101 protein-coding genes and 1 pseudogene are annotated in these 115343 nt (G+C 55.1%); 49 read left to right on the top strand and 53 right to left on the bottom strand.

Annotation, left to right across the window (positions count from 1 at the left end; genetic code table 11):
• Nucleotides 1–78: 78 nt before the first annotated feature.
• Nucleotides 79–558 (bottom strand): GNAT family N-acetyltransferase, encoded by a 480-nt coding sequence (locus ACN0XZ_RS05655; protein WP_417456756.1) that lies wholly within the window; start codon nucleotides 556–558, stop codon nucleotides 79–81.
• A 215-nt stretch (nucleotides 559–773) separates the two neighbouring features.
• Here ACN0XZ_RS05655 and ACN0XZ_RS05650 point away from each other — a divergent pair, with 215 nt between their 5' ends.
• From ACN0XZ_RS05650 to ACN0XZ_RS05640, 3 genes are all read left to right on the top strand, one after another.
• Nucleotides 774–908, top strand: coding sequence for a hypothetical protein (locus ACN0XZ_RS05650; protein WP_417456755.1), 135 nt, complete (start codon nucleotides 774–776; stop codon nucleotides 906–908).
• Nucleotides 909–969: 61 nt separating this feature from the next.
• A complete protein-coding gene (locus tag ACN0XZ_RS05645; RefSeq protein ID WP_417456754.1) occupies nucleotides 970–1404 on the top strand; it encodes a hypothetical protein in 435 nt (144 codons plus the stop codon).
• 60 nt (nucleotides 1405–1464) lie between these two features.
• Nucleotides 1465–2355, top strand: coding sequence for a hypothetical protein (locus ACN0XZ_RS05640; RefSeq protein WP_417456753.1), 891 nt, complete (start codon nucleotides 1465–1467; stop codon nucleotides 2353–2355).
• Nucleotides 2356–2698: 343 nt separating this feature from the next.
• Here ACN0XZ_RS05640 and rpsD read toward each other — a convergent pair whose 3' ends face one another.
• The 6 genes from rpsD to ACN0XZ_RS05610 all read right to left on the bottom strand — a co-directional run bounded on the left by rpsD (nucleotide 2699) and on the right by ACN0XZ_RS05610 (nucleotide 7204).
• Nucleotides 2699–3310 carry a 30S ribosomal protein S4 gene (gene rpsD, locus ACN0XZ_RS05635; protein ID WP_417456752.1) on the bottom strand — a complete coding sequence of 204 codons (612 nt, stop codon included), beginning with the start codon at nucleotides 3308–3310 and terminating at the stop codon, nucleotides 2699–2701.
• A 178-nt stretch (nucleotides 3311–3488) separates the two neighbouring features.
• On the bottom strand, nucleotides 3489–4184 hold the full coding sequence (locus tag ACN0XZ_RS05630) for an MBL fold metallo-hydrolase (RefSeq protein WP_417456751.1): 696 nt from the start codon (nucleotides 4182–4184) through the stop codon (nucleotides 3489–3491).
• Between the two features lie 9 nt (nucleotides 4185–4193).
• Nucleotides 4194–4733: a rhodanese-like domain-containing protein gene (locus tag ACN0XZ_RS05625; RefSeq protein ID WP_417456750.1), complete on the bottom strand. Its 540-nt coding sequence runs from the start codon at nucleotides 4731–4733 to the stop codon at nucleotides 4194–4196.
• A 16-nt stretch (nucleotides 4734–4749) separates the two neighbouring features.
• Nucleotides 4750–5004: a metal-sensing transcriptional repressor gene (locus ACN0XZ_RS05620; protein WP_417456749.1), complete on the bottom strand. Its 255-nt coding sequence runs from the start codon at nucleotides 5002–5004 to the stop codon at nucleotides 4750–4752.
• Nucleotides 5005–5129: 125 nt separating this feature from the next.
• Nucleotides 5130–6185 carry an alpha/beta hydrolase gene (locus ACN0XZ_RS05615; protein ID WP_417456748.1) on the bottom strand — a complete coding sequence of 352 codons (1056 nt, stop codon included), beginning with the start codon at nucleotides 6183–6185 and terminating at the stop codon, nucleotides 5130–5132.
• A gap of 134 nt (nucleotides 6186–6319) precedes the next feature.
• Entirely contained in the window at nucleotides 6320–7204 is an 885-nt protein-coding gene (locus ACN0XZ_RS05610; protein ID WP_417456747.1) for an NAD(P)-dependent oxidoreductase, read from the bottom strand.
• 129 nt (nucleotides 7205–7333) lie between these two features.
• Between ACN0XZ_RS05610 and ACN0XZ_RS05605 the strand changes: the two genes are divergently transcribed.
• From ACN0XZ_RS05605 to ACN0XZ_RS05575, 7 genes are all read left to right on the top strand, one after another.
• Nucleotides 7334–9772 (top strand): penicillin acylase family protein, encoded by a 2439-nt coding sequence (locus ACN0XZ_RS05605; protein WP_417456746.1) that lies wholly within the window; start codon nucleotides 7334–7336, stop codon nucleotides 9770–9772.
• Between the two features lie 112 nt (nucleotides 9773–9884).
• Complete coding sequence (locus tag ACN0XZ_RS05600; protein ID WP_417456745.1) at nucleotides 9885–10796, top strand: flagellar motor protein MotB; 912 nt, start codon at nucleotides 9885–9887, stop codon at nucleotides 10794–10796.
• Nucleotides 10797–10931: 135 nt separating this feature from the next.
• Nucleotides 10932–12764: an SLC13 family permease gene (locus ACN0XZ_RS05595; protein WP_417456744.1), complete on the top strand. Its 1833-nt coding sequence runs from the start codon at nucleotides 10932–10934 to the stop codon at nucleotides 12762–12764.
• Between the two features lie 19 nt (nucleotides 12765–12783).
• Nucleotides 12784–13521, top strand: coding sequence for an arginyltransferase (locus tag ACN0XZ_RS05590; RefSeq protein WP_417456743.1), 738 nt, complete (start codon nucleotides 12784–12786; stop codon nucleotides 13519–13521).
• A gap of 167 nt (nucleotides 13522–13688) precedes the next feature.
• A complete protein-coding gene (locus tag ACN0XZ_RS05585) occupies nucleotides 13689–14801 on the top strand; it encodes a TRAP transporter substrate-binding protein (RefSeq protein ID WP_417457567.1) in 1113 nt (370 codons plus the stop codon).
• A gap of 3 nt (nucleotides 14802–14804) precedes the next feature.
• Nucleotides 14805–15302, top strand: coding sequence for a TRAP transporter small permease subunit (locus ACN0XZ_RS05580; RefSeq protein ID WP_417456742.1), 498 nt, complete (start codon nucleotides 14805–14807; stop codon nucleotides 15300–15302).
• 3 nt (nucleotides 15303–15305) lie between these two features.
• Nucleotides 15306–16886, top strand: a complete 1581-nt coding sequence (locus ACN0XZ_RS05575; RefSeq protein ID WP_417456741.1) for a TRAP transporter large permease — start codon at nucleotides 15306–15308, stop codon at nucleotides 16884–16886.
• On the opposite strand, the gene ACN0XZ_RS05570 is transcribed toward ACN0XZ_RS05575, so the two are convergent.
• A complete protein-coding gene (locus tag ACN0XZ_RS05570; protein ID WP_417456740.1) occupies nucleotides 16883–19051 on the bottom strand; it encodes an ATP-binding protein in 2169 nt (722 codons plus the stop codon). The genes ACN0XZ_RS05575 and ACN0XZ_RS05570 overlap by 4 nt on opposite strands.
• 223 nt (nucleotides 19052–19274) lie before the next feature.
• On the opposite strand from ACN0XZ_RS05570, the gene ACN0XZ_RS05565 reads away from it, so the two are divergent.
• Nucleotides 19275–19661, top strand: coding sequence for a VOC family protein (locus ACN0XZ_RS05565; RefSeq protein WP_417456739.1), 387 nt, complete (start codon nucleotides 19275–19277; stop codon nucleotides 19659–19661).
• A 66-nt stretch (nucleotides 19662–19727) separates the two neighbouring features.
• Here ACN0XZ_RS05565 and parC read toward each other — a convergent pair whose 3' ends face one another.
• The 10 genes and pseudogenes from parC to folK form a co-directional block, all read right to left on the bottom strand.
• Entirely contained in the window at nucleotides 19728–21977 is a 2250-nt protein-coding gene (gene parC / locus ACN0XZ_RS05560) for a DNA topoisomerase IV subunit A (protein WP_417456738.1), read from the bottom strand.
• A 124-nt stretch (nucleotides 21978–22101) separates the two neighbouring features.
• The gene (recO, locus tag ACN0XZ_RS05555; RefSeq protein ID WP_417456737.1) at nucleotides 22102–22845 is read right to left on the bottom strand and encodes a DNA repair protein RecO; all 744 of its coding nucleotides are present in this window, start codon (nucleotides 22843–22845) and stop codon (nucleotides 22102–22104) included.
• A 9-nt stretch (nucleotides 22846–22854) separates the two neighbouring features.
• Nucleotides 22855–23766 (bottom strand): GTPase Era, encoded by a 912-nt coding sequence (era, locus tag ACN0XZ_RS05550; RefSeq protein WP_417456736.1) that lies wholly within the window; start codon nucleotides 23764–23766, stop codon nucleotides 22855–22857.
• Entirely contained in the window at nucleotides 23763–24428 is a 666-nt protein-coding gene (gene rnc, locus ACN0XZ_RS05545) for a ribonuclease III (RefSeq protein WP_417456735.1), read from the bottom strand. Before rnc ends, era begins: the two co-directional genes overlap by 4 nt.
• Nucleotides 24425–25186 carry a pyridoxine 5'-phosphate synthase gene (locus ACN0XZ_RS05540; RefSeq protein WP_417456734.1) on the bottom strand — a complete coding sequence of 254 codons (762 nt, stop codon included), beginning with the start codon at nucleotides 25184–25186 and terminating at the stop codon, nucleotides 24425–24427. Before ACN0XZ_RS05540 ends, rnc begins: the two co-directional genes overlap by 4 nt.
• A gap of 18 nt (nucleotides 25187–25204) precedes the next feature.
• Nucleotides 25205–25786, bottom strand: coding sequence for a DUF2062 domain-containing protein (locus tag ACN0XZ_RS05535; protein WP_417456733.1), 582 nt, complete (start codon nucleotides 25784–25786; stop codon nucleotides 25205–25207).
• A 14-nt stretch (nucleotides 25787–25800) separates the two neighbouring features.
• Nucleotides 25801–26385 (bottom strand): orotate phosphoribosyltransferase, encoded by a 585-nt coding sequence (gene pyrE, locus ACN0XZ_RS05530; protein ID WP_417456732.1) that lies wholly within the window; start codon nucleotides 26383–26385, stop codon nucleotides 25801–25803.
• 97 nt (nucleotides 26386–26482) lie between these two features.
• Complete coding sequence (locus ACN0XZ_RS05525) at nucleotides 26483–28621, bottom strand: RelA/SpoT family protein (RefSeq protein ID WP_417457566.1); 2139 nt, start codon at nucleotides 28619–28621, stop codon at nucleotides 26483–26485.
• Nucleotides 28622–28864: 243 nt separating this feature from the next.
• Nucleotides 28865–29107 (bottom strand): annotated as a pseudogene (gene rpoZ, locus ACN0XZ_RS05520) (DNA-directed RNA polymerase subunit omega); the annotation flags it as partial.
• 108 nt (nucleotides 29108–29215) lie between these two features.
• Entirely contained in the window at nucleotides 29216–29821 is a 606-nt protein-coding gene (folK, locus tag ACN0XZ_RS05515) for a 2-amino-4-hydroxy-6-hydroxymethyldihydropteridine diphosphokinase (protein ID WP_417456731.1), read from the bottom strand.
• Nucleotides 29822–29968: 147 nt separating this feature from the next.
• Here folK and ACN0XZ_RS05510 point away from each other — a divergent pair, with 147 nt between their 5' ends.
• The 3 genes from ACN0XZ_RS05510 to ACN0XZ_RS05500 all read left to right on the top strand — a co-directional run bounded on the left by ACN0XZ_RS05510 (nucleotide 29969) and on the right by ACN0XZ_RS05500 (nucleotide 32655).
• The gene (locus ACN0XZ_RS05510; protein ID WP_417456730.1) at nucleotides 29969–30568 is read left to right on the top strand and encodes an NYN domain-containing protein; all 600 of its coding nucleotides are present in this window, start codon (nucleotides 29969–29971) and stop codon (nucleotides 30566–30568) included.
• A gap of 75 nt (nucleotides 30569–30643) precedes the next feature.
• Complete coding sequence (locus ACN0XZ_RS05505; protein ID WP_417456729.1) at nucleotides 30644–31297, top strand: uracil-DNA glycosylase; 654 nt, start codon at nucleotides 30644–30646, stop codon at nucleotides 31295–31297.
• A gap of 575 nt (nucleotides 31298–31872) precedes the next feature.
• Nucleotides 31873–32655, top strand: coding sequence for a cyclic nucleotide-binding domain-containing protein (locus ACN0XZ_RS05500; RefSeq protein WP_417456728.1), 783 nt, complete (start codon nucleotides 31873–31875; stop codon nucleotides 32653–32655).
• Between the two features lie 10 nt (nucleotides 32656–32665).
• On the opposite strand, the gene smpB is transcribed toward ACN0XZ_RS05500, so the two are convergent.
• The 3 genes from smpB to ACN0XZ_RS05485 form a co-directional block, all read right to left on the bottom strand.
• On the bottom strand, nucleotides 32666–33154 hold the full coding sequence (gene smpB / locus ACN0XZ_RS05495) for an SsrA-binding protein SmpB (RefSeq protein ID WP_417456727.1): 489 nt from the start codon (nucleotides 33152–33154) through the stop codon (nucleotides 32666–32668).
• 3 nt (nucleotides 33155–33157) lie between these two features.
• Complete coding sequence (gene dapA, locus ACN0XZ_RS05490) at nucleotides 33158–34048, bottom strand: 4-hydroxy-tetrahydrodipicolinate synthase (RefSeq protein WP_417456726.1); 891 nt, start codon at nucleotides 34046–34048, stop codon at nucleotides 33158–33160.
• Nucleotides 34049–34279: 231 nt separating this feature from the next.
• Nucleotides 34280–34822, bottom strand: a complete 543-nt coding sequence (locus tag ACN0XZ_RS05485; RefSeq protein WP_417456725.1) for an EF-hand domain-containing protein — start codon at nucleotides 34820–34822, stop codon at nucleotides 34280–34282.
• Between the two features lie 203 nt (nucleotides 34823–35025).
• Here ACN0XZ_RS05485 and ACN0XZ_RS05480 point away from each other — a divergent pair, with 203 nt between their 5' ends.
• The 5 genes from ACN0XZ_RS05480 (at nucleotide 35026) to ACN0XZ_RS05460 (ending at nucleotide 42596) form a co-directional block, all read left to right on the top strand.
• Nucleotides 35026–37422, top strand: a complete 2397-nt coding sequence (locus ACN0XZ_RS05480) for a M1 family metallopeptidase (RefSeq protein WP_417456724.1) — start codon at nucleotides 35026–35028, stop codon at nucleotides 37420–37422.
• Between the two features lie 173 nt (nucleotides 37423–37595).
• Nucleotides 37596–38753, top strand: a complete 1158-nt coding sequence (locus tag ACN0XZ_RS05475; RefSeq protein WP_417456723.1) for a GGDEF domain-containing protein — start codon at nucleotides 37596–37598, stop codon at nucleotides 38751–38753.
• Between the two features lie 71 nt (nucleotides 38754–38824).
• The gene (locus tag ACN0XZ_RS05470) at nucleotides 38825–39289 is read left to right on the top strand and encodes a DUF6702 family protein (RefSeq protein ID WP_417456722.1); all 465 of its coding nucleotides are present in this window, start codon (nucleotides 38825–38827) and stop codon (nucleotides 39287–39289) included.
• An 82-nt stretch (nucleotides 39290–39371) separates the two neighbouring features.
• On the top strand, nucleotides 39372–39716 hold the full coding sequence (locus tag ACN0XZ_RS05465) for a hypothetical protein (RefSeq protein WP_417456721.1): 345 nt from the start codon (nucleotides 39372–39374) through the stop codon (nucleotides 39714–39716).
• A 204-nt stretch (nucleotides 39717–39920) separates the two neighbouring features.
• Complete coding sequence (locus ACN0XZ_RS05460; protein ID WP_417456720.1) at nucleotides 39921–42596, top strand: zinc-dependent metalloprotease; 2676 nt, start codon at nucleotides 39921–39923, stop codon at nucleotides 42594–42596.
• 52 nt (nucleotides 42597–42648) lie between these two features.
• Here the strand turns inward: ACN0XZ_RS05460 and ACN0XZ_RS05455 are convergent, their stop codons facing one another.
• The 3 genes from ACN0XZ_RS05455 to ACN0XZ_RS05445 all read right to left on the bottom strand — a co-directional run bounded on the left by ACN0XZ_RS05455 (nucleotide 42649) and on the right by ACN0XZ_RS05445 (nucleotide 45125).
• Complete coding sequence (locus tag ACN0XZ_RS05455) at nucleotides 42649–43404, bottom strand: SDR family NAD(P)-dependent oxidoreductase (RefSeq protein ID WP_417456719.1); 756 nt, start codon at nucleotides 43402–43404, stop codon at nucleotides 42649–42651.
• 61 nt (nucleotides 43405–43465) lie between these two features.
• Nucleotides 43466–43744 (bottom strand): hypothetical protein, encoded by a 279-nt coding sequence (locus tag ACN0XZ_RS05450; RefSeq protein WP_417456718.1) that lies wholly within the window; start codon nucleotides 43742–43744, stop codon nucleotides 43466–43468.
• A gap of 202 nt (nucleotides 43745–43946) precedes the next feature.
• On the bottom strand, nucleotides 43947–45125 hold the full coding sequence (locus tag ACN0XZ_RS05445) for a sensor histidine kinase (protein ID WP_417456717.1): 1179 nt from the start codon (nucleotides 45123–45125) through the stop codon (nucleotides 43947–43949).
• A 231-nt stretch (nucleotides 45126–45356) separates the two neighbouring features.
• On the opposite strand from ACN0XZ_RS05445, the gene ACN0XZ_RS05440 reads away from it, so the two are divergent.
• Nucleotides 45357–45944: a glycine zipper domain-containing protein gene (locus tag ACN0XZ_RS05440; protein WP_417456716.1), complete on the top strand. Its 588-nt coding sequence runs from the start codon at nucleotides 45357–45359 to the stop codon at nucleotides 45942–45944.
• A gap of 275 nt (nucleotides 45945–46219) precedes the next feature.
• Entirely contained in the window at nucleotides 46220–48400 is a 2181-nt protein-coding gene (locus tag ACN0XZ_RS05435) for an ATP-binding protein (protein ID WP_417456715.1), read from the top strand.
• A gap of 58 nt (nucleotides 48401–48458) precedes the next feature.
• Here ACN0XZ_RS05435 and ACN0XZ_RS05430 read toward each other — a convergent pair whose 3' ends face one another.
• The 8 genes from ACN0XZ_RS05430 to ACN0XZ_RS05395 form a co-directional block, all read right to left on the bottom strand.
• Nucleotides 48459–49841 carry a glycine zipper 2TM domain-containing protein gene (locus tag ACN0XZ_RS05430; protein ID WP_417456714.1) on the bottom strand — a complete coding sequence of 461 codons (1383 nt, stop codon included), beginning with the start codon at nucleotides 49839–49841 and terminating at the stop codon, nucleotides 48459–48461.
• Between the two features lie 72 nt (nucleotides 49842–49913).
• Nucleotides 49914–50336 (bottom strand): hypothetical protein, encoded by a 423-nt coding sequence (locus ACN0XZ_RS05425; protein WP_417456713.1) that lies wholly within the window; start codon nucleotides 50334–50336, stop codon nucleotides 49914–49916.
• A gap of 65 nt (nucleotides 50337–50401) precedes the next feature.
• On the bottom strand, nucleotides 50402–52657 hold the full coding sequence (locus ACN0XZ_RS05420) for a molybdopterin cofactor-binding domain-containing protein (protein ID WP_417456711.1): 2256 nt from the start codon (nucleotides 52655–52657) through the stop codon (nucleotides 50402–50404).
• A gap of 203 nt (nucleotides 52658–52860) precedes the next feature.
• Nucleotides 52861–55122: a molybdopterin cofactor-binding domain-containing protein gene (locus ACN0XZ_RS05415; protein WP_417456710.1), complete on the bottom strand. Its 2262-nt coding sequence runs from the start codon at nucleotides 55120–55122 to the stop codon at nucleotides 52861–52863.
• 136 nt (nucleotides 55123–55258) lie between these two features.
• Nucleotides 55259–56746: an Asp-tRNA(Asn)/Glu-tRNA(Gln) amidotransferase subunit GatB gene (gene gatB, locus ACN0XZ_RS05410; RefSeq protein ID WP_417456709.1), complete on the bottom strand. Its 1488-nt coding sequence runs from the start codon at nucleotides 56744–56746 to the stop codon at nucleotides 55259–55261.
• Between the two features lie 5 nt (nucleotides 56747–56751).
• The gene (gatA, locus tag ACN0XZ_RS05405; RefSeq protein ID WP_417456708.1) at nucleotides 56752–58233 is read right to left on the bottom strand and encodes an Asp-tRNA(Asn)/Glu-tRNA(Gln) amidotransferase subunit GatA; all 1482 of its coding nucleotides are present in this window, start codon (nucleotides 58231–58233) and stop codon (nucleotides 56752–56754) included.
• Between the two features lie 11 nt (nucleotides 58234–58244).
• The gene (gene gatC, locus ACN0XZ_RS05400; RefSeq protein WP_417456707.1) at nucleotides 58245–58535 is read right to left on the bottom strand and encodes an Asp-tRNA(Asn)/Glu-tRNA(Gln) amidotransferase subunit GatC; all 291 of its coding nucleotides are present in this window, start codon (nucleotides 58533–58535) and stop codon (nucleotides 58245–58247) included.
• 109 nt (nucleotides 58536–58644) lie between these two features.
• Nucleotides 58645–59097, bottom strand: a complete 453-nt coding sequence (locus ACN0XZ_RS05395) for a hypothetical protein (RefSeq protein ID WP_417456706.1) — start codon at nucleotides 59095–59097, stop codon at nucleotides 58645–58647.
• 279 nt (nucleotides 59098–59376) lie between these two features.
• Here ACN0XZ_RS05395 and ACN0XZ_RS05390 point away from each other — a divergent pair, with 279 nt between their 5' ends.
• From ACN0XZ_RS05390 to rnr, 12 genes are all read left to right on the top strand, one after another.
• On the top strand, nucleotides 59377–59913 hold the full coding sequence (locus tag ACN0XZ_RS05390; RefSeq protein ID WP_417456705.1) for a GNAT family N-acetyltransferase: 537 nt from the start codon (nucleotides 59377–59379) through the stop codon (nucleotides 59911–59913).
• 25 nt (nucleotides 59914–59938) lie between these two features.
• A complete protein-coding gene (locus ACN0XZ_RS05385; RefSeq protein WP_417456704.1) occupies nucleotides 59939–61093 on the top strand; it encodes a DUF3089 domain-containing protein in 1155 nt (384 codons plus the stop codon).
• A gap of 35 nt (nucleotides 61094–61128) precedes the next feature.
• Nucleotides 61129–61548, top strand: coding sequence for a Holliday junction resolvase RuvX (gene ruvX, locus ACN0XZ_RS05380; protein WP_417457565.1), 420 nt, complete (start codon nucleotides 61129–61131; stop codon nucleotides 61546–61548).
• On the top strand, nucleotides 61538–62041 hold the full coding sequence (locus ACN0XZ_RS05375) for a GNAT family N-acetyltransferase (RefSeq protein ID WP_417456703.1): 504 nt from the start codon (nucleotides 61538–61540) through the stop codon (nucleotides 62039–62041). Before ruvX ends, ACN0XZ_RS05375 begins: the two co-directional genes overlap by 11 nt.
• Before the next feature lie 78 nt (nucleotides 62042–62119).
• A complete protein-coding gene (locus ACN0XZ_RS05370; protein WP_417457564.1) occupies nucleotides 62120–62389 on the top strand; it encodes a winged helix-turn-helix transcriptional regulator in 270 nt (89 codons plus the stop codon).
• 139 nt (nucleotides 62390–62528) lie between these two features.
• The gene (locus ACN0XZ_RS05365) at nucleotides 62529–63095 is read left to right on the top strand and encodes a carboxymuconolactone decarboxylase family protein (RefSeq protein WP_417456702.1); all 567 of its coding nucleotides are present in this window, start codon (nucleotides 62529–62531) and stop codon (nucleotides 63093–63095) included.
• Nucleotides 63096–63190: 95 nt separating this feature from the next.
• Entirely contained in the window at nucleotides 63191–64195 is a 1005-nt protein-coding gene (locus tag ACN0XZ_RS05360; RefSeq protein ID WP_417456701.1) for an aspartate carbamoyltransferase catalytic subunit, read from the top strand.
• Nucleotides 64192–65430 carry a dihydroorotase gene (pyrC, locus tag ACN0XZ_RS05355; protein ID WP_417456700.1) on the top strand — a complete coding sequence of 413 codons (1239 nt, stop codon included), beginning with the start codon at nucleotides 64192–64194 and terminating at the stop codon, nucleotides 65428–65430. The genes ACN0XZ_RS05360 and pyrC overlap by 4 nt, the downstream gene beginning before the upstream one ends.
• A gap of 74 nt (nucleotides 65431–65504) precedes the next feature.
• Complete coding sequence (plsY, locus tag ACN0XZ_RS05350; RefSeq protein ID WP_417456699.1) at nucleotides 65505–66104, top strand: glycerol-3-phosphate 1-O-acyltransferase PlsY; 600 nt, start codon at nucleotides 65505–65507, stop codon at nucleotides 66102–66104.
• Between the two features lie 131 nt (nucleotides 66105–66235).
• Nucleotides 66236–67375, top strand: coding sequence for a DNA-processing protein DprA (gene dprA / locus ACN0XZ_RS05345; RefSeq protein WP_417456698.1), 1140 nt, complete (start codon nucleotides 66236–66238; stop codon nucleotides 67373–67375).
• 131 nt (nucleotides 67376–67506) lie between these two features.
• Nucleotides 67507–70122, top strand: a complete 2616-nt coding sequence (topA, locus tag ACN0XZ_RS05340) for a type I DNA topoisomerase (protein WP_417456697.1) — start codon at nucleotides 67507–67509, stop codon at nucleotides 70120–70122.
• 111 nt (nucleotides 70123–70233) lie between these two features.
• Nucleotides 70234–72531 (top strand): ribonuclease R, encoded by a 2298-nt coding sequence (gene rnr, locus ACN0XZ_RS05335; protein WP_417456696.1) that lies wholly within the window; start codon nucleotides 70234–70236, stop codon nucleotides 72529–72531.
• Here the strand turns inward: rnr and ACN0XZ_RS05330 are convergent.
• From ACN0XZ_RS05330 to ACN0XZ_RS05305, 6 genes are all read right to left on the bottom strand, one after another.
• Nucleotides 72518–73165, bottom strand: coding sequence for a ChrR family anti-sigma-E factor (locus ACN0XZ_RS05330; RefSeq protein ID WP_417456695.1), 648 nt, complete (start codon nucleotides 73163–73165; stop codon nucleotides 72518–72520). The genes rnr and ACN0XZ_RS05330 overlap by 14 nt on opposite strands.
• Entirely contained in the window at nucleotides 73162–73866 is a 705-nt protein-coding gene (locus tag ACN0XZ_RS05325; protein WP_417456694.1) for a sigma-70 family RNA polymerase sigma factor, read from the bottom strand. Before ACN0XZ_RS05325 ends, ACN0XZ_RS05330 begins: the two co-directional genes overlap by 4 nt.
• Nucleotides 73867–73984: 118 nt before the next feature.
• On the bottom strand, nucleotides 73985–74902 hold the full coding sequence (locus ACN0XZ_RS05320; protein ID WP_417456693.1) for a hypothetical protein: 918 nt from the start codon (nucleotides 74900–74902) through the stop codon (nucleotides 73985–73987).
• 2 nt (nucleotides 74903–74904) lie between these two features.
• Nucleotides 74905–75387 carry a hypothetical protein gene (locus ACN0XZ_RS05315; protein ID WP_417456692.1) on the bottom strand — a complete coding sequence of 161 codons (483 nt, stop codon included), beginning with the start codon at nucleotides 75385–75387 and terminating at the stop codon, nucleotides 74905–74907.
• A complete protein-coding gene (locus ACN0XZ_RS05310; protein WP_417456691.1) occupies nucleotides 75387–77024 on the bottom strand; it encodes a hypothetical protein in 1638 nt (545 codons plus the stop codon). Before ACN0XZ_RS05310 ends, ACN0XZ_RS05315 begins: the two co-directional genes overlap by 1 nt.
• 77 nt (nucleotides 77025–77101) lie before the next feature.
• Nucleotides 77102–77755, bottom strand: a complete 654-nt coding sequence (locus tag ACN0XZ_RS05305) for a penicillin-binding protein activator LpoB (RefSeq protein WP_417456690.1) — start codon at nucleotides 77753–77755, stop codon at nucleotides 77102–77104.
• A 476-nt stretch (nucleotides 77756–78231) separates the two neighbouring features.
• Between ACN0XZ_RS05305 and ACN0XZ_RS05300 the strand changes: the two genes are divergently transcribed.
• Entirely contained in the window at nucleotides 78232–78672 is a 441-nt protein-coding gene (locus tag ACN0XZ_RS05300) for a DoxX family protein (protein ID WP_417456689.1), read from the top strand.
• Nucleotides 78665–79219: a methylated-DNA--[protein]-cysteine S-methyltransferase gene (locus ACN0XZ_RS05295; RefSeq protein WP_417456688.1), complete on the top strand. Its 555-nt coding sequence runs from the start codon at nucleotides 78665–78667 to the stop codon at nucleotides 79217–79219. The genes ACN0XZ_RS05300 and ACN0XZ_RS05295 overlap by 8 nt, the downstream gene beginning before the upstream one ends.
• Before the next feature lie 13 nt (nucleotides 79220–79232).
• Here the strand turns inward: ACN0XZ_RS05295 and ACN0XZ_RS05290 are convergent, their stop codons facing one another.
• The 5 genes from ACN0XZ_RS05290 to ACN0XZ_RS05270 all read right to left on the bottom strand — a co-directional run bounded on the left by ACN0XZ_RS05290 (nucleotide 79233) and on the right by ACN0XZ_RS05270 (nucleotide 84493).
• Complete coding sequence (locus tag ACN0XZ_RS05290; protein WP_417456687.1) at nucleotides 79233–80078, bottom strand: sugar phosphate isomerase/epimerase family protein; 846 nt, start codon at nucleotides 80076–80078, stop codon at nucleotides 79233–79235.
• Entirely contained in the window at nucleotides 80078–81781 is a 1704-nt protein-coding gene (locus tag ACN0XZ_RS05285; protein WP_417456686.1) for a GMC oxidoreductase, read from the bottom strand. Before ACN0XZ_RS05285 ends, ACN0XZ_RS05290 begins: the two co-directional genes overlap by 1 nt.
• A 13-nt stretch (nucleotides 81782–81794) precedes the next feature.
• A complete protein-coding gene (locus ACN0XZ_RS05280; protein ID WP_417456685.1) occupies nucleotides 81795–82349 on the bottom strand; it encodes a gluconate 2-dehydrogenase subunit 3 family protein in 555 nt (184 codons plus the stop codon).
• 86 nt (nucleotides 82350–82435) lie between these two features.
• Nucleotides 82436–83347: a sugar phosphate isomerase/epimerase family protein gene (locus ACN0XZ_RS05275; protein ID WP_417456684.1), complete on the bottom strand. Its 912-nt coding sequence runs from the start codon at nucleotides 83345–83347 to the stop codon at nucleotides 82436–82438.
• A gap of 15 nt (nucleotides 83348–83362) precedes the next feature.
• A complete protein-coding gene (locus ACN0XZ_RS05270; RefSeq protein WP_417456683.1) occupies nucleotides 83363–84493 on the bottom strand; it encodes a Gfo/Idh/MocA family protein in 1131 nt (376 codons plus the stop codon).
• A gap of 205 nt (nucleotides 84494–84698) precedes the next feature.
• Here ACN0XZ_RS05270 and ACN0XZ_RS05265 point away from each other — a divergent pair, with 205 nt between their 5' ends.
• The 3 genes from ACN0XZ_RS05265 to ACN0XZ_RS05255 are packed head-to-tail and all read left to right on the top strand — an operon-like array spanning nucleotide 84699 to nucleotide 87556.
• Nucleotides 84699–85931 carry a nucleoside permease gene (locus ACN0XZ_RS05265; protein WP_417456682.1) on the top strand — a complete coding sequence of 411 codons (1233 nt, stop codon included), beginning with the start codon at nucleotides 84699–84701 and terminating at the stop codon, nucleotides 85929–85931.
• 48 nt (nucleotides 85932–85979) lie between these two features.
• Nucleotides 85980–86984, top strand: a complete 1005-nt coding sequence (locus ACN0XZ_RS05260) for a LacI family DNA-binding transcriptional regulator (protein ID WP_417456681.1) — start codon at nucleotides 85980–85982, stop codon at nucleotides 86982–86984.
• A 17-nt stretch (nucleotides 86985–87001) separates the two neighbouring features.
• Nucleotides 87002–87556, top strand: coding sequence for a hypothetical protein (locus tag ACN0XZ_RS05255; RefSeq protein WP_417456680.1), 555 nt, complete (start codon nucleotides 87002–87004; stop codon nucleotides 87554–87556).
• Here the strand turns inward: ACN0XZ_RS05255 and proB are convergent.
• Nucleotides 87550–88716, bottom strand: coding sequence for a glutamate 5-kinase (gene proB, locus ACN0XZ_RS05250; protein ID WP_417456679.1), 1167 nt, complete (start codon nucleotides 88714–88716; stop codon nucleotides 87550–87552). The genes ACN0XZ_RS05255 and proB overlap by 7 nt on opposite strands.
• A gap of 373 nt (nucleotides 88717–89089) precedes the next feature.
• Here proB and proC point away from each other — a divergent pair, with 373 nt between their 5' ends.
• Genes proC through putP form a run of 3 tightly spaced genes read left to right on the top strand, consistent with a single transcriptional unit; the run spans nucleotide 89090 to nucleotide 92738 of the window.
• Nucleotides 89090–89869 carry a pyrroline-5-carboxylate reductase gene (gene proC, locus ACN0XZ_RS05245; RefSeq protein ID WP_417456678.1) on the top strand — a complete coding sequence of 260 codons (780 nt, stop codon included), beginning with the start codon at nucleotides 89090–89092 and terminating at the stop codon, nucleotides 89867–89869.
• 51 nt (nucleotides 89870–89920) lie between these two features.
• A complete protein-coding gene (locus ACN0XZ_RS05240) occupies nucleotides 89921–91177 on the top strand; it encodes a glutamate-5-semialdehyde dehydrogenase (RefSeq protein WP_417456677.1) in 1257 nt (418 codons plus the stop codon).
• A gap of 52 nt (nucleotides 91178–91229) precedes the next feature.
• Complete coding sequence (gene putP / locus ACN0XZ_RS05235; protein WP_417456676.1) at nucleotides 91230–92738, top strand: sodium/proline symporter PutP; 1509 nt, start codon at nucleotides 91230–91232, stop codon at nucleotides 92736–92738.
• A gap of 65 nt (nucleotides 92739–92803) precedes the next feature.
• On the opposite strand, the gene ACN0XZ_RS05230 is transcribed toward putP, so the two are convergent.
• Together ACN0XZ_RS05230 and ACN0XZ_RS05225 are read right to left on the bottom strand one after the other, a co-directional pair.
• Nucleotides 92804–95344, bottom strand: a complete 2541-nt coding sequence (locus ACN0XZ_RS05230) for a glycoside hydrolase family 3 N-terminal domain-containing protein (protein WP_417456675.1) — start codon at nucleotides 95342–95344, stop codon at nucleotides 92804–92806.
• 264 nt (nucleotides 95345–95608) lie between these two features.
• Entirely contained in the window at nucleotides 95609–96637 is a 1029-nt protein-coding gene (locus ACN0XZ_RS05225) for a LacI family DNA-binding transcriptional regulator (RefSeq protein ID WP_417456674.1), read from the bottom strand.
• Nucleotides 96638–96789: 152 nt separating this feature from the next.
• Between ACN0XZ_RS05225 and ACN0XZ_RS05220 the strand changes: the two genes are divergently transcribed.
• The 4 genes from ACN0XZ_RS05220 (at nucleotide 96790) to ACN0XZ_RS05205 (ending at nucleotide 99862) form a co-directional block, all read left to right on the top strand.
• Entirely contained in the window at nucleotides 96790–98139 is a 1350-nt protein-coding gene (locus tag ACN0XZ_RS05220; RefSeq protein WP_417457563.1) for an MFS transporter, read from the top strand.
• Between the two features lie 21 nt (nucleotides 98140–98160).
• On the top strand, nucleotides 98161–98964 hold the full coding sequence (locus ACN0XZ_RS05215) for a family 16 glycosylhydrolase (RefSeq protein ID WP_417456673.1): 804 nt from the start codon (nucleotides 98161–98163) through the stop codon (nucleotides 98962–98964).
• Between the two features lie 90 nt (nucleotides 98965–99054).
• Complete coding sequence (locus ACN0XZ_RS05210; RefSeq protein ID WP_417456672.1) at nucleotides 99055–99447, top strand: hypothetical protein; 393 nt, start codon at nucleotides 99055–99057, stop codon at nucleotides 99445–99447.
• A gap of 148 nt (nucleotides 99448–99595) precedes the next feature.
• Nucleotides 99596–99862 carry a hypothetical protein gene (locus tag ACN0XZ_RS05205; protein ID WP_417456671.1) on the top strand — a complete coding sequence of 89 codons (267 nt, stop codon included), beginning with the start codon at nucleotides 99596–99598 and terminating at the stop codon, nucleotides 99860–99862.
• 20 nt (nucleotides 99863–99882) lie between these two features.
• Here ACN0XZ_RS05205 and ACN0XZ_RS05200 read toward each other — a convergent pair whose 3' ends face one another.
• The 5 genes from ACN0XZ_RS05200 to ACN0XZ_RS05180 all read right to left on the bottom strand — a co-directional run bounded on the left by ACN0XZ_RS05200 (nucleotide 99883) and on the right by ACN0XZ_RS05180 (nucleotide 107414).
• On the bottom strand, nucleotides 99883–100968 hold the full coding sequence (locus ACN0XZ_RS05200; protein WP_417456670.1) for a serine hydrolase domain-containing protein: 1086 nt from the start codon (nucleotides 100966–100968) through the stop codon (nucleotides 99883–99885).
• Nucleotides 100965–102449, bottom strand: coding sequence for a tryptophan halogenase family protein (locus ACN0XZ_RS05195; RefSeq protein ID WP_417456669.1), 1485 nt, complete (start codon nucleotides 102447–102449; stop codon nucleotides 100965–100967). The genes ACN0XZ_RS05200 and ACN0XZ_RS05195 overlap by 4 nt, the downstream gene beginning before the upstream one ends.
• A 115-nt stretch (nucleotides 102450–102564) precedes the next feature.
• Complete coding sequence (locus ACN0XZ_RS05190; RefSeq protein ID WP_417456668.1) at nucleotides 102565–103578, bottom strand: cupin-like domain-containing protein; 1014 nt, start codon at nucleotides 103576–103578, stop codon at nucleotides 102565–102567.
• Nucleotides 103579–103580: 2 nt separating this feature from the next.
• Complete coding sequence (locus tag ACN0XZ_RS05185) at nucleotides 103581–104294, bottom strand: SapC family protein (protein ID WP_417456667.1); 714 nt, start codon at nucleotides 104292–104294, stop codon at nucleotides 103581–103583.
• Nucleotides 104295–104459: 165 nt separating this feature from the next.
• Complete coding sequence (locus ACN0XZ_RS05180) at nucleotides 104460–107414, bottom strand: TonB-dependent receptor (RefSeq protein ID WP_417456666.1); 2955 nt, start codon at nucleotides 107412–107414, stop codon at nucleotides 104460–104462.
• A 472-nt stretch (nucleotides 107415–107886) separates the two neighbouring features.
• Between ACN0XZ_RS05180 and nhaC the strand changes: the two genes are divergently transcribed.
• On the top strand, nucleotides 107887–109380 hold the full coding sequence (gene nhaC / locus ACN0XZ_RS05175; RefSeq protein WP_417456665.1) for a Na+/H+ antiporter NhaC: 1494 nt from the start codon (nucleotides 107887–107889) through the stop codon (nucleotides 109378–109380).
• Between the two features lie 64 nt (nucleotides 109381–109444).
• Here the strand turns inward: nhaC and ACN0XZ_RS05170 are convergent, their stop codons facing one another.
• Nucleotides 109445–110365 (bottom strand): tetratricopeptide repeat protein, encoded by a 921-nt coding sequence (locus ACN0XZ_RS05170; protein ID WP_417456664.1) that lies wholly within the window; start codon nucleotides 110363–110365, stop codon nucleotides 109445–109447.
• A 99-nt stretch (nucleotides 110366–110464) separates the two neighbouring features.
• On the bottom strand, nucleotides 110465–113239 hold the full coding sequence (locus ACN0XZ_RS05165; RefSeq protein ID WP_417456663.1) for a TonB-dependent receptor domain-containing protein: 2775 nt from the start codon (nucleotides 113237–113239) through the stop codon (nucleotides 110465–110467).
• Nucleotides 113240–113419: 180 nt separating this feature from the next.
• On the opposite strand from ACN0XZ_RS05165, the gene ACN0XZ_RS05160 reads away from it, so the two are divergent.
• The 3 genes from ACN0XZ_RS05160 to ACN0XZ_RS05150 all read left to right on the top strand — a co-directional run.
• Nucleotides 113420–114013: an RNA polymerase sigma factor gene (locus ACN0XZ_RS05160; RefSeq protein ID WP_417456662.1), complete on the top strand. Its 594-nt coding sequence runs from the start codon at nucleotides 113420–113422 to the stop codon at nucleotides 114011–114013.
• Nucleotides 114006–115052: a FecR family protein gene (locus tag ACN0XZ_RS05155; protein WP_417456661.1), complete on the top strand. Its 1047-nt coding sequence runs from the start codon at nucleotides 114006–114008 to the stop codon at nucleotides 115050–115052. The genes ACN0XZ_RS05160 and ACN0XZ_RS05155 overlap by 8 nt, the downstream gene beginning before the upstream one ends.
• A gap of 87 nt (nucleotides 115053–115139) precedes the next feature.
• Nucleotides 115140–115343 (top strand): thiamine pyrophosphate-binding protein (locus ACN0XZ_RS05150; protein ID WP_417456660.1); only part of this gene is annotated, 204 nt, incomplete at its 3' end.

Here is a 115343-nt window from a genome sequence, read left to right as displayed (position 1 = left end):
ACCATGGTGCCGCATTGATAGTGCGATCAGATTGGTTGCCCCAATGCGCCAATAGGTCGTACCGGCGGCACTGCGGCACTAAAGCTGCTTGATAAACTGAAACTCGGTGGTGTTGGAGCTGTCATTCAGGTCGCGGGTTTCCGCCTGCTTCACATACCCCTCGCGCTCGTAAAACCGGTGCGCGCGGGTGAAGCGCGTATCCGACCACAACTCCATCGTGGCGGCGCCCCGCGCTTTGGCTTTACCTTCCACGTGGCGAAGCAGCTTGAGGCCCATGCCGGAACCACGCAGGTCTGCACTCAGGTAAATACGCTTGAGTTGATAGCGGTCACCCTCAATCTGGCTATAGGACACACAGGCGAGCAAACCGCCCGGCCCCTCAACCACAAAACCCTCACCGCCCTCGGACGCAATATAGCTTGCGTAGGCATTCAGGTCGCTGTCCAAGCCGTCCGGCTCAATATAAACACCTTCATACTCGCTGAAAATGCTGCCAATCAGCGCAATCAGCGCGGGGCCATCTTCGTCCCGTACAGGCCTGAGGTTTGGTTCACGCATAGCATATCCTTCGAGCCAACTTCGATTTTGCGGACGTATATAAATACAGAACACGACCTGACACAAGCAGACAATATCTAAATAAAATCAAAATAAATAAGAAAATACAATGTCAAATTATTTAATAAAATAAATAAAATCACAAATCATTGTAAATAAAAATTTAATACCAACATAATAAACAGTGATTTAAATAAAAACAAAAGGTATACAATATGACATTCAAAGATATGTTCAATTCAAAAACCGGCAGGAAAAAAGATCAAACTGCGCCTCATAAAGACGCCACACCTGCCGCTGACATCAAAGCAACAACTGCCGATACACCTGTCGTGGCTAAATCCAAATAGTCCGAGTGGTGGCGGAATAGTTCACCATACACGGACACATTATACCCCCGAGAGGGCGATCATGATTACACGTTCAACTGAAAATATGGTGACATTCCAACATCCCTTTGTTGTTTACGGCTATAAAAAAAGCCTGCCTGCGGGCACTTACAAGGTGGCATTTGAAGAAGATCTTCTGCCCAACCTCTTTTTCCCCGCCTTTCGCCGCACGCAGGCAACGCTGCATCTACATGCAGAGGTCGCCCATCCCGGCGTGATGGAATATCTCACGATCTCACCAAAAGAGCTGGAGGCGGCTCTCAAGCGCGATGAGGCTACCACCTTGAAGCTGCTTGAAGCTGCGAGACCCGCAAAGAAAACCGCCAAGGCAGACCGCGATGCTATTGAACGCGGAGAGGACGAAGGCATGATGTGGGTGAGTGATACGCTACCGCAGGACTGCGGGGATCTATCACCACACCACGCTGACGGCCTCCGCCCCCGGCACAACAGTTAAACCAGCCTTACCTTACTTTGGCGCAATCGCGCAGGCGCGGGTTTGACCCAAGGAAAAATCATGACCACAACATACAGGCCACGTGATATCGCCGCTTATATCTTCGCCTTTTCGATGCTGCTGCTATATGCTGGCGCAACCGTGATGGCAGAAGAACAAACGACCAGAATCCCGGCGAATGCCCACGCACAGGGTTACGGTAACAGCTGGGAATGCGATAACGGCTACCAGAAATCAGGCAACGAATGCCTTGCAGTTGCGCTCCCCGACAATGCCTATTTGACCAACAAATCCTATGGGCGTGGCTGGGAATGCCTGCGCGGGTTCAGAGAAAGCGGCACGGCATGCCTGGCTATTGAAATACCCGACAAAGCCTATTTGGCTGAAACCACCTATGGCTCGGGCTGGAAGTGCGAACGCGGGTTCAGAGAACATGAAAACCAGTGTGTCACGGTCACCGTGCCACCAAATGCCTATCTGACAGACACCACCTACGGTTCCGGCTGGGAATGTGAACGCGGTTTTCAAGCAACAACCGATGCCTGTGTCGCAATCAACGTTCCTGAGAATGGATTTCTAGGCAGTTCTTCCTATGAAACAGATTGGCAGTGCGAACGCGGCTTCCAGAAGGAAAACGACCGCTGCAAGGCCATTGCTGTACCCAGGAACGCCTACCTCACGGGATCATCATTCGGGCTTGGCTGGAAATGTGACCGTGGATACCAGAATGTCTCCAACACCTGCGTACTTATCCCCATTCCCACGAACGGCTATTTTGTTGATGAGTCCTACAGCGCAGGCTTCAAGTGTGAGCGCGGATACCGCGCGACACGCACTGACTGTGTCGCGATTAAAATGCCAACAGGCGCTCACCTCGATTATACAGGCAATGACTGGACCTGCCCAAAACCACTGCGGCGTGAACAAGACCAGTGTGTTGACAATGATTGACATTAGAAGAGAGAGCAACAGCAAGGCCCACGAGCCTCGCCCTGCCGCTCGCATAGTGACCGAGGAACGACCCGCATGGGACACCCCTAAAGACCGGCTCTGCCTGCGCTGTGAGACACCGTTTCTCAGCGAGTGGTCCGGCCAGAGGGTTTGTCGACGCTGCAAAAGCACCAATGCATGGCGCAACAGTATGCCACTCTCAGGAAACGGTGGCCGGCGCCAATTGAGGCGCAGCACCCCCTCCTCTCGAGATTGATGTGTCCTCAAAGAAAAAGGCCGCCTGCGGATGCAAGCGGCCTTCTCATAAAATGTCCAGACCTTTCGGAGTGGCTCATCCCCCGGATTAACGGGAGTAGAATTCCACCACGAGGTTCGGTTCCATGATCACTGGGTAAGGTACTTCGTCCAGTGTCGGGATACGAACGTAGGTTGCTTTGAAACCGTCTACAGTTACGTATTCCGGGGTTTCACGCTCTGGGCTTTGAGTTGCTTCAATCACCATTGGAACGCCGCGTGATTTCTCACGTACTTCTACAACGTCACCAGGACGCAGCAGGCGTGATGGGATGTTACAGCGCTTGCCGTTCACGAGAACGTGGCCGTGGTTTACGAACTGACGTGCGGAGAACACGGTTGGTACAAACTTGGCGCGGTATACGATAGCGTCCAGACGGCACTCAAGAATACCGATCAGGTTTTCACCGGTGTCGCCTTTGCGGCGGTCAGCTTCATCATAGTAACGACGGAACTGCTTCTCGGTGATGTTACCGTAGTAACCTTTCAGCTTTTGCTTGGCGCGCAGCTGGATACCAAAGTCAGACAGCTTGCCTTTACGGCGCTGACCGTGTTGACCTGGGCCGTATTCGCGGCTGTTCACTGGAGACTTGGCACGGCCCCAGATGTTTTCGCCCATACGGCGGTCAATTTTATACTTCGCTTGGATACGCTTGGACATGCGAATCGCTCCTTTCATATAAGCGCCACGGGCGTGTGCGGTCCGAAAACTGATGCACTATGGTACCCGTGCGGCCAAGATCACCATTGCCTTGGCCATTCATTAACGGGCGGGGAATATGGGAAAGCCGGGGTAAAGTCAACGACAAAGTGCAGAAAACCGCGAAAAAACAGCAGATTTACACATTCCCGCACTTGAGGTTGGCAGGCACCGCCACATCCATAAACTTGGGGTTTGGCAGGTCTAGGCTGTCCATCAGCGCGATGTAGACCGCTTTATCCGCCACCTGAAGGCGCGGATTATAAGCCTTTTCTTCACCAATACGGCTTTCATTCATGCCTTTATAGTCATGCGCAGGATACACGACAGTGTCATCCGGCAAGGTGAGCAGCCTTCTGGTCAGGCTATCATACTGCATGCCCGCGTCACCATTTTGAAAGTCGGTCCGTCCCGTGCCGCGAATAAGCAGTGTATCGCCCGTAAACACCATGGCGCGCCCGTCAGCCTTGAGAAAAAAGCTGAAGCTGTCATCCGTGTGGCCCGGCGTGGCTATGGCCTGCAACTTGTATTGGCCGAACGCAAGCTCCTCCCCATCAGCAATGAAGCGGGAAACACAAGCCGCGCCAGAGCCGACACCATGCACACTCTCGGCGCCAAACTCGTCACGCAGCGCCCCGAGGGCCGTCACATGATCTGCATGCACATGGGTATCCACCGCATACTTAAGAGTGAGGCCATACTCATCAAGCAACCTCCGATACAGCGGCATTTGCCCCAGCACCGGGTCGATCATGACGGCCTCCCGCGTCTCCTTATCGGCGAGCAGATAGGTGAAGGTCCAGCTTTCTTGATCAAACAGTTGCCTGAAAAACATTGGCCCCTCCTACGCTTGCACTTTGTTCCAAGGCATGCGCGCAAGCATCATGCCCATGGCACAGGTATCGGTAATACCCGCGAACATCAGCCCGGCCCCAACAAAACCGGAGAGCGCATAAAACCCGGGGTTCACCAGCACCCCGAGCACAACACCCGCCAGCACAAGGCCGCCGGCGGCTATGCGCACCTGTCGCTCTAGCGACATTACCGGCTTGCCTTCTTTCACTGGCATGCCTAACGCGGCACATGCATCGGTACCGCCCTGTACGACGACAACCGGATGAGCAGACCCAGCGGCAACAAGCTTGGCACCAGCCTGTTGCGCTCTTCCGCCGCCCTTGCAAAGGATATAAATGGGTGCGTCGGCACCGGCCTTGTCGGCCGCTGCCAGAACAGAGACTGGGTTAAAGTCTTGCAGCGGATATAGCTTTGCCCCATGCACATGACATGCTGCGTATTCCGCCTCTGTTCGTACGTCGATAACAAAAAGCTCCCTGTTCAACTCATACTCTGACCAGAAGTCAGCAACATCAACCTGTAAGACCATTTCAAACTCCTGACATTCACGCATATTTGCTAATCAATGCACCAAGGTCGCTCAAATCATCGGTTTCACCGGCCTTGATGTGCGCCTCGATAATACAGGCCAGCATGGTGTGTGCGGCCTTGTCCATCGCCTTCCGGGCAGCAGCCATCTGCTGCACCACCATTTCACAGTCCGGCTCATCCACGTCTATCAACCGCTGAACCCCCCGCAACTGCCCTTCAATGCGGGCAAGGCGAGCTTTCATGGACGATTTATCTTTGGCGTTGATCATTTTATGCACCTTAATATACTATACCCCCTATAGTATAATGCTTAACAAAATACTTTCAAGACCTAGCGCAAGAATTTGCTGCCAAGCTTCACGCGATCACGATCAATAGTGCTGAAACTAAAGGCTTACCGCGACAGGTGCTGGTCAAAGAACGAGACGATAATGCGGTAAGCCTCTTCTGACTCCGGCAAGTCAGCATCCATGAAAAAGGCGTGCCACAGGCCGTCAAACAGCACGAGGTCAGACACCGCACTCACAGCTTTCATATTACGGTGCATTTTGCCAAGGGCGCTTGCGGCAAAGTCCCGCGATCCGGCCACCAACAGGGTTGGCGGGAACCGGGACAGCATATCCGGGAAAGCACCGGGTGTGACCAGCCTGTCATGCATAGTCACACCGCTGAAGTATGGCAGGCGCCCAACCGTCAGTGGCTCAAAGGGCACATGGCCATTAAGGGCCGCGTCAAGAACCGCACTGTCCCCACCATAGTCAATGCCTGTGCCGCAAAACGTCCCTATAGCGCCCGGCGCGGGCAAGCCTTTCTCAAGGATCAAGGCTGTTGTTTGCGCGGTAAGAACACCACCGGCGGAACAGCCATAGATGCCAATGGCTGTCGCAGCATGGCTCTCAAGCAATGTTTTATAGACCGCAAACGCATCCTCAGACCCCGCAGGGAAACGATGCTCAGGCGCCATACGATAATCAAGGGTGATGACCTTCATACGACCGATGGCGGCTATTGGGATAGCTTCCACCAGCTCCCCGCTGCCCGCACCCCACATGAAGGCGCCGCCATGCAGGTTTATCAGCACCCGCCCGGCCTGTTCAGGCCTTGCTCCGGCCTTGGGTTCCACAATCTGCACCGGGACACCCGCTATAGTATCTGCGTGCACATCCACCGCATATTTCTGCCGCATCAGCTCAGCCCGCGCGCTGTTCTGCTCGTCATAGAAGGCGCGCAGTACCGTGATATCTTCCGCGCGTGACGGATGTTGCACCAGCATATTTTCAGCCTGGCGCTTCTTCGCCGCATCACTCAAATACCCAGAGGGCGGCATGGAGAATGCAGGCACGGAAACGGCGGCATCAGGCGTTTCCTTCTGATCCACCGCCAAACCCGCATCACCAAATGCAGTCACAAGCACCGCTGCTTTAGCAAGCTGTTTCCAATACCGCCTCATAACACCCTCTTCCGCTAAGACTATTCTGAGGAGCAGGATGTCAGCATATGCAATCGATTGCAAATATAAGCGATAAAAAAACCGGGCAGCAGAGCGCCGCCCGGCCAATTCCAGCACCCGAAACCGGGCGGTACCTACCCCCTGAAGCGGCGGATCAGGCTTGAGGTATCATTCCGGTTACCGCCCATTTTCTGTACGTCACAGTAAAACTGGTCCACAAGGGCGGTGAGCGGCAGGGAGACCCCCATATTGTTGGCTTCATTCAGCACAATACCAAGGTCCTTGCGCATCCAATCGACTGCAAAGCCAAAGTCAAACTTGCCGTCAATCATGGTCGCCGCCCGGTTTTCCATCTGCCAGCTTTGCGCCGCGCCTTTAGAGATCACCTCAACCACCGCTTTGGCGTCAAGCCCTGCCTCCATGGCAAAGTGCAGCGCTTCCGCGAGGCCCTGTACAACACCTGCGATACAAACCTGATTGACCATTTTGGTCAGCTGGCCCGCACCCGCTTCGCCCAAAAGCTTGACCGATTTGGCATATGCCGTGATCACCGGTTCCACAGCCTTGAACGCTGCGTCGTCACCGCCACACATAACCGTCAGCGCGCCGTTTATGGCGCCCGCTTCACCGCCTGACACCGGCGCATCAATGAAAGCAAGACCTTTCCCGGACGCCGCGACCGCCATGGTGCGCGCGCAATCGGCTGATGCTGTTGTGTGGTCCACAAAAATGGCACCCTGTTTCATGGCATCAAACGCACCCTCTGGGCCCACGCACACCTCAGCGACATCCTTGTCTGCGCCTACGCAGGCGAAAACAATGTCTGCATCCGCCGCGGCACCGGCAGGTGTTGGCGCGGCATAAAGCTCACCCGTGGCTTTATCTGCGTATTCTTCCACCCAGGCCTCAGCCTTGGCGCCGGTGCGGTTATAAACCGTGACATTGTGCCCGGCAGCGGCAAGATGCCCCGCCATTGGGTATCCCATGACACCCAAACCCAGAAATGCAACATTGGCCATGATACGCTCCCTCGCTGACTATTTATGGACTTCGGGGTCCATTAAGGTTAGTTGGTGATAAGCTTGGTTATGTTCCTATGCGGCTCATTGCCTTAAGTCCAGCACGCATTTTCGGGGGAGAATAAAAACATGCGCGCGTTTAAATTCTGGTCATCTGTCGTTATACTTTTTCTAATCTCGGTCGCGTTTCTTGGCCTTGGGTGGATGCGCAGCAGCCTCCCCAAAACAAGTGGCACAGTGACCCTTGAAGGGCCGAACGCCCCCATCACGATCGCGCGGCACGCCCACGGCGTCCCCCATATTGGTGCCGCCAACGATCACGACCTGCAGTTCGCCGTCGGCTATGTGCACGCGCAGGACCGCTTGTGGCAGATGGAGATGAACCGCCGCATCGGCAATGGTCGCGTGGCCGAAGTGCTCGGAGAAGCTGGCCTGGGGTTCGACCGGTATTTCCGCACCCTCGGCTTCCGCCAAAAGGCCGAAAGCGCTTGGGCAAACCTCGACGGCGCAACCCAAGCTGCCCTGCAGGCCTATGCAGACGGTGTGAACGCTTACCTCAAAACCCGAAAAGGAGCTTTGCCGCCCGAGTTTATCCTCACTGGTGTAACGCCGGAGCCGTGGAGCCCCGTTGATACGCTGGTGTGGCAAAAGATGATGTGGCTGGACCTTTCCGGGAATATGCGGTCAGAGCTTTCCCGCGCCAAGCTCCTGAGCAAACTCACCCCAGCACAGGTGCGCTCGATCTATCCCCCATACCCCGGTGACGAAGAAAGCCCCTTCCCCGACCTTGGGGCTATTTATGCTCGCGCAGACGTTGAGGGCGCCGCAGCCCTTATCGGTCCTGAAAAGCAGGAGGGGTACGGCTCCAACAACTGGGTGGTGGATGGCAGCATGACCAAAAGCGGCAAACCGCTGCTGGCTAATGACCCGCACCTTGGCCTGACCACACCGAGCATCTGGTATCTGGCGCGACTTCACAACACCACCACGGGCACCAATGTGATTGGCGTTACCTTTCCCGGCACGCCCTCTGTCATACTTGGCCGCAACGACAAGATCGCCTGGGGTTTTACCAACACCGCCCCCGACATTCAGGATCTTTTTGTCGAGAAACTTGTGGGCGACGGCTCGCAGTATCTGACGCCTGACGGCCCAGCCGACTTCATCACCCGCACAGAGGTGATCAAGGTGAAAGGCGGTGAAGATGTTAAGCTCACCGTCAAGGAAACCCGGCATGGTCCTGTGGTCTCTGACGTACTTGGTGAGCGTGCCAACTTTCTCGAAGAAGGTTATGTGCTTGCCCTGCAGTGGACAGCTCTTGGCGATACAGACACGGCACCCACCGGCCTTCTCAAGCTTTCCGAAGCGCAGGATTTTGAGGCCTTCAAAGCAGCCGGGCAATATTATTTCGGGCCGGAACAGAATATGATCTATGCTGACACGGACGGTAATATCGGCTATTACGCGCCAGCGCAGGTACCGGTACGGCATCAGGACAACGAGATCATGGGCCGCCTGCCCTCCCCGGGCTGGATCGCGAAGTATGACTGGCTGGGTTTCATCCCCTATGACGAGCTTCCCACCCGCTTCAACCCGGAAGGCGGCATGATCGCAACCGCGAACGAGAAGATCGTTGATAGCGACTATCCGCACTATATCACACGAGACTGGGCATTACCTTATAGGGGCAACCGCATCCGGGCTGAGCTCGAGAGCGGTGCACCACACGACCTCGAGAGCTTTAAGGCGCTGCACGGTGATGTGGTTTCAGACATGGCGCGTGACCTCTTGCCTGTGCTTCGTGCGCACCTCCGGGGCGAAGGTGATGTGGCTGATGCCCTTCTCGCGTGGGACGGCACCATGGATGCAAACAGGCCGGAGCCGCTGATCTTCCATGAGTTCATGCGCACCTATCAGGCGCGGCTTATGAATGATGAGCTTGGCAGCATGGCGGAAGATTTCACCGGCATTCGCTCCCGCCTCATTCGGGATAGTTTGCTGTTCTCCGTCCCTGATGGGTTTGAGCTACCGGGTGCCTATTATCATCTTGCCCCAATTGAGCGCGACGGCGCCCTCGCGTGGTGCGATGATGTGGTGACGGACGACAAGGTGGAAACCTGCGGTGATCTGGCGAAGGCAGCACTCAGGGATACGGTGCATAACCTCTCCGTGCGACGACACGACGGGTGGCAGACGTGGAAGTGGGGAGATGAGCACGTGCTCACCCAGTCTCATCGCCCCATGAGCCAAGTGCCTGTTATCTCATCCTTCTTTGAGATTGAAACGCCTATTTCCGGCAGCCGCAACACCATCAATGTTGCGGGCGTTAGTGAGGGCAAAAAAACGCTCAACCAGTCCAGCTTTGGGCCAAGCTACCGGGGTATTTTTGACCTGAGCAACCTTGACGCATCGCTTTACGTGCTGCCAACAGGTCAGTCGGGTAACCCCTTCTCTGGCAAGTTTGACGACCTTTTCCCCCGCTGGCGAGATGTTGACTATATCACCATCCCCGCTGGCAAAGGCGTAACTGAGGGCGCGGAGGATATTCTCATCCTGCACCCACACTAAAAGGCTATCCCGTCAGATTCCCCTTAACAGAATGAAATCAGGCGGTTATCCTTTTGGTAAGACAAAGGCGCCATAGTGTGCTGAGTATGCGCACCACAGTTGGGAGATATGGGTGGCGAAAAACGACGACAATGACGTACGCCCCATCATCAAGAAGGTGAAGAAAGTTTCAGGCGGCGGCCATCATGGCGGCGCCTGGAAAGTGGCTTATGCCGACTTCACCACGGCGATGATGGCGTTTTTCATGCTGTTGTGGCTTCTCAATGTAGCTCCGCCCGAAACGCTTGCGGGTCTTGCTGATTATTTCAGCCCGACAACTGCGGCTGTTTCAGGCCGCACGGGGGCAGACGCGGTAAACGCCCCGTCGTCCGACGCTATAGGGTCCAACCCCACGCCTATTGTGGCGATCAGTGTGCCCGGCCCACCACAGAGCGGTGAGGATGACGGGAAGAACCGTGGCACCGACGAAGCTGGTGGTATTGACGATACGCTCGCCAAACGCATTCAGGCGCAGGAAGATGCCGCCTTCAGCCAATTGCAGGAACAACTCCGCATGGCGATCCAGCAATCGCCTGAACTGTCCCAGGTCTCGGACCAGTTGATCATGGAGATCACTGAAGACGGCATGAAGATCCAGCTTATCGATAAGGATCGCCGCCCCATGTTCAAATCCGGGACGGATGAGCTTTACGATTTCGCGAAAAAGATGATCGGCGAGATAGGCAAATCAGTACAGACCCTGCCGAACAGAATTACTATTCTCGGCCATACAGATGGTGCCGTATATTTCGGGCCCCAAGGTGAGACCAATTGGGAACTGAGCGCGGGACGCGCAAACTCCGCCCGCCGACAACTTGACAGCTCTGGCGTATCGATGGACCGCTTCTCAGAGGTGATTGGCAAAGCGGGCACAGACCCTCTTTACCCTGACCAACCTAACAGAACTGAAAACCGTAGGATCACAATCCTCGTACTGAGGGAAGCGCCTGTGGTGCCACCTAACCTGACCAACTCTGATAGGTAAAACCATAGCGCACCAGTTGGGTGTAGTCTTATGGCGCTTCGGCACCTCAGGCTCAGAATTGACTTGTCGGCCTTCATGCTGGCCTGTAAAAATTCCCTTTAAGCTGTTTTAAACACGCGTGGATACCCCAAGTTTATGGATCTTGTTGAACCAACCATTCAGATGTGGCTGACCTTTGCGATTGTGCTGGGTGCAATCGTGGCATACGCCTATGACCGCATTCCGCTTGAAATCTCATCTATCGCCACAGTAGCGCTGTTGCTACTTGTTTTTGAGCTGGCTCCGATGATGGGGGCGGACGGAGAGCGGGTGATAACCCGGCGCGACCTTTTGCAAGGCTTCGCTGACCCGGCGCTTATTACCATCATGGCGCTTCTGGTGGTCGGGCAAGGCCTTGTGCAAACAGGTGCGCTTAATGGCCCGGCGCGTTTCCTCATGGTTTTAGGCAAGAGTTTCCCACGGCTTATCATTGTTGCCTGCCTTGTGGTGGTAATGATTATCTCTGCCGTTCTCAACAACACGCCTGTTGTAGTGATCTTTATCCCTATCCTCGCCGCCCTTGCGGAACGGCTGGGCAAAAAAGCCGCCATGGTTATGATGCCGCTCAGCTTTGCGGCCATCCTTGGCGGCAACATGACCAAGATCGGCTCCAGCACCAACCTTCTCGCCATTGGCGCCTATGAACAGGCTGGCGGCGGCGGTATTGGCTTCTTTGACTTTACGGTCGCGGGTGCCGTCATCGCGCTCGTGGGTTTTGTTTATGTGATCCTCATCGCGCCGCGCCTCCTTGTAGACCGCGCTGGCCTTGCCAAACGGCTGGCTGGCGGCGGCGGTAAACAGTTCCTCTTCCAGATGGAACTCGCACCAGACAACGGCCTTGTGGGCCAATCTGCCGTTGCTGGCATGTTCCCCGGCCTCAAGGATGTTACCGTTCGCATGATCGAGCGCGGCCGCGAAAAGCTTCTGCCACCTTATGATGATATCACGCTTGAGGTTGGCGATGTGGTGCTTGTCGCGGCTACCCGCTCTGTGATGACGGAGCTTCTGAACGCGTCCCCTGACCTTGTTTCAAGCGCCGAAGGCGAAGATGTAGACGATAAAGCCGGTGAACGCCGGGTGATTGCCGAGGCCGTGGTGGCACCCGCATCACGCATGGATGGCCGCACGCTGGCACAAACTGGCTTCCGCGCCGACACAGGTGTCTCGGTACTGGGCGTGCAACGCCGCAGCAGGATGATCCGCGCGGCCCTTTCTCAGCTCAGGCTTGAGGCTGGTGACGTGCTTCTTGTCATGGGCAGTCGCTCCGCCGTGCTGGCCCTCAGGGACAACCGCGATGTACTTCTGATGGAATCGTCCGCGAGCGACGTTCCGATGCAGGAATTTGCGTGGCGTGCGCTCGCGATCTTCGCAGGCGTTGTTGCCCTCGCCGCCCTTGAGATTATGCCTATCGTTGTCTCATCGCTTCTGGGTGCGACGCTGATGATGGCAAGCCGGTGCCTGAATGTGCGCCAGGCCGGCCGTGCGATCGACCGCCGGGTGTTTACTATTGTTGGTGCTGCGCTCGCGCTCGGCACAGCCATGCAGGGAACGGGCGGCGCCACCTGGCTGGCCCACGCAGTGATTGAAAGTTTGCGTGGCGCGCCTGTGGCCGTACTGCTCTCCGGTTTCTTCCTGCTGGTGGCCCTGCTGACCAACGTACTATCCAATAACGCGACGGCAGTACTGTTTACCCCCATTGCGGTTTCCATCGCCAGCGAGCTGGGGGTTGACCCCATACCGTTCCTGCTGGCGGTGATCTTTGGCGCGAACTGTAGTTTTGCCACACCAATGAGCTACCAGACCAACCTTCTTGTCATGGCGCCGGGGCATTACCGCTTCGTTGACTTCCTGAAAGTTGGCACTCCGCTCATTTTTGTGTGCTGGATTACTTTCTCCCTGTTCGTTCCGTGGTACTATGGGCTGCTGTAGATAGGAGAAGCATGCTTCCATGACAGACCAAGGGCTTCAGTTTCCGAAATTTTACGTCACGGCTCCGTCGCCGTGCCCGTATCTTGACGGACGGATTGAGCGCAAGGTTTTCACGGAACTGCGGGGCCCTGATGCTGCCGCCCTAAACGAAGCCTTGGGCCGCGTTGGCTTCCGCCGCAGCCAGTCTGTGGTTTACCGCCCGGCCTGTGAAGGCTGCTCTGAATGTGTGTCTGTGCGCGTGCGGGTGAAGGACTTCAAACCCACACGTTCCTTGCGCCGTGTGGCCAAGCTGAACACAGACCTGAAGGCGGAGGTGCGCCCGCCCCTCGTCACTGACGAACAATATGAACTGTTGCGCACTTATCTTGAAGAACGCCACGCAGATGGCACCATGGCAGATATGACAGCGGAGGAGTTCCGCGACATGGTGGAAACAAGCCCTGTGCCCACTGTGCTTGTTGAATACCGCCGGGCGATAGACGGGAAGCTGATGGCAACCGCCCTCACGGATGAGCTCTCGGATGGGCTTTCCATGATCTATAGTTTCTTCGACACACAGGAAACAGCCCGCAGCCTTGGTACCTACCTGATTTATGACCATATCATCCGCGCGGGATATGCGAATCAGCCATACGTTTATTTGGGCTATTGGGTCAAAGACAGCCCGAAAATGAGCTACAAAGGCCGCTTCAGGCCACTTGAACGGCTTGGTCAAAACGGCTGGTTCGAAATTCAGGACGAAGAAGCACCAAAATAACCGCTCTTTGCTTGCTCAAGCTCGCGCGCGCTCTATACTGTGCGCCGACAGCTGCATAAGCATATCCGCTGTCCAAGAATCCGGTTCAGGGGGAGTAATCTGTGCGCAAAAAAGCCCAACACACACCAGCAAACAAATCAAAGCAGCAGCAGGCGTCTGACAAGATGATGAACCGCCGGTCGCTTCTTAAAGGCGCGGGCCTTGTCGGCAGCGCCGCAATGTTGGCAGCCTGTGACAGTGGCGGTGCACAATCTGGCGGCGCACCGGGGATTGCCACCAAACAGCGCCAACTCAAGATGGTGACAAGCTGGCCGAAAAATTTCCCCGGCCTCGGCACCGGCGCAGAGCGGCTCGCGAAACGCATTGAAGCACTTTCAGATGGCTCAATCACTGTGAAGGTTTATGCAGCGGGTGAACTTGTTGGTGCGCTTGGTGGTTTTGATGCTGTCAGCCAAGGCAAGGCGGATATGTATCACGCCGCAGAATATTACTGGCAAGGCAAGTCGCCCGCCTTCAATTTTTTCGCGGCTGTACCCATGGGCATGACAGCGAATGAGATGAACGCGTGGATCCGCTTTGGCGGCGGACAACAGCTTTGGGACGAACTATCAGCCCGCTTCAACGTAAAACCTTTCCTCGCAGGCAACACAGGCGTGCAAATGGGTGGATGGTTCAAAAAAGACATCCATTCCGTTGAGGATTTCCAAGGCCTTCGCATCCGCATGCCCGGCCTTGGTGGCGAGGTAATGAAACGCTTTGGCGCAACCCCCGTAACCAAACAGGGTGGTGAGATATTCCAGGCGCTCAGCCAGGGCAATATCGACGCCAGCGAGTGGATCGGCCCCTGGAATGACCTGGCCTTTGGTTTCCATACCATTGTGAAAAACTATTATTACCCCGGCATTCACGAGCCCGGCACCTCGCTGTCCCTCGGCCTGAATATGGACCTGTGGGAAGACATGAGCCCGCGTGAGCAGGAAATCGTGCGCGCCGCTGCCGCCACGGAAAACGACCTGATGTTTGCGGAATTTAACGCGAACAACGCCCGCGCGCTCGACACGCTCGTCAACGAACACGGTGTGCAGTTGAAGCGTTTCAGCGACGATATCCTGCGCGCGCTTGGTACACTGTCCGCCGAGGTACTGGCAGACGCTGCAAAAGCGGATGAAACCACAGGCAAAGTGTTTGAAAGCTTCCGCAAGGCGCGCCAGGAAGGCATCCGCTGGGGTGCGATCTCAGAGCAGGCCTTTGCCCATGCCCGCAGCCTGATCGACGGATAAACCATGCGCCCAGTTGCTCTGATTGACGCTTTCCTTGAGAAAAGCGGCAGCGTTCTGGCTGTGCTGCCGCTTCTGCTTGTCCTCATTCAGTTTGCTGTCGTGCTGCTGGTTTATGTATTCAAATCAGGCAGCATCCAGCTACAGGAAAGCCTTCAGTACATCAATGCGTTGATGTTTTTGGGCGGGGCCGGTTACACGGCGGTGCGGGGGGAGCATGTGCGGGTAGATATATTCTACGCCAAGATGACGCCACACGCACAAGCACGCGTAAATTTTTTTGGCACCCTTTTCCTCCTGATCCCGTTCCTGATCCTTTTCTGGATGTCGGCCGTGCCTTATGTAACGGAAAGTTGGGCGATCATGGAAACCAGCGTTGAAGCCAGCGGGTTGCCGTATGTGTATATCCTCAAATCCACTCTGCTCCTTTTCGCTATCACCCTCTCACTGCATGCAGCGGCAGACCTGATGCGCCATGCGCGCGCGCTTATGAGGAAGAATTAAGCCATGGATATGCATATCTTCCTCGTGCTCAGCATGTTTGTGGTGCTGGTTGGCTTTCTCCTCAGCGGCTTTCCTGTTGCCTTCACGCTTGGTGGTACGGGGCTGCTGTTCGGCCTTATCGGGATTATGACCGGCACGCTTGACGCCACCTTCCTTGAAATCCTGCCAAACCGGCTGTTTGGTAACGTGATCCGCAACGAGCTGTTGTTTGCCATACCGCTTTTTGTCTCCATGGGCGTTATGCTTGAGAAGTCTAATGTGGCGGAGGACCTGCTGGAGAATATGGGGCGGCTTTTTGGCAAGCTGCGGGGCGGGCTTGGTATATCCGTCACCATCGTTGGGGCGCTTCTTGCGGCATCCACCGGTATTGTTGGGGCTACTGTTGTCACCATGGCGCTACTAAGTCTGCCAACCATGCTCAAGCGCGGGTATGACCCGTCGCTTGCCACGGGTTCCATCGCAGCCGCCGGCACATTGGGGCAGATCATCCCGCCCTCCATCGTGCTTATTCTTCTGGCGGACGTGATCTCGTCTGCGTGGCAACAGGCGCAGCTTAATACAGGTAACTTCTCCCCTGTGCCCATGAGCGCAGGTGAACTGTTCGCGGGCGCGCTTATTCCCGGGCTTATCCTCGTCGGCTTTTATATCCTCTATCAAATCGCAATTGCGGTCCTGCGCCCGGGTGCCAGTCCCGCAATACCCAAAAGTGAAACAGACGTGCTGGATGCCGCGTTTTACGGGCGACTGTTCCTCGCACTCGCGCCGCCTCTGGTGCTGATCATTGCTGTTCTGGGCTCTATCCTCACTGGTATCGCCACCCCTACTGAAGCCGCGTCTGTGGGGGCTATTGGTGCCATCATGCTCGGCGCTGCCCGGCTTGATGGCCGGACCCGCAACATCGTCATTGGGGCTCTTCTCTGCCTTGTTGTGCTGCTCAGCCTCAGCAATGTGGCGGACCTGCGCATGGAACGCGCCGTGGTGCCAACAAGTGATCGCATTGCCTATTACGGTGCTATCGCGCTCACGCTCGCATTCCTATTTGGCCTCGCATGGGCGCTTTTTAAAACCCATCGCGCGAATGTGCTTGGCGAAGTGCTGAAATCAACGGTGCGTATTTCCACCATGATCTATGCGATCCTGATTGGGGCTGCGCTTTTCTCCCTCGTGTTCCGCGGCTTGGGTGGTGACGCGGCCATTGAAGACTTGCTGCACGGCCTGCCGGGCGGCCAGTTTACGGCCATCCTGCTTGTGATGGTGCTGATGTTTGTGCTTGGCTTCTTCCTCGACTTTATCGAGATCACTTTTGTGGTGGTACCTGTGGTGGCGCCCGCCCTGCTGGCGATGGACGGCACCTATGGCCCAATCTGGCTTGGGGTGCTGATTGCCATGAACCTGCAAACCAGCTTCCTCACACCGCCTTTTGGTTTCGCGCTTTTTTACCTGCGGGGCGTGGTGCCCGAAAGTGTACCAACCACGGCCATATACCGGGGCGTGGTGCCTTTTGTGATTATCCAGCTGCTGGCTTTGTTGCTGATTGCGCTGGAGCCCGAGCTTGTCACCTGGCTGCCGAACCTATTGTTCTAGCTGGCTTTGGCGTGCTTGGCGGCCAGGACATCATCGATGGTGTTGATGAGAAGCTCGCGGTCTACCGGTTTACCAACAACCGCGTCGATCCCTGCCTCTGCATAAGTTTTTTTATCATTTTCCATCGTATTTGCCGTAAGGGCAATGATAGGCATGCTTGCATAAGCATCCCGCCGCCTGCGGATCAGGATGGTTGCATCCACGCCGTCCATTACAGGCATGCGGATATCCATCAAAATGAGGTCAAAATCATCGGCCTCATCCAGCGCCTCAAAAGCCTCAAGGCCGTTTGAAACCAGCTTGAGTTCCCAGTCATAGCGCTCAAGAAGTTTCACGATCAAAATTTGGTTAATGTTATTGTCTTCGGCCACCAGCACCTTCAGTTTGCGGCTGGCCGCCGCCAAGGCGGGCTTAGTGGCTTGAGACACTGCGCGATCATCTGTCGCTTTCTCAACTGGCCTGAGCGGCACGGAAAGCACAAAAGTTGCGCCAACGCCGGGCTTACCTGTGGCCTCAAGCGTACCGCGCATCATATGGGCAAGCTCCCGGCTGATGGAAAGTCCAAGCCCTGTACCGCCAATGCTTTTAGTGGCGGAACCATCGAGTTGCTCAAACCGCCCGAATATCTTCTCTGCCTCGCTCGCACTAAAACCGGGGCCGGTGTCTTTCACCTCCAGCATCATACGAACGCCGGGTCCGTCGGGACGAAATGACATGCTTACGTCAACGTGTCCCTCATCGGTAAACTTCACAGCGTTGCCGATCAGGTTAAACAGCACCTGCCGGATACGGCTGGCGTCACCCAACGCGCATTTCGGGGCATTGTCCGCCAGATGCACATTAAGGCTTAGGCCCTTCATTTCCGCTGCAGGGCGGAGCGTAGCCGCAGCTTTCTCCACCAGATCATTGGGGTCAAACTCACTGGCACGCAGGCTGAGCGTGCCTGCTTCCATCTTGGCGAGGTCAAGAATGTCATCAATGATGGTCAGCAGCGTATGCGCGCTTACATTCGCCGTTTCCACCAATTTTTGCTGTTTTTCTGTCAGCCCTTCGTCACCGAGAAGGTCGATCATGCCAATCACGCCCGCGAGCGGGGTTCTCAGCTCATGGCTTGTATTTGCGAGGAAAGCATCCTTCGCCCGGTTCGCCCGCCGGGCAGCCTCGCCTTCAATCAGTGCCTTCTCAAGCTCGATCTGTTTGCGTTCAAGCGCTTCATTCTTCTCTAGGATCGCGCGTTCAGCCCGCAAAAGATCGGTGACGTCGCGTGCAACTCCAACCACAGCTGTCCGCCGCCCCGCTTCGTCTGTCAGGATCGTCAGACTGGCATCTACCGTGAGTGGCTCACCATCGTCGGTCTTAAGATCAAGAAAACCGCGCCACTCACCCGTGGCACCAATTTGATGCAGGATATTGGCTCGGTCATACCGCCAACTGCCTTCGTTAGCCATGAGGCCCGCGATGTTGGTACCGATAAGAGCTTCGCGAGATGCACCGAAGAGCGCTGCGGCGCCGTCGTTACATTCCGTCAAATTCCCTCGTATATCGGTCACCACTACCGCTTCGCGTACCTGGCTCAATACCTGTGCTTGCCCCTGAAGCTGCCGCAGTACGCGGCATTCCGCCAATTTAGAGCTGGCGAGCGACGCAACGGACAGAAGCACATCAAGGTGCTCATCCGTGAAGTGGCCAATGCGCGGGTCTTCACAGTCAATGACCCCAAGAATTTCGCGCCCATATAGAAGCGGCACACAGAGTTCCGAGCCCGGTGCCGCAATGTCCGCCACATAATCCGCGCACGTAGAAACATCATCTATCAGCTCAGGCTTGCCGGTTTTGGCCACGCTGCCGGTCACACCCCGGCCAAGCGGGATATCGAGCGGGTTAAGGATTGTGCGCCCTTCCGGGTTTTTCTCACCAATTGCCGCACGCTGAACCAGTACCCTTTGGTTCGCGTCATACTCGTAAAACACGCAATCCACAAATCCGAGGCGCCCTACGACTTCTTTGGCCACATACCAGGCCAAATCTTCGATATTGGTGATTTGAATAAGGGAGACAGCAAAGCTGTTGAGGATACGGAACTGTTCCTCTTTACGCTTGAGCGAGGCGAGCATTTCCGCCCCATCAGCTTGCCCATTGTTTTGCAATGTGTCGCGATTATTCAAGGTAACCCCAAGGTGTTGAACCAGATAGAAACCCGGTCATATTGCTTTGAAATACTTAATATTTTCCAAAATACTCAACCCGAGCGTCAAAATATTCAAGCGAGAACCTCGCCCCATACAACTGTGGTAAGCCTAGCATGCAGGAATATAGTGTTGCCACCAAGCATTCACACCGCCATATCAGGACGAGCGATCACTTTAGGGACACGAGAGAGGATTAACAATGATCGGTTACACGACACTTGGGGCCAACGACATGGACAAACTGGCCGCCTTCTATGACGAGCTTTTCTCAGTCGTAGGTGCAAAACGCACCTGGGATTGGGACACTTTCAAGGGCTGGACCACAGGCCCCGGCGTGCCGCTTTTTGCGCTGGCAAAACCCTATAACGGCGAGCCCGCCACGGTTGGCAACGGCGTGATGATTGCGCTGGCGGCCCCAAGCCGCGAGGTGGTTGACCAGTTCCATGCAAAAGCGCTTGAGCTTGGCGGTACCTGCGAGGGTGAACCGGGTCTGCGCGGCGGGGAAGAGATGGGCTTTTACGCGGGCTACTTCCGCGACATTGAAGGCAACAAGTTAAATGCCTTTAACATACAGCCGAAAAAATAAAGCGGTTTAAGCCCAAAAAGAAAAGCGCCAGAGAATTTCTCCGGCGCTTTTTTGGCATCTATAATCCTAGTGGAACTTGTTATTCCTCGGGAAGCCCATCGGCGGCAAGCGCCCCGCGTTCCCACGTTTCCCTGTCCACGGAGTGAGATCCGTCTCAGTTCGCCAGCGGTCCGAATTACCGCCCATCGGCCACGTGAGCCCTTCAGCTTTATGGAAGATGGTCACATCTGCCATGCCGCCATCCTTATAGCGCTGGAGCGTGACACCCTGCCCACGCGCGAGCGTTGGCACTTCCTCAAGGTCAAACACCAGAAGTTTGCGGTTATCACCAATCACGGCAACGCTGTCACCGTCTGCGGCCATACAGTGTGTGGCCACCACATCGCCCTTCACGTTGAGAAGCTGTTTGCCGCCTTTTTTCATCGCAACGGCCTGGTCTGCCTCAGTGATGAAACCTTTACCAAGCGAGCTTGCAACAAAAAGCTTACCACCCGGTTGATACGGCAGCAGCGCAACGATCTCATCATTTGCATCCATATCCACCATCAGGCGCACCGGCTCGCCATTGCCGCGCCCACCCGGAAGCTTATCTGCCCCCAGAGTGTACATCTTGCCGTTGGTGGCAAACAGGAACAGCTTGTCCGTGGTGTAGGCATGGAAGCGGAAACGCTCCTCATCGCCTTCTTTATATTTCTGCTCTTCTTCTGGCTTCGCGTGGCCCTTAAGTGCCCGCACCCAACCGCGTTTTGAGCAGAGCACCGTGATCGGCTCTTTCTCGATCATGGCCTCAATGGGCACGATCTCAGCCGTTGGTGCATCGCCAAAGCGGGTGCGGCGCTTGCCAAGGTTTGTTTCGGGGCCGAATTGTTCCTTGATTTCAGAGAGCTTATCACCAACTGCGATCCATTGCAGCGCCTCAGACGCAATCAGAGCGTTCAGTTTAGATTTCTCGTCTTCGAGCTTTGAATGCTCGGTCCGGATTTCCATTTCCTCAAGCTTCCTGAGCGCGCGAAGACGCATGTTCAGGATCGCTTCAGCCTGATTGTCTGTAAGCTTGAAGGTGCTCATCAGGCTGGCTTTGGCGTCATCCTCTTCCCGGATGATGCGGATCACCTCATCAAGGTTGAGATAGGCAATCAGATAGCCAGAGAGAATTTCTAGGCGGCGCTCGATCTTCTCGAGGCGGTAGCGGCTGCGGCGCAGCAACACATCAATCTGATGATCAAGGAAGCTATCCAACACCTCCTTGAGTGACAGCACGCGTGGTCTGCCGTCATAAGCGATCACATTCATATTGAGGGAGAAACGCACCTCAAGTTCCGTCATGCGGAACAGGCTCTCCATCAATACTTTCTCGTCTACCGATCTGTTCTTCGGCTCCAGCACCACACGAATTTCCTCGGTAGATTCGTCGCGTACGTCAGAGAGGATCGGTAGCTTCTTGTCGTTGATCAGCTCAGCGATCTTCTCGATAAGCTTGGACTTCTGAACCTGATACGGAATTTCGGTCAACACGATCTGATACTGGCCGTGCGAGAGGTCCTCGCGCTCCCAGCGTGCCCGCACCCGCATCGCACCACGGCCCGTTTCATAGGCCTGTTCGATAGTATCACGATTTTCAACGATCTGGCCGCCTGTCGGGAAGTCTGGCCCCGGTATGCGGTCCATCAGGTCACGAACCGTTACCTCACGACTTGGGTCGCGGCGTGCTTCAATAAGAAGCTGCAATCCGTCGATCAGCTCACCCACATTATGCGGCGGGATATTGGTGGCCATGCCCACGGCGATACCGCTTGAACCATTCGCCAATAGGTTCGGGAACGCACCGGGGAAAACAATAGGCTCCGAATCTTCACCATCATAGGTTTCGCGGAAATCAACGGCGTCTTCATCAAGCCATTCCATCAGCGTAGCCGCGACTTCGGTCAGGCGCGCTTCGGTATACCGCATTGCAGCCGCGTTATCGCCGTCGATGTTACCAAAGTTGCCCTGCCCGTCCACAAGCGGGAACCGCACAGCAAAATCCTGCGCGAGGCGCACCATTGCGTCATAGACAGACTGGTCACCGTGCGGGTGATATTTACCAATAACATCCCCCACCACACGCGCACATTTCTTGTAGCCGGTTTTCGGGTCCAGCTTCAAAAGCCGCATGGCGTATAGAAGCCTGCGGTGCACGGGCTTGAGCCCGTCGCGCACGTCCGGTAGCGACCGGGACATGATGGTAGACATTGCGTACGCGAGGTAGCGTTCGCTCAGTGCATTCGCGAACGGCGCCTCGATGATATTTTCACTAAAATCAGGATGTGTCGTCATGGTGTCGACTATAACAATCGGAATCGAAAACGCCACAAGATGTTGTGGTTATCCACAAAAGATTTTCACGATCTATTCCGAATAGTAAAATGCGCGTATGCGGTGCTGAGCCTGAAAGACAGCCCTATTGGCTCAAACGCCTGAGTGTCGCTATAAACCGGTCCCGCGCCGGTGGTTGGCCCGTGCCCGCGACAGTCCATACGGTACGCTCAAGAAAATAGCCTGTCAGCGCGAGCCCGCTGGCAACATCAGCCGCAGTTGCGTCAGATAATTTCCCGCTTGTCAGAAACGGTGCGAGGGGCAGCAGTTTTTCCTTATAGGGCGCACCCGCCTCCAAGCTAACCGCCCGGCCAGTTTTTGGGGAAACATAGACAAGGTTGTCGCGCGAACCGGTGCCCGCACAGGTGCTTAGGTCAAGGCCATAGCCAAGCGCGCCCAAGATACCAACCTCCATACGCGCGAGCGCGCCGCCCCATTGTGGCGCGGCACCGTCCTCATGCTCCAGAAGCGAGATCAGGGCTTTCAGGGCTTCAAATACATCTGCATGAGGCTCACGTTCCGGCAATGTGGAGGCCACCACTGCGGTGATCGCAGAAAGTGCGGCGATGCGGCTGCCTTCGCCCATCATCTGCCCAAGCGGGCTGTGGATCAGCTCAACAGTGAAACGGCCAAGGTTTGCTTCAAGCCGGGCATACCATTTGAGGGAAAGCCGGTTGCCTACCTGCAGGTTGGCCTTGTTGCGGCGGCCAAGCCCCCCCTTGATAAAACCACGCGCCCGGCCATGGTCGTGGGTCATCACCTCCAGAACGGCATCCGCCTCCCCATGGCGAGAGACGGAAAGAACGATACCTTCATCCTGCCATTCCACGGGCCAGCCCTATTCTACGAAATCGAGGCCCATGTCCTGGTACATGGTGCGGTCTTCCGCCCAGCGCTCTGTCACGCGCACATGAAGGAACAGATGAACCTTGCGGTCAAAATTTTCCTGCATATCTTCCCGCGCCATCTGGCCCAGAAGCTTGAGCATGGAGCCTTGTTTACCGATCACAATGCCTTTTTGGCTGTCACGCTCCACATGGATGACCTGCTCAATGCGGACACTGCCGTCCTTGCGGTCTTCCCATTTTTCGGTTTCAACGGTCGTAGCGTAGGGAAGCTCATCATGCAGGCGCAGATATATTTTCTCGCGCGTAATCTCTGCCGCCAGCAGGCGCATGGTCACATCCGCGATTTGGTCTTCAGGATACATCCACGGACCTTCAGGCGACATACCTGAAAGGTGCGCCTTAAGATCCTGCACACCGTCGCCCGTAAGCGCAGAGATCATGAAAATATCGTCAAACACGCCTTCGTCATGAAGGGTTTGGGCCAGCTCAAGCAGTTGCTCACGCCTGATGGTGTCGATCTTATTGATCGCAAGAATAACGCGCCGCTTAGCATCCTTGAGCCCCTTGATGATGCGCTCAACTTCTTCGTTCATACCTTTTTTAGCGTCGATCAGCAGAACAGTTATTTCTGCGTCTTCAGAGCCTTTCCAGGCTGCGTTGACCATTGCGCGGTCAAGGCGGCGCTTGGGCTCAAAAATGCCGGGTGTGTCGATAAACACAAGCTGGGTGTTCTCGTACATACCAATACCCGTCACCTTGGTGCGGGTGGTTTGTACCTTATGCGTTACAATCGCAACCTTGGCGCCCACAAGGGCGTTCAGAAGGGTGGATTTCCCCGCATTTGGCGCCCCGATAAGCGCCACAAATCCGCAGCGCGGTGCGCCCGCAGCTACTTCTGTCATTCACTCTCTCCTGTCAGCTTGGCAAGCAAAGCCCCTGCGGCTGCTTGCTCAGCCTGTCGCTTGGCGCTGCCTGTGGCATGCGCCTCGCCATGATTTTCTACGGTCGCTGCAATCGTGAACTCAGGGTTATGATCAGGCCCTGTCCGTTCCACCATCCGGTAATACGGCAGCGGAAGCCCGCGAGCCTGACACCATTCCTGCAACAGTGTTTTACAGTCTTTGTAAGCGCTCGGCCCTTCCTTCATCAGGTGCGCCCAGTGCTTGCGAATAAATATGTTGGCCACGTCAAAGCCGCCATCGAGATACATGGCGCCGATAACCGCCTCGGTTACGTCTGCCTGCACCGCTTCCTTGTCGCGCGTGCCCTCTGCTTCCGCGCCAGGCGTAAGCTTAAGCGCATCTGAAAACCCAAGCCTATAGGCCATCTCGGCCAAGGTTTCGCGCCGCACTAGGGCTGTGAAACGCCTGTTCAGCTTGCCTTCCGCCTCAGTCGGATACGCTTCAAGAAGCCAGGTGGAGATCACGAGCCCCAGCACCCGGTCCCCCAAAAACTCAAGCCGCTGGTAGTTGTGCGTGCCTGAAAGGGATGGATGCGTGAGCGCTTCCTGCAGGTAGCTCGGTTTACTGAAGGTGTAACCGGCTATTGTCTTGCGCCCGCTCATGCGCTCGCTGCCCCGCCTGGGGCCACACCGCGCGCTTCATCCATCAGGCGCCGCATCTCGGTGATCGACGCCTCAAGGCCATGGAAGATAGCCTCCCCGATCAGGAAATGGCCGATATTCAGTTCCATCAGCTCAGGAATTTCCGCAATAGGCTTCACCGTCTCATACGAGAGACCATGGCCCGCATGCATCTCAAGCCCTTTACTGTGACCGTATGCAACCGCGCGCTTGATGCGGGCAAGCTCTTCCGCCCGTGCGTCACCGGTCAACTCACAATAAGCCCCTGTGTGGATTTCCGTTACCGGCGCACCAAGCGAAAGCGCAGCATCAAGCTGGGCCTCATCAGGGTCGATAAAAAGGCTTACCCGGATACCCGCCCGGTTAAGCTCATCCACATAATGTTTGAGCCGATTGTGCTGGCCCGCAGCGTCAAGCCCGCCTTCTGTTGTCAGCTCCTGCCGTTTTTCCGGCACGAGGCAACAGGCGTGAGGTTTATGCCGAAGCGCGATCTCAAGCATCTCATCAGTGGCAGCGATCTCAAGGTTCAGCGGCACCGCAAGCACATCTGAAAGGGATGCGATATCCTCGTCAGAGATATGGCGGCGATCTTCACGCAGATGCGCGGTAATGCCGTCGGCGCCCGCGAGCACAGCAAGCCCCGCCGCCCGCACAGGGTCCGGGTGCCTGATACCGCGAGCGTTACGAATAGTAGCCACATGGTCGATGTTCACGCCAAGACGTAGTTTATTCCTTCTCATAGCCTGCCTTTGTTGCATCTAGCCTGCCTGACTTGCGTCAGACCCGCTGGTGCGCTTTTTTTCTTGCAACCTGATTTGCCGGGCGGAGCGATAGCCGGTCAAAAGACCTTTAAATGAGAAATAGAATAATAACCAGACAATCACCGCCACGGGTATACCGCCCACAATAAGCGGAAAAACAACCGGTAGGAAAGAGCTGAGATAGGTTATCGGCGCATCAAATAATGCATCCCAGCTCCAGCTGGGCACATGACCTGAGACATGCTCACCCAAAATCAGTGTTCCCACCTGCCCCGTAAGGGTGAAAATAAACGGGAATGTCCACGGGTTGCCCACGGCTGTGCCGATTGCGGACGCTACCAGATTGCCGCGTGTGAGCCACGCAAGCGCAAAGCCCATCAGGAAATGGAGCCCGATAAACGGTGTGAAGGAGACGGACGCACCAGCCGCAACGCCAGCGGCAATGCTATGTGCTGTGCCTGGCAGTCGGGCGATGCGATGCCACAGATACTGGCCTGCACGCTTGAAGCCTGAGCTTGGCCAAAGCCAACCCACCAGTTTGCGCCACCATGGCAGTCCTGTACGCCGCCTGAACAGCATTCGCGCTACTCACATTAAGATTTAAGGCCACGGCTGCCCGGCTTGATTGCAGGAATGGCCTTAAGCTCGTCCGGCAGGTTATTAGGCTCATAAGCTGGTGCGTTGATATTCACGAGCGACGTGATCGGCGCTCCGACATCAACGTCACCGCCAGAGCGGTTAACAAGGCAGCCTGCGGCCACAACATCACCACCCCATTCATGGATGGTTTTAATACATTCTCGCGACGACAGGCCCGTTGTGATCACGTCTTCCATCATCAGGATACGCGCACCTTTTGGAATTTCAAACCCACGCCGCAAGGCAAACTCACCTTCCACCCGTTCGGTAAAAATTCCGTCAACGCCCAGTTGCCGCGCAACTTCATAACCCACAATCACCCCGCCCATGGCCGGGCTGACGACCAGATCAACCTCCACGCCGGTTGCGCGCAATTTATCAGCAAATGCGCCACACAGCCGTGCTGCTCGTTTTGGGTCCATCAACACGCGCGCGCACTGGAGGTAAACAGAACTGTGCAAACCGGATGAAAGCTTGAAGTGGCCTTCCAGAAGGGCGCCCGCATCGCGGAATTCGCCAAGTACGGTTTCCTGATCCATGAAATGTGCTCCTGTCGCAGGTGTTGGGGTCGTTTCGCCTTCGGCGGATAGAGCGCGGGCGGTCAATCGTCAAGCAAAATCACCGTGGTGCGGCCATTTAGCCCGCGACACGATCCACCCGGCTGATTACCCGGCTCACCCGAAGCGTGCGGCTGATATCGTTAAGGTGCTTCACGTCCCTTACTTCCACATCCACGATCATGATGTAGAACTCGGGGTCCCGCTCGGAAATCACCAGGTTGGAGACGTTACCACCGGCTTTTGACACGAGTGAGGCAATGGTTGCGAGCGCCCCGCGTTCATTCACCACTTCAAGCCTCAGGCGGCCCGCATAAAATGCGTCGTCCTGCTCGTCATCTTCCCAGCGCAGGTCGATCCAGAGGTCGGGCCGATCGTCATAATCAGTGAGCTGCGCGCAATCGATTGTGTGGATTTCCGCCCCCTTGCCGGGGATGCGGATACCCACGATACGGTCCCCGCGCACAGGGTGGCAGCACTCTGCAAAATGCACCGCACTTTCCTGATTCATGCCCGAGATAGGTAGCGCACCATCGTTTGCGGCTTCCCAGTCATGGTGCACGCTTGGTAGGCCTTCCGCCCGTGCGTCTTCCTTAAAGCCAGGGAATGCGGCGCGGAGGATTTCATCTTCCGTCAGCGTGCCCTGCCCGACAAGCGCATAGAGCATATCCGCGTCTTCAAGGTTCAGCACCTTGGCAGCTTGCGTGATAACCGCGCTTGAGAAATCAAGCCCATTCCGGCGGCAGGCCTTCTCGATCAGCGTTTTGCCAAGCTGGCCATATTCCGTGCGCTGCTTGGTTTTCACGTGCCTGCGAATGGCGGAGCGCGCTTTGCCGGTGATCACGAAGCTTTCCCACCGGGGCGATGGTGTCTGCCCCTTGGAGGTCAGGATCTGTACCTGATCACCGTTCTCCAACTGGTGCCTGAGCGGTACCATGCGACCGTTTACCTTGGCACCAACACAGTGGTCACCCACCTCTGTGTGCACAGCATAGGCAAAATCAACGGTCGAGGACCCCCGCGGCAAGGAGACAAGCTCACCCTTCGGCGTGAAGCAGAACACCTTGTCCTGAAACATCTCAAGCTTGGTGTGCTCGAGAAATTCTTCCGGGTCAGCCGTATGCTCCAGAATTTCCAGAAGTTCGCGCACCCAGCGGTATTGCGAGCCTTCCACATTGTCGGCGTTTTGTTTGTATTGCCAGTGGGCAGCCACACCAATTTCAGCCTGCTCATGCATCTTGTGGGTACGAATCTGTATCTCAAGCCGGTAATTTTGCGGCCCCATCACGGTAGTGTGGATAGAGCGGTAGAAGTTCCGCTTGGGCGTTGAGATATAATCCTTAAACCGCCCGGGAACCATGGGGTACTGCTGGTGCACCACGCCAAGGGAGCGATAGCAGGTCTCAACGTCATCCACCTTGATACGGAAGGCCATAACGTCAGAGAGCTGCTCAAACGGGATATTTTGCCGTTCCATTTTACGCCAGATGGAATATGGCCGCTTGATGCGCCCGCTGACCTTGGCATCAATGCCGTGTTCGCTCATCAGCTTGGTCAGTGTTGCCACCATATCTTTTTCAAGATCAGGGCTTTCTTCGATCAGATAATGCAGCCGTGCATTGATCGATTCCATCGCCTCTGGGTCAAGATGCTGGAATGAAAGATGCTCAAGCTCATCTTTCATCGCATGCATGCCGATCCGTTCCGCGAGCGGTGAATAGATCTCCAGCGTTTCAAGCGCGATCCGGCGGCGTTTTTCCGGCTTTTTGATGTAAAACAGCGTGCGCATGTTATGCAGCCGGTCAGCCAGCTTCACCAGAAGCACACGAATATCGTTCGACATAGCCAGCAGGAACTTGCGGAAGTTTTCCGCCTGCCTCAGGCTTTCTGTCTGCATCTCGATCTTGGAAAGCTTGGTGACACCATCCACGAGCTCAGCCACTTTGGGGCCAAAAAGCTCTTCAATTTCAGGGATCGTGGCAACAGTATCTTCCACCACGTCATGCAACAGCGCCGTGGCAATGGTGTTACCGTCAAGCTTCATGTCAGTGAGGATGCCCGCAACCTCAAGAGGATGCGAAAAATACGGATCGCCAGACGCGCGCATTTGCGGCCCATGTGCCTTCATCGCAAACACATAAGCCCGGTTGAGAAGCGCCTCATCGACATTTTTGTCGTACGCCTTAACCTTTTCAACGAGCTCGAACTGACGGATCACCGGCAAACCTTCATCTGAAAACTTTGAAACCAATACAGTTTCAAGAAATAACTATTCTGGCAAAATTATCCAGCACCTATTGCCATGCCGGATGTGCTTTTTTCCGGTGGGCTGGTGCGCAGGCAACAAAAAACCCGGCAACAAGGGCCGGGTTTCTGAATTCGCTATGAAAGGCGAGGATTATTCAGCGCTTTTCTTTTCGCCTTCATCCATGCCTGCCATCAGGATGGACAGATCAACCTCTTCCGGCTCATCTGATTCCACAACCTTACGCATGCCGTGAATTACAGATTCCAGCAGCGTATCTGGCACCACTTTTTCCTCAGCGATTTCACGCAGGGAAACAACGGCGTTTTTGTCATTGTCGCGCTCAACTTCGAGCGGAGCGCCGCTTGAAATCTGGCGAGAACGTTGTGCAGCAGCCAAAACCAGATCAAACCGGTTGCTTACTTTATCTACACAATCCTCAACGGTGACGCGAGCCATGCTATATCTCCAAAATTCTTGATCATAAAGACGCGCGCATGTCGCCGCCTTTGATACGAGCGCCCGCTTATACAGGCGCGCACCCCCAGTGTAAAGCCGAGAATCGCCTTATTTTGCCTGACCACCGGGCTGGTACGCAAGTTTTTCAATGCCTTCGCACAAGCCTTGGCTCTCAGCTTGCTTCAACATGGCCACAGCTGTGCTTCCAAGGACGGGATGTCGCCAGTCAGGTGCTATATCGGCCAGCGGCTTCAATACAAACCCCCGCTTGTGAAGCCTTGGGTGAGGCACAACCGGTTCCGGCAGAATAGCGGCGGGATCATCGCTTGCCTCAAGCTCGAGCCAGATCCCACGATTTGGCAGGACCGCGCCACCGTATGCAAGCAGGTCAATATCAAGCGTACGTGCTGACCAGCGCGCGCCCGCCGCACGTCCAAACTTGCGTTCAATACCTTGTGTAACTTCAAGCAGTTCGTCCGGGGTCAGTTTAGTGGAAAAAAGGCCAACCGCATTCGTATAGGCGGGCGCATGTGTATTCTCATCAAGTGTTACGGCAGGTGAGTGATAGAGCGCAGAAAACTGTATCAGCTCAACACCTTCGCTTGCCAAGGCCAGCACCGCCGCCCCAATGGTTGCATCTGGCGTACCAACGGCAGACGGCAAATTGCCACCAAACGCCAGTAAAACCTCAATATTTTGATCACATTTTTCCATATAACAATTACTTGAACGGCTCTTGTTTCAGTGGACTCGACTGCCAATATTTACCATTAATTAACCGCGTGGCGAGAAGCTTGTTTATCTGCAATTTCAGATTTGCCTCGCAGACTTATATTCTTTGATTATGTGATTGGACCAGCGATGATTTTCTATCCAGAGGAACGCACTGCGCTCTTCATTGACGGTGCCAACTTATATGCCACCGCCCGCGCGCTAGACATGGAAATTGATTATAAAAGCCTCCGCGCTCACTTCTCCGAGCAGGGTCGGTTGATCCGGGCTTTCTACTATACGGCGATTTTGGAGGATCAGGAATATTCTCCCCTGCGCCCGCTCATTGACTGGCTGGACTATAACGGCTTCACGCTGGTGACCAAGCCGGTGAAGGAATTTACCGACGAACATGGCCGCCGCAAAATCAAAGGCAATATGGACATCGAGATCGCTGTGGATATGCTTAATATCTCTGAAGCGCTTGACCATGTTATCCTGTTCTCAGGCGATGGGGACTTTCGCCGCCTCCTTGAGGCCGTGCAGCGCCGCGGTGTGAGGGCCACGGTGGTAAGCTCCAACTCGACACAGCCTTCGATGATTGCAGATGAGTTAAGGCGGCAAGCGGACCAGTTTGTGGACCTTGAAGACCTGCGCGGTATTATTGGCCGCAAGGGCGGCGGCCCACGCCGCGCTGACGCCCCTGCCCCGTTCGATGCCGGGTATGAAGAACAGCTTGAAAGCGCATAAGATACTCGCGCTAAAAACCATAAAGGCGGCCCCGTAGCCGCCTTTTTATATTGACCGTCAGACTGTAGGGACACCATGCCCCGCCTCAAGACAATACCGCCTGAGCCAAAACCAGATTGCAGCCTGTGCCCTCGCCTTGTTGCCTTCCGCCGCGCAAACAAAAAGGCTTATCCCGACTATTTCAACGGCGCCGTTGCAAGTTTTGGGGATGAACAGGCCCGAATACTCGTTATTGGCCTCGCGCCTGGTCTCAAAGGAGCAAACAAGACGGGCCGCCCCTTCACGGGCGACTTTTCTGGTGAGCTTTTGTTCAGATGCCTGACCGCGATGGGCTGGTCAAACGGGCAAAATGAAAACCGGCCTGATGACGGCTTTGAGCTGCATGATGTGATGATCACCAACGCGGTGCGCTGTGTGCCACCTGAAAACAAACCTATCGGTGCAGAAGTAAATAACTGCAGGCCATACCTTATGGCGCGGCTTGATGCCCTGCCCAAGCTGAAGGTACTTTTTGCGCTCGGCAAGGTCGCACATGACACCACGCTCAGGAACTTCGGCTTTCGGCTTGCTGCCTATCCCTTCGCGCACAAGGCCAAGCACCTGCTGCCTAATGGGCTTACCCTCATCGATAGTTATCACTGCTCACGCTATAATGTGAACACCGGGCGGTTAACGGAAACCATGTTCATGGAAGCATTGATGGAAACGAAAATAGCCCTTGAGAACTGAACGCAAAAATGGCGGCACCAGGGGTGACCGCCATCTCTACTCGAAACAGATATTAGCGTGATACTCAGAACAATAACCTAGTTCGGGCGTATGAGAGGTAACCCGTTGCTCAGGCGGCCACCAGCTCGTTTGCCATCTCTTTCCGGCTCGAAAGCCAGTCGTGTGTGACAGGATCATCTCGCGCCAACCCAAACTGGCTACGTGTCTGGTTCGGCCTGCGGCTTTACAGGTTATAGGGGCGCCTGTGTGCCGCTCTCCATCACATCACGGTGCGCCCGAAAAACTCTGGGGCGCTCGCATGCAAGTATCCCTTTAATCAAAGGCGCAGACATCAGGGGGAGGAACATGTCTGCGTTGCACTGCGTTTGTTGGCCCCGACAGGTGCGATACTCTATCTGCTCTCATCAAGGCAGTTTTAGCTCACCAGAAATTCCTTAAAATTCGCCTAAAACCACTATATGTTGAATTAACCACCTGTTTTTATGGACTTAGCGATATGCGTCTCGATTGCCAGCCCCTCGATTTCGCGATAGACTCGGGCAATCAACCCATAGGGGAACCAAGGGGACATGACCGTGGCTGATACCGGACAGATGGGCGAACAGGTCCAGTTCAAGGCAGGTGACACGATCTACGAACAGGAGAGCGCGTCAGAGGGGGTCTATATGATCCTTGATGGGCAGGTGGAGATATGGCGCCATGAAGGCGACACCGGCCACCATATCGCAAGCCTGCGTGGCGGGGAACTGCTCGGGGAAGTCAGCGTTATTGAGCGCAAACGACATTCTGTTACCGCAAAGGCGTCAAAAGCCACTAACGCCCTTTTTATTACCGCCGATGCCTTCCGCAAAAGCTTTGCTGACCCGCTTGTACGTCACGTGGTGCACACACTGGCTACGCGCCTGCGTAGTTCCTACGCGATCAAGGAAGCGATTGAAGGCACAACAGAGCCCAAAGCGCATCATTTCAAGAGCACCAAACCCACCATTGAAGGCCACTCCCGCATGGTGGCAGACAAACTTCTGACCTTTGTAGAGCTGGAAGAATTTCCTTTCACGGTTGGCAACATCGCCACAGCCGATGGTCACTGCGTCATTGGTGCCACCAGCCTCAAGGTGCCGCTGAAAGGCGTGCATGAACTCACGGATAATCATTTTGAGATTGTCAGGCGGGACGGCGCTCTATGGATCAGAGACCTTGGCTCAATGCAAGGCACGCTCGTGAACGGTGAAAAGCTCAGCAAATATGCCATGAACGCCACAGCAAAACTGCGTACTGGCAGGAACCATGTGATTGCAGGTGGGCCAGACAGCCCGGTGCGGTTTCTGATTATGATTCCGCCTAAGGATGACCTTTAGAAACGTTAGCCTAGCCCATTTCTTTCATCAAGCGAGCCTTCTGGCGGTCCCAGTCCCGCTGCTTCACGTCCTCGCGTTTATCACGCACGTTTTTACCTTTACCAAGGCCAATAAGGACCTTCGCCCGCCCCTGATCGTTAAAATAGATCTTAAGCGGTACGAGCGTATAACCCTGACGCTGGATCAGGCCGCCCAACTTCGAGATTTCACGCTTGTGCATCAAGAGCTTACGTGGGCGGCGCGGCTCATGGTTGAAGCGGTTGCCGTGCGAAAATTCAGGGATATAGGCGTTTACGAGCCACAGCTCGCCGTCTTTTTCCTCGGCATAGCTCTCGCGGATATTGCCTTCCCCCGAGCGCAGGGATTTCACCTCGGTCCCGCGCAGGGAAATACCCGCCTCATGCTCCTCTTCAATATGAAAGAGGTGCCGCGCCTTGCGGTTATCAGCCGCAACGCGTGAAGGCAGGGATTTCTTCTGATTTTTATTCTTACCGGCCATTAATTATCCCAGATCGACCGGATCAAGCCCTAGTTCTGCAATCGTTGCCGCGATGAACGAGCGCGCTGTATCGGTCGCAGCCAGCAGTGGCAGGCGAACATTGTCATTGCAAATACCAATCAGGGAGCCTGCATATTTCGCGGGTGCCGGGCTCGGCTCAAGGAACATACAGCGGTGCAGGTCCAGCAGTTTATCCTGAAGGCTAAGAGCCGTCTTATAATCACCCGCCATGCAGGCTTCCTGGAACTGGCTACACAGTTTTGGCGCCACGTTTGCGGTCACCGAAATACAGCCGTGCCCGCCCATTGCCATGAACGCGAGCGCTGTTGCGTCTTCGCCCGAAAGCTGGATGAAATCTGGCCCCATGGCTGCACGCTGGCTGGCCACACGGTCCAGATCGCCGGTCGCGTCCTTGAGGCCAATGATACGCGGCAGCTCAAAAAGCTCAGCCATTGTGCCCGTGCCCATATCCACAACAGAGCGACCAGGAATGTTATAGATAACAATTGGCAGGTCACAGGCATCATGCAGCGCCTTGAAGTGCGCATAAAGGCCTGCCTGGCTGGGTTTGTTATAATAAGGCGTTACAACAAGCGCCGCATCGGCCCCCACCTTCTGGGCGTGCTCCATCAAGCTGATGGCTTCACGGGTGTTGTTGGAGCCCGCGCCTGCGATCACCGGCACACGGCCACCAGCGGCCTCAACACAAAGCTCAACAACCTTGCGGTGTTCTTCGTGGCTCAGGGTTGGGCTTTCACCTGTTGTGCCAACAGGTACCAAACCGTGCGAGCCCTGTTTCACCTGCCAGTCTACAAACTTCTGGAACGTGTCATAAGCCACGTCGCCTTCGTCAGTAAACGGGGTGATAAGAGCAGGAATGGAGCCTTTAAGCATTGGGGTAAGCCTCTTGCAGTACAAAAATATCGCGCACCCTAGCGCCGAGCCCCTGAAAGGGCAATAGCTTGCGCGCGCTTGCGGCCTAAGGTTACGCGATTTTTCTTACGCCAGCCCGATAGAAATGCTTGCGCGCCGCCCTTCTTTGGTTGGTATTGACCAACGCCCGATAAGGAGCAGCGCGCATTTTGGCGGAAAGGAGTGTGAACTTTCCCGATAAGGGATTAAGCCCTAGCGACGCCAACCGCGATCGCGATGGCCTTTGCCCTTTTTGCCAAACCTTTGTTTCATGGCTTCCTTGATTTCGTCTTTCGTGACTTCACCATTTCCGTTCACATCAGCACGTTTGAAGTGACGTACGGCGCCGGACGCAAACTCATCTACCGAGACCTTTTCATCACCGTCGCGGTCATGCCGGGCGATAAACTTGATCCGGGTTGGTTTCCACTTGTCGCCCATTTTCTCGGGGTCGAAATCATGGCCGTTTTCTTCCGCACGCTCTTCCATGCGCTCCATATGGCGCTTCATACGCTTTTCCATATGCTCCGGGATCGGCATTTCTTTCGGCAGTTCGGCAAGCTCAAGATAGCCGTCGCCGTTTTTGTCAAACTTGGCAAACTTGGTCTTTACGGTTGCCATCATCTCTTCATAGGTGATGACGCCGTTGCCGTCCGCATCCGCTTCCTTGAAACGTTCACCCCGATCACCGGCCTGGGCCTGCGAAGTGATAAGAGCCGCGAGTGCTACACTGATAACCTTTGTTGATGTTTTCATCGCTGTATATCCTTTTTCTATTTGGCTCAGTCTCTGTGCCTACACCCCTATTACGCGGCGATATCCACACCCCCTTCGTTTTTCGTTTCACATTCTTGGGAAAGTTTCGCTCTAAACCTTGCCCCTAGGCTATTTGTGCCATAACTTCTCGCCTGACGTTTAAGACGAGGACAACACTCACAACAAAAAAAGGGACTTGAAACATGCGTTTCATGGGGATCGTTTTGTCGCTTAGCCTGGGGCTGCAGGTGGCACATGCGGAAGCCGTCAAACAAACCAAGGGCGACTTCGAAGATAAATTCAGACAGCTGGAAGAACACCTTCCTACACCAAACGTTTACCGCACAGGCTCAGGTGCACCGGGCCACGCCTATTGGCAGCAAGAGGTAGACTATAAGGTCAAAGTTGCGCTCAATGAGAAAGAGCGCACCATCACGGGCTCGGAACATGTTGTTTATCAGAACAACTCGCCCGACACTCTGAGCTACCTCTGGCTTCAGCTTGACCAGAACCGTTTTTCAAAACACTCCGACGCCTACACCACCATGGAGATGGGTCGGAAAGCTTCCAAAAAACTCTCCTACTCCACCATGCGCTTTCTGGCGCGGACCGAGTTTGAAGACTGGGGCTTCCAGCTCACCAAAGTGAAATCGGGCGGCAAGGACGTTCGCTACACCATCAACGATACGATGATGCGGATCGACCTGGATAAGCCGCTCAAGCCCGGTGAAAAATTCGAGTTTGATATCGACTGGTGGTTCAACATTCCTGAGGGCAAAGCCATGGGCGCCCGTGGCGGGTATGAGCCCTATAAGCGCGATGGCAACGATATTTTCTTCATTGCGCAGTGGTTCCCGCGCCTTGCAGCCTACACCGACCTCGCGGGGTGGGAACACAAGCAGTTCCTCGGTACAGGTGAGTTTACGCTTGAGTTCGGCGACTATGATGTAGAAATCACAGTACCTGCTGATCACATCATCGGCTCAACCGGTGTCTTGCAAAACCCAAAGGATGTTTTGACCGCAGACCAGCGGAAGCGGCTTGAAGAAGCCAAAACAGCCGAACGACCCGTTTTCATCGTGACCCACGAGGAAGCGCTTGAGAACGAGAAAGAAGGCACAGACCAAACCAAAACCTGGCACTTCAAGGCCGAGAATGTTCGTGACTTCGCCTTTGCCTCATCTCGCAAGTTTGTGTGGGATGCCCTTGGCGTAAAAATGCCGGAGAGCGGTCGCACAGTCATGGCTATGTCGCTTTACCCCGATGAAGCCATGCCGCTTTGGGATAAATACTCCACACATTCCATCGCGCATACGCTTGATACCTATAGCCGCTACTCATTCGAGTATCCCTACCCCGTTGCATGGTCTGTAAACGGCCCCATCGGCGGCGGTATGGAATATCCGATGATCACATCAAACGGCCCACGCCCGGTGATCGAGAAAAAAGATAACGGCGAAGAAGTCCGCACCTATACCAAACGGGCAAAATACGGCCTGATTTCCGTTATCATTCACGAAATCGGGCATATCTATTTCCCGATGGTCGTCAACTCTGACGAACGGAACTGGGCTTGGATGGATGAAGGCCTCAACAGCTTCCTCCAGAGCCAAGCTGAGCGTGAGTGGGAAGTAGAATATCCATCTCGCTATGGCCGCGCGAAAGAAGCCATCCCTTATATGGTATCGCCTGACCAAACGCCCATCATGACCCAGAGCGACAGCATTATCGGTTACGGCCCAAACGCCTACACCAAGCCTGCTGTTGCGCTCAACATACTGCGCGAGACGGTTATGGGCCGTGAACTGTTTGATTTTGCCTTCAAGGAGTATGCCCAGCGCTGGAAGTTCAAGCGTCCATACCCGGCTGACTTCTTCCGCACCATGGAAGACGCCAGCGGCAAAGACCTTGATTGGTTCTTCCGCGGCTGGTTCTACACCACCGATCACGTTGATATCGCCGTTACGGGCCTGACCCATGCGCAGATCAACACCGGTGACCCGGAAGTGGAAAACCAGTTCAAACGCGAGGAAGACCTTGAGGCGCAGCGGTATATTGCTGAGATGCGCAACAAGGCAGACGGCATGCCACGCCGTGTGGACCGTTTCCCGGAACTGCTGGACTTCTACAACGAAAACGATGACTTCATCGTCACCAAAGCCCAGAAGGATGCCTATGCTGGCATGCTGAAGGGGCTGGAGGACTGGCAGAAAGAACTGCTGAAATTCGGCCATGAACTCTATTTCATCGACTTTGAAAACATCGGCGGCCTCGTTATGCCACTTGTGCTTGATGTAGAGTTTGAAGACGGCAGCCATGAAGAAGTTCGTGTGGCTGCTGAAATCTGGCGGAGCGATGCCAAGCACGCCACCAAGGTCCTTGTACGTGACATGAAAATCAAATCTGTCACGCTTGACCCCTACAACGAGATTGCAGACGCGGAGAAAGCCAACAACGTATGGCCTCCAAAACCGCATGTATCTCGTGTCGAGCTATATAAGCGCCGCGCTGAACAGCGCAACCTGATGAAAGAGTATCTTGAAACGCAGGAAGCTGAAGAAGCAAAGGGTGATGAAGCTGAAGACAGTGAGCCGCAATAATTAGTGTGGCGCGTCTGATTTTCGACACAGAATAGAGTGATAAAAGGGGGTTCGCCCCCTTTTCTTTTGGGTGTCAGCGAGGGGCATAACAACTTATCGGGTTTAGTCCCTTGACAAAGGGACGGTCATGGGGTCCCTTCCCCATCAGGGATTGGAGGCAAAGCGCGCAATACATGGCTATTCGGGCAACGGTCAAAGCGGTTTTGGGGTTGGGTGCAATCGCACTTCTGGCGCTATCGAAAGGCTTGGGTTCAGACGGAAGTGTCGGCCCGGTCCTTTTTGCGCTTGGTATTGCTGTAGTTGCGGCTCTTACCGTTTTTCACCTTATGGAAATGAAGGTTGCACGCCAAAAAGCAACCTCGGCTGAAAAGCCGATGCTGGACCCCAACAACCTGCCCGACGCTGTTGTGGTCACGGATGTAAACGGCCATATCCGCATCATCAACACAGCCGCAAAAACATTGTTCGACGGCCTGAACGCCAGCAAAAACGTGAAAGCGCTGTTCGACGAATGGCATGGCAGCTTGAATGATCGCAGCCAGGCTGATCAGGTGGTTGAAGCGGTCCTATCCTCACCGGACATACAGTTTTCTGAGCTCCTATACCTGAGCGATGGGCGCACTATCGAGCGCACCACCCGGCCACTTGAAAAGCACGGCCACCGGCTTTGGCTGCTGCGCGACATCACCCATATGCAACTGGCCGACAGTGACAGCGCCATGCACCGCACGATGGTGGAAGCTGACGCCGCCCGCACCGCAGAGATGGCAGAACAGCTTTATCACGCCAAAGCGGAGCTTGAAGCCAAACAGGCGGAGCTTACACGGCTCGCAAATACAGATTCGCTCACGGGGCTTTATAACCGCAGGCGCTTCACCGCCCTTGGCGAACAGGCTGTGAGTGACGCGCAGGACGGCGCGGAAATCTGGGTCCTGATGATGGATATCGACCATTTCAAGCGGGTAAACGACACCTATGGCCACGCAGCCGGTGATGTTGCGATCCGTGATTTTGCCAATATCATAAGCTCAGGCGTGGGTGAACAGGGTTTTGTTGGGCGCATGGGGGGCGAGGAATTCGCGGCTATCCTGCCCGGCATCACACAGGACGAAGCCATCCGCATCGCGGAACAGGTTCGCAGGCAAACCGCGCACCACCAAACGGTCAGTGATGACGAGAAGTTCCGCTTCACCGCCAGCATCGGCGTGGCCCAGTGGCTCGCGAACGAGATTACTATCGAACCAGCCCTAGACCGGGCTGACCAAGCGCTCTATAGCGCCAAAACATACGGCCGGAACCGCGTGGTTGGTTTCGAATATGCCTCCAGCTAATCCTAATATTGGGTCCCCTTATGCGCTATCTGGCTTGTCTCCGATTCCAATTTGCAATCTTGCTTTCCTGCGTGATCGCATCCGCCACATATGCCCATAATGTCTACACCACCTTCACCACTATCGAGTGGAATGAGGATGATAAATCCATTGAACTGACCACCCAGCTTCATGCCCATGAGCTTGAGGCGCGCCTTTCGCTGGACCTTGGTGAGCGCCTGACCTTCCTGAGCGAGGATGATTTCCCCAAGCTGGAAGCCGCCGTTGGCCCGCTGGCGAAGAAACTTTTGGCTATTAAACTCGATGGTGAGTTTGTGGAGCTAGAGTATCTGGGCATGGAAATGCAGGGCCAAACGATCTTCTTCTATATGGAAGCCGACTGGCCAACAAAGCCGAAGGAAATCACCTTCATGAATGGTCTTTTCATTGACGAATTGCCCGGACAGGTAAACTCCGTGATGGCGACCATAGACGGTGTACGCAAGGGCGGTGAAATCCGCACAGGCACGGGCCCGGCCACACTTTCGTTCCAGTAACCTCTATCTCAGCCCACTTTCAACACTTGCCTGCCATAATTTGGGTGGTTAATGTTCGGAACCGTTAACAGAGAGAATAGCAATGGTAGCCAACAAAAAAACAACGACAGTCTCATTGGTTTTCCTCGCGGCAAGCATTGGTTTTGCCTCCCCTGCACTCGCTCAGGAAAGTGCGCTGCAGGTTGCGCGTGACACTGCCCGCATCGCGGGCGGCGCTCGTTTTTGTAAAGCAGACGAAGAGCTGGTAGACGAGTTTATCGGCAAAAGCGAAGGCAAGATTGCAGCACTTGCGCAAGATGAATATGACAAGGTGTCGGCAGCAATTGAGTTTAAAAACCTGCTCGCTGCTCTCAGCGTAAAGGCGCCAGAAGGCGGCTGTGACGCCTTCCTGCCGCAGTTTGAAAAGGCCGTAAAAGCGGACCGCTGATCGGCGCCAACCTGCCACACTTCCCGCAAAAGCGATAAAACGAGCGCCCGGCACGACAAAGTGACATGCCGGGCATTGACTCGCCCGCACCACTCAACCCAAACTTCACAGAACCCCCGCGTGGCGGCAAATACCGCATGGACACACGAGGGGTGGCCCCTATGCCAACAATGATTGGGCCATCAATAAACAGGGAGAAAAAAGGTGATAGACCTTGAAAAGAACGTCCGCATGCTTCTTGCTGGCGTCGCGCTTGGTGCATTGACAGCTGTAACGCCGCTAAGCGCTCAAGACGAAAAACCAGCAAAACCACCTGTGCAAAAGCAGGATGACAAGGCCGAAACCGACACTGAAAGCTCGGGTACTGAAGACAGTGAAGAAGCTGGCGACAAAGAAGAAAAAGACAAAAAGAAAAAAGAGAAAACCATTGCGGATCTGGTTGAAGACCAGACTGCCATGGACGGGCTTTTCAAACTGTACCAAGACCCTGAAAAGGGCACACTGCAGATGGAGATCCGGGCTGATCAACTGGACAAGGAATTCATCTATTTCTCCCACACTGCGGATGGTGTGGTCGAGGGCGGACATTTCCGGGGTCAGTACCGCAACCAAAAAGTTTTCAAGATCACCAAACATTTCGACAAGATCGAATTTCTGGAAGTGAACCCATACTTCTATTTTGATCCTGACAACGCCATCTCACGTGCGGCTAGCGCTAATATCAGCCCAGCCAGTATTTCAGTGCACAACATTGTTGCGAAATCTGAGGACGGGAATAGCTTCCTCATAAAGGCTGACGGCCTTTTCAAAGCCGAAACGTTTGATCAGGTGAAACCTACTGGCAACCCACGCCAAAAGCCCTGGGAAGCTTTTAACCTTGGAAAGCTTTCAGGCTCAAAAACAAAAATTTCCGAGGTCAAGAACTACCCGGAAAACACCGCCGTCACGGTTGATTATGTGTACAGCAACCCAACGCCGCTGAACTATGGCAACGGTTTTGAGATTACTGATGCGCGCAACGTCACGGTGAAGATGCAACATACTTTTCTCGCGATGCCCGAGAATGATTTCAAGCCGCGCTTCGATGACGCTCGTGTCGGGTATTTTGTTGACTATGTGAACGACATGACCAGCCGGGAGGCAACACCATGGCGCGACATGATCAACCGCTGGAATTTGGTGAAAAAAGATCCAAACGCGGAGCTTTCGGAGCCGGTTGAGCCCATCGTATGGTGGATTGAAAACACCACACCGGTGGAGTTGCGCCCTACCATCAAAAAAGCGGTTGAGGCATGGAACATCGCGTTTGAACAAGCGGGTTTCAAGAATGCGGTGCAGGTCAAAATTCAGCCTGATGATGCCGAGTGGGACGCTGGCGACATCCGCTACAATGTGCTGCGCTGGACATCCAGCCCGCAACCACCTTTTGGTGGCTACGGCCCCAGCTTCACCAACCCGCGCACAGGCCAGATCCTCGGCGCGGACATCATGCTCGAGTATACCTTCCTGACCAATCGCATGAACGCGAGCAAAGTGTTTGAAACCGCTGCCCTTGGCACCATGGAAACACCTGATGAAACTGCATCCTTTATGGAGCAACTTCGTGCACATGAACGTAACTGCTCTATGGCCGGGCACCTGCAACTCAATAACATGCTAGGCAAAACCCTGAACACCGTGATGGCTTCAGGACCCGAGGCCAGTGAGGAACTGGTTGAAGAGTCGATCTATTACCTGATGTTGCATGAAGTTGGCCATACGCTCGGCCTCAACCACAATATGAAGGCAACACAGGCACGCGCCTATTCGGAAGCACATGATATAAGTGCACAGGGCGATGGCCTCGCCGGGTCGGTGATGGATTATCCCAGCATCAACTTCGCCCCTCCCGGCAAGAAACAAGCCCACTACTACACGGTTCGCCCCGGCACCTACGACATCTGGGCAATCCAGTTTGGGTATGACCCCGATCTGGACGACCCGGAAAAAATGGCTGCCCATTTGGCCCGTTCAACCGAAAAAGCACTCGTTTTCGGCAATGACGCAGATGATATGCGCGCACCCGGGCGCGGTATCGACCCCCGCGTAAACATCTACGACATGACCGACGACGCAGTGAAGTTCGCGGAAGACAGGCTGAAGCTTGATCGTGATGCCATGAGCAAACTGCGCAGCAAATTTGCTGAAGAAGGCGAAAGCTATCAGGAGCTTAGAAATGCCTATCTGATCCTCACGGGCGATATGGCGTGGCAAGGCCGGGTGGCGTCGCGTTATATCGGCGGCGTATATGTCGACCGGGCAGTGCAAGGCCAGAAAGGGGCTGAGGCGCCCTACCGCCCGGTGGAAGATGCAAAGCAGAAACAGGCCATGAAGCTGCTGCGCGACTATATCTTTGCGCCGGATGCTTTTGCCGCCGACCCTATGCTCTTCCAGTCACTGGCGATCCAGCGCAGGGGTTTCTTCCACTATGGTGGTACGGAAGATCCAAAAGTGCACGGCCGCGCGGCGTCCATTCAGGCTGATATCCTGTCCCATCTCTTGCACCCGCGTACCCTCATGCGGATCACGGATTCCGCGCTATATGGCAATACCTATAACGTGACCGAGGTGATGTCTGATCTCACGGACGCAATCTTCCAGGATGATAGCCGGGGTGCGGTGAACAGCTTCCGGCAAGAACTGCAGATCATGTATGTGAATATGCTGATCTCAATTCTGGGGAGCAACGATTATGACTTTATCGCGCAGTCAAATGCCTTCTCGAACCTGAAAACGCTCAAGGGAGCCATGGCACGCTGGCGTGGTGATGCTGCCACCCGGGCACACCGTGACCATATCGCCTTCCTGATCGACAAGGCGCTTGAGGTACACGAATCTTAATGTAAGCCCTTATGGGTATGGAAAACGGCGGCTTTTGGCCGCCGTTTTTATATTAGTGGACGTAACTGGCCCCATTGATATCGAAAGTACCGCCGGTTGCGTGGTCAATAAGCCCCGAGAGGAGAAACGCGGCCATATTGGCGATATTTTCTGGCGGCGCAGCATCGCCCATCGGGATTTCCTTGAGCATGCCTTCATTTCCCGGCTCATATGCAACCGCGGCCATATCCGTCTTCACCCAACCCGGTGCGATGGTGAAACCATATATGCCCTCGCCTGCGTAAGCGCGCGCGATGGAGCGCATGAGCGATACCACAGCCCCCTTGCTGGCGGCATAATGCATAAAGTCAGCCCCGTCGCCCCTGAAGGCAGCCCGGCTTGAGATGGTGACAATGCGGCCGCCTTGCGCCTCTTTGAAATGGAGGATGGCCGCGCGGCAGAGGTCAGCTACAGCCTGAACATTCACCGCCATCACATGGGCCCAATCGTCCGCCCATATATCATCAGACGCTGTAATCGGCGTCTCAGGCATCACACCCGCATTGTTTACCAAACCATGGATACGGCCTTTGAACCCTTCCGCCGTTTCCCAAAGCGCAGTGGCACTCCCTTTGGTGCCAAGGTCAGACTGCACTATATGAAGGCGCTCAGTGCCATACTCGGCCTGCAACGCCGTCAGCTTGCCCGGTGCACGGGCATATGAGCCAACCACATTGGCTCCCGCAGCCAAAAGCACACTCGCCGCCGCTGCCCCAATGCCGCGCGACGCACCGGTTACCAGAATAGTTTGTCCGTGAAGGTTGATCATACTGCCTCTCCGATTTTGAGGCAGTATATCGAAGCCAGATCAAATGGCTACGGTTGAAAGCTCAATGCGTGCTGAGCCACTTGCGGGCCTGCCGCTGGGCTTCCGCGATATCGCGCATATCCATGTCGCGGGCCAGTTCGCACCGGTCAACCTCGGCGCGGTTCACGCCCCTGATAGCGGCAAGATTGAACCATTTGTGGGCCTCTATATAGTCCCGGTCCACCCCGTGGCCGGTAGAGTATAAAAGCCCAAGATCATAAAGGGCGTCGGCTGCCCCCGCCTCCGCCTTGGCCAACCGGTCAGCTATATAGTCATATAAATCCCTGTCTTTCTGTCCCATGCCTTTGCTCCGTCCGTGAGATGGCACACGCGCACCTCTCGCACCTGCGGATTAACCGCAGGTCCACACAGGCATTTTTATTCTAGCGGACAGCAAAACAGCCTCTTTCGGGCTGGTTGATGAAAATACCATAACAAAAAAATGCGCACCCTGAAACAGAATGCGCACCCTCAGCCCTCAATTATTCGGGGCACCCACAAATTTAGATAACAGCGTATTGCGCGGTGTTGTGTTCTATACACCGGTCGCGGGGGAATACCACCTTGGCATCTGTACCCTCACCCACCCTGCTTTTGAGGATAAACTCACCGCCGTGCGCATCAACAAACGCCTTCACGAGCGGCAGGCCGAGCCCCGTTCCGTCGTGCTTGCGGGCAAGGCCACTATCCGCCTGCACAAAAGGCTGCATCACCCGCTTGAGCACATCTGGCGCCATGCCTGGGCCGCTATCGCACACACAAAAGGCGATACGCCCCCATGGGTCAACCTGTTCATTGATCACCACCGTCGAGCCTTCCGGTGAAAACTTGATCGCGTTGGAGATCAGGTTGATCAGCACCTGCTTGATGACCTGAATATCACCAAAGAGGTCAAAATTATGGGCATCTGACGTGTGCTTGAGCGTGATGTTACGCGCTTTCGCCATGCCTTCCATCATGCGCACCACCTGTTCCACAATCTCACGTGGGCTCTCATAGTCCTCCCTGAGCACAAAAGCGCTGGCTTCAAGTTTTGAGAGATCGAGGATCGAGTTGATCATGCCCAGAAGGTGGGAACCGCTATCTCTGATGTCGGAAATATAGCTCTGATGGTTGCTGATATCCCGCCCACGGGCATTTTCACTCATGATAAAATCTGCGAAGCCGATAATGGCATTGAGCGGTGTTCTCAGCTCGTGGCTCATGTTGGCGAGGAACTGGGTGCGCGCCCTTGTGGCGGCTTCCGCTTCCATGCGTGCAACGTCCAGGTCGCGCATGCGCTGTTCAGCGCGCTGCATGTTCACCTTCAAAAGCGTATAAGCCGTGCCGATGCCTACATAGGCACCATTCTCAACCACGATGAAACCCGCCTGCAAGGAGTCCTTATTCTCGCCCACCAACGTTTTGTTCAATTGGTCAAGCGCTACTGTGTGCTCAATAACCAGCGGGTTGCTGTCCATCAACTCGGCTACAGGGCGCTTTTCATAAAGCGGGCGGCCATAGCGGTCCGCGAGTTTGATCAGGAAATCAATACGCTTGAGAAGGCCGACTGGTTTATCGCCGGTAACAACAGGAATGGCCACGAGGTCTGGCTCTGTATGAAAACGCTCATATACCTCGCCACATGTTGCATGAGGCGGGACCGGCGGGATGGGCATGGAAATAATATTTGGGTTACTCATACAGTCTCTTCCTAACTTATCGGTCAAGATGCAGACAAAGCATTACGCAAACATGACAATCTGGAAGATGGCTGAAAATTTTCTCGCGCCGCCGGTGCGCGGGCCGTGTTCATCGCCTATTCAGGCCCGTCTGCCATACTGGACGCCGAAGATTGACCCCCAGAATGCCTTCATTTGGTCGCTTTCAGCGCGCAGCTTTGACCGGAGGAAAGCAAGTGAGGACAAAAGAGCATGAAACCCACATATAAAAAAATCGCAGCACTGCTGCCGCTCGCCCTGGTAACAACGGCCTGCACACAGAATATGTCACCACACCGGTATGATGCCCATGCAGTTGGCGAAGCCCGCCGTGTGGAACGTGGCGTGGTGGACAGCTACCGCTGGGTAGAGATCAACAGCGAAAGCGGTGTTGGCACAGCCGTTGGTGTTGGTGTTGGTGCCGCCGCTGGTTCCACCATCGGCAACAGCGGTGCTGAGAATGTTATTGGCGCCATCGGTGGTGCACTTCTCGGCGGGCTGCTTGGTAACAGCATTGATAAATCAGCCGGGCGTAAAAGCGGTTTTGAATATATGATCCGCACGGAAAGCGGCTCCCTGATCTCCATCGTTCAGCAGGACAGGCATCCCTTCGCGGAAGGCACGCCTGTGATGGTGGTGTTCTCACGCGATCGTAGCCGGGTGATCCTTGATCATAGCGCCTATGAAGACAATCGCGGCAACGGCCCAACCCGCTATGAGCCTGTACCCGCGATGGAACCCTTTGGCGAAGACGATGTGATCGAGCCGAGCGGCACGGATACCCAGCCGACATATAATTAGGAGTCCTAATCAATTTGCCATTTTTGGCTGAAAAGAATCAACAGCGCCAGGGCCTCAACCCCCTAGCGCTGTTTCTTTTTTCGCACCTCTTAAAGTAATGGTTTAAAAGATAGAAACCCGGCTTGCATCACGTTATGGTGAAACACACCTGCTAGAAGTTACCGTCTCTTTTTATTTTGTTAGGATTTTAACGATACCTTCAAGCTGCTGAGAAAAGTGATATCGTGTGTAGAGTTAACATTGACCCATCACGCAAAAGGTAACTCACCCGGTTTATGTCGCGCTTCAGAAAAAACTTCCTGTTTTGGCTCACCCTTGGCCTACTCATAATAGCGTTAGGTGCCACATTTGCAGCCAAGCTGGCGATTGAGGCAGTCAATACCCAACTCGGGTCGGGCGAGCAGTTGTCCGTGAAGCTAACCAGCCAGTATCTGCGGGAAGCTCTGGCGAAGCCCGCAAGCCATGTCCGCAGCATAGCACTGCTGGAGGGCGCGGCTCAAAACGCTTTTCAAACCGTGGATGGTTCAAAAGACCCGCAAATCGAAAACGCTTTTAAAACCCTCCTCCTCAGGAATCCAGAATATCTGCAAGCAAGATGGATAGGTGAGGACGGCTTGGAGCGTGCCCGCGTTGATCGGCGCGATCACGACACTGCTTTCGCTGTGCCCACAACCGCCCTTCAAGACAAAAGCGAGCGCTCATACGTGCAGATGGGCCTTACGTTGGGGCGGAACGAATTATATGTTTCTCCCTTGGATCTGAACGTTGAAAATAAAGAAATTCAGGTCCCTTATGTGCCTGTTGTCAGGATGGCACTTCGTGTGTTCACTCGCGCGGGTGAGCCAAACGGTATCTTTGTGCTGAATATCGGTGCGCAGGAAATGCTGGACCATCTCGCGCAGTTTTCCACGACAAATGACCAACTACTGCTGAATTCTGATGGCTATTGGCTAAAAGCCACCGACGTTAAAGACGAATGGGGCTTTATGTTCGGCCACACAGACAACTTCGCAACCAGACACCCAGATGCCTGGACGCTCATCTCCGTCAATTCATCCGGCCAGCATGAAACGGCAGACGGCCTCTGGACATGGGAAACGGTTTCCGTCGCGGCAGACGCCTTAACAGTGCGGCACAACATCGCGCTTAAGTCCCTCACCATGATTGATGCTGAGACATTGTGGCAGGCAAGATGGGCAAAGGTAGCCCCCATCCTGCTTATCGCCGCCATTATTGGGGCTCTTTATTGTACTGGCCTATATCGGCTGCTGCGGGAAGTGAAAAACCGTCACATTGCAGAACGGGAAGCATTAGCGGCAAGCGACGCAAAAAGCAGCTTCCTCGCCACCATGAGCCATGAAATCAGAACGCCAATGGCTGGCATCATTGGCCTTTCGGATATGCTGATGGAAGGCAAGCTTTCCGAAGAAAACCTCTTCAAGGTGAAAAGGATCAAGGAAACCGGGAAAGCGCTCCTCCGCATCATCAATGATATCCTCGACCTCTCCAAGCTCGATGCTGGCAAGTTTGTGATCGAGAAAATCTCCTTCCGCCCACTGCATGTTGCCGATGATGTGGTGCGCCTGTTTTACATGACCTGCCCGCCTGAGAAAAAATCAAAGCTGCATATCAGTGCACATGTGGAAGAGGGTTTTCCAGAGATCGTCAAGGCTGACCCCACACGCCTGCGGCAGGTTCTTGTCAACTTGGTAGGAAATGCGGTGAAATTTACAGACGAAGGCAATGTCAGCCTCGTTTGCGCGCATGACGCCGAGAAGAAGCAATTGATCTTCAAAGTGGTCGATACCGGTATTGGTATGAACGAAGACACTGCCGCCAAACTGTTCCAGGACTTTGTTCAGGCCGATGCCTCCATCAGCCGCAAATATCACGGTACCGGCCTTGGGCTTTCCGTATGCAAACGACTGGTTGAATGCATGGGCGGTGAGATCAGCGTCTCCAGTGAAATGGGTAAAGGAAGTTGTTTCAGGTTTTCAATTCCCTATGAGGAGGCAGTGCCGCAGGACGAAATCGAAGACAATACCATCACAGCCGACATGCACCTGCCGGACGTTCGCGCCCTTTCTATCCTTGTGGCCGAAGACAATGAAATCAACCAGATGATCATCAAGGGGCTGATGAAAAAGCTGGGACATGACTGTGTGATTGCCTGCGACGGCAAACAAGCTGTTGAAAAGGTGAAAGAAGAGGACTTCGACCTCGTCCTGATGGACGTGCGCATGCCCTTTGTCTCGGGCCCTGAGGCAACCAGAATGATCCGTCAGCTTCCCGGCTATAAGGGCAGGATACCGGTGATCGCCCTTACCGCTGACCTGATCGCTGAAAACAAGGCTTCTTATCTGGCGGCGGGCATGAACGACTGCGTTGGCAAACCGATTGATCAGGCGGAGCTTGAAGCCGCAATCGCGCAGGCTGTTTGCTCGGTCGCAAGCTAGCGGCCAAAAAAAGCGGCCCGACAAGCCGCTTTTCATCGCTTTATATCTTAGCTAAAACCTAGCGGTATTCCACCGTCCAGCGGCGACATACATAGTTACCACCGCGCACATCATACTCGATGCATTTGCGAACTTCTTCACGCGGCGGCGCATAGCCTTCATTTTCATAATGATAGATGGTTGGGTCATCATCATAATAGTCTGCGGTATAGCGGTAGTTGCTGCTAACCATGCGGCTATTATTGCTGCTTTTCGCGATAGAGTTACCCACCGTGGCACCCAGAAGCGAGCCAATCACGATCCCCGCTGTGCGGTTACGGCCACCATCAATCTCGGACCCGAGGATACCTCCAACCACACCGCCAAGGATGGTGCCGGCAACCTCATTGCCCGCGTTTGATGAATAGCCCGCATAATAGGGCTCGTCATAGTGATAGCTTGCCTGATAGCCATGGCTTAAGCCCGGGCAATAGCCACCGTAGTGATAGTGGCTATGGTGTGTATGCCACGCCCAGTGAGAGCGTGCATGCCAATAGCCTGAATAGAACGGCCAGTCACCATAGCTATAGTGGCCATAATATGGGTTACCCCAATAACCGTATGGGTTGGTGCCAAGGCCAATATAGATGCGTGTTTTAGGACGATCGCGATACCGGTGATGCCAGCCATTGCGGCGGCCACGGTCATGATCCCGGTAACGGTTGTGATTGCCACGATAGTTCCGGTCACGGTCGCGGTGATCACCACGTGAACGATGATCGTTGCCTCGCCCGCGACCATTATCTGATGACACATGACGCCCACGGTCGCGGCCACCGTTCCAGTTTTTCTTGCCATCATGGCGACTGTCACGGTAGCTCACCGGCACGCTGCTATTCCGTCCTTTAACAGACTTGTTGGTCTGCATCACGTCGCGGCGGTCCGGCGTGCGGGCACGCACAGGGCGATCATTGCGATTAACCGAACGACCACGCGCCTCACGAGTTTCCTTGAAGTTATACGCCCGTTCTCGGTCAGCGCGAGCAACTACAGCGCTACGCTGACGACGATCATTCGTATTTTGCACCCGCATGTCACGGGCCTGACGGTCTGCACGAGCCTGACGGTCTGCACGTGCTGCCGCCTGACGCTGTGCACGGTTTGGCGATGCCATATCCCGTCTGGCAGGAGTTACAGCCTGACGCTCACGACGCTGCGGCGGTGCTGCCTGTTCGCGGCGCGGCTGCGGGGCGGCACGTTGCCGTTCCCGGCGCGGTTCGCTCTGGCGTGCGCGCTGTCTCTGCGCCTGCTGCTTTTGGGCTTGCTGCCGCTGAGGCTGCGGTTTTGCTGTGCTTTCTTTTCTGTATTTCTCGCGGCGCTCGTCTTTGCTGTCCGCAAAGCCGGGAACGCTAGGCACCAATATTGCCACGGTCGATAACAAGAGCAGAGATTTTCTAAACATATCAACCTCCATTAGGGTTGCTTGAAGCTTAGCCTCAGTAAACTGAACCCTGCATGAACCTTCATGCGGGCGTTATTTCACTTTCCGGCGCGGGCCCGCAGTATGCAGATAGTGCGCATCAACCGGTATACGGTGCGCCGGATTATAATATATATCATCGCCGCGACGCTGCGCCTCGTCACGCTCTTTCGCGCGCTCTTCCACCCGCCAGCGCTCTTCCCGCTGCTGAGATAGCGCAGCACCAAGCGCGGCACCGCCAACAGCACCAGCCGTATCGGCAATCTCATTACCGATCAGCGCGCCTGATAGCGTACCAAGGGCCAAGGCCCAGCCGGGGCTTTGCTCGCGCATCTGGTATTTCTGAAAATCAGCTGACGCCTGCGGGGCCGGGCTTAAAAGGTCGCAAGCGTTACCGTCACAGGCGGCCTCTTGCGCGCCTGCGCCGCCACCTGCAAGAAGTAGCACCGTTAATATGCCAATAGCTTGTGTCCGCATGTCAGCCTCCTCATAAGGCTAACATGGGAAAGGCTAATGGCAAAATTGTGGCGGGGCCGCAAAGATTACACTGAAAGCTGATCACCGATCGGCAAGCGGCGTATCCGTTTGCCTGTCGCCCGGTATATGGCACCAAGAAGTGCTGGCGCAAAAGGCGGCATGGCTGGCTCCCCCATCCCTGTCGGGCTGTCGGCCCCTTCAATGATGTGGATATCGATCTCTTTCACGCTGCGGTCAATGCGCGCCATGTCATATTCATGGAAGTTGGTCTGCTCAACAGCTGCGTTCACAACGGTGATTTCCTGCCCCAGTGCCACGGATAGCGCGTCATGGATCGCCCCTTCAATCTGCGCCCGCACACCATTTGGGTTCACCACCAGCCCGCAATCTGTGGCGGATGTGACCTTATCAACAGTGATATAGCCATCGTCATCAACGCGGGCTTCCACCACATGCGCGACGTAGGTCTGGTGGGAATAATAGCCCGCGATCCCCATGCCAGAGCTCTCCGGCATCTTCTTGCCCCACCCGGCTTTTTTTGCAGCCAGCTTATAACATGCTGCCATGCGGCCTGTGTCCATCGGGTATTCTTCTGTGCCATAGGTGCGTGGCTCACCAAGCACGGAAAGCATGAACTCAAGCGTGTCCTTGCCTGCCATCTCGGCCAGTTCGTCCAGAAAGCCGAGCTGCGCGAAGGCGGAATTGATACTGCCTGGTGCCCGCCACGGCCCACGCGGCACGGGGCCGGGGAAAAACTTCTGCTTCATCACATGGTTGGGGATGATGCCGGTCTCAAAATTAAAGCCGGTCAGATCCTCGTACATCCAGCCAACGGGCGGCAATACGTCCGGGTCGAACGACTGGTACGGGCTCGCCTGCAGCTCCTCAAGCGCGATCAGCTTGCCGCTTTTATCCAGGCCCCCCTTCAGCTTATAGTTATTGGCGGCGCGGTAGCGGCACTGGGTTAGCTCGTCCTCGCGCATCCAGGTCACCTTCACTGGCTTTTTCACCGTCTTGGAAAGCCACACGGCTTCCGCCACATAATCCCGGTTATAGCGGCGCCCGAACGACCCACCGGGCCGACCAAGCTCAACATGGATATTTTCGGCTGGAATGCCCGTCACGATGCTGGTGATGTCCTGCACCCGACCAAGGGACTGTGTTGGCGCTTTTACATAAGCTTCATTCGTGCGCACATCTGCGACGGTTGAATGCGGCTCCATCAGCGCATGGGCGATATGGCGCACCGTATAAACCGCCTCATGGGTCTGCGTAGCTTCCTCAAGCGCAGCCGCCACATCACCATGGTTTCTCACGTTACCGTCATAATCGAGGATATCAAAACCTTCGCCAGCCGCGAGCAGCGCGTGGCTGCGCTTCTCGGCCTCAGCGGAGGAATATCCGGCGTATGGTCCGGCATCCCATTCGATCTCAAGAAGCTCTCGGGCTTTTTTTGCAGCCCAAAGGCTATCGGCCACCACAGCCACACCGGCCACCAGCTCTTCCACAACCGGGCTATCGGGCGCCTGCCACTCCATTACAATTATATCACGCACACCGGCTACCTGCCGCGCGGCAGTATCATCCACTGTGCGCACCTGCCCCCGGAAATGCGGGCAGCGCTCAATCACCGCATGCAGCATGCCATCCGCTTGCTGGTCGATCCCGAACACAGCCTTGCCTTGCACAATATCAGGCACGGCTTTCATGCGTTTTGGCTTGCCAATAATCCGGTAATCCTCCCGGGCCTTCAGGGGCACATCGTCACGTGGGCTCAGCTTCGCCACATCATCCAGAAGGTCAGCATACCTCAGGCTCTTGCCGTTCACGGGGTTTTTCACCACCGCCTTCTCGGTCGTGAGGCCGGTTGGCGCCACACCCCAGCGCGCGGCTGCGGCTCGGACAAACATATCACGCCCCTGCGCCCCAATGGTACGGAGCGGCTCCCAGCCGTATCTGGTGCTAATGCTTCCGCCTGCACCTTGCATATGATAGCGGTAGCGCATCTGCCCTTCCGCATTTCGCGCGCGCCGGAGCGGCAGGGTGTCAATCGTTACACGGTCCCAGTCCAGGTCAAATTCTTCGGCCAGCAGCATCGGCATGCTGGTGGAAGTGCCCTGCCCCATATCGGGCGTCACATTCATGATGGTCGCGCTATTGTCTGCATGGATTTTCAGAAGCGGCACTGTCATACCGTCCACCTGGTAGGTCAGTTCCTGCTGAGAGGCCGCAAAAAGCGCCCGTGGCGCCATAAACGTCAGCGCACCAGATGCCAGCACCAGCTGTAACGCTGTGCGGCGGGTGGTTTCAAAGTTGGTCATGTATCCCTCGCTCCGTTAAACTACGGCCTCCTGCATGATCAGAGAATACACCCATAGCGCGCCTTCGTCGCGTCAGCCCGCCGCATCCGGCTATCCACCTAACGCAAAAAGGCCAGCCTTTTGGGCCAGCCTTTCCGGTTTATATCTTGGGTTTGCCTGAGTTGGGAGGGGCTCATAGTAAAGGCATAGCGCTCGCCTAGGCTTTACGCAGAAAGCTGATCCCCAATCGGTAGTCGGCGAATACGTTTTCCAGTGGCGTTATAGATGGCATTCATCAAGGCTGGTGCAAATGGTGGAATGGCAGGTTCGCCCATACCTGTCGGATGTCCGTCACTTTCCATCAGATGGATTTCAATTTTTTTGGGTGCACGATCCATTCGCGCCATTACATAGCTATCGAAGTTGTCTTGTTGAACCGCCGCATTTTCTATTGTGATTTCCTGCGCCAGCGCCACCGAAAGGCCGTCATGGATTGAACCTTCAATCTGTGCAGCCACACCCAACGGATTGATGACCAACCCGCAGTCGGCGGCTGAGACCACACGTTCCACTGTCAGTTCTCCTTCTGTGACGGAAACCTCGATCACATGCGCCACATAGCTAAGATGAGAGTGATACCCCGCTATGCCTCGTCCCCACCCCTTAGGAAGCGGCGCGCCCCAGCCAGCCTTCTCCGCAGCGAATTTAAGACAGGCAGCCATGCGGCCAGTGTGCATTTCAAAGGGTCCCTCGATGCCTTCTGGCAAAAAACGAGGTTTACCGAGCACCTGCAACTGAAACTCTAACGGGTCCCGCCCAGCCTCGTGGGCCAACTCGTCCAGAAAACTCATCTGAGCAAAGGCGGTGTTCACACTGCCTGGAGCCCTCCAAGGGCCTCGGGGCACAGGGCCGGGTGTAAAACGTTGCTCCATCAGATGGTTTTTAACTATCCCGGCCTCAAAATGCCAACCCATCAGATCTTCATACGCCCATTCAACATTTACATCCCGGTCCTTGTGAAGACTAGGATAGTCAGACGCCTGCCGCTGCCTGAGCGCAATAAGATTACCGTCTCCATCAAGCCCGGCTGACATGTGATAGTGATTGGCGGCACGGTAGCGACATTGGGTTAGCTCGTCTTCACGGGTCCAGGTCACCTTCACTGGCTTTTTCAATACCTGCGACAGATGGATTGCCTCGGCCGGGTAATCCAGCTCCCAACGCCTGCCAAATGCCCCGCCAGACCGAGATACTTTCACATGGATATTTTCATGAGGAATTCCGGTCATCTGATGAGCCAGGTCCTGCCCCCGCGCCGGGAACTGGCAAGGATAATTGATGAATATCTTATCCTCACGCACGTCTGCTATCGCAGAATGCGGCTCCATGAGCGCATGCGCCACTCGGGGAACAATATATTTTGCCTCATATTTATGGGCCGCGGTATCATAGGCACCATAAAAATCACCCTCACGCCTTTCGCGCCCCTCATGATTCAAAAGCTCAAAACCCTCGCCACGGTCCAAGGTGGCGATGCTCGCGGCCTCTACTTTTGCAGATGAATAGCCCGCAAATGGGCCGCTATCCCATGTGATATCAAGGAGATCGCGTGCCTTTTTGGCCGCCCAGAAATTATCAGCGATAACGGCAATGGAAGCTACCAAAAGCCACGCCAAGGGACCGTCCGGATCCGACTGTTTGATCTCAACAATCTCTCGTACGCCCGGAACCTTCAGGGCTTCTGTTGCATCGAAGGACTTGACCGAGCCGGAAAAATGCGGGCAGCGGGCGATGACCGCGTGCACCATGCCTGCCATTTCCTGATCAAGACCAAAAATGGGCTTTCCTGTCACGATATCGCGCGCGGCCTTGGCGAGTTGTGGCCTGCCAATCAGGCGGTATTCACTTTTGTCCTTCAGCCGGACATTTTCGCGCGGCCTCAGCGCAGCAACAGTCTCCAGGAGGGCCGCGTAAGGGGCACGGCGACCGCTGGCCGGATCGATAACATGGCTATCGCGCGTCTGCAGGTCTTCTGCCCGCACCTTCCACAGGCTTGATGCCGCTCGCACAAACATATCCCGTCCCTGCGCACCCATTTTCGGCAAATTCCCCCACCCCCTGCGGATGCTGCCGCTGCCACCCGACGCCTGCCTGGAATGGGTGAAATGCATAGTGCCGTCGGCAGCGCGATGCCGGATGAGCTCCATCGTCTCAATGGTGACACGGGCCCAGTCCAGGTCCAGTTCTTCCACAATCATCAGGGGAATGCCCGTTGAGGTGCCTTGCCCCATGTCAGGATTAGGGCAATAGATCACAGCGCTATTGTCGGCGTTGATCCGCACCAGTGGTACGTCCATACCGTCACGCTGGTAATTTGGGGTATCCGTCCCCGCCGCTAACGCTGCACGCGGGTAGGCCAGAGTAAGCCCACCTGTTGCCATAATGAGTTTCAAAGTTGTACGACGATCAAGTAGCAGTTCAGCCATTTATAGTCTCCCGGTATGAGAGAAAAGCGTAGCTGAGCATTGCCCAGCCGTCTCCTCTGCTGGTCGCATCAGAACATCGCCTCAACGAAAAAACCCGCCAAAAGGCGGGCTTTAAATCGTTAGTTTAGGGCAATAATTAGCCGTCGAGCTTCGGTTTAAGAAGCTTGTTCACCATGCCTGGGTTGGCTTTGCCCCCGGTGGCTTTCATCACCTGCCCCACAAAGAAGCCGATCAGCTTGTCTTTGCCCGCACGGTACTGTTCAAGCTGGCCAGGGTTTGCCGCGATCACTTCGTCAATGATCTTCTCGATCTCGCCGGTATCGGAAACCTGCTTGAGGCCCTTCTCTTCGACGATCACGCCCGCATCCTTGCCGGTTTCGAACATGATCTCAAACACGTCCTTAGCGATCCGGCCTGAGATGGTGCCGTCTTCCACAAGCGCAAGCAACTCAGCACCCTGAGAAGCGCTCACAGGGCTTTCGTTCACTGTCTTGCCTGCTTTATTCAGCGCGCCGAACAGGTCACCGGTTACCCAGTTGGAAGCTTTGGCACCAAGGCCCTTTGCATCCTTGCCTGTGCTTTTGGCAAGTGCGGCGATCAGGTTTTCAAAATAGTCGCATGACTCTTTTTCTGCCACCAATACGCTGGCGTTATACTCAGGCAAGCCAAGCTCGTTCACAAAGCGTGCTTTTTTCTCGTCCGGCAGCTCGGGCAGGCTTTCGCGTGCGCTGTTCACAAACGCATCATCAAACTCAACCGGCAACAGGTCAGGATCTGGGAAATAGCGGTAGTCATGCGCTTCTTCTTTTGACCGCATGGACCGTGTTTCACCCTTATTCGGGTCAAACAGCCGGGTTTCCTGATCAATTTTGCCGCCAGCCTCGATGATATCCACCTGACGCTGTGCTTCATACTCAATGGCCTGACGCACAAAGCGGACCGAGTTCACGTTCTTGATCTCACAACGTGTGCCAAGGGGCTCACCCGCGCGGCGAACAGAAACGTTCACGTCTGCGCGCATGCTGCCTTGTTCCATGTTGCCGTCACAGCTACCGATATAGCGCAGGATGGTGCGAAGCTTGGTGAGGTAAGCACCGGCTTCCTCAGGGCTTGTCATATCCGGCTTGGAGACGATCTCCATCAGCGCAACGCCCGAGCGGTTCAGGTCCACATAGGTATATTGCGGGTGCTGGTCATGCATTGACTTGCCCGCATCCTGTTCGAGATGGATACGCTCAATGCCCACATCCTTGGTACGGCCCTCGCTCAGATCAAGCGTGATGGTGCCCTCACCCACGATCGGATGTTTGAACTGGCTGATCTGATATCCTTGCGGCAGGTCAGCGTAAAAATAGTTCTTCCGGTCAAAGACGGAGAATTTATTGATCTCGGCCCCAAGCGCCAACCCTGTACGCACCGCCTGGCGGATACATTCCGCATTGATGGTGGGCAGCATGCCGGGCATGGCTGCGTCCACAAGGCTTACCTGCGCGTTTGGCTCCGCGCCAAATTCGGTGGCAGCGCCTGAGAACAGCTTCGCGTTTGAGGTCACTTGTGCGTGCACTTCAAGGCCGATAACAACCTCAAAATCACCCGTGGCGCCCTGAATTACATATTTGCTCATGACGCTTACCTCCACCACTCTTCAGGTTTGGCCTTAAAGCCCGCGGCTTCCTCGATCACACCTGACACTTTAAACACTGTTTCTTCGTCCCATGCCTTGCCCAGCACCTGTAGCCCAAGCGGCAGGCCGCTGGCATCAAGTCCTGCGGGCACACTTGAGCCCGGGATACCGGCAAGCGACGCAGGCACGGTAAACACGTCATTCAAATACATGGCGATCGGGTCAGCCGACTTTTCACCAAACGCAAACGCAGCACTTGGTGCCGTTGGCGTGAGGATCGCATCCACGTTTTTGAAGGCTTCCTTGAAGTCGTTCGCGATAAGCTGGCGCACCTTCTGGGCTTTCAGGTAATAGGCATCATAATAGCCCGCAGAAAGCACATAGGTGCCGATCATGATCCGGCGCTTCACCTCATCACCAAAACCGGCCGCGCGGGTTGCTTCATACATATCGGCGAGGCCACCGCCTTCAACCAGTTCACGCAGGCCATAACGAACACCGTCATACCGCGCGAGGTTCGATGAGGCTTCGGCTGGTGCCACGATATAATAGGTTGGCAGCGCATATTTGGTGTGCGGCAGGGAGATGTTCACAATCTCGGCGCCCGCAGCTTTCATCCACTCAATGCCCTGGTTCCAAAGCGCCTCAATCTCAGCCGGCATGCCGTCGAGATGATATTCCTTTGGCACACCAATCTTCATACCGCGAATGTCGCCCGTAAGCGCCGCTTCGAAGTTTGGCACAGGCATATCAACGCTGGTGCTGTCTTTCACATCAAAGCCCGACATGCTTTCAAGCATGATGGCACCGTCGCGCACATTACGGGTGATCGGGCCAGCCTGATCAAGGCTACTTGCGAACGCCACCATGCCAAAACGACTGCAACGGCCGTATGTTGGTTTAATGCCAAAGGTGCCGGTGAAAGCCGCAGGCTGGCGGATAGACCCACCAGTGTCTGACGCAGTTGCGCCCATCGCGGCATAACCGGCAACAGATGCCACAGAACCACCGGATGAACCACCCGGCACAAAGTCATTGTTCGAGCCTTTGGCACGCCACGGGTTTTTCACCGGGCCATAATAGCTCGTCTCATTCGAGGACCCCATGGCGAACTCATCCATGTTGAGCTTGCCAAGCATCACAGCGCCATCGTCCCAGAGGTTCTGGCTCACGGAGCTTTCATACTCTGGCTTGAAACCATCCAGAATGTGCGAGCAAGCCTGTGTGTGCACACCCTTGGTGGCAAACAGGTCTTTGATGCCAACCGGAATGCCGGTCATGCCCTTGGCGTTACCGGCCTTGATCATGCCGTCCGCACGGTCAGCCATCTCAAGCGCCATGTCAGGGGTTTTGGCAACATAGGCATTGAGCGCGTCTGCTGCGTCCACAGCATTGATGTGGGCTTCTGTAAGCTCGCGGGAAGAAAGCTCACCTCTCGTGAGCAGGTCGCGCGCTTCCGCAATCGAAAGTTTGGTTAAATCACTCATACCATCCGCCCCTATTCAATCACTTTAGGCACAGCAAAAAAGCCGTACTCGCCACGCGGTGCATTCTTCAGCACCTTCTCCTGGCAGTTGCCATCGGTGATTTCGTCAGTGCGCCAACGGAGCTTCGCGTCCACCACGCTCGACATCGGTTCGATGTTATCGGTGTTCACCTCGTCAAGCTGCTCGACCCAGCCGAGAATATTGTTAAGCTCACCCGCAAGTGGCTCCAGCTTTTCATCTTCAATTTTAATACGCGCGAGCCGGGCAATCTTTGCCACTGTCGCCTTGTCTATGTTCGACATGAAAATTCCCTATGAACTGTCAGGAAAAACCCTAGAAATCAGCGCGGAACTTAACGCCAGATTGCGCTTCGGGCAAGCGTGAATGCGCCTCGGACTATATAAATTGGCGCTATTCGTGATCCTCAAGCCGGTCAAGCCGTCCGTAGGCAAAAAAATGGGTGATCTGCTCACCATCCGATGTCACCGGCAAATAGAGAATATTGAGCCGCACATGGGGCGGCGGCCCATGCCGTTCCTCGCTCACACCAATAACACCTGCGCGGCGGCTGTTTGCGGTATCGAGGGAGGCAACCAGCCGGTTCGCAACCTCCGGCTTGTGCACATCGCGCACCAGCTTGCCGGTTACGTCCGTATAGGCTGCGGCGGCGGCAGAACCGTGCAGGGTAACCCGCGCGTTCACCACACGGCCGCCCTCGTCCCATATGGGTTCCAGAAGCGCGATCCAGGGCAGATAGTCCTTCAGGGCTTTGGGGGATACATCTGACTTCAGGTTAAGCTTGCCTGGCTGGCGGCGGCCCCGGAAATAGGCGATAATTTCACCAAAATCGTCACCAAGCCCCAAGTCATCGCCCGCGTCAAACAGGCGATAGTCGCCAAGGCCATAGCCTTCCTTCTCACCGATCAGATCAATTTCTGAATCAAATGATGAAATTTTCGCCTCCCAAAGCCGGTTTGTCCGGCATATTTTCTATAAAATACACGTAATCTTAAAACTACATCCTGCCAAATGACCCGTCCAGCACTATCAGCATCACAAAAAGCTGAGATCTCAGGGCCTATTTTCTCCTTGCAATAACCCGGCCAGCATGCACCAAATCGGCAAAAGGAAGCCGCTAACTGCATGAGAAACCTGCCCGAAATCCGTGACGCCAAGCCGTCTGATGCAAAAGCCATGATCGCGTACCAAAAGCGCATCTATGAAAACGCCCAGCATATGGTGACGGCAGTGGATGAATTTGGCGTGGGCGTGTGGCGGCAACGTTTCTGGATCGCCCGCAAGGCAACCTCAAAGCTTGAGCGCTGCCTTGTGGCAACGCACGACGGCCACATCGTTGCCATGCTGGATAGCTGGACAGACCGCAGGCGCCGGGTCGCGCATTCAACCTCCTTTGCCATGTCTGTGGCTGAAGGCTGGCGCTGCAAGGGCCTGGGCAAAAAACTGCTTTCACATTTTATTGTCTGGGTGCAAAAACACCCGACGCTTGAGCGTATTGAGCTGCATGTTCACGCAGACAACACCCATGCAATTGAGTTATATACTCAGCTTGGGTTCACGCTTGAGGGAACACGCAAAAATGCCGTCCGCTATGAAGACGGCCGCATTGTTGATGACCATATCATGGCGCTTTGGCCGGGTAAGCTCAATAAAGCCATATAGGCACCGCCGGAGGGGGAGAGAAAAGATGGCGAAACATAAAACCGCACCTGCTGCGAAATTCCTGCTGGCGATTGCCGCGGTCATCGTATTGATCCTGATCGCCGGTGTGCTTTTTACCAGCAATCAAGGCACCATGCTGCGCTGGGCTTTTGTACCAACGCATGAGATCGCAAGCGAAGACCAAGGCACCGCACCGGATTATGCCGATGAGAGCGCATGGGCCGCGCGCCCCGGCGCCGAAAGCCAGGCCACCATGCTGCCGGAAGGTGTTGTGCAAACCATGATGCTGCCGGAGGTAGATGTCTTTTACATCCACCCCACCACTTATATGAGCAAGGACCGCTGGAACGCGGAACTGGAAGGCGATGAAGCCGCCGTGCGCAGGCGCGGTAACTTCACCATGCGCTATCAGGCCAGCGCCTTTAACCTCGCGGGCCAGGTATATGCCCCCAAATACCGGCAGGCGGCTTTTGGTGCCTTTTTTGATGAAAGTGGCCAGGGTGTACAGGCCATTGTGCGTGCCCACGCTGACGTCCTTGCCGCGTTTGACTATTATCTGGCTAACGATAACGCTGGTCGCCCCTTCATCCTCGCGGGTCATAGCCAGGGGGCGCTGCATACGCTCCTTTTGCTGGCGGAGCGTATCTCCCCCATCCCTGAGCTGCGGGACCGCATGGTCGCGGCCTATATCATCGGCTGGCCCGTCAGCATTGAAGGGGACCTCGCTGCCCTTGACGACATCGGCGCCTGTGAAAGTGCGAAGGAAACGGGCTGCGTGATCTCTTATCAGAGCTTCTCAAAAGACGGTGACCCAAGCAGCCTTCTTGAGATGTTCGCAAAAACACCGGGCCTCAACGGCAAAGCCCGCGCTGGCACCACCATGCTCTGCACCAACCCGCTCAACTGGCACGTTGGTGGCAAAGCCAGCCGCGAAGCCAACCTTGGTGCTATTGAGCTGCTGCCGGACCCCGGCCCGATCTCAGCCCCCATTCAGGGCCTAACGGGTGCGCGCTGTGGCCAGCGCGGCGCGCTTTATCTTACCGAGCCACCGCAGGGTAGCTGGCGCGAGTTCCTGATGACCGGTGAGAATTATCACGGGTATGACATCAACCTCTTTTACATGAACATCCGCGCCAATGCCGCCGCACGCGCCAAAGCATGGCTGGAGGCCAACCGTTGAGCGCGCAGGTTACCATTCTTGAGCTGAAAGCCCGGATGAAACCGCGCCAGCGCCTTTTGGGCATGGACCCGGGCACCAAAACCATTGGCCTCGCGCTCTCGGACATCACCTTCACCGTCGCTACGCCGCTTGAGATCATCCGCCGCAAGCGCTTCAAGGATGATGTGGCGCGGCTGGAGGTTTTGGTGGCAGAGCATAACATCGGGGGTTTTATTATCGGCTGGCCGGTGAATATGGACGGCAGCGAAGGCCCACGCTGCCAATCTGTGCGTGCCTTCGCAGATAACCTTGCCAAGGTCTTTGACCTGCCGCAGGTTCTTTGGGACGAACGCTTGTCCACAAGCGCGGTTGAGCGTACCCTTCTTGAAGCAGACAGCAGCCGCGCACGCCGTAAAGACGTAATCGATAAAATGGCGGCGGCATACATCCTTCAAGGAGCCCTTCATGCGCTTTGACCCGGAAATCAGCATTGACAATGGCCCGAATATCGACAGCCTTTTGCGCGCCAACTTCCCCACCGAATTTGAAGCCAATCTGGTTAAAAAACTGAGGACGGCAGAACGCATGTGCGCGGAACACGGGCTTTGGGATCAGGGCTCGCTGGTCGGCTATATTGGCTACAGCCCCGTGCGCATTGAGGGCCTCGATAGCACACGCCAAATCTGGGGCCTTGGCCCAATGGCCGTTGACACTGCACACCAAAGACAAGGCGTTGGTGGTCAGTTCCTGGAGGAAAGCCTCGCGGCGATCGAGGCGGATGCGCTTGTACTTCTGGGCCACACCAGCTTCTACGGGAAAGTGGGCTTTCTGCCCGCGGCAGACTTTGGCCTCACCTTCAGCGACAATGACGCCCAAAACGCGCATTTCATGGCGCTTGAATGCTGGAAAGGCGCGCTTGAAGGCCATGCGGGCCGCGTGGTGTACGAGCGTGCATTTTATGAGGAGTAAAGTCTAGTGGCCCGCAAACCCCATAAAATACCCCTGCCCGGTCAGCCGGTGAAAGGCTCAACTTCGGGTCGCCCGATCATGGCGGCGCTTGACCTTCTGGGTCGCCGGTGGAGCCTGCGCATCATTTGGGAGCTGCGCGACGCCCCGGTCGGCTTTCGCGAAATGCAGGCGCGGTGTGGTGGCATGTCACCCACCGTTCTATCCACCCGGCTAAAGGAACTGGAAGCCGCCAAGATCATCGCTACTGATGAAGATCGCCGCTGGTGCCTGACTGCCACGGGACAAGACCTCATCAAGGCTTTTGGCCCCTTGCACACATGGGCGGAACGCTGGGCGGAGGAATTCTAGAAAGCCCACCCCGCATCTCTCCCCCACCGCTCCGCGTACCACGAACCCCATAAAATCACCTACCCCTCTTGAAAGCTCGCATCTCAACGCTACTTTTTTAGTATCGATACAATTTCAGTATCAATCTAGGAGAATTCAGATGTCTTTCACCCCAGCCGTTGCACCGCTTGAACCACCCTATGAACCCGCCATGGAGGCCACGCTCAGAAAATGGATGCCACCGGGCGCCCCGTTTGAGCCGCTTACGCTTTTCCGCGCGCTCGGCAAAAACGAAAGCCTGATGGAAGCCATGCTGCCGCTTGGGCGGTATTTTCTTGGCAAAGCGTCGCCCTTAAGCCTGCGCACGCGGGAGCTGGTGATCCTGCGCGCCTGCGCCCGTGCAGAGTGTGAATATGAATGGGGCGTGCATGTCACCGCCTTTGCGGATGCCGCCGGCCTGAGCGCAGACGATATATCAGCGGTAACTTCAGGCAAGTCGGATGACAATCGCTGGACAACGGCGGAACGCACTGCCCTTCTCGCCTGTGATGACATCATGGGCCGCGCGATACTCTCGGAGCCTGTTAAAACCCAGCTTGGCGTACATTATAGCGAATCTGAGATCATGGCCCTTATCACGCTGGTGTCGTGGTACCGCCTGATCGCCACCGTCGCCAATAGCTGCTGCGCCGCGCCCGAGGCCTGGGCAGCCCGCTTTTCTGTATAGAACACCAGCTAGGCTGCGATTGGGGAAAAGCGGTTAAATTTCGTTTTGAACAAGTACTTGCGAGCATCGGCATTTGCCCCTATAAGGCCAGCTTGATGAGCAAGCAAACGACCGAAACGGCATCTTACCCGCGCGCGGAAGTCTCTCCGCCCTCGGGCCAGCTTTTCCCCCACAAACATCTCCTTGGTATCTGGGCGCTAGACCCCACGGCAATCAAGTATCTGCTTGATACGGCTGACGGTTACGCAGAGCAGAACAGGCAGGCGAAAAAGTCCACCGACAAATGCGATGGCCTGACGCAGATCAACCTGTTTTTCGAGAACTCCACCCGGACCCTGATGAGCTTTGAGATCGCAGGCAAGCGCCTCGGCATGGATGTGACCTCCATGTCCACCGGCTCAAGTTCGATCAAGAAGGGGGAAACTCTCCTTGATACCGCCGCGACGCTGAACGCCATGCACCCTGATGTGCTGGTAATGCGCCACGCAGACAGTGGTGCGGTGAAGCTCTTGTCCGAGAAGATGGACTGCGCGGTGATCAACGCGGGCGACGGCCGGTCTGAACACCCGACACAGGCGCTTCTTGATGCGCTGACCATTCGCCGCCGCAAAGGCAAGATCCACGGCCAGACCATTGTGATCTCAGGCGACGTGGCACACAGCCGGGTTGCTCGCTCCAACATATATCTCCTCAACGCCATGGGCGCGCGGGTGCGGCTTGTAGCCCCGCCCACGCTGCTGCCCAAGGATGTAGACAGGCTTGGCGTTGAGGTTTTCCACCGCATGGACGAAGGCCTTGAAGGCGCAGATGTGGTGATGATGCTCAGGCTACAGCAGGAGCGCATGCAGGGTGCTTTCCTGCCCAGCCTGCGCGAATATTACCAGTTCTGGGGCCTGACCCATGAAAAGCTGAAATACGCCAAGGATGATGTTCTGGTGATGCATCCCGGCCCGATGAACCGGGGCGTTGAGATCGCCTCGGATGTGGCGGATGACCTGGACCGTTCCGCGATTGAGGAACAGGTGGAGATGGGTGTGGCTGTGCGCATGGCCTGCCTTGATATCCTGACAAAAGGCCTGAGGGGGGAGAGCGACACATGAGCATCGCCTATATAAACGCCCGCCTGATGGACCCAAAAACCGGGCTGGACAGCAAAGGTACGCTGGTAACCAGCGGTGAGGTGATCACGGCTTTTGGCGCTGACGTCAAGGTGCCGGACGGTGCCGAGGTGGTAGACTGCAAGGGCCGTATCCTCTGCCCCGGCTTTATTGATATGCGCGCCCACAGAGTGGACGCGGAATCCGCGCTCAAGGGCGGCATCACCACCGTTATCCTCCAGCCCGACCAGACCACAGTTATTGATACGGACGCGGTTGTTGAACGTATCCGCCGCCGCGCGGAAGACAGCGAAACGGTGAATGTGTTCCCCATGGGGGTTGCGACCCGCTCCATGCAGGGTGAACAGATCGCCGAGATTGGCCAGATGCTGCAATCAGGCGCCGTGGCCTTCACCGATTGCCGCACACCGGTTTCTGACAGTCAAGTTATGCGGCGGCTTCTTGAATATTCAACCTACTTTGGCGCACTCATCGTTCAGTTCGCGGAAGACAAAAGCCTCGCGAACGGTGCGGTTGCCCATGAGGGTGAGATCGCAACACGGCTTGGCCTTTCCGGCGTGCCGTCGGCTGCTGAAGTAATCCAGATCGAACGTGACGCCCGGCTCGCGGAGCTTGTGGGCGCGCGTATTCACTTCGCGCTGATTTCAAGCCGCGAAGGCGTGGACGCCATTCGTGCCGCCAAAAAGCGTGGTGTGAAGGTCACCTGCTCCACCGCGCCGCATTATCTGCATCTCAATGACAATGCCCTGGAGGGATACCGCACGTTTGCGAAAGTCCGCCCGCCGCTGCGCTCAGAGGAAGACCGCTTGGCGCTGATTTCGGGCCTTGCGGACGGCACCATTGATACCCTCGTGTCCGACCATGACCCAAAAAGTGCAGACGTGAAGCGCCTGCCCTTTGGTCAGGCTGCGGAAGGCATGGTCGGGTTTGAGACCATGCTGGCGCTCGCGCTTGGCAGTGTACACGCGGGCAAGGTTGAACTGATGACACTTCTGAAAGCCATCACCAGCACACCGGCTGAGCTTCTTGGCCTGCCGTCCGGCAAGCTGGAGGCTGGCGCGCCCGCTGATCTCGTGATCTTTGACCCGGAAAAGCCGTGGCGCATTGTGCAGGACGACCTGCTTTCAAGTGCGAAGAACATGCCGTTTGACACGCTGCCCGTTCAAGGGCAGGTTTGGCGGACGATTGTCGCAGGCAAGGCACTATATTCTGCCTGACAGGTCAGTGATGGGTGACAATTTGGCCCGGGGCAACAAGGGGCCATTTGCCACTGCGGGAGGGAGACCGAAGCATGAGCTTTTCCATTGAAGCACTGGCAGTGCTTGCCTTGAGCTATCTTCTGGGGGCTGTGCCCTTTGGCCTTGTGTTCACCAAGCTCGCGGGGCTTGGTGATATCCGCGATATCGGCTCCGGCAACATTGGTGCTACCAATGTGCTGCGCACCGGCCGCAAGGATCTGGCGCTCGCCACCCTGCTGCTCGACGCTGGCAAAGGCGCCATCGCTGTTCTTGTGACCCGGTATTTTGTCGCGCCAGAGCTTGCAGCCATCGCAGGTGCTGCTGCTTTCATCGGGCACTGTTTCCCCATCTATCTGGGTTTCAAGGGCGGCAAGGGTGTTGCCACCTTTGTCGGCACGCTCTTTGCCATTTCATGGATGCTGGGGCTGGCATTTGCCGGGCTTTGGCTTCTGGCGGCTGCCCTCTTCCGCATCTCGTCGCTGTCCGCGCTTATTGCATCGCTTCTGTCCCCGCTTGCTGCCTATTATCTGCACGGCGGGCCCGGCTGGATGCCCATCGCTTTCATGACCCTTGTCATCTATATCCGGCACCGTGAGAACATCGCCCGCCTGATGAAGGGTGAAGAACCCAAAATCGGTTCCAAGAAAAAATAACACCGGCCTCACAGGCGTGGCGAAACACGCCGCACTTTACGCCGCACTGGCGCCTCACATACGCCTCATACACGCCGCAGATTCGCGCACACTTTATTGACATGTGTGGCGAAGTTCGCCACAGTCCAACCATGAACAAAACGGAAACATTGGTCAGATTTTCGGACGATGAACGACTGGCTCGATTGCGCCTGATCCGCACCGACGGCATCGGCCCCGTTTTGTTTCGGCAGCTCATCCACCGCTTCGGTGATGCTGTTACGGCTGCGGAACAAGTGCCAGACCTTGCGGCTTCCAGCGGTCGGCGCAAACCATTGCGTATTGCGGGCGCCGACGATTGCGCGCGCGAGCTTGAAGCTGCTGGTCGCTTGGGTGCTCACGTCTTTTTCTGGGGTGAAAGCGCCTACCCCTACCGCCTTGCCGCCACCGAGGATGCACCAGCCGTTCTCTATACCCTTGGAAATACTGAACTTTTAAGCCCATCTTCAGCGCTTGGCGTTGTGGGCGCACGGAACGCGAGCGCAAGCGGTATCAAGCTGACCGGCATGCTGGCTGGCAAGGTGGCAGAGGCTGGCACCGTCATCGTCTCCGGTCTCGCCCGCGGTATCGACGCCGCCGCCCATAAAGCGGCTCCCAAGGCCACCATTGCCTGTGTGGCTGGCGGCCTCGACATCATCTACCCGCGCGAAAATACCGGCCTTTATCATACACTTAAGGCTGATGGCCTTATTGTGAGCGAGATGCCGCCGGGCACCCAGCCACAGGCCAGGCACTTCCCCCGCCGCAACCGCATCATCTCGGGCCTCTCAGACGGCGTGCTGATTGTGGAGGCCGCGCTTCGTTCCGGCTCCCTGATCACCGCCCGCTATGCGCTTGAGCAAGGCCGCGACGTGTTTGCCGTGCCAGGCTCACCACTTGACCCCCGCTCGCAAGGCGCCAACAAGCTCCTGAAAGACGGTGCCATCCTCGTGGAAAACGCCGATGATATATTGAATGAGCTGAGCGTCTGGCACCGTGGGAAAGAGCCGGTGCCCCAGAGCAATTTCGATTTCAGTTCACCCCCCGCCACCATAAAACCAGCACGGGAACATTCTGCACCAGCCGGGGATGAGGCGACCCTGCTGTCGCTCCTGAGCCCAAGCGCCGTTCATATAGACGAGGTTATCCGCCTCTCCGGCATGCCCACGGAAGTGGTTTTGTCTGGCTTTCTGGAACTTGAACTGGCGGGTAAAATAACACGTCATGCGGGCGGGAAAGTCAGCCTGAGTTAGGCGCACTGCGGCATGATAATTTTATGGCTTTTACAAGAAGGCATTGCATTCCTGCCGTCTTCGAACTAGGTGAAGGCTTAAAGAGTGGGCCAAAAAAGGCATAGCTATCAAGGATAGGGACAGACGGACGTATGAACGTCGTAATCGTAGAATCACCCTCAAAAGCCAAAACGATCAACAAGTATCTTGGCAAAGATTTCAAGGTGTTAGCCAGCTTTGGCCACATCCGGGACCTGCCGTCCAAGGATGGTTCGGTAAAGCCGGATGAAGACTTTGCGATGGACTGGGTCGTTGACCGTGATTCGAATAAACGCCTGACCGATATAGCAAAAGCGGTAAAAGACGCTGACCGCCTCTATCTCGCGACCGACCCCGACCGTGAAGGGGAAGCGATCAGCTGGCACGTGCTTGAGGTGCTGAACAAGAAGAAGGCGCTCAAGGGTGTTGATGTTAAGCGCGTTGTCTTTAACGAGATCACCAAATCCGCCATCTTGAAAGCCATGGCGGAGCCGCGTGATCTTGATGACGAGATGGTCAACGCCTATCTCGCACGCCGCGCGCTCGATTATCTCGTGGGTTTCACACTGTCGCCTGTGTTGTGGCGCAAGCTGCCGGGCGCTCGGTCCGCTGGCCGGGTTCAGTCAGTAGCCCTCCGCCTTGTTTGTGAGCGTGAGAGCGAGATTGAGAAGTTCCGCGCGCAGGAATACTGGTCTGTTGAAGCGGCGCTGAACGGCCAGTCTGACAAGTCTTTCATCGCGCGGCTTTTTGCCCTGAACGGTGAGAAGATCAAGAAATACGGCATCGCCAACGAAGCTGCAGCGACCGAGGCCGCTAGCCTTGTTGGCCGCACGCCCCTCACCGTTACGGCAGTGGAACGAAAACCGGCGCGGCGGCACCCGCAGCCACCGTTCACCACCTCAACCCTGCAGCAGGAAGCAGCCCGCAAGTATGGCTTCCCGGCCAACCGCACCATGCGGGTGGCGCAGAGCCTTTATGAAGGTAAAACCATCGGTGGCGAGGTTACGGGTCTTATCACCTACATGCGTACGGATGGTGTGACCATCGCGCAGGAAGCCCTGAACGCAACCCGCGGGGTGATTGAATCACGCTACGGTGCCAAATTCCTGCCCGATAGCCCGCGCGTCTACAAAACCAAGGCCAAAAACGCACAGGAAGCGCACGAAGCGATCCGCCCAACAGACCCAATGCGGCGCCCGGCTGACGTTGCGCACGCGCTCGATGCCGACGAGATGAAGCTTTATGAGCTCATTTGGCGCCGTACGATCGCGAGCCAGATGGAAAGTGCCTTGATGGAACGCACCACGGTGACGATCCTCAATAGCGATAAAACCGCTGAACTCCGCGCCACTGGCACCGTTGTACAGTTTGAGGGTTTCCTTTCCGTCTATCAGGAAGGCCGTGACGATGAGGCGGACGAGGATGACGCGCGCCTGCCAAAACTCACCGAAGGTGAGGTTCTCACGCTCGAACAGGTAACACCAAAACAGCACTTCACAGACCCACCACCACGCTTCACAGAAGCAACGCTTGTGAAACGGCTTGAGGAGCTGGGTATCGGGCGACCATCCACCTATGCGTCGATCCTGTCGGTGCTCAGGGAACGCAATTATGTGCATATGGAGCGCAACCGCTTTATCCCTGAGGATAAAGGGCGGCTCGTTACAGCATTCCTTGAGAAATTTTTCCCGCGCTATGTCGAGTATGACTTCACGGCGAACCTTGAAGAGCAGCTCGACCATATCTCAGCCGGCGAGGAAGACTGGAAAGCCGTGCTTCGCGAGTTTTGGGCGGCCTTCAAGCCTAAAACGGAAGAAATCTTGGGTGTGCGCAACGCAGAAGTAATTGATGCGCTTGATGAATATCTCGCGCCGATGCTTTTTGCCGAAACAGACGACACCGCCAAAGACCCACGCAAATGCCCGAGCTGCGATGACGGTCGTTTGGGCCTCAAGACAAGCCGCTACGGCGCTTTTGTGGGCTGTTCCAACTATCCTGAATGTAACTACACGCGCCCGTTTGGCAGTAATGGAGATGAAAACGGCGAAGGCAGCGACGAGCCCGCCAACCTGGGTGAAGACCCTGAAACGGGTGAGCCTATCAGCGTTCGCACAGGCCGCTTTGGCCCCTATATCCAGCTTGGTGAAGCCCAAAAAGGCGGTGAAAAACCAAAACGCGCCAGCATTCCGAAAGATATGGATGCAGGCAGCATGACGCTTGAACAAGCGATCGCCCTGCTCTCTTTGCCGCGTGAAGTTGGTGTGCACCCCGAAACAGGCAAGGTTATCACTGCATCCATCGGGCGATATGGCCCCTATGTGGCGCATGACGGCAACTACGGCAAGCTTGCCTCCACGGAGGAAGTTTTCTCAGTCGGCCTCAACCGTGCTGTAGCTGTGATCGCTGATGCGGCAGCCAAAAAGGGCGGCGGCACCAAAACGGTTCTCAAGGAACTTGGTGAACACCCGGAAGAAGAAGGCTCGATCCGCGTGCTGGATGGCCGTTATGGCCCTTATGTGAACCACAAGCGCACCAACGCGACACTGCCGAAGGGCACGGAGCCTGAAAGCGTGACGCTTGAACAGGCGCTTGAATGGCTGGCGGCCAAGGCTTCCAAAAAGGGTGCGCCCAAGAAGAAAGCGGCCCCGAAGAAAGCCGCTGCTAAAAAAACCACTGCTAAAAAAGCACCCGCCAAAAAGGCATCAGCGAAAAGCAAAAAAGCGTCCTGACCGGGGCGCTTTTTCGGTTATACAGACCCCGCACGCTGCACAAACCACTTAGGACTGTTGCTCTATGCCTGAATTCAGGGCTTAATTGAGCAAAAGGAAAGGACCCGCCCCTTGGCGAAATACGAGCCCGGACAACTGCCCAGCCGCGACGAGATCATGGATTTTGTCCGTAACTTTCCGGGCAGCAAAGTCACGAAGCGCGATATCGCACGTGCCTTTGGCGTTAAGGGGCCTGACAAGGTATTCCTCAAAAAACTGCTGCGCGAACTGGCGGAAGAAGGGCTGCTCACTAAAGACACAGGCCATGCGCTAAGAGCCTCTGACCGCTTGCCAAGTGTGCAGGTTGTTGAGTTTGCGGGGCTTGATGACCATGGCGACCCGCTTGTCAAACCTGTGAATTATGAGGGCGGCGGCACACCACCCCGTATCTACCTGAGCCAGAAGAAGGGTAAACACGCGCCCCCTGCGATGGGACCGGGTGACAGGGCGCTTGTGCGCCTTACCCCGGTGAAAGACGAGCCACCTATCTACCGCGCGAGTGTGCTCAAGTTCCTGAAGCCCGCGCCAAAAGCCCTGATGGGCGTGTTTCATGGCGGCCCCAATGGTGGTCGCCTGCACCCGGTGGACAAGAAAAACCGCGATGAATACTGGATCGACCGTGACGATGTGATGGGTGCGGTTGAAGGCGAGCTTGTGCTGGCGGAACCCGTTAAAAGCAAACGCCAATCAGGCCCCAAACGTGTGCGGGTAAAAGAACGCCTTGGCGATGTGGACAGCGCACGCTCCATCAGCATGATCGCAATCCACAGCCTTGATATTCCTTATGAATTCCCCAACGAGGTGATCAAGGAAGCGGAGGCCGCGAAACCAGTTGCCCTGGGTAAACGTGTGGACCTGAGGGATATTCCTCTCATCACCATCGACCCTGCTGACGCGCGCGACCATGACGATGCCGTGTGGGCCGAGCCCGATGACGACCCGAACAATGAAGGCGGCTGGCACGCTATCGTTGCCATCGCAGATGTGGCGCATTATGTGCCAAACGGCAGCGCGCTTGACCGGGAAGCGCTCAAACGCGGGAATAGCTGTTATTTCCCGGACCGGGTGGTGCCTATGCTGCCCGAAGCGCTTTCGGCCGACCTTTGCAGCCTTATGCCGGGTGTTGAGCGCGCCTGTATGGCCGTGCACATCTGGTTCGACAAGGACGGCAAGAAGCGCAGGCACAAGTTTGTACGCGGCCTGATGAAAAGCGCGGGCAATGTGTCTTATGAGCAAGCCCAGGCTGCACTTGATGGCACTTGCGATGATATCACCGCACCGCTCCTTGAACCGGTACTCAAGCCCCTATACGGCACCTTCAAAGCCATTATGAAAGCGCGGGCCAAACGCCAACCGCTTGAACTGGATATGCCTGAGCGCCGCATTGAGCTGGACGCCAATGGCCATGTGGCTGGTATCACGATCAGGGAACGCTTTGACGCGCACAAGATTGTTGAAGAGCTGATGATCACCGCAAACGTGTGCGCGGCGGAGGAGCTGGAAGCGCACCAGACACCGACCATGTACCGTGTGCATGAGGAACCCCCTCTCGAAAAACTTGAGAGCCTGCGCGAGTTTCTGGCGACGATGGAGCTTAACCTCGCCAAGGGGAATGTGATGATGCCCCGGCTGTTTAACGGCATCCTCGAGAAGGTCAAAGACACGGCCTATGAGACGCTGGTAAACGAGGTGGTCTTGCGCTCCCAAACCCAGGCCTATTATTCGCCTGACAATATGGGCCACTTTGGCCTCGCCCTGCCCCGTTACGCGCACTTCACGTCACCAATCCGGCGCTATGCCGATCTTGTGGTGCACCGTGGCCTTGTGCGCGCGCTGGGCTTTGGCAAAGACGGCATGACGGATGAACAGCGCGACAAGCTCGCTTCCATCGGTGAGCAGATATCCAGTACGGAACGCCGCGCCATGGCGGCCGAACGCGAGTCTACCGACCGCTACCTCGCCAACTATCTTGCCGACCATGTAGGCGACGAGTTTTTTGGCCGGGTAACAGGTGTTACGCGCTTTGGGCTTTTTGTCAGCATTGAACCCTCAGGCGGGGACGGTTTGATCCCAATTTCTGAAATCGGGCTTGATTATTATAGCCATGACGAGGCGCATCACCGCCTTGTGGGTGAACGCTCAGGCGAAGAGTTCAAGCTTGGTGACAGGCTGAAGGTCAGGCTCACGGAGGCCAATCGTTTCACCGGTGGCCTCAAACTCGAACTTGTGCGCACGGAAGAAGAAATGGCCGCCATGCGCAAAAACCAGCACAAAAAGCTTGGTGCCCGCCACAACCGCACAGGCGGCAGGCCCGCGCGCGGCAACCGCAATAAAGCTGGCAAACCAAAAGGGAAAGCTAGAGGCCGATAAACGGCTGCACCATGCGCCCTATCACGCTGTGGAGCCTGATGGGGGCGTCGGTGACCACAAGGCAGATGCAGTCCTCGCCTTCATCAATGATGGGGCTATGGTTTTTAAGCTCCGGCCCGGCAAGTTCCATCAACCCCGGTGTAAACCGCTTATCACCCACAGCGTAGCTGCCCCTGAGCACAAGGGTAAACTCTGTGCCCCTGTGGTCATGAAGGGGCATCTCGGTACCGCCACGGGCCCGCAAGAGCCATAGGCATTCACCGGACTCGTACTTTTTCAGGCGGACCTTTTTCATGCCCGGCCCCATGAACTGCCATTTGAGGTCATCCAGTTCACAGCTCAGATAGTCCCTAAGTGGCGCCGGCAGTTCGCTCTCCCGGGGCTCAGCCTGGGTAGTAGGCACATCGTCATTGTCGATGACATCAAGAATGTCTTCAAGCGCACCAGCGCGCAGGCGGACAGGCTCAACCTCATCGAGAAGTGCGCCGCCAATGGCTTCCGCGTCCGCAACCTTTTCCTGCAGATCAGGGTGAAAAGCTATGTGGCTTGCCACAACAAGAGACTTCGCTTCGCTGAGCGCGCCCGCAGCGTAAGACACCATCCATTCATCATTCAGCAGACCATGTTTTGTCATGCCAGTTCTCTCAACTCATTACGCAGTGCCTCAAAGGCAATTCTTATTCGGGATTTGACGGTGCCGAGTGGCAAGGCCAGCGTTTCCGCGATCTGGGAGTGGGATAGCTCCCGATAAAAAGACAGCTCAATAACCTCGCGCTGGGGAGGTTTCAACTTCGTGAGCGCGTGCGACACCAGCTTGCGGTGCTGCCCCTCAACCGCGGCACTATCGGCGGTTTCGTCAGCGATAAGGCTGTCCAGATGACCTGCAACATCAACTTCGGTGTATTTCTGGCGCCGGGTATGGTCGATAAACCTGTTGCGCGCGACACGAAAAAGCCATGTGGAAAGCCGGGCTTTTTGGGGGTCAAACTGCGCGGCCTTACGCCAGAGCGTAACCATCACTTCCTGCGCCAGTTCCTCGGCCTTCTCATCCTCCAACCCCAGGGTCATGAGGTGGGACTTAACCCGTGGCGCAAAATAGGAAAAAAGCTGTGCAAAAGCGGACTTATCCCTAAGGTCGGCGACCCTTAGCGCCAACTCTTCATGCGACACAGCCTGCTTTTTCCTGGCAGAAAAAATATCGATAACCCCGGCTTGAGCGTTGCTCCCAAGCCTGACCTCACCATTTGAGGTGGACGGTGTCAAGCACCGCGCGCCCTGATCATCACGCGATGCCTGCACCGACCGGGGGTCGTCTCTATGTAATTCTGCTTTCATACTGGTTTCTACGGAGGAACGGGCTCGCCAGATCAAGCCGGGGTGTAAAATCACGCGCGGCGTAAAAGAAAAGGCAGCCCGAGGGCTGCCTTCCGCGTACATCTGGTTTTCGCAGATGTTATTCGGCCATCATGCGCCAGTAACCAGTGAGCTCTTCCATGGTGCGAACTGCAAGCGTTTCGCCCACTGCCTGCTCACTATAGCCTTCCTGCTCATAATATTCCTGAAAGCCGCGATCAGTCGCCTCATAGCGCTTCACCTCACGGGTTGGCGGCATGGCTTCTGTGTACAGGCTGGTGATGGTTTCGCCGGTTTCCACCTGCACCACATTCACCTGAAATGCGAGACCAGACTCGCTCTCATAGCTTGGGGCCAGCAAAATCTCGATCATATAGTCTGCCTTGCCGAGCATGGCGTTGATCTCAAGGCCGTGGGTGTTCACCTGCTCGTTAGACATGGCATCCTTGCCCTGTACGCGGGTGATCATGTCACGGTCGATAAGGCGTGCCCCGCCCTTGATCATGGTGTTTTTGAAGCTGCCTTGAACCTTCCAGTTCAATATCTCTTCAAGGTTTTTTCGGGCCTGATCTTTATTCAGGCGCACCGTGCCGCTGTATTCATAAGCCTGCGCGTCAACGCTGCCTGGGCGCATGCTCGTGGTCGTACGCGTATCCCGTGTGCCATGAAGCTGGCCATTGCCATGCGTGTGCATATTGGTGCTGGTGGTGGTGTTGCGCGTAATCGTTGGTGTTTTCACCTCAAGTGCACGCGCCTGATAGTCGATATAATAGGTTACCACCTCATCAGAGAAGTCACGGTTCCAGAAAACAACGAACCTTGGCCGTTTTACCCGCTTGTTCTCTTCCCTGAACGCATTGATCGATGGCGTTTGGTCGGGCAGAGGTGGTGGCGGACGACGCTGAAGCGTTGTTGGTACGCCCTCACGCATCTGCTGCGCAACCGCAACCTGATCAAGCGAAGCCGCAGCAACGAGGGTCAAAGCGGCGAGACTGACAGAGCTCAAGGCGCGTTTCATGGTCATTCTCCTTCGTCAACTTCGATCAGATAATAGCCAATATCCATGGAGATAGACATCTCGCGGTACACAGCGGTTGAACGAGGCTGCAGGAAAACACGCTGCCACGCGGTTTCAGGTTCCGCCGGGAACTGGTCAACATCCATGAAAGAGGTGCGCACAAGCACTTCTTGCGGATAGTCTGTGCAATTGATCAAGCGCGCCATCACCTCAAGGGTGCCTGTGTCTGTGCGGCGGGCAAAAACACCCTGCGGCAGGATCTTCTTGGCGATGTTCTTGTCAATAATCTGCACCGAATTGAGTGCAATTGGTGTCATCGTGCCCCGTACACCGGAGACGATAGCCGGGCCCGAAGGGCCCAGCTTTTTAAATGCACGGAAATCGCATTTTACGACATTCTGTGCTGAGGCAGCCTGCGCCAGCAAGAGGGCGGCAGCCGCCCCCATAACAGTTTTTACCGCAAGACGACCAATGTGAGTTTTCATCACTCTGCTCCTTCAGAAGTGCCGGCTGGCATGCCTGGAGTTTCACTCGAAAGCCAGGTCCGGTATGCAACGTTCATACGTTGTACGTCCTTGTCCTGCTTTCGCATTTGTTTCCAGTCAAGACGAGCGCCGGGGCTCGATTCCGCGATCATCGTGGCGGGGCGAGACCGGTTCCACACAACGGTACAGGCATCACCGCCTGCAACCAGAGCCGCATCCTGCATCGGTGGTATTTCACCGCCCTCACCCATAAATTCAGCGGCATAGTGCAAGCCACCAACATTATCGATGCTTTCGGTTGCCACCGTGACATAGCGCGGCAGGTTATCCCACTGGCGTGTATCCGCTTCTGGCTTGGCGGCTTCAGATGCAGCACCAAAGAGACCACCAATCAGGGCAATACCGGCCCCTACGAGCGCAGCGTCACTGTCACCCCCATATAGGCCAGCCAACGCTGTCACCGTACCGGCTGTAGACATAACGTCGCCAACTGCAGCCGTTGTTTCCTTGAACTGGGCTTTACCTTCCAGAATGCCGTCCACAGGGCGACCGCCCCGCGTTGACGCCTGCCAGTAGATGTCTTCCATCACATAGGCTGCGGGCTCATAACGGACGTTACCGTCACCATCAAGCGCAAGCGGACGGGCGCCAGTTTCAACAAAACGGTCATCGGTGCGGAACTTCAGGATTTCCTTGTATTCACCATCACCGTACTTCACCGGACCGGTGCCAAGCTCTGTCAGGAACAGAACGTTATGGTCAGGCGCAGGTGCGACAAGGTCATTCCTGAACTGAGCAGCTTTCGCGAAGGAATCTTCCCCGCTGCGGCCTTGGCACTGCAGCGACCAGCCATCCAGATAGTTCATCAATGCAAAGTCGGCCTGGAAGTCTTCAGCTTCCGACACGGTATCCTGATATTCGCCTGAGCGGAACATGGCGCGAGCGTTCTCATAATCACCCTCAGCCAGATAAACGATCCCGCGATAGTAATAGGCCATCGCGCGCTCGTAAGGCTCGCCTTTGTAGTCTTTTACAGATTCAGCCTGAAACTTGGATTTTGCAGCTTTAGCCTGATCATTGTTGGCGTAGATGGCTTCGATCTTATCGATCGAGCGGTCAAACGCCCACTCGGCGTGATCAAGGTAGCCAAGCTCAAGCGCTGCGACACCCAAACGGTTGAAGTTCAGCACCGCATTACGCTCGCCTTCAATATAAAGGCTGCGATAATAAGGCTGTAGGGGTTCGGGGCGGCCCGAGACATAAAGCCGTGTCTCAGCGGGATATGGCCCCATGCCATATTCCTTCGCCAGAGACTTCTCCAGCTTCTTGATTTCTTTGTCGTAAGATTTACTGGCGTTTTTATTCGCCTTCTTGATGGCTTTCAGCTCTTTTCCGACGGCTTTATATTCGTCCTTGAGAGCTTTCTTTTCTTCTTTGCTCAGGTCTTTGTTTTTAAGCGCCAGCTTCAAGTCCGCATAGCGGCTGGTTAAAAACTGTTCCCGGGAAAGAGCTTCAGCAGAGACAGGTGGTGAAGAGCGCAACTCAAGTAGGCGCTCGCTGTCATCAGCGTAAGCAGGGTGGAAAAACAACACACTCGCAACAGCAACGGCCGAAATTCGGCAAGCAGACGTAGTCATCGCTCGTCTCCTCTAGCGATATATAATTTCAATGATGTTTGGAGTGCGGCGTCTCTGGCCGCCGCACGTCTGTATTTTTAACGGTAAACCACGTCATCCGCAGCTGCCTTGGACAACTCGTACATGCCGCTCCAGACAATGATTCCGCGCTCAAGATCAACCATTTCAAAGGTGATCTGGGTATAGCGCTGCATCATCCCTGTGCGGGCATCCCGGCTGTCAGCTGAGGCAATCGTGCCACCAAGGCGGTAATCACCACCGGCCTGCGACGCGGTCATGCCTGTTGTGCCTGTATCCACAACACCGTCACGCTTCAGATTGCGTTCCTGCTGCACCATGTTCGCATAGTTACGGCCGACGAAGATCATGCGGCCTTGCGAAGCACGGTTCAGGTTAACCCGCAACCGGTTGGTGATCAGGTCCTTGTTGATGCGCTGTGTGCTGTCGTTCATGAAGAACTCGCTGTCCACAATCACCTGTGGTGGATTGGCAGCATTTGCCAGCATCGGGTTGGCAAGCATATCTCGCATCATACGGTCCGTCATGGACTGGATATCGTTTGATTCGATACCCACGCCAGCAACGGCGCCTTGACGACCCGGATCCTGCGAAATGGTTGAAACACCAGCGGAATTATCAACTGACGGCCCACAAGCGGACAGCAAGCCCGCAGCCATACCTACAAATGCAAACTGCTTAAGGCTTGCAATAGTTACACTTTGCTTAGTCATAAACTCCCCCATCAAAAGCGTAAAATGACCCAAAAACGCTAGTCAGTTTCATGATTTAATTCAAGTCATCAAAAATTTAGGTAGCATTTTAGGCAAAGTGGTGCGGCGAACACCCCCAAAATTCAACTAAAACTATAAGTTCTTACCTGCTCAGCCTGTATTGAAGGCATTTGTCTTCCCTAAACTCTTATCTGATCCTGTTTTGAAATCTGTTTAGCGGGCCGCTCAACAAGAAATCAGCTGCGAGTCCCGACAAACAGCGATGAAGTATAAATAAAGTTGTTATGCGTTTGTTATTATGACACTGGCACGGCTATCTCCACGATGCCCGAAAGCTGCGTTTAGGTAGGTTTTACGCACAACCTTAACCTCTCAGGTAAGTGATCTATTACAAATTGCGCCCTAGCCTAGGCGTTGTTACTACTTCCCTGTTCAGCAGAGCCTGACAGGGTTCGCTTCGCTGAGGGGGATACATTATGACTTTGGACAAATTACTATTACTGCCGCAACTGCAATCGCTATCCGACACGAGCGTCCTCATTGCGCGACTTGTTGTTGGTTCATTCCTCGTTTGGGGCGTACTCGACAATATACTAAGCGCGGAACGCATGGCGGAGTTCGTGAGTTTCCTGACAGCCCATAAATTCCCCTGGCCTGAGTTTATGGCTCGGCTCTCGGTCTGGGCGCAGTTCCTGATCGGCGTTTCCTTTATCCTCGGGCTCGGCATTCGGCTCGCGGGCCTGCTTTGCATGGTCAATTTCATTGTCGCTATTGTGATGGTGGATATGCACGGCGGTATACGGGCGAGCTTTTCGTCCGCATGCCTGATTCTGTTTGGTTTCTACTTTGCCACAACCGGTGGCGGCCGCATGGCACTCGACCGCTTGATAATGCGCCACGATATCCCTCATGACTGAAATCGAGGGGCGACATAAGTTCAGTACAGCCGTTGGCGCTTGCGAGATTGAATGGACCGAGAGCGGCATTTGCCGCTTCAGGTTGCCGGACGCAAGCCGCGTGCACGGCAAGCTGAACGTGGGAGCGGTTAACACCGAAGGCCTTCCACCACTTATAGCGGAAACCGTCGCCCTCGTGCGCCAAGTGTTAAGCGGTACGCGTGCGGACCTCTCCAAACTCAGGCTGGACCTCAGCTACGCCACACCATTCAACCGGCGCGTCTATGAATGCGTGCTGACCATCCCATTTGGGAAAACCATGACGTACGGAGAGGTTGCGAGGGAGGTTGGCGAACCCGGTGGCGCGCAGGCAGTAGGCCGCGCCATGGCGGACAACAAAATCCCGCTGATCGTACCCTGCCACCGGGTACTGGCGGCTGACGGGAAGATGCACGGCTTCTCCGCCCCCGGCGGTACAGCCTCAAAACGCAAGCTGCTGGAGATTGAAGGCGCGATTGAACCCGAGCCTCCAACTCTTTTCGATTTTGTTGACGCGCAGAACAACTAGGGCCGCAAAGCCCCTACGCCACAACTTTGGAGAAGGCTTCAAAGCTCCGTTTGATGCTCTCGAACGGGTCTTTCGGATTGTCATGCTCCACAAAGAAGTGTTTTAGGCCCGCCTCTTTGCGGTGCTCAAACACAGACTTGAAGTCGATCTCACCATCACCCACGGAAACCATGTTGCCCTGTCCGTCCATGTCTTTCACATGCACGCAAGGCACCCGGCCTTTCAGTTTTTCCATCAGGGGCAGCGGGGCCTTCTTCGCGGTCGCGAGCCAAAAGAGATCAAGCTCAAAATTCACTAAATCTGCGTCTGTGTCTGCCATCAGAACATCAAACGGCGTGACACCGCCCTCAGCGATAAACTCAAACTCATGGTTATGGTATCCCACCTTCACACCTGCTGCTTTGGCCTTTTCCCCTGTGACATTGAGGATATGTGCGATCTCACGGAAACGGTCGAGCGAACGCTGCTCTGGCGGTAGCCACGGCAGGATCAGGTTTTTGTGGCCAAGCGCATCCGCAATTTCAAGCGCACGGTCAAAGTCGTTCTCAAACACTTCCGGGCTCATATGCGCTGACGGCGCGGTCAGGCCGTTGTGCTCAAGCATTGCCTTGATCTCGGCAAGGGGTTTATCGAAATAGCCCGCAAACTCGACCTCCCGGTATCCGATGGCAGCGACACGTTCCAGCGTTGTTGCCATATCTTCCGCCATAGCGTCCCGCACGGTGTAGAGCTGAACACCAATCGCCTGATCCGCATGCGCAAAAGCCGGTTTCATGATGCCCTTCCCTATTGCCACACCCGCGAGGGCGCTCGCCCCAACACTCAGGAGGAAATTCCGTCTGCTCATATTCATTTTCATCACAAAACTCCTGCTTTCATCTGGTCCGCCGCAAAATGCGCCGCCCGCGCGGATAGCGCCATAAAGGTAAGCGATGGGTTTTGGCAGGCGGTCGACGCCATTGCCGCACCATCTGTTACAAATAGATTGGGTACTTCGTGGCACTGGTTAAATTTGTTGAGGTAGCTGTCTTTGGGGTCATGACCCATGCGCGCAGTGCCCATCTCGTGAATAGCAATGCCGGGGAAGCTCTCATTCTTGAAACCATGGACAGTCTTGAAACCCGCTGCGCGCAAAATCTCAATCGCGGTTTTCTCCATGTCATCTTTCATCTTCAGCTCGTTTTCGCCGTATGCACAGCTAACCTCCAGAAGTGGCATACCCCAGCGGTCCTTCGTGGTTTTGCTCAGGGATACATGATTTTCAAAAGCGGGCAGCATCTCGCCAAAACCGCCCAAGCCGAACCGCCAGGTGCCAGGCCGCTGTATGGCTTTCTTGAAATCCTCGCCAACGCCTTTTTTTGAGGTTGCGTTCCACCAGTTCGCGCGCTCTGCCCCGCCTTGAAAACCATATCCCCTGAGGAAACCTTCGTGAGGTTCGGTTACGTTCCGGAAACGGGGCACGTAGATGCCTGTGGGTCGCCGTCCCTGATAATAAAGGTCCTCATACCCCTCCACCTCGGCATAGGCGCCAACATCAGAGATGTGGTCCATCAGATAGTGGCCAAGCGCGGCCCCAACGTTGCCAATCCCCCTTGGGTATTTGGCCGATCTGGAATTCAGCAGAATATGCGCGGTTGCAAGTGTTGAAGCGCAAACAAAAACCACACGCGCGGTGATGCGCACATGCTGGAGCGTTTCCGTGTCCACCATATGTACACCTGACGCTTTACCGGTCGCATTGTCATGCAACACCTCTTGCACCTGCACGTTGGGGATGAGGGTCATATTACCTGTGCGATCTGCCGCTGGAAGCGTTGCAGAAAGGCTGGAAAAATATCCGCCCCACGAGCACCCGCGCTGGCATTGATTGCGGGACTGGCACGGCCCGCGACCAAGCTCGATCTGCTCATCGGTCGGCTCCGTCAGGTGGGCACATCGCCCCATGATGATCTTACGGCCGGGGTATTTTTCCTCAACTTTTACCTTCGCGTCTTTCTCTACAGAATTCATTTCAAAAGGTTTTTGAAAAACACCGTCTGGCAGTTGGGGCAAATTTTCAACCGAACCACTAATACCCGCAAACTTTTCCACATAGTCGTACCAGGGCGCGAGGTCATCATAACGAATGGGCCAATCACAGCCGTGACCATCCTTTTTGTTGGCCTCAAAATCCGCCTCGCTCATACGGTAACTTTGCCGGTGCCACAGCAGGGATTTGCCGCCGACGCGCGCGCTTCTGATCCAGTCAAAACGTTTGCCGTCTTTCACGGCAAAAGGGTTTTCCCGATCGTTGATGAAATTGTGTTTGGTATACTCGGAAAAGGCATAACATTTTTTCACGTGCTCATAGTCGCGGGCAGCCTCTTCCTTGCTGACAAGGCCACGGTTCGGCATCTCCCACGGGGCGGCATGCTCCGTTATGTAGCCGTCGCCGTGCTCAAGCGGGGTACCACGATCAAGCACCGCAACCTTATACCCTCGTTCGCACATCTCTTTAGCGACCCAGCCACCCGACATGCCGGAGCCCACAACAATCACATCAAAATCGTAACTCGTGCTCATACCTGCGCGCCCTTTATGTTGACCAGCCTCTGTCAGAGGCTGACAGTTTGAATTCGTGATATGGCCCGGGCACCGGGTCATAGGCGAGCTCAACGGAGGCACCGACCTCAGAGGTGTAATATCCGATCAGGGTCATTTCCTTGAGCTTGCGGTAAAAGCCGGAAAAATGGTCAGCGTCCCAAAGGGCTTCATCAAGCGATTGAACGGTGGATTTCTGCGCTTCTGCGTTACTGCCGATAAACCCGGCATTCATACCGATGAAAGCATCGAGCCCACTGAGAAAAGACATTCGCTCTTCAGCGCTTAACCAACTCGTTAGCGCCATATCGATAAAGGCGGGCACATCAGCCCCCAACGCGCCGGCAGTGTCAGTTTCCGGGATAATGATATCGGCAATGATGCTGATGCACGTCTTTTGGCTGCTACTCAGCGTTCCACCCTCTGTAGTCACCTCATCCGCCGCAAGCGCGCGGCTCAGGATGCCTTCAGAGCTAGGTAGCAAGGCCCCGCCCGCAAGCGCGGACAGGCCGATGAGCAAGCGCCGCCTGTCTAACCCTTTTGGTTTCATCTTCCCTCCCCAATGAAACCGGTTACCAAAAGATGCGGAGCAGGCCCGGGGAGGATTATCTCCGCTCAGGCCCGCCCGGCATCATCTCATAAAAACTGCCTGAGGTGCGCTGCACTCTCGACCAGCGCGCGCTTTCTGTCCTCAAGCGACCCTTCATAGTCGCTGTCTTCCACTTCAATACAGAAAGCACCATCATATCCCGCCGCCTTAAGACCAGCGACATACATGCCCCAATCGATATCCCCTCTCCCCGGGATTCTTGGGTCATGGTATGAAAGCGGTGTTGCCATCGTACCCACGTCGTCAAGACGCGCGCGATCAAGCTTCACGTCCTTGGCATGAGCATGGAAAAAGCGCGGCATGAACTCGCCAAGCGGCTTCATATAATCCATCTGCATCCACACAAAGTGCGAGGGGTCGTAGTTGAGGCCGAAGTATGGCGTGTTGAACGCTTCAAACATGCGCCGCCAGATCGCCGGGCTATAGGCCAGGTTTTTACCGGCAGGCCATTCATCACCCGTGAAGAACATCGCACAGTTTTCAATGCCGATGCGCACCTTGCGTTCTTCGGCATAGCTGAGAATATCGCCCCAAACCTCTTTGAAGCGCGGCCAGTTTTCATCGACGGATTTGGTCCAGTCATTGCCCACAAATGTGGTGACAAGGTGAAGCCCAAGGAGCACCGAAGCGTCAATCACCTTTTTGATGTGGGCGATATAAACCGCAGCTTCATCCCGATCAGGTGTCAGCGGGTTGGGGTAATACCCAAGCGCGCTGATCTCGACCCCCTTCGCCGCACAGTAGGCTTGCACACGCGCGGCGTCTTCCTCAGTAAAATCGGCAACATCAAGGTGGGTTACACCAGCATATTTTCGCTCTGCCTTGCCCTTGGGCCAGCACATGATTTCGACACACTCAAACTTCTGCTCAGCCGCAAAATCAATCACCTCCTCGAATGAGAGGCCGTCCAAGATCGCGCTTTGAAACCCAAACTTCATCAAATGGTCCTTAGTCTAAACAGTTACCCAGCGTTCTTGCCGGTGGCTTTCCAGAATGGCTTCGCAAAGCTGGATTTCCTTGTGTCCTTCAGCGAAGGTCGGAAAGGTTGGCACGGCAGCATAGTCACCGGCTCTAATGTAGTCATAAAACGCGCGGAAGCATTGTTTGAAGGTATCCGGATATCCTTCCGCGTGACCACCGGGGTAGCTTGCTGCTGCGGCGGCACTTGGTGCCATCAGCGATGGATCCTTGATCAGAATATTGTTTGCCTTGTCACGTTCACCTACCCACAGTTCGTTGGGACGCTGTCCATCCCACGCCACAGACTTTTGGGCGCCGTAAATTTCATAACGCAGCGCATTTTTCTGCCCAGCAGCCACCTGCGACACATAAAGGCTGGCTTTCACACCACCTTTGAAACGGAGGAGAATGCTGGCGTAATCTTCCGTATCAATCGCTGCATCTTCGCCAGACGCATCCCCTGCCTTGGTGAAGGTAGCACCGCCACCTACCGGGCGTTTACGGGTGGGGTAAACGGTAGACATATCCGCAAACACGGCCTCGATCTCAAGGCCTGTGATCGTGCTCAGCATATCCATCCAGTGTGTGCCAATGTCGGCCACCACACGTAGCGGACCGCCAATATCAGCGTGCAAGCGCCAGTTATAGTCGCTTTCATGCAGCAGCCAGTCCTGAATATAACAGCCATTGATATGGAAAAGGCGGCCAAGCTCACCACCTGCCACCATGGCTTTCGCCTGAAGGTTCAGGGGGTAATAACGCAAGTTATAACAAACACCTGCAGCCAGAGACTTGCCTTTCGCAACTTCAACCAACTCCGCAGACTGTTTGCTGTCCATCGCGAGCGGCTTCTCGCACATCACATGTTTGCCTGCTATCAGCGCCGCTTTGGCATAAGCATAGTGAAACGCGTTTGGCACACAGATATGAACGGCGTCAGCGGCAGCGTCCGATAGTACATCGTCGAAATCCTTGTAGGCGCGGCTGATACCGAGCTCTCGCGCAGCCTCAACCGATTTGGCTTCTGTGCTACCGAGGATGCCCGCGATGCCGACACCCAGACGCCTGAGCGCTTCAACATGGGTCACACCCATAAAACCGGTTCCGATGATTGCTACCTGCACGCCCTACCCCTGCGGCTGGACACAAAATGATTGTGCCGAAGTTTTTCTTTAGGCAAATTTGTAACCGGTTACATTTTCACTTGTCAAGCGTTTGTAGATCACTGTAGGCTCACAACATATGGGAAGGTTGGCCAGTTTGATTAACTGGCTTGTGTGACGAGCATCAATGAGGTCGTCACTTAATGTCTTGGGGAGGGCACCGGCTATGACGGCACGCATCTATTCACAGCTCAGCTTAATGATGTTCCTACAGTTTTTCATCTGGGGGGCGTGGTTTGTAACCCTCGGCACCTATCTGGCGGGCATCGGCTTTAGTGGCACACAGATTGGCAACGCCTATCTCACCAACAATATTGGTGCCATTGTTGCCCCATTTTTGGTTGGTTTGATCGCTGACCGTTTTTTTGCCGCAGAGAAAGTGATGGCTATCCTGCATATCACTGGCGCTATTGTGCTCTATTTTGTGTCCGACCTCACCTCGGCAAGTGCAATCATCGCTGGCCTTCTTCTTTATAACATCTGCTACATGCCAACGCTTGCGCTCGTGAACACAGTCTCCTTCAATGTGATGGAAAGCCCGGATACGGAGTTCCCACGCGTTCGCGTATGGGGCACCTTGGGCTGGATATGCGCGGGCCTCAGCATCTCGTTTATTCTGTCCGGCATGGTGGAGAGGGTTGAAGCCTCAACCTATCCCATGCGCATGGCGGCGGGCGCATCTCTTCTGCTCGGGCTGTTCAGCTTCTTCCTGCCGCACACTCCACCAAGCATGACGAAAGAGAAACCAACACTTGGCAAGATATTAGGGGCAGATGCGCTCGGCATGCTGAAAGATCGCTCGTTCGCGATTTTTGCACTGTGCTCGCTTCTCATTTCCATTCCCCTCGCCTTCTACTATGCCTTCACCAACCTTTACCTGAACGACCTTGGTGTCACGGACGCGGCCGCGAAAATGAGCTTCGGGCAGATGTCCGAGGTGGCCTTCATGGTGCTGATGCCGTTCTTCTTCCGCCGCCTAGGCGTGAAATGGATGCTGCTTGTCGGCATGCTGGCATGGGCCGCACGATACGCCCTGTTTGCGAGCGGTGACGCAGACAATCTGATGTGGATGATCTATGGCGGCATTCTGCTTCACGGCGTGTGTTACGACTTTTTCTTCGTCACCGGCCAGGTATATGTGGACCAGAAAGCTCCGAAAGCGAACCGCGCAAGCGCGCAAGGCTTTATTGCCCTTCTGACCTACGGGATTGGTCTGGCCATAGGCTCCACCCTCGCAGGCATGACAGTTGAAGCAATGACAATGGACGGCGCCCGGCTTTGGGCCAATATCTGGTGGATACCTTGCGTGTTTGCCGGTGTTGTCGCGGTTCTGTTCTCCCTGCTCTTTAGGGAAGAAAAACAGATAGATGAGAAGGCCGCTGCCGCGCTAACAGATTGAAAATGAGTTAATCTTCAATATAGTTGGCGAAACTTTCAAGGGGCAGGCATGACCAATATCAGGGCCGTATCAAAACTGGCTGGTGTTTCAGTGGCAACCGTATCGCGGGCGCTGCAGAAGCCGGATATGGTCTCAGAGGCCACGCGTGAGAAGGTAAAAAAGGCGGTCGAAGAAGCAGGTTACAAGCCCAATATGATGGCGCGCAACTTTCGCTCCAAAAAATCCTTCTCGATCATGGTCTTGGTGCCAGATGTCTCGAACCCCTTTTTTGGCCGCGTGATCAGCGCGATCCAGCATGAAGCCCGCGCACGAAAGCACAATATCATCCTTGGCAACACCATGGGGAAGATTGATCTTGAGCGTGAGCTGGCCCACATGCTGCTCACCAACCAGGCGGACGGCATCATCCAGCTAAGCTCAAGATACCCGCTAAGCGATGAAGATCGTGCGGCCGCCAAAACTCTACCAATCGTGAACTGCTGTGAATGTGTTGACGATGACAGCATGCCTACGATCCAGCTTGATAACAGCGGTGCCGCCAAAGCGCTAACGGATCATCTGACCGGCCTTGGCCACAAACGCATCGGCGTGATCGCGGGACCGGAAGAAAGCCCGCTCACTATTGCTCGCCTAACTGGGCATACACAAGCCCTCAAAGCGCACGGCATTGGCGCTGATCAGAGCCTTGTCATGGCCGGGGACTATTCCCTCGCATCCGGCAAGGCCGCGGCAGAGAACCTGCTTGCGCTAGATGATCGCCCAAGTGCGATTTTCTGCTGCAATGACGAGATGGCCATGGGTGCACTCCATGCAATCCGCAAGGCAGGACTTAAAGTGCCGGAAGATATCTCGGTCACCGGGTTTGATGATCTGGAGTTTGCTAGCTACACCAGCCCTGCCCTGACAACAGTCTCGCAGCCATCCACAGCGTTTGGTGCCCACGCCATCGCCACACTTTTTGACATGATGGCGGGTGACAAAACACAAAACCGCCACCTTGTATTGCCATTTGAACTAATTGTACGCGGCAGCACAGGGCCTGCCCCAACATAAGCTGACAGGGAACAAGGATGGCAAAACTACCCCTGAAACAGGATTACGGCCCACGCGACTTTAAAACCGCGTTTGCGGCACGTGTATATCTCATCAGCGATGAAGATATCCGCTTTCTGTTTGAGCGCGCTATCCCGGGTGGCGACTGCACACCACCGCGTGATTTTGCACCAGACCCTCTTGGCCTCGCACATGCCGACCAGTGGCGCCTGCCAGCTTTCAGCCTCAACCGCCCTTTAAGTGAGGACGAAGAAGCCATGGACGCCGCGTGGGATGCGGACTTTAAGAAAACCTGCATCACTGAAGCCAGCTACTATTACGAAAGCCTGCTGGTGCAAACGGTCACCTCAACCGCTGAGCACCCTATCCTGTCATGGGTAGAGTTACGCGCCCGTTGTTATGTCGCGTGGCGCCCGGATGAGCTGCCGCTCAACCCCGCACCGGGGATTGAGCGCCGCTTTTTCACCATGGATGAACTGATGAGCGACGCCCACAACATCAGCAGCCACAGCCGCTATGTCTTCTTGCGCCTCAACGACTTCATGTCGCAGCACGGCAGCTATATCTACTGAGTAGACGACACCAATTGCAGCTCATCCGTTGGCACGTCCCATGGCAGGTGATTATCTTCCAGAACCACAAGATTCTTGCTTGCTATCAGGTCTGGTAACGCCGCTGAATAGCCGAGCAGTTCTGCCGTGCCAGCCTCGGGGTGACGCGCTAGCAACAGGGCTTCATCAGACGAGAAGTTAGTCAAACCACGGGCAATCTCCACATCGTTTTCGTCATAGACGTGCAGAATGTCCCCCTTCTGGAAGTGACCATGGACAGAGACAATATCAGCGTGCGTGACCGGTCCGCCATTGGCAACCAGATCGTCGGCCGCTTTCTGGTTCAGCGTCATGCTGCCCGCCACCTGCAAACGGTTCGTGAGCCATACTTTCCAGGCGGAAGCCGGTGTACCAAAGGCCACACATTTGGTGTGTCGCCGCTCGTTACCCAGAACTGACAATAACGGCCGCTCCATAATACCCTCGGCGATGATAGTATTACAGCCCGCGTGCTGGGCCATATTCGCCGCCTGCAATTTTGTGAGCATGCCCCCACTGCCGAGCGCGCTCGTGCCTTCTGTCACCGACAGATATTCGCTCACATCCTCAAGCTTCTCGATAAACTTGGCGTCCGGCGCTGAGGGCGGCTTGTCATAAAGGCCGTCAATACTAGTCAGGATAATCAGGTGATCTGCCTGGATCATCTGCGCGACCTTGGCGGCAAGCCTATCGTTGTCGCCAACGCGCAATTCTTGCGTTGTCACCGTATCATTCTCGTTGACGATCGGCATGATCGAATGATCAAAGAGCCGCTCAATCGTGTTTTTGGTGTTGATGAAACGCCTGCGCTCTTCCATGTCGCCAATAGTGACGAGAATCTGGGCAATATCAAAGCCAAACTCGTGCGCTACATTTCTGTAAGCGTTGAGAAGCAGCAACTGCCCACATGCGGCTGCCGCCTGCTTATCCAGAATGCCCGCATCTTCAGGCGTTTTACCAACGGTGTTGAGGCCAAGCGCCACAGCCCCGGAAGACATGAGCACCACATCATATCCTTCAGCTTTCAACTGGGCGATATCGCTCATCAGCCCGTGCATGAACGCATAGCGCAGCGTGAGCTGCTGACTGTGCGCGAGCAAACTGGACCCGATTTTAACGACGATACGTTTCTGGCTACTCAACTTTAATCTCCTTGAAGATTTACCAACCTTTCGCGCGGGCGCATCCCGGCGATTTCTGGTCAGCGGCGCCCTTTTAGCGCAATAATATTACTTTGACCACAATTAATTATAAGACCTCTAAGGACCCAAGCCGATATATTCAAAATCGACAGGCCGAACTTAGAAGCCTCATTAACGGCGCAAGTAAAGCCATACACCGGCATAAATTTTCCATAAGGAATTTACTCTGTTACAGCTTTTTAATTTGTATTCTAAATATATTTCACCTATATGAACCGCGACCGAAAGGCAGGAACACACGAAGCAGCCTCAGGCACAAACAAAGGTGCCCCCGGGCACTGCCTTGCCACATGAACAGGAGACGACAGCGAAGATGAATATTCTGATGATAGGGTGCGGTAAAATGGGTGGCGCCATGCTGCGCCGCTGGTGTGATGCGAGCGATCATAGCTTCACGGTGATTGACCCCGCAAAACCCGACCTGCCCCAGAAAGTTCGTGTTGAAGCTGACCTGTCGGAGTTAGGCGGCGAAATATTCGATATGATTATTGTCGCCATCAAACCGCAGATGATTGAAGCCGTGCTGCCTGACTATAAAAACAGCCTGAAAAATGGCGGCGTTGTTGTTTCAATCGCCGCAGGTTTCGCGCTTAGAAATTTCAGCAAGATCCTCGGCGATGTACCGCTTGTGCGTGTTATGCCCAACCTTCCTGCGCTCATCGGGCTTGGTGCCACGGGGCTCTACGCCAATACACTTTGCTCTACCGGACAGAAAAAGACGGTCGAGGACCTGATGGAGGCCGTTGGGCGCGCCTTTTGGGTCGGCTCAGAAGATGAGCTGGATAAAGTAACCGCTATTTCAGGCAGCGGCCCCGGCTATGTGTTCCAGATTATCGAGAGCTATATTGCGGCAGCTGAAAAGCTTGGCTTTAAACCAGATGAAGCCCGTGCGTTGGTACTGCAAACCATCCTTGGTGCGACAGAGATGGCGAACCGCTCAGACGAAGCCATCAGTGCCCTGAGGGAGTCTGTAACCAGTAAAAACGGCACCACTGAAGCCGGGCTAAACGCCCTCAACGCAAACGGCGCGCTCGACACCCTGATGCGGGAGACGACTGACGCCGCATACAAGCGCGCGATTGAGCTGCAGTAACCATAGCACCCCCAAATCCCCCGAATGAGAGGAGCAGGATCGGTGACGATCATGACCGACGAAATTAAAGACTATATCCATGGCCTGGGTGAAAAGGCCGCCAAGGCCGCGAAAGCGCTGGCCGTTGCTGACGAAGCAACAAAAAACGCGGCGCTCACTGCCGCAGCCGAAGCACTGCGCAAAAACAAGGATGCCATCCTTGAAGCGAACAAAAAAGATGTTTCCTACGCCAAGCAGGCAGACAAAAACGCGGCATTCATTGACCGTCTGATGCTGGACGCTAACCGCATTGACGGCATAGCGGATGCGGTTGACGCCATTGTAAAGTTGCCCGACCCCGTAGGGCGCAAGCTTGCCACCTTCGATAGGCCTAACGGCCTCAAAATCGAGCGTATTGCCGTTCCCATTGGCGTCATCGGCATGGTGTTTGAGAGCCGCCCGAACGTTGGCGCGGATGCGGGCTCGCTCTGCCTAAAATCGGGCAACGCCATCATCCTGCGCGGGGGCTCCGACAGCCATCACTCCACCAAGGCCATTGTGGGCTGCATGAAGGCTGGCCTTAAGGCCGCAGGCTTGCCAGAGGATGCGATCCAGTCTGTCGAGACGAAAGACCGCTCTGCCGTGAAACACTTGCTGAAATGCGCAGAATATATCGACCTCGTAATCCCGCGCGGCGGTAAGGGGCTTGTTAAGCTTGTCACCCAGGAAGCGGAAGTACCAACCCTTCAACACCTGGACGGCAACTGCCACACCTATATCCATGAAGGCGCGGACCTTGATAAAGCCACCGCTATTGTCAAGAATGCCAAGCTGCGCCGCACCGGCATTTGCGGCGCGACAGAAAGCCTGGTGATTGACCGCAGCGTTGCAGCAAAAGCAATTCCAAAACTTCTGGACGCAATGCCAGACTGTGAATTTCGCGGTGACAGCGACGCCGTGCTGACCGACGAACGCGTGAAAGTCGCTTCCGACGAGGACTGGGGCACCGAGTATCTGGATTCAGTCATCTCAGTGAAGCTGGTGGACGGCCTCGAAGATGCCCTCACTCATGTGGATAAATACTCCTCCTATCACACAGATGCGATTGTCACCGAAGATGCCGCCGCGGCGGATGCTTTCCTCAATTCAATCGATTCAGCCGTGGTGATGCACAATGCCTCCACGCAATTCTCCGATGGTGGCGAATTTGGCATGGGTGCTGAAATCGGCATTGCCACAGGCAAGATCCATGCCCGCGGGCCGGTAGGCTTGGAGCAGCTCACCACGTTCAAATATAAGGTGTTTGGTAACGGGCAGGTTCGCGCCTAGCGCGGGCCAGCACCAAACACCACTCGGTACATAAATAAGGGGACAACACCATATGCATATCGCAACCATGATCTCCCTTGGGGCGTATTTCGTCCTGATGATGGCGATTGGCTTATATGCCTACAAAAAGTCAACCAGCGATGTTTCCGGCTATATGCTTGGCGGGCGGCAACTGCACCCAGCAGTAGCCTCACTTTCCGCTGGCGCATCAGACATGAGCGGCTGGATGCTTATGGGGTTGCCCGGCGCCGTTTATGTGGCTGGCTTCTCAGCTGCATGGATCGCCGTTGGGCTGTTGATCGGGGCATATTTCAACTATCTGCTCGTGGCACCTCGCCTCCGCATCTATACGGAAGTGGCAGACGACGCCATCACGATCCCCGATTATTTTGAGAAACGTTTCAAGGACAACTCTCACTTCCTGCGCGTGCTCTCATCCGTTGTGATCATCATCTTCTTCACGCTCTACACATCTGCGGGCGTCGTCTCTGGCGGCAAGCTTTTTGAAGCCTCTTTTGGCCTTAGTTATGAAGTTGGGCTTTTCGCCACGGCCGGTGTGGTTGTTGCCTATACCCTCTTTGGCGGTTTTCTGGCCGTCAGCCTTACTGACTTTGTGCAGGGCTGCATCATGTTTGTGGCGCTTATAATGGTGCCGATCGTGGTGCTCTTTGACCTTGGCGGTGTGGGCGGCATGACCCGCCAGCTGGACACGGTTGACCCGGAACTGATGAATATCATGAGCGGGCTCACGTTCGCGGGCCTTATCTCCAGCCTCGCATGGGGGCTTGGGTATTTTGGCCAACCGCATATCATTGTGCGCTTTATGGCCATTCGTACGCTCAGGGACGTTAAAACCGCACGTCATATCGGCATGAGCTGGATGCTTGTTACTGTGCTTGGCGCTGTTGGCACTGGGCTCGCGGGTCTCGCCTATGCAACAAGCCGTGGGCACGATATTGGCGATCCGGAAACGATTTTCATCTTCCTCTCGGAAGTGCTGTTCCACCCCGCAATCTCTGGCTTCCTGCTCGCGGCTATCCTTGCGGCCATCATGAGCACCATCTCGAGCCAGCTATTGGTGTCATCAAGCTCACTCACGGAAGATTTCTACAAAACCTTCCTGCGCAAAGAAGCAAGCCAGAACGAGCTGGTGCTGGTGGGGCGCATTTCCGTATTTGCGGTCTCACTTGTAGCCATCGCGCTGGCGTTTGACCGCTCAAGCACCATCCTCACGCTGGTAAGCAACGCATGGGCAGGCTTTGGCGCCGCATTTGGCCCCATCATCCTCCTCAGCTTGCATTGGCGGCGCATGACCCGTGCTGGCGCCATTGCTGGCATGATAACCGGGGCTGTGACAGTTCTATTCTGGATTTATGCACCGATTGAGATCGCAGGCGCACGGCTATCCGCTCATGTGTATGAGATGCTGCCCGGCTTTATCCTCAGCCTGATTGCTGCGGTGGTGGTGAGCCTGCGTACCAAGCCGCATTCAGAAGACATGGATAAAAGTTTCCAGGCGATGGAAAAAGCCATGATCGAGCGCGCCGATCAAATTGGCTAAGAATTAAAGGCAGATGGCGTAACGGGAATAGCAGCAATGCCTACGCCATCTGCCTGTCTTACCCCTTAGGGGCAAGTAGTAGTCTCTGTATCCGGCAGATCAAGACGAATATTGGCGAGGGTGATATCTGCCGTGCCTTGCGCCTCAAACCTGAAGGGCTCGGTAATCTCGTCAAAACTGTCACCGTCTTCAGCGAGACATGACAGCGGCAGCGATATTTTTTGCCAGCCCTGCCCCTCAGCCTGAGTGATAACAGCTGATATGTCATAGCGGCGGGTACAGTCTGCGCCGCACGCGAGGATGACATTTGTGCCCGCGCCCTCAACCGCGCGTGCGTTCACATCAAACTCAAGTACCGCACCGGCATCCAGGTGAGCAGACCAATCCAGCGCGGGGCCTGCTGCAATCACCAAACTTGCGGTTCCGAGCCCGGCCCATTCCGTGCGAACGGCATCCCCTTGGATATCCTTGTCCACTACACTGACCTTCGCGATACCGCTCGGCAGCGCCGCATAAGCCCCACTGAGTTGCGCTGACGTGCGCCCATCCTGTAAGAGGAACATCCACGGCGCGAGCGTGCGGCCAGCGCTGTATAGTTCAATATCCCCAAGGGCTTCAGACGCTACGCCTTCAACATCCTCGGGCAGCATACCGAGGGCTGATCCACCGTCCGCGTACGTCAAGCCATAGCCAAACGCGAACAGTGGATCATAGCCATCGTGATGGGGGTTCAATACGTCCTGAAGCGGTGTTTTAGGCCAGGAGAATGAGAGTTTGCCCTTGAAGTCATGCTGCACAGCACCATCTGCGCCGGCAAGCAGGACATCAGCAACACCGCCACCTTCCGTGCCCGGCAGCCAAGCCGCCACAAAAGCATCAGATGCGTTCAGCTCCGGGTTTACCCATAGTGGCCGACCGGAGAGGAAAACCGTTACAACCGGAATCCCCGCTTCCTTGAACTTACCAATCAGCGCGAGGCTTTTCTTGGCCCCTGGTTCATATTCCAGCGTCTCCAGGTCACCTTGTCCCTCAGCGTAAGGGTTTTCACCCACAACGACGATGGCAACATCTGGTGTTTCTTCAAAACTGCCATCGGCGGACAGAACGGCCGTACCGCCAGCCTCAATCACAGCTTTTTCGATACCGCCATATATGGAGGTCGCGCCGGGGAAATCACTGTTCACGTTGCCAGTGCCCTGCCAACTAATCGTCCAACCGCCCGACTGTTTGCCTATATTGTCCGCGCCGTCACCAGCAACCAGAATGGTTTGCGTCGGCTTAAGCGGCAGCAGGCCGCCATTATTTTTAAGAAGCACAAGGCTTTCGCGCACAGCTTCCCGCGCCACTGCCCTGTGTTCGGCCCGGCCGATAATATCGTCCTGCCCGGCCACCCCGCGTGAAGACGGCATGCCCTTTTCAAAAAGCCCGGCCCGAACCTTGACCCTCAGGATACGTGATACGGCGTCATCAAGGCGGCTCATTGGGATAATGCCAGATTTCACTTGCTCAAGCGTATTGGCGTAAAGCTCTTTCCACTCCTCAATTGTCATGAAAAGGTCAAGGCCCGCGTTTACCGCAGTCGGGCACGATGCGTTCGTACAGCCCGGCACTTGCCCGTGGCCATTCCAGTCCCCCACAATCAACCCATCAAAGCCCATGCGGTCTTTGAGCACATCAGTGAGCATATATTTGTTACCGTGCATTTTGGCACCGTTCCATGACGAGAAGCTCGCCATCGCTGCCTGCACACCAGCACCCAAGGCGCTTTCATAGCCCGCACCATGAACGCTATATAGTTCCTGTTCAGATACTTTGGTGTTGCCTTGGTCGTCACCACCTTCGGTGCCGCCATCACCCACAAAATGTTTGGCCGTGGCAACAACATGGTTCACATCCAGGAACGCTGGCGTGCCCGGCGTGCCCTGAAGGCCAAGGATCATTTGCTCCGCATAGGCCTTCACGATAGACGGGTCTTCGGAATAGCTTTCATAAGCGCGGCCCCAACGGTCATTTTGCGCAACCGCAATGGTTGGCGCGAAGGTCCAGTCGATACCGGTTGCACGCATCTCCAGCGCCGTTACTTCGCCGATCTTGCGGATAAGCGCCGGGTTATGCATGGCACCGAGGCCGATGTTATGCGGGAAGATGGTCGCCCCAATCACATTATTGTGCCCATGCACGGCATCACTTCCCCAAATGATGGGGATGGACGTACCGCCATCGGACGTATCGGTTGAAGCCTCATAGAAACCGTCAGCAAGTGCGAGCCATTCACCGGGCGTGGCGTGCTTGTTACGGTTGGGGAGCGAACCACCACCATTAAGCACAGAACCAACATGATATTTGCGAATGTCGTCAGGCGTTACATACTGGATTTCGACCTGCATGATCTGGCCGACTTTTTCCTCCAGGCTCATACGCTGAAGGATAGCCTGAACCTGAGCATCCTCAGCTGCGTTCGCTTTCACACGGCTTTCCACTTGCGGCCAGATGGTAACATCTTCAGCCCATGCGGGCGAGACCGATAGCGCAAGCGAAACACCAGCCAACATGCTGGCGCCGGTCAAAACCTTTTTGGCGCGGGTAAAGCGAGGACGCAAAAACATGATAATCTCCAGCAAACCTTGGCGGGCCCGGGGAAAAATTGCTCCCGGCAGCCCCACATGATGGCAGCGCCTTCCCCAGCACCACCCTGTCTTGAAGGGATATTGCCTCAATAAGACAGCGCTGTCATATTATTTTTGAAAAAAATATAAATTCACCGCCAAGATATATGACAGCGCAATCATATGACAGGCTGGAAGCGGCTATTCTGACCGAGTTTGTGGGTAGTGCGAGGCGCGATGAGCCCTCAGGCGGGCAGTTAAAAACTAACGAGCGCGAATGTCCGCCACGGAATCCCGCACGCAGATCTCAAACTGGTGTACGGCGCTGAGCTCATGGTCTTCCTCATCAGCCCCCTCGCCCATGATCATCTCAAAGGCGGCGGCGGCCATCTCTTCCACCGGTTGGCGCACCGTTGTGAGCGCGGGCGACACCGTGGTGGCGATAGCATCATCATCGAAGCCTGCGACAGAAATCTCACCAGGCACATCAACCCCGCGCTCCCGCGCGACCGCCAGAAGCCCGGCTGCCATCTCGTCGTTTGAGGCAAAAACGGCGGTTGGCCTGTCATCAAGGTCAAGCAGCATGTTGGCTGCCGCCCGGCCACTTGCGTAAGAGAACATGCCCGGCACCATATAATCATGCTGCACCCGCAACCCATTCGCCTGCATGGCGCGCACATAGCCGCGCTCCCGATCAAGCGAACAGGCGTGGTTCGGGTCCCCTTTGATGAAGGCGATCTTGGTGTGGCCCATGGAGATCAGATATTCCGTCATCTCATAGGCGGCCTGAAACTCATCAATCGACACCTTGCCCATATCGTCGGCGGGCACACCGGGGCCAATACGCGCGGTTGGCACACCACTTGTGCGCAAGGCATTGAGCACCACGGTGTCATCACAAATGGGCGGGGAGAGCACAACACCATCAAACTTGATGCTGTTGAGCACCTGCCGGAGCTTGGCTTCGTTGCCGCGCTCCTTCAACACTTCAACCACCAGATGATAACCTGCCGCCTCACACTGGTTGAGCGTGCTGCGCAAAACCTTGGAGATATAATCCCCGCTTGGGTCATCAACAAAAAGCCCAAAGATATGCGACTTGGCGCCCGCGAGCCCACGCGCCTGCAAGGACGGCCGGAAGTTCAACTCATCGGCCACCGCAAGGATTTTATCGCGCTTGTCCTTGCTGACATATTTTTCGTTATTGAAAACACGGGAGACGGTTTTCATCGAAACACCAGCCAAGCGTGCCACATCACTCATGGTCGCGTTTTTTGGTTTGATAATAGCCATTTTTGCTCCCGTTCCGATACATACCCCCATGCATCAGATATGCATCTATGCGCATATGTGTTTATAGTACAAGGAGATTGCGCTTGTCACGCGAACATGATAGCGCTGTCACCAATGTTCATAAGCCCTTCGTTTAAGAGACGGACCAATTGATGCAAAAAGGCGGTGCAGCGGTCTCACGGTGGCCAACATTTCTGGGCTATGGCTCCGGTGATTTTGCGCTCAACCTGTTCTGGCAAGGCACCGGTTTTTATCTCTTCTACTTCTTCACCAATGTGAGCGGCCTGTCCGGCACCACTGTCGGCACCATCTTTTTGATCGCCAGCCTCTGGGATGCGGTCTCTGACCCCATGATGGGCTATATTGCAGACCGCACCAAAAGCCGCTGGGGGCCATATAGGCCCTATCTTCTGTTTGGGTGTGTGCCACTCTCGGCCTCATTTGCTTTGATGTTCACCCCGGTTTCATTTGAAAGCGAGACGAGCCTTACCCTCTATGCCATTTTTGTGCTGATGCTGTTTCGCACCGCCTATACGGTGGTCTCAATCCCCTACTCTGCCCTAGGCGCGCGGGTGACCCGCAATTTTGATGGCCGCACCCGGCTCGCGGGCATTCGCATGTATTTTGGCTTCCTGGGCGGGGTATGCGTGAGCTTCACGGCCAAAACCCTGCAGGAAACCTATGGCGACGCGGTTGCTTTCAGCTCAATGGCCATGATTGCGGGCGTGATTGCGGTTGTTGTGCTTCTCGTGTGTTTCAAAACATCCCACGAAAGCACAAACCCCATCAACACGCAGGAAACCCCCACAAGCGCACGAAAAAGCATCCGCGCCATCATGCGGAACCGGCCATTTTTTCTGGTGGTTGGTGGCATCAGTCTTGTCACTGTTGCCACCAGCACCGTCGGCCAAACCATGCTCTATTATTTCGAGAGCCATATCGGGGACAGATCTTCCGGCAACACGGCCATCATTATCATGAGCGCCGCGCCCCTTATCACCATACCGCTGTGGTCTGCGCTTACGCTCCGTATCGGCAAGAAAAACGCCTGGATTCTCGGGAGCCTCATCGGTGCCGTGGGCCTTGGCATGCTGTATTTTGCAGCAATGAATGCCCTTTATTTTACCTATCTGGGCACCGTCGTCACGGTCGTCGGGCTCAGCGCCTATGCGGTCATTTTCTGGAGCGTCCTGCCGGATACCATCGAATATGGTCATTATCTGAGCGGTATCAAAAGCGAATCCTTCCTTATTGGCATTGCCTCAAGCTTCCAGAAGGTATCGATCGGCGTTTCCGCTTTTGTGATTGGTATCCTCTTGGACCAGACCGGCTATAGCGCCAACCTGCCCGCATCGCAGGAAACGGCGGATGGCATCCGCGATATTTTCACGCTTATTCCCATTGGCGCCCTGCTCGCGTCTGCCGCGCTGATGGTTTTCTACCCCATCACCGCCAAGTCCCACGCGGATCTGGTGAGCAAACTTCAAGACCGCCTTAAATAACCAATCAATCCGGAGCTTCTTATGCGTTATGCCCTTATCCTCTCTTCTTCTGCCGCTTTTTTGAGCGCCCCAACACTCGCGAGTGAGGACATGACCCTCGTATGGCAGGACGATTTTGACGGCCCGCTCAACAAGGCATCATGGCATATCGTGGAAGGGAACGGCTGCCCGGACCACTGTGGTTTTGGCAACAACGAGCTACAAACCTACACGGGCGACAATAGCAACCTGCGCACAGAAGGCGGCATGCTTGTGATCGAGGCCCACAAGGCCAATGAGGGCTTCACCTCCGCTAAAATCACCACTCAGCCGCTCGGCGGTTGGCAATACGGCAAGATATCCATGCGCGCCAAACTGCCGAGCGGCGTTGGCACATGGCCTGCCTTCTGGATGATGCCGATGAGCAGCACCTACGGCAGTTGGCCCAAATCAGGTGAGATCGATATCATGGAACATGTTGGCTATAACCAGAACCATGTACACGGCACCATCCACACCGAAGCCTACAACCACCGCATTGGCGCTCAAAAAGGTGGCGAAACACTGATTGAGACGGCGTCAGACGAGTTTCACACCTATTCGGTTGAATGGGATAAAAACGGCATGAAATGGACCATCGACGGCGCTGAATATTACGCCTTTGCCCGCGAGGACGGCGCTACCTCCGCCGAGTGGCCATTTGACCAGCCGTTTTACGCTATCCTGAACTTTGCCGTAGGCGGAGACTGGGGTGGTGCCAAAGGCGTTGATGAGAGCGCCTTTCCAGCACGGTATGAGATCGACTGGGTCAAGGTCTGGCAAAAGGTTTCATCCCCAAGCCGTTAGCCTACCGGGTTTAAAATAATTGAAACAGACCATTCACATTCGCCCTCTGGCGCATTATCTCTCAAGCAATTGACTATTCCTTGAGGCCCAATGCGTCAGAACGGCAACAGTAAAACGGTGTATGGTGGTAAAGCCTTCCGGCTTTTTGCGGCTGTGCTGTGCCTGCTGTTCACCGCGCCCTTCAGCTTTATTCACCCCGCCGCTGCGGGTGATGCGACGCTTGAAGCCGTTAGCGGCCCCCTTAATCAGGTTATAGAGGCCCATAACGCGACAACAGCCTATGCTGCGCAAGAACGCCTACCTGAGCTTTTCGGTGATGATGACAGTCATGATCATGCCTTAGCCGCCCAACCGGCGGATATGCGGCATCCGCTCACGGTCGCAACGCCCGTGCCACATGCGCCAACCGTCCGGCCGGCAACACCGCAGCACACGAGCCACGGCACCCGCGCGCCGCCCATCTCCCTTCGCATAGTCACGTAGGCTTGCCCCGCGCTTCTGTTCGCGGGCAGGCACTTCAATCAATACTGATATGTCGAAAGGGAAAGCTCATGCTTTTATCCCATTATATTGAATGCCAAACGCGCACCTCTCGCCTCTCCACACCTCAAGTTTCACGGGGAGGCGTCGCATGAACAAGCTCAGAAAACTGCGGTTATCTCCCGCTTTTGGCGCTTTTGCCATTACGCTTTTCCTCGGTAGCGAGGTTGGTGTTGCCTGTTATTTCCTCGCGGTGCTGGCGGGCAATGGTCCGTTGCGGCTTCCGGCATATGCTGCGGCACTTCTGGCCACGCTGTGGTTCTGTGTTAAATTCTTCTGGCGCGCTTACTTGGTTGAGCTGAAGCTCTATGGGCGTGAACGGCGGAAAGCGCAGCACGCTGAAGCGGCTCTGGCTTAGCAGGGTTGAGCTAGATACTTTTACGGCTGGAAAATATAATCCCGCATGATCGCCTTTGCCTGATTGGCATAAAGCGGCCACTCAAGATAGTTGCCCTGTGTCATCACAACCACGAGGCCTTCATGCGGGAAGATGTTGATATACTGGCCACCGTCCCCGTCGGCAGAAATATATTTCCTGCCGTCCAGCTCACGCAGCCACGTGAGGTACCCGTAATCGCCTGCGTCTGAGCCACCGTGTTTTTGGCTCATCGCCTCAAGCCACGGCGGTGGCACTATTTGTTTTCCGCCATGTTTGCCACCGTTTAGCATCATCACGCCAATTTTGAGCATGGCTTTTGGGGTAAGGTGCAGCCGGGCTGAACCCTCCGGTGTGCCGGTGGGTTGTTGGTGCCATGTGTAATTTGTGATGCCTAAGGGCCCGAAGAAGCGCTCACCCGCCCAATCCGCAAGCGGGCGGTTAAGCTGATGCTCAAGAACGCGCAAAAGAAGGTTGGGCACCGCGCTATTATAGACCCATGGCGCATCTGGCCCTAGGTTTGGCTTGGCAAGCAGATAGGCGCCAAAATCCTTCGTTTGCCATACCTGTTTGAGGTCATCGCCTGTCCACTCATCCCACACAAAACCGGCTTGCATAGCGAGCAGGTGTTTGAGCGTGAGATAATGGGCATCAGGCTTTAGAAGGGGTTTCAGCTCCGGCGGCAACAACGGCTTCAAACGCGCGCTCTCATCAAGGCCCAGCTCACCCAATGCAATACCGGTGAGGAGTGCCGTCACCGTTTTTGTGACAGAGGCCATATAGTGCTGGCGATTGGCGTGCCACTGCACTGGGGCTGCGCCCGGTATGCGTTTGATGCCGCCTTCAAAGTCGATCTGGTCGTCGTTGCCGCTGAAGTAATGCTCAAACGTAAGCTCACCACCCTCATATACCAGAAGGCTATGGACCTCCTGAAACGTGCCAGCTTCAATTTCTGCTGTGAGCGCTGCCATGCGGTCATCAAATGAAGAGGGGAGCGCATCTTCCGCCCACGAAACAGGCGCGCCTACCGCCAGCAAAATCAGACCAAACCCGACGCCTAACCTTGTTGTCGCGCGGGGCACCGTCACATCGCCGCTGCCTTGCAGTAGCGCTCAATATATTGCTGGTGGGTGGGCAGGCTGGAGGCAGCGCGCTCTACATTGGTTTTAACATGGTCAAGGAAGCGTACCAGCTCCTCCTCGCTCATCACATCGGCCACCGGATGATGCGTTTCCGGCATGATGCCCTGGCCCAGCATCACCTGTGTCCAGCTATTCTCCGCAAACAGCTCATCAGACATTTTGAACACCCGGCCCGTTTCACGGAACAGGTCGATCCTGTGTCTCAGGCTATCAGGGATATCCATGCCCGCACATTGGCGCCAGAACGGCGTGTCGCGCCGGTCTGTCACATGATAGTGCAGGATGATGAAGTCACGCACACCGTCGGTCTCAAACTTGGTTTGAGCGTTAAACTCATCAATGTCCGACTGTTTGATCCCGTCTGACGGGAACATGCGCATGAGCCGCAGGATACCGCGCTGGATGAGGTGAATACTGGTGGACTCGAGCGGCTCGATAAACCCGCTGGCGAGCCCGAGCGAAACCACATTCTTGTTCCAGTGCTTGCGCCTTGTGCCGGTGCGGAACTTCAGCACCCGCGGGTCAATCAGCGGTTTGCCTTCGATATTATCCATCAGGGTTTTGATGGCGTCATCATCTGACTGGTAGCGGCTGCAGAACACAAGGCCGTTGCCAGTTCTGTGCTGCAGCGGGATACGCCACTGCCAACCGCTGTCGTGCGCGATTGACCGGGTATAGGGGATGGGCTCTGACACAGATTCCGTTTGTACCGCAATCGCGCTATCGCACGGCAACCAGTGGGTCCAGTCCTCATATCCGGTGTGAAGGGTCTGTTCAATAAGAAGCCCACGAAAGCCGGAGCAGTCGACAAAGAGGTCGCCCTCTATCACCCGACCATCCTCAAGCGTGAGCGCCGTGACATAACCGCTTTCACCGTCTTGCGCCACGTCAACTATTTTACCCTCAATGCGCTCAGCGCCGTGTGCTTCCGCCATGGTACGCAAAAACTTGGCGTAAAGGCTGGCGTCCAGATGGTAGGCATAGTTGAGCCCATTTTCATTCATATGGGCGAAGCGGCCCTTCTGGGCGGCCCGAAGCTCAAGGCAATAGTCGCCGTAATCGCTCGCGCACCCAACATCAAGCCCCCGTCGCCAGAAATGCTGGAAGCCTGCGGTCCAGTGGTCTTTTCCGGTGATACCAAAAGCATGGATATAGGCGTGGTTTTTCTCTTTCCAGTTCTCGAACTCGATCCCCAGTTTGAAGGTGGCCTGGGTGGCTGCCATGAACTCGCGCTCATTGATGCCAAGCAGGCGGTTGTAAGTGAGAAGCGTGGGGATGGTAGCCTCGCCAACACCCACCGTGCCGATCACATCTGACTCGATCAACTGGATGCTGACAGCCTTCCCCAACACCTTGCTCATGGCCGCCGCAGCCATCCAGCCCGCCGTGCCACCGCCCGCGATGACTACACGATTGATTTTATTCATGTTTTCCACCCAAAACACGCCCTTCCCGGCCCAACATTGTACGCCACACTTGCGCCGCACTTTTAGTCACACTTTTACCCCTAGTGTGGCGTGTTTCGCCACACCCCAAATACTCTTATCTATTCAACCGGTTAAGGAGATACGCCCGCAATCGCCGGGCCATCATCTCGGTGACAGGGCCCAGAATGCCGCGCCGTTCAACCGGTATATGCGCTACTTTTTCCTCTGTATTTTCAAATACATAATGGTTGAACAGCCCCCGCCATATCTCTCTCTGTGCCGGCGGCAGGTCACGTACCGACAAGATCGCCAGATTGAGCGCATTAACCGGTGGGCCCATAAAGGCTGGTGACTGCCGCCACCAGTAGTTCACCAAAACATTAAATAAATTCAATGCCTTAACATGATGCCACCACATGCTCGGGATAAAAATGGCGTCCCCCGGCTCAAGCGTCGCTGTCTGCGCGGCTTCAAGCGCATGGCGGAATTTGGGGTGTTTTTCATGGTCCGGCGCGTCAAAATCCACGAGGCTCACCGGCTGGCCTGCCGGGGTGAGGTCGATCGGCCCAACATAGAGATTTTCAAGCTGCTCGGGCGGAAACAAGGTAAATTCCCGTCTTCCAATCGTTACGCAAGCGATATTATCGGCCAGATCATAATGCGCGGCCACCGTGCTTTTGTTCCCGATCCAGATGCTGGCAAGCGGCTGCTTCCCTGCAAGCGGCAGCGTGTTCTCATCGTTAAACCCAGGCAGGCAATCATCGATCGTTGTGGAGGCGATATAAAGGAGCGGCGGTGTCTCATCCGCGCTATGCTCTTGTATTTTATCCAGAAAAAAATCCAGTGATGCTTGACGGCTTTCAAAATTCAAGCCTGACAGGTCGTCATTATAGAAGGGGCGCCCGTTCGCCTCAGGTCCCCCGTGGCATACCACGACAGGGGCCTGATTATACCGGCTCCGCAAATAAGCCTGTGCGTCGGCATCCGACTTTTGCCCGGCCTGCACAAAAGGCCAGTGGGATACCAATCCACGGAAAACCACGGGCTGTTGGCCGGAGAGAATGTCCTCCGTGAGGTCAACCGCTGACGCGTCTTTTATCTCGCGAATTTTGCTGATGACGCCGTTCATCCCTAAAGTCTCTGGTTTTTACGCTCTATCAGGTCGCGAAGGTTCGATAGCGACGCCACAGCCATGAAGAGAGGCTGTAAATAACCCTTTTGATTCAATTCACTAAGGTCATCACCACCGAGAGCATAGAGCTTCTCTTCATTTATGGTGTAGAAACCAGTCAACCGGTTTTTCCTGCCGTCTTTGAGCTCAATATCAAGCGCGAAAGGTTCCAAAAGGCCCAGTGCATCCACCGCCTCATAGAAGGCCGCGCTGGCTGACGCACCGATGTGAACCTGCTCCAACAGGCTTGCGATATACTCAAGAAAAGGTGTGTTTCCCCCGTGCGGCAGGAACACCGCGTGGCCCTCACTCTCGCTTACACGCGGGCTGCTCATATCGACATGGATAACCCGCTCGGCCTCTTCGCCCGGACGGCTTTGTGTGCCAATCAGAAAGGGCTGCATCTCCAGCACCATAGGCATATAATGCGCGTTCCATCCCTTGTCGGTCAGGAACAGGTTTTCACCGCGCTCAAGCCCCAAGAGCGCAATAGCTTGAAACGCCCCGTTTTGAGGATCCTTCTGGAAAAAAATTGGATAGTGAGCCTGTAAGTTCCTGAATTCATTTGGAAATGCGACACAGCTCATCACGGCATCACCAAGCACCGCGGAGCGGTCAGCGATGATCCTGAGGTCCTTGTGGTCAATATTATTTAACAAAACGTGCTGTGTCATTTCTCTCTCTTTCACTCATCACCCGCCAGCCAACGGCTAGCACCCTGCCCTGATGCTACGACCGAGTAGCGCCAAAAAACAAGAGGCCGCTAATTAATCTTAATTAACGGCCCCCCGGGAAGAGGAAAGGCCGCCACACCTGACGGCTTTCCATTTTTTTGAACGCTAGAACTTGTAGCGCGCGCCGATATTAAAGCGCGGACCAGCCTGCGTTACCCATAGCGCGGTGTTTTCATGCCGGCCATGTGAACGTGTGGTTTCGCCCGTCACGTTGATGCCTTCAGCAAACACAGTGATCTGATCCGTGATGTCATAGCTCACGTTCACATCAAACTGCCCGTATGCCTCAACATAGATCGGCTGACGTACCGCATATTCACCCTGGATGATGCCCGAGAGGAATTCATCACGCCAGTTGTAGGCAACACGAACCTGCAGGCCGTCTTTATCGTAGAAGCCGATAATGTTGGCGGTATCGCTAAGGCCGAACAAAGCAAACTGCTCTGTGTTCCATTCAGTTTCATTGTTGAAACCAATGTCACCGTTCACGATCGTATAGTTCAGGATCGCCCCAAAGCCGCTGTTACCAAAGGTGTGCTGGAGTGCGAACTCCCAACCATTCAGTTTCGCAGAGCGTTGGTTGGACGGGATGGTCACCGTGATATCAAGGGTCGGATCTTCACCCGGCACACCGAAGATATTACCTGTTGTGTTACCGTTTGAATCAACGCCGGTGATCTCAAAAGTACTCGGATCGGCATTCGCGAAGATCCAGTTCCGGATCGCCGTCAGATCACTGCTTCCTACCGCTGCGACAGCGTCGTTATAGCGCTGGCCACCAAACGGGGTGGGCAGACCAAACGGTTGCGCTGTAATCACTTCGGTACCGATGAAGTTCTTCACATCTTTACGGAAGTAGCCAACCGCGAAGTAGCTTGCGTCGTCATAGTACCACTCAGTGCTGAAATCCAGGTTCTTGGATTTGAACGGCAGGAGTGCCGGGTTGCCCTGGCTACCTGTACCACCACCAACACGGAAGATCTCGTTGATGGTTTGCCCGCCCTGGATATCATCATAACGTGGACGCGCAATCGTCTCGCTATAGGACGCACGGAACACAACATGGTCACGCAGTTGGAAGTCAACATCCACCGATGGCAACCAGTTTTTGTAGCTACCCTCAAGCTCGGTGAAGTCCTGCTCGCCAGAGAAGATCACAACGGCCTCGTTTGCTGCCACCCACTGGGTGCCTGTCGCAACCGGCACCAGTGCTGCTGATGTTACGTCGGTTTCTTCATAGCGCAGGCCAGCAACGATGTTCACAGGCACATCGCCCATATCGAAGCTGCTGTTTACCTGCAGGTAAGCAGACTTGCTTTCTTCCTTCGTACGACGGTCGGTCGTGAAATCATCAGACGAACACTGGCCATTGCCACCGCAAGCGCCGTATAGGTCATCGATCAGGCCGATCATGGTCTCGAAGTCATACACAACCCACTCGTTAAAGAGGTTCGGGTTGTCACTACCGCTCAGGCTGTCAAACTTGTCGGCAACAGAGATGATTTCAAAGATGTCATCCGGCATGTCAGACGCAGGGCCTGCACCACCCCATGTGTCACGCTGTACGTTTGCATATGCTGAACGTACATTGTTTTCGGTATAAGCTGCACCAAAGTCGACACTGTCAACGATGCCTGCATCAAATTCCCATGAGCCACGGAACTGAAACTGCTCAATTTCAGTACGCATGTAGCTGTTACGGAAGCTGGTACCGGTCGATACGATACGAGAGGTATCAATGCCTGTCAGGCCGTCGATCTGAGTAACGGATAGAACCGGAAGTTCTTCAGAAAAATCAATTGCTTGAGACTGAAGTGTAAAACCTGCGGTGCCAAGTGCCACGTGGCTGCCGTATGGGCTATCTGCACCGGACTGGGCACTTGAGTTATGATAATCAAGCTCAAGCGTCAGGCGATCAGTTGGTGTCCACTCAATATTGGCACCAAAGGACTTGTTCTCATTCTTCGTTGCAAACTCAGCCGCACCGAAGGAGAGGTCGCTTGGGCTTGCACCAAAGTCCTCAGCATACAGAAGCACGCCCGCAACCGGGCCATCAGTCCATTCACTTGTGGTCGCACCGTGGTTGAACCAAACAGACATATCGTGCCGCTCGGTCGCCACTTTGTTTTGTGAATAGGTGTAATCCACCGTCGCTGTAACCGTCTCAACCGGACGATACTGCAAGGTCAGCTGACCATTGATACGCTCACGGTCAATGGCGGTCATGGAATAGGCCATATTCTGCGTGGTTGCGTAGAAATCACCTGGCCCAGGGCGGTTGGTGATATTGATATCAGCTTCTGTACCACCTGCAGGAATTTGCGGCAGTGTGCCCCAATCGTTCTGCTCACCCGCAAAAGCACCGCGCCAACCGGCACTTGCCTGCGTATAGCCAGATTTACGCTTCTGGTACGAACCGGAGAAAGCAACACCGATCTTGTCTTCAGCAAAGGTGTTGCTGTAGATGCCGGAAATCTCTGGCGTTACCGAGGTACCGTCCAGTTCAGACGTGTCCATCACCGCTTTGGCGCCAATGCTGGCTTTCATGCCTGGCGAATTTAGCGGCCGGGTGGTTTGAATGTTGATTGTGGAACCAATACCGCCTGTTGGAATAGCTGCGCGGCCGGTTTTATAAACCTGAACGCCCGCAACACCTTCAGAGGCGAGGTTCGCAAAATCAAACGAACGGGAGCTGGACGCGTTTGTGTCTTCAAGCGATGACACAGGCATCTGGCGACCGTTTAGTGTAACAAGGTTGAAGTCAGGACCAAAACCGCGAACGGTTACTTTGCTGCCTTCACCGTTTACCCGGTCAATGGAAACACCGGTGATACGCTGCAGCGATTCCGCGAGGTTAGTATCTGGGAATTTACCCATATCCTCAGCGCTGATCGCATCAACGATACCACGGCTATCGCGTTTGATATCCATCGCGCGCTGCAAGCTGCCGCGGATACCGGTTACAACGATTTCTTCCAATTCATCCATATTTTCGTCCGCCGCCGCGCTTTCTTGCGCATAAGCCGCAGACGCAGACACTGAAGCGAGTATCAACGACATCGTACTCGCAACAGAGCCATAGTATAAGCTTCGAGCTCTCATATACCTTCCCTCACTCTGATAAGCGTTTCCCCGACGCACGCCATTACACTTCCCGCACATAATGACAGCGCTGTCTGTTTTTTGATAACAATACAGCCACAATATGTCCATAAATTTCTGACAGCGCTGTCACATAAATGAAATTCCCCTGTAATATCAACAAGTAACAACCATTCGACTTAGGTCAATTTGATTGGATTTCACTGATTATCCGTCGAATTGCCTGTAAAAACGGTATTTTTCTCTCTGAAACGCCGACTCCGCTGATCACTTTAAATACCCCCGGCAATCGGCTCCGTTCCTCAAACGCTCGAAAAATCGCTGGCACGCTCAGCCAAAATCGGCAAGATGTGCGTGGGGATGGTCAGGCCGTATTATTGAGCCTGAACCACAAGAAAGAATTAATTCCAATGAGTTCGGGGGAGTTTCCGTGGCGGACATACATAATCACAGTGAAATAAAGTCTAATCCAATACCGCTCTGGATCGCTCTTATCCCCCTTCTTTGCCTTGTTGTCATGCTCACCGGCGCAGTGTTGCTTTTTGGGGATTCATCCTCATCTGGCCCCAATCAGCTCGCTTTGATGTTCTCTGGCGCCATTGGTATTGGCCTGAGCCTTTGGCGCGGCCAGTCGTATGAGGTGCTGGAGAACGCGATCCTTGATGGCATCATGCTGGCAATGAAAGCCTGCCTCATCCTTTTGATGGTAGGATCAATGATCGGAAGCTGGATGCTCGCGGGCACGGCCCCTGCGATTATCTATCTGGGCCTTGGGGTGCTTGACCCCGGCTTCTTCTACCCTGCCGTTCTTATCATCTGTGCTTGTGTCGCCATCTCTATCGGCAGTTCCTGGACAACAGCGGCAACCGTAGGTCTCGCACTTATTGGCATTTCACGCATTCTGGGTCTGTCGCCGGAGATTACCGCAGGCGCTGTTATCTCAGGCGCCTATTTCGGCGACAAGATGTCACCGCTGTCAGATTCGACCAATCTGGCGCCGGCAATGGTGAATGTGGACCTGTTTGTACACATCCGCCATATGGTCTGGACCACTACCCCTTCCCTTATCATCTCTTTCATTCTCTTCACGTGGATCAGCTGGGGGCAGGAAGTTTCCGAAGGGACCGTTGCCAGTATTGAAATGACCCGTGCGCTGCTCGACACCACGTACAACATAGGGTTCCCGGCCTTCATTCCGCTCATCGTACTCTTGGCACTTGCCATCAAAAAGGTGCCTGCGCTGCCCACTATTACCATCGGTGCCATTGTGGGTGGTATCGTAGCGGTGATCTTCCAACCCGAGGCCACCACTGCCTTTGGCGGCGGGGCAGATGTTGATTTTGTCATGCTGAAAGCGCTTTGGGCTGCCATGGCAAACGGCTACAACGCAAACACCGGCGATGCCACGCTTGATGAGCTTTTGTCGCGGGGCGGCATGAGCAGCATGCTCAACACGGTATGGCTGATCATCGCCGCGATGACCTTTGGTGGCGTGATGGAGAAAACCGGCTTCCTTGGGCGCATTGTGGAAAGCGCGCTTAAAGGTGTGCGGGGGACAGGCTCCCTGATCCTGACAACCGTGCTGACCGCCATCGGTATCAATATCATCGCGGCTGACCAGTATATCTCAATCGTGCTGCCGGGCCGCATGTATATGATGGAGTTCAAACGTAGGGGCCTTGCCCCCCAGAACCTTTCGCGTACGCTTGAGGACGCTGGCACCATGACCTCAGCCCTTGTGCCCTGGAACACCTGCGGGGCCTTTATGGCCACCACACTTGGCGTTGCCACGTTTGCTTATGCACCGTATGCCTTCTTTAACCTCATCAGCCCTGTTATGGCGGTTCTTTATGGCATGTTGAACTTCAAGATCACCAAACTTGAAGATGAGGACGAGTTGGCGACGGAAGCCGCAAGAAGCTAAGCCTGCCCGCATAAAACAAGGCCCGGCAAGACCGGGCCTTATCTATAGAGATATAGTCAGTATCTTACTGGAACAGGGACTGGTCCGCTTCCGCTGCGATGTAACCGAATGACGCCCAACCTTCGCCATTCACAAATGACTGAATGAGATTGGCTGCTTCTTCAACACGGCCATTATAAAGGTGCCAGTTAACCACGCCATAGGTAACACCGGCGCCTTGGATGCCGCCCGGGCTATTTTTAAGGGTAGCGTCCAGATCCTGTAGGCCCGCGTACATCTTGCAGAGCTCGTAATAGCCAAAGTTTTCAATCACATCCATATCTTTGGTGATCATGCTAACGGCTTGTTTGGCGTCCTCTTCGCGCCCCATGCGGCGTAAAATCATGTAAATCCAGTGTGTTGTGGAAACCACATTGTCATCAAGCCGGCTTGCGGCACGCGCTTCAAGGTATGCCCGCAGTGCATTGTCCCAATCATGCTTAAGGTAATAAGCGAGGCCCAGATGGTACCAGATATTGCCGTGCAGCGTGGATACGGGGATATTTTTGGCATTCGGCATGCCGTCAGGCTCTATCACATTCTCGGTGCCTTTGATCAGGCTGGCGGCCTTCTCAAGGTCAGCTATCGCCCTATCGAACTCACGCACTGAAATATACCGGTGCCCACGGTGGCGATACATGCGCGCATCCTCAGGGTGCTTCTCTATCCCCATGGTGAAGATGGCAATGGCGGCCCTGAAGTCACCCGTATAGCCCATGCGGCGACCGTACCACACAAGCGCATCCGCATCATCAGGGTTGGCTTCATACTCGGCCCGCGCTTCCAGAAGCTTTTTCTGCGCAGCTGGATGTGTCGTGGCTGGCGCATAAAGTGCGCTGCCATCTGCGGCAACAGCCTGAACAGGGCCATGCTCATAGTCAGCTGCCATAACTGTTGGCACCGCCAACATTAGCGAAACCGCAGCCCCTAGTACCATTTGTCTCATGAAACTCTTCCCTCCACTTTTATGGTGTTTTTGCTATCCACCATAAAACGCACGCGCCTTGAAGTTGCGACACCGAAAATGAGCATACCCTCACAAGTGTTAGAAATCGATGCGAAGGCCTGCGTAATAATAGCCCCCGCTCACGCCATAAACGCTGTGGTTATCCACATTGATGCCGCTCCGTATCAGCTCAGGCTCCCGCTGAGGCGGCAGTTTGTTCAGGATATTCCTGCCCCCCACTTCGAGTTCAACGGAATCTGTCAGGCGGTACTTGGCCTGCAGGTCAACCAAAACCGCAGGATTACGCTTTAGGAATGGTCGCTCATCCACCACACTGCGGCGTTTCCAGCTTCCGTAATAGGTGCCTCGCGCCAAAAACGAAAGGCGGCCAATCGAGTGCTGTAACGACAGATTCCCATTCCAGCGCGGGATACCGGCTTCAAACTCAATGCGCTTTTCTTCACTGAAAACCATCTCCGCGCGTGGTGTACGAAGCGATATCCGGTTATAGTTTAGCGACAGGTTCACACCGGTTTTACCCGCGTCTCCCCAGTCAAACCCATGCACCAGCACGAGATCCGCGCCTTTGACTCGAGAATCGAGAATATTCTGATAAAAACGAACTTGCTGCACGGCATCCCCGTTTGGATAGCCTATTGCTGCCAGTTGCTGTCGCTGCTCCAATGTGGTCTCAAACTCAGGGATAAGGATAAGCCGATCGTCCACATCAATCTGATAGAAATCAAGCGTAAGGGTGGTTCCCCAATCCGTAGTAGCCACAAGGCCCGCAGACATGCTGAACGATGTTTCCGAACTGAGGGGTTTGGCCCCGAAAATCTTGGCAGTCTCAGCATCAAGTACCAATACAGCGTCGAGGATAAAGCTACCCGACACCGTGCTTTGGGACGTTTGGCTCGTGCCATAAAGCTGGCCGCTCGCCGGTGCACGAAACCCCGTCCCTATTGATCCACGCAAGGCGATTGCGTTGTTCAGTTCATACCGGCCAGACATCTGATAACTGAAATTATCACCAAACTTCTGATAGTTCTCATAGCGCCCTGCAATCGCAAGACTAAGCTCGGGGTTAATTTCCGCATCAATGCTCGCAAAGGCAGCGTAGCTGTCGCCTGAGAATGTCCCTGCGATATCTGGGCTGTATCCCTGAAACCCGTTCGCGCCTGCGGGGAGGTCCCGCAGTGGGCCCACGGTGTATGATGCCACATCACCGGCACCGATAGTGTAGGCTTCGTCACGATAACTAATCCCCGCAGAGAGCACCGCATTGTCGCTCACGCCCGCAATCTGAAGGGGGTATGAGATATCGGCCCCTGCTTCATATTCACGCTGCTCCAATGAACCAGGATCAAAAGAGGTCGGCGAGCGCACCCCCATCGACGCATTAATGGTGTTATCAATATGATAGCTGATTTTGTTCCAGCCCCACCTCAGGAAAACATCCCAGCTCAAGCGATCGGTACTCTCACGCTTCAGCCCCAAAATCATGCTGGCGTCATTTTGATGCCCGCTGAACGTTGGCGTGAAGCCACCAGGGTATAGAGTTTGCAGGTCAAAGTCTTCAGGGTGATCTACCGTCCCTTCAAAAACCGAAGGTTCAAATGTCACGTGGCGTTCAAACCCGCCCGCATCAACAGGTTGGCGATAGAAAAAACCAACCGAGCTATCTGAAACCATATAGTTCCCAATGAGATAAGCATCTACGTTTTCAGAGATTGGCAGACCCGCGTTCCACACACTCTTAAAGGCTTCGTAGAAAGGTTCTCCAAACCCAACAGCCGGGTCCGGCACACCGGGAACACCTGCAGCCATGAGGGCCTCCGCGCCAGCATGTTTGCCATCTGTGATGGTCGCGTTTTGGTGCGTATATTGTGCGCTGAGGTTCAAAAAACCTTTCCCCCCCAAGGGTAACCCCAGGTTGCCCTGAAGGTCTTTCGTGGCGCCCCCACCTTGATAATACTGCCCAATATGACCAGACACGGCAGCCCCCTCAGCGTCATCCCGCAAGGTAAGGTTCACCACACCTGCAATCGCGTCAGAGCCATAAAGCGCGGCAGCACCATCCCTAAGCACCTCAAGGCTTTTGAGCGCGATTGGTGGGATCACGTTGAAATCCTGCCCCTGCGCCCCTGATGTGCTGGCATGCCCAGTAGCAATATGCACGGTGGCGGACCGGTGACGGCGTTTGCCTTCCATCAGCAACAAAATATGGTCGGATGGCGAGCTTCTGAGCGTTACCGGTCGCACAAGCGATGAGCCGTCATTCAGCGGCAAACGTTTTGCGTTAAAAGCTGGGATTAATGTGCGAAATGCATCATTCATGTCCGTGTAACCGGTAGAATTCAGACTATCTAGTTGAAACACATCAATGGGCACCATGCTTTCGGTCACCGTACGCCCGCGTCGTTTAGTGCCGATTGTGATTATTTCATCGAGCCTGACAACTCTAGCTAGTCCTGTGTCCTCAGGAAAATCAGAAGTAGATGTTTCTGGCGAAACGTAATTTTCCAGCGGATCGCCCGAGGCGGTATGGGCTTGCGCCGCTTTTTTTATGATATAGGTTCCGCGCTCGTCCACGACGACAGAAAAGTCCGTGCCTCTTAAAGCGGTCTGCAGCGCTTCTCGGGCGGTAAATTCGCCCTTAACGGCCATGCCAACCTTGTCGCCGTCCATCGTCTGCGGTAAAAAAAACACCTGCACACCGGCGCGCTCAGCGATCTGGAAAATCAGTTCCCTAAGCGCTTTGCCTTCGATATCAAACGCAACACGCGCGCCCGCATCAACCGCTAACGCATTGAAAGTAAAGAGCTGTGCCAAAAGAATGAGCGCGCATGAACGGCGGCAAAACACTTGCAACACTTCGCACTCCCTCCCTTCTTCGCACAACCTGTAGCTATCTAGCGCTTGCTAATAGCATTACCAGCACAAAAAACTTTCCATCAACGTAAAAATTTTGTCGCATTTACATACTGCGCTACGTTTTATGCTCAAGACACGTTGACCCTTACAGGGTGGCCACGCATTGAACACAAGGTTTGAGTGAATATTCAAAGCAACATAAATCAGGAAGGCGAGAGCTTTATACGGAACGGGAAGCGCGACGGCGAGCTTGTTCAGCGCGAACGTAACTATATCGAGCGCATTTTCCTCCGGTACCGTGCTGACCTGCACCGTTATATCAAATCGATGGTGCGCTCAGATGACGACGCTCATGACTTATTGCAGGAAACTTACCTAAAGGTTTGTAACCGTAAAAACATCGAAGACCTTGATGCCAACGTGAAAGGCTATCTGTTTGTGGTGGCAACGAACGCCGCCAAAGATTTTATCCGCAAACGAGTATCCCGGCATGAAGCCAAACACGTCTGTATTAATTCTGTCGAAATAGAAGCAGATAATGCCTCCCCAGAAGCAGAAGCTGAATGGAGTGCCAGCCTTAATGCTGTAAAGGCCTCTCTCCTGAAGCTGGACAGCCGTACAAAACAGGTTTTCATTATGCGGCGTTTTATGGGCTATAGTTCGGCGGACATCGCAAAACACCTGAAAGTGTCAAAGCGGACAGTGGAACGAGACCTCATTACCGCACTCGATACGATAAAGAGCGACCTGAATAAACGGAACAGTGATGATTAAAAAAATGCTCAATATTATAAAGGGTCGCCAGAAACCGGACGATATTCTAGCCCGCATGGAACAAAGCGGTAGCGAAGGCATACGCAAACGCCTCGATCGTCTTGGAGAGGGTAGCGCCCTGCACAAAAAAGACGTTCAGGCTGAGTTTGACGACTATATCTGGACCATGACCGGTGAACTGCAAAACGATTCCGACATCCAGAGCCTTGTCGCAAGCTATCAGGCCGAAATCGGTCAGGTGAACGCTACGTCAAAGAAGCATTCCTTCCTGTTTGGTGAGAGTTTTTCCACGTGGCTTAAGCCTGCCGCTGCGCTGGCTGGTGCCGCAGCACTGCTTGCTGTGGTTTTCTATTCACCAACAACGACGGTGCCGTTTGATACCTATGCAACCCGTGTCGGTGACCAGAGGATCATTGAACTTGCTGACGCCTCCAAGATAACCCTCAACACCAACACTCAGGTTCGGGTGCAGTATTCTGACGATGCGCGCGATATCTATCTCGACCGTGGGGAAGCGATCTTCTCTGTTGAGAAAGACAAAAAGCGCCCCTTCAATGTTTACATTGGCGATACGCTCGTGCGTGCAGTCGGCACAGAGTTTAATATCTTTCTGGATCAAACCAACAACAACCTCGTCACCGTTTCCGTGCTTGAGGGTATTGTTACAATCCTGAATGCAGCAGATGACAATAGGGCTCAGCCGGCAGCAGCCCCTCTTCTCGAGGCCGGCAATGCGGTATCCCTCACCAACGCATCATCGGTATCAGCAAAACAACCGGTTGATCTTGTCCGCATTGCCGGGTGGCGCAGCGGCCAGATCGTCTTTCATGACATTAGCCTTGATGAGGCTGTGAAAGACCATAACCGGTACGCCATGCAGAAGATTGTCCTGGGCGACAGAAGCCTTGCAAGCGAACGCATTAGCGGAACATTCAAGGTTGGTGATAGTCAGGCGCTTTTATTTGCGCTTGAGAACCTTCTGGATGTTGAGGTGCAGCGCTCCGGCAATACCGTGATTGTCAGCAAGCAGAAATCATAAACCAAACATCAGATGACCATGACGCACCAGGGAAATGCAGGTTTTCCAGGACAGGTAAGGTTTACGTAATTTCAGGGTGAAATAAGGATGAATAAGCATAAAACGACGGGTGGAGAGGCTCTTGTATCGGCTTTATTGTCGAATGGGTCGGATATTGCGTTTGGTGTACCGGGGGAGAGTTACCTTGCGGCGCTTGATGCGTTTCATGATGTTGGGGATAGGTTCCGGTTCATCACCTGCCGCCATGAGGCGGGGGCTGCGAACATGGCAGAGGCTTATGGCAAGCTAACC

The sequence above is a fragment of the Kordiimonas sp. genome, assembly GCF_048264555.1.
Classification (GTDB): domain Bacteria; phylum Pseudomonadota; class Alphaproteobacteria; order Sphingomonadales; family Kordiimonadaceae; genus Kordiimonas.
This window is presented reverse-complemented; position numbering and strand designations above follow the sequence as displayed.

Bases quoted from the DNA above. Each gene is read 5' to 3' on its own strand.
- ACN0XZ_RS05640 (WP_417456753.1), top strand. From the start codon at position 1,465: ATGACCACAACATACAGGCCACGTGATATCGCCGCTTATATCTTCGCC.
- ACN0XZ_RS05275 (WP_417456684.1), bottom strand. From the start codon at position 83,347: ATGAAGTTTGGGTTTCAAAGCGCGATCTTGGACGGCCTCTCATTCGAG.
- ACN0XZ_RS05425 (WP_417456713.1), bottom strand. From the start codon at position 50,336: ATGCGGACACAAGCTATTGGCATATTAACGGTGCTACTTCTTGCAGGT.
- ACN0XZ_RS05285 (WP_417456686.1), bottom strand. From the start codon at position 81,781: ATGAGCACGAGTTACGATTTTGATGTGATTGTTGTGGGCTCCGGCATG.
- ACN0XZ_RS05370 (WP_417457564.1), top strand. From the start codon at position 62,120: ATGGCGGCGCTTGACCTTCTGGGTCGCCGGTGGAGCCTGCGCATCATT.
- ACN0XZ_RS05180 (WP_417456666.1), bottom strand. From the start codon at position 107,414: ATGTCGTTGATACTCGCTTCAGTGTCTGCGTCTGCGGCTTATGCGCAA.
- ACN0XZ_RS05385 (WP_417456704.1), top strand. From the start codon at position 59,939: ATGGCGAAACATAAAACCGCACCTGCTGCGAAATTCCTGCTGGCGATT.
- ruvX (WP_417457565.1), top strand. From the start codon at position 61,129: ATGAAACCGCGCCAGCGCCTTTTGGGCATGGACCCGGGCACCAAAACC.
- ACN0XZ_RS05240 (WP_417456677.1), top strand. From the start codon at position 89,921: ATGACCGACGAAATTAAAGACTATATCCATGGCCTGGGTGAAAAGGCC.
- ACN0XZ_RS05435 (WP_417456715.1), top strand. From the start codon at position 46,220: ATGTCGCGCTTCAGAAAAAACTTCCTGTTTTGGCTCACCCTTGGCCTA.
- folK (WP_417456731.1), bottom strand. From the start codon at position 29,821: ATGGAAAAATGTGATCAAAATATTGAGGTTTTACTGGCGTTTGGTGGC.
- ACN0XZ_RS05320 (WP_417456693.1), bottom strand. From the start codon at position 74,902: ATGAAACGCGCCTTGAGCTCTGTCAGTCTCGCCGCTTTGACCCTCGTT.
- dprA (WP_417456698.1), top strand. From the start codon at position 66,236: ATGAACAAAACGGAAACATTGGTCAGATTTTCGGACGATGAACGACTG.
- pyrE (WP_417456732.1), bottom strand. From the start codon at position 26,385: ATGGATCAGGAAACCGTACTTGGCGAATTCCGCGATGCGGGCGCCCTT.
- ACN0XZ_RS05230 (WP_417456675.1), bottom strand. From the start codon at position 95,344: ATGTTTTTGCGTCCTCGCTTTACCCGCGCCAAAAAGGTTTTGACCGGC.
- ACN0XZ_RS05535 (WP_417456733.1), bottom strand. From the start codon at position 25,786: ATGCTGTTCAGGCGGCGTACAGGACTGCCATGGTGGCGCAAACTGGTG.
- putP (WP_417456676.1), top strand. From the start codon at position 91,230: ATGCATATCGCAACCATGATCTCCCTTGGGGCGTATTTCGTCCTGATG.
- ACN0XZ_RS05360 (WP_417456701.1), top strand. From the start codon at position 63,191: ATGAGCAAGCAAACGACCGAAACGGCATCTTACCCGCGCGCGGAAGTC.
- ACN0XZ_RS05650 (WP_417456755.1), top strand. From the start codon at position 774: ATGACATTCAAAGATATGTTCAATTCAAAAACCGGCAGGAAAAAAGAT.
- ACN0XZ_RS05565 (WP_417456739.1), top strand. From the start codon at position 19,275: ATGATCGGTTACACGACACTTGGGGCCAACGACATGGACAAACTGGCC.
- ACN0XZ_RS05445 (WP_417456717.1), bottom strand. From the start codon at position 45,125: ATGAGTAACCCAAATATTATTTCCATGCCCATCCCGCCGGTCCCGCCT.
- ACN0XZ_RS05300 (WP_417456689.1), top strand. From the start codon at position 78,232: ATGACTTTGGACAAATTACTATTACTGCCGCAACTGCAATCGCTATCC.
- parC (WP_417456738.1), bottom strand. From the start codon at position 21,977: ATGACGACACATCCTGATTTTAGTGAAAATATCATCGAGGCGCCGTTC.
- pyrC (WP_417456700.1), top strand. From the start codon at position 64,192: ATGAGCATCGCCTATATAAACGCCCGCCTGATGGACCCAAAAACCGGG.
- ACN0XZ_RS05190 (WP_417456668.1), bottom strand. From the start codon at position 103,578: ATGAACGGCGTCATCAGCAAAATTCGCGAGATAAAAGACGCGTCAGCG.
- smpB (WP_417456727.1), bottom strand. From the start codon at position 33,154: ATGGCCGGTAAGAATAAAAATCAGAAGAAATCCCTGCCTTCACGCGTT.
- topA (WP_417456697.1), top strand. From the start codon at position 67,507: ATGAACGTCGTAATCGTAGAATCACCCTCAAAAGCCAAAACGATCAAC.
- gatC (WP_417456707.1), bottom strand. From the start codon at position 58,535: ATGTCGAACATAGACAAGGCGACAGTGGCAAAGATTGCCCGGCTCGCG.
- ACN0XZ_RS05330 (WP_417456695.1), bottom strand. From the start codon at position 73,165: ATGACAAAACATGGTCTGCTGAATGATGAATGGATGGTGTCTTACGCT.
- ACN0XZ_RS05365 (WP_417456702.1), top strand. From the start codon at position 62,529: ATGTCTTTCACCCCAGCCGTTGCACCGCTTGAACCACCCTATGAACCC.
- ACN0XZ_RS05585 (WP_417457567.1), top strand. From the start codon at position 13,689: ATGAACCGCCGGTCGCTTCTTAAAGGCGCGGGCCTTGTCGGCAGCGCC.
- ACN0XZ_RS05280 (WP_417456685.1), bottom strand. From the start codon at position 82,349: ATGAAACCAAAAGGGTTAGACAGGCGGCGCTTGCTCATCGGCCTGTCC.
- ACN0XZ_RS05465 (WP_417456721.1), top strand. From the start codon at position 39,372: ATGGTAGCCAACAAAAAAACAACGACAGTCTCATTGGTTTTCCTCGCG.
- ACN0XZ_RS05630 (WP_417456751.1), bottom strand. From the start codon at position 4,184: ATGTTTTTCAGGCAACTGTTTGATCAAGAAAGCTGGACCTTCACCTAT.
- ACN0XZ_RS05450 (WP_417456718.1), bottom strand. From the start codon at position 43,744: ATGGGACAGAAAGACAGGGATTTATATGACTATATAGCTGACCGGTTG.
- ACN0XZ_RS05430 (WP_417456714.1), bottom strand. From the start codon at position 49,841: ATGTTTAGAAAATCTCTGCTCTTGTTATCGACCGTGGCAATATTGGTG.
- ACN0XZ_RS05375 (WP_417456703.1), top strand. From the start codon at position 61,538: ATGCGCTTTGACCCGGAAATCAGCATTGACAATGGCCCGAATATCGAC.
- ACN0XZ_RS05505 (WP_417456729.1), top strand. From the start codon at position 30,644: ATGCCCCGCCTCAAGACAATACCGCCTGAGCCAAAACCAGATTGCAGC.
- ACN0XZ_RS05255 (WP_417456680.1), top strand. From the start codon at position 87,002: ATGGCAAAACTACCCCTGAAACAGGATTACGGCCCACGCGACTTTAAA.
- ACN0XZ_RS05220 (WP_417457563.1), top strand. From the start codon at position 96,790: ATGCAAAAAGGCGGTGCAGCGGTCTCACGGTGGCCAACATTTCTGGGC.
- ACN0XZ_RS05595 (WP_417456744.1), top strand. From the start codon at position 10,932: ATGGATCTTGTTGAACCAACCATTCAGATGTGGCTGACCTTTGCGATT.
- ACN0XZ_RS05655 (WP_417456756.1), bottom strand. From the start codon at position 558: ATGCGTGAACCAAACCTCAGGCCTGTACGGGACGAAGATGGCCCCGCG.
- ACN0XZ_RS05420 (WP_417456711.1), bottom strand. From the start codon at position 52,657: ATGACCAACTTTGAAACCACCCGCCGCACAGCGTTACAGCTGGTGCTG.
- ACN0XZ_RS05205 (WP_417456671.1), top strand. From the start codon at position 99,596: ATGAACAAGCTCAGAAAACTGCGGTTATCTCCCGCTTTTGGCGCTTTT.
- ACN0XZ_RS05540 (WP_417456734.1), bottom strand. From the start codon at position 25,186: ATGAGAAGGAATAAACTACGTCTTGGCGTGAACATCGACCATGTGGCT.
- ACN0XZ_RS05295 (WP_417456688.1), top strand. From the start codon at position 78,665: ATGACTGAAATCGAGGGGCGACATAAGTTCAGTACAGCCGTTGGCGCT.
- ACN0XZ_RS05260 (WP_417456681.1), top strand. From the start codon at position 85,980: ATGACCAATATCAGGGCCGTATCAAAACTGGCTGGTGTTTCAGTGGCA.
- plsY (WP_417456699.1), top strand. From the start codon at position 65,505: ATGAGCTTTTCCATTGAAGCACTGGCAGTGCTTGCCTTGAGCTATCTT.
- ACN0XZ_RS05610 (WP_417456747.1), bottom strand. From the start codon at position 7,204: ATGGCCAATGTTGCATTTCTGGGTTTGGGTGTCATGGGATACCCAATG.
- ACN0XZ_RS05440 (WP_417456716.1), top strand. From the start codon at position 45,357: ATGAAACCCACATATAAAAAAATCGCAGCACTGCTGCCGCTCGCCCTG.
- ACN0XZ_RS05625 (WP_417456750.1), bottom strand. From the start codon at position 4,733: ATGGTCTTACAGGTTGATGTTGCTGACTTCTGGTCAGAGTATGAGTTG.
- proC (WP_417456678.1), top strand. From the start codon at position 89,090: ATGAATATTCTGATGATAGGGTGCGGTAAAATGGGTGGCGCCATGCTG.
- rpsD (WP_417456752.1), bottom strand. From the start codon at position 3,310: ATGTCCAAGCGTATCCAAGCGAAGTATAAAATTGACCGCCGTATGGGC.
- ACN0XZ_RS05170 (WP_417456664.1), bottom strand. From the start codon at position 110,365: ATGAGACAAATGGTACTAGGGGCTGCGGTTTCGCTAATGTTGGCGGTG.
- ACN0XZ_RS05645 (WP_417456754.1), top strand. From the start codon at position 970: ATGATTACACGTTCAACTGAAAATATGGTGACATTCCAACATCCCTTT.
- ACN0XZ_RS05510 (WP_417456730.1), top strand. From the start codon at position 29,969: ATGATTTTCTATCCAGAGGAACGCACTGCGCTCTTCATTGACGGTGCC.
- ACN0XZ_RS05265 (WP_417456682.1), top strand. From the start codon at position 84,699: ATGACGGCACGCATCTATTCACAGCTCAGCTTAATGATGTTCCTACAG.
- gatA (WP_417456708.1), bottom strand. From the start codon at position 58,233: ATGAGTGATTTAACCAAACTTTCGATTGCGGAAGCGCGCGACCTGCTC.
- era (WP_417456736.1), bottom strand. From the start codon at position 23,766: ATGACAGAAGTAGCTGCGGGCGCACCGCGCTGCGGATTTGTGGCGCTT.
- ACN0XZ_RS05575 (WP_417456741.1), top strand. From the start codon at position 15,306: ATGGATATGCATATCTTCCTCGTGCTCAGCATGTTTGTGGTGCTGGTT.
- ACN0XZ_RS05485 (WP_417456725.1), bottom strand. From the start codon at position 34,822: ATGAAAACATCAACAAAGGTTATCAGTGTAGCACTCGCGGCTCTTATC.
- ACN0XZ_RS05290 (WP_417456687.1), bottom strand. From the start codon at position 80,078: ATGAAAATGAATATGAGCAGACGGAATTTCCTCCTGAGTGTTGGGGCG.
- ACN0XZ_RS05305 (WP_417456690.1), bottom strand. From the start codon at position 77,755: ATGACTAAGCAAAGTGTAACTATTGCAAGCCTTAAGCAGTTTGCATTT.
- ACN0XZ_RS05310 (WP_417456691.1), bottom strand. From the start codon at position 77,024: ATGACTACGTCTGCTTGCCGAATTTCGGCCGTTGCTGTTGCGAGTGTG.
- gatB (WP_417456709.1), bottom strand. From the start codon at position 56,746: ATGAGCAAATATGTAATTCAGGGCGCCACGGGTGATTTTGAGGTTGTT.
- ACN0XZ_RS05225 (WP_417456674.1), bottom strand. From the start codon at position 96,637: ATGGCTATTATCAAACCAAAAAACGCGACCATGAGTGATGTGGCACGC.
- ACN0XZ_RS05415 (WP_417456710.1), bottom strand. From the start codon at position 55,122: ATGGCTGAACTGCTACTTGATCGTCGTACAACTTTGAAACTCATTATG.
- ACN0XZ_RS05455 (WP_417456719.1), bottom strand. From the start codon at position 43,404: ATGATCAACCTTCACGGACAAACTATTCTGGTAACCGGTGCGTCGCGC.
- ACN0XZ_RS05615 (WP_417456748.1), bottom strand. From the start codon at position 6,185: ATGAGGCGGTATTGGAAACAGCTTGCTAAAGCAGCGGTGCTTGTGACT.
- ACN0XZ_RS05210 (WP_417456672.1), top strand. From the start codon at position 99,055: ATGCGTCAGAACGGCAACAGTAAAACGGTGTATGGTGGTAAAGCCTTC.
- ACN0XZ_RS05390 (WP_417456705.1), top strand. From the start codon at position 59,377: ATGAGAAACCTGCCCGAAATCCGTGACGCCAAGCCGTCTGATGCAAAA.
- dapA (WP_417456726.1), bottom strand. From the start codon at position 34,048: ATGCTTAAAGGCTCCATTCCTGCTCTTATCACCCCGTTTACTGACGAA.
- ACN0XZ_RS05580 (WP_417456742.1), top strand. From the start codon at position 14,805: ATGCGCCCAGTTGCTCTGATTGACGCTTTCCTTGAGAAAAGCGGCAGC.
- ACN0XZ_RS05605 (WP_417456746.1), top strand. From the start codon at position 7,334: ATGCGCGCGTTTAAATTCTGGTCATCTGTCGTTATACTTTTTCTAATC.
- ACN0XZ_RS05215 (WP_417456673.1), top strand. From the start codon at position 98,161: ATGCGTTATGCCCTTATCCTCTCTTCTTCTGCCGCTTTTTTGAGCGCC.
- ACN0XZ_RS05325 (WP_417456694.1), bottom strand. From the start codon at position 73,866: ATGAAAGCAGAATTACATAGAGACGACCCCCGGTCGGTGCAGGCATCG.
- ACN0XZ_RS05475 (WP_417456723.1), top strand. From the start codon at position 37,596: ATGGCTATTCGGGCAACGGTCAAAGCGGTTTTGGGGTTGGGTGCAATC.
- ACN0XZ_RS05620 (WP_417456749.1), bottom strand. From the start codon at position 5,004: ATGATCAACGCCAAAGATAAATCGTCCATGAAAGCTCGCCTTGCCCGC.
- ACN0XZ_RS05480 (WP_417456724.1), top strand. From the start codon at position 35,026: ATGCGTTTCATGGGGATCGTTTTGTCGCTTAGCCTGGGGCTGCAGGTG.
- rnc (WP_417456735.1), bottom strand. From the start codon at position 24,428: ATGAGCGGGCGCAAGACAATAGCCGGTTACACCTTCAGTAAACCGAGC.
- ACN0XZ_RS05155 (WP_417456661.1), top strand. From the start codon at position 114,006: ATGATTAAAAAAATGCTCAATATTATAAAGGGTCGCCAGAAACCGGAC.
- ACN0XZ_RS05185 (WP_417456667.1), bottom strand. From the start codon at position 104,294: ATGACACAGCACGTTTTGTTAAATAATATTGACCACAAGGACCTCAGG.
- ACN0XZ_RS05315 (WP_417456692.1), bottom strand. From the start codon at position 75,387: ATGAAAACTCACATTGGTCGTCTTGCGGTAAAAACTGTTATGGGGGCG.
- ACN0XZ_RS05195 (WP_417456669.1), bottom strand. From the start codon at position 102,449: ATGAATAAAATCAATCGTGTAGTCATCGCGGGCGGTGGCACGGCGGGC.
- ACN0XZ_RS05590 (WP_417456743.1), top strand. From the start codon at position 12,784: ATGACAGACCAAGGGCTTCAGTTTCCGAAATTTTACGTCACGGCTCCG.